The sequence below is a fragment of the Helicobacter sp. CLO-3 genome (assembly GCF_001854545.1).
Classification (GTDB): domain Bacteria; phylum Campylobacterota; class Campylobacteria; order Campylobacterales; family Helicobacteraceae; genus Helicobacter_B.
This window is the reverse complement of record NZ_MLQN01000006.1, coordinates 1-81,377: the sequence shown is the minus strand read 5'-3', so window position 1 is coordinate 81,377 and position 81,377 is coordinate 1. Positions and strand designations below refer to the sequence as shown.

Sequence of the window (81,377 nt, the reverse complement as noted above, 5' to 3'; positions counted from 1 at the left end):
TGCAATTAAAAGAAAGTTTTAGGATGGTTTGAAAGAGTATCAAAAAAATATTGTGAAGTTTGGGGATTATTGGGGAGTTATTGCAAAAAAGAGTTTTTAGAGAAAAAGAGCGAGGTAGTGTTGTATTCAGATAGCCATTAGTTAAGACTGTCTTTAATATAGATATTCCAAAAACATTTTAGAAATTGACAAAGGTTAGCACAATATAGTTATATTTTTATTATAATTTCGCTTGTTTTATTGAAAAACCTGCGAGGTTTTAGAAATTTGCAAGCAAGCAGATCTATCAATGCCTCTTGCTAAAAATAAAAAAATACCAAAATAATTCAAGAAAGGTTTCACTGTGCTGGCACCAGAAGCAAATGCACGAGCATTTATTGATGAACTTTTACGCAGGGCTGGTTATGTTTTGTGTAAATTTGAGGATTTTCAAAATCAGGCTTTGCATTTTGGGGCAAATCTTGCAGTGCAAGAATTTGTTTTTGATGATGGTAAGCGGGCTGATTATGTGCTTTTTGTGGATTCTAAGCCAGCAGCTATCATAGAGGCAAAAAAGCAAGGTTTAGCACTAAGTGGAGCAGAAAGTCAAAGTAAGGGCTATGCGGATAAATACGGCGTTTTTATTTGCTATGAAAGCAATGCTAATGAAATTTATTTTACAAACTACAAAGAGCCAAACGCAAGAGCAAGGAGGCTTTTTGCTTTTCACACCCCAAAAGAACTCAAAGAGCTTATAAACGAGCAAACTAGCCTTAGGGCAAGACTTCATGATTTTTTGTCTCTTGAGCGTTTAAATTTACGGCAGTGTCAGTTTGAAGCCATAAGCGAGCTTGAAAACTCACTCAAAGCAGGCAAACAAAGAGCCTTGATCCAAATGGCAACAGGAGCTGGCAAGACTTTCACGGCTTGTAATTTTACCTACCGCCTTTTTAAATACGCCCACGCTAAACGCATTCTTTTTCTTGTGGATAGAAACAATCTTGGCTCGCAGACAAAAGCAACCTTTGATGATTTTAATCCGCCAAATTCAAAGCATAAATTTTCACAAATTTATGAAGTCAATCACCTCACAACAAATGCCATTCCAAATGATTCTAAAGTCGTTATTACCACGATTCAAAGGCTTTATTCTATGCTTCAAGGCGAGCTTGAGTTTGATGAGGAACTAGAAAACAGCTATCAAAGCGATAAAAAGACAAAAGAAGTTGTTTATAATCCAGAGCTTGGCATTAGCTTTTTTGATTTTATCATTATTGATGAGTGCCATAGAAGCATTTATGGCGAGTGGAGGCAGGTTTTGGAGTATTTTGATGCCTTTCTTATAGGGCTTAGTGCTACGCCTTCAACGCATACCATAGGATTTTTTGATCAAAACTTAGTTTCAAGTTATACGCTTGAAGAGTCCATCATCGATAAGGTTAATGTGGATTATGAAATTTTGCGTATAAAAACACAAATCAGCGAAAATGGCAATATCATCAAAAAAGACTGTGAATTTGAAGTGCCAGTGATGAATAAAAGCACAAGAAAGATCGAGTATGAAGAGCTAAATGAGGATTTAGAATATGACAAAAAAGATTTAGATTCTAGGATTTTAGCTCCAGATCAAATTCGCACCGTTTTACAAGCTTATAAAGACAGCATTTTTACCAAACTTTATCCGCAACGAGAGGCAAATTTTGATCTTATCCCAAAAACTTTAATCTTTGCAAAAGATGACAATCACGCCGAAAATATCACAAGGATAGCAAGAGAAGTCTTTAACAAAGGTAATGATTTTGTAAAAAAGATCACTTATAGCGTAAGCGGAGTAAATCCCGGCGATCTTATAAAAGAGTTTCGCCAAGATCAAAGCTTTAGAATCGCCGTAAGTGTGGATATGATAGCTACAGGCACAGATATAAAGCCCCTAGAAGTGCTGATCTTTATGCGTGATATCAAATCAAGCGCGTATTATGAGCAAATGCTAGGGCGTGGGGCAAGAAGCATAAGCGATGAGGATTTGCAAGAAGTTACGCCAAATGCGGATTCTAAAACGCATTTTTATGTCGTTGATGCTATAGGCGTAACTGAAAGTGAAAAGCACCACACTAGAGTGCTAGAGCAAAAGCATTATATGAGCTTTAAAGAGCTTTTAAACGAGCTTAAACAGCCAAGCCCAGCTAAAGAAATTCTAACTAGCTTTGCTTCAAGGCTCATTAGAATCACAAACAAGCTTGATGAAGCTGACATAGAAATTTTACAAAGCTTTATCCCAGAGACAAATTCTTATGCAAACTCAAATGAAGAGCGAGTAAGTGAAGATAAGCAAAGTCGAGAGCAAGTAAATGAAAACACTCAAGATCAAGAAAGCAAAAGCGATGATAAGCAAAATTTAACAAAGCCTCAAAGCCTAAATACCATAGCAAGCAAGCTTTTAAACTTAGCTGATGAGCTTGAGATACAGGATAATTTAGAGCCTTTAGATGAGAAAAACTTGGCACAAAGTCAAAGCCCTAACAAAGAAATTCTCAAAATCTTTCACAATGAAAAATTCACAAACAAACTCCTAGAATTTGCACAAAAATCAAAGCTTTATATCGATATAGCCGGCAAAGATGAGCTTATGGAGGCTGATTTTAGCAAGGAAAAATCCCAAAATTTGATTAATGACTTCACGCAATTTATCTTGCAAAACAAAGATGAAATCACAGCCCTGCAAATCATCTACTCACAAAACTACACAAAAAGACATTTAACTTACGAGCTGATAAATGAGCTAAACAAGAAGCTAAGGGCTGAAAATTTCGATATAAACAAGCTTTGGAATGCTTATACTATACTTGATTCTAAAAAAGTAGCAAAATGCAAAAATCCAGCTAAAAACCTAACAAATATAATCCAGCTTGTGCGTTTTGCCCTAGGGCAAGATAAAATCTTACAAGATTTTGCGAGCCTAGCAAATTCTCGCTACAATCTATGGCTTGGAAGATGTATCAAAAAAGGCATTCAATTTAGCGAAGAACAGCTTGAGTTTTTAGAGCTTATAAAAGACTATATAGCCATGAATGGTTGCGTTATCTTAAAAGACATGCAAAGTATTTGCGAAGATAGAGGCGGAATTTTTAGAGCAAAAGTGATTTTCAAAGAGGATTTAGATAGAATTATTGAGGAACTTAATTTGGCTTTGGTGGGTTAGGGAATAAAAAATAATACAAGGAGAAAAAATGTCAAGATGGAATTTTAATGTTGATGAAATTAACACTTTGCTAGATGAATTAAAAGCAAATTTAGATAACGAAGCATTGCAAAATGTGGTTGATATAAACGCTATTCAAGAAATAAGTAAAGCAAAAGAAATTACCGCATTCATAGAAAGCTATATAAAAATAATTAATCCAAATTTGGTAGCTCCAACTTTAGGACAAAACATAAAAAGCGAGTTTAACAATGTGATAACCCATTTAAGAACTTTTATAAGCAATGCAAATCAGATAATTTCTATGGAAAATGCAAATGATTGTCTTGCAAATATTATGAGTTTTTTAACTCAAAATTCATATATTAAATTGGGTAAAATTAATACAAAAACTATACCAGATTTGATATCTGCATATGAGAGCAACATAAAAGAATCTTTAGAGAGGCTTGATTTTGCAAAATATGAAAAACAAATGGAGGATATAAGGGAAAAATATAGTCAAATTTGTGAGGATACGGAAGAGAAAGTTTCTATATCTACTATCGTAGAAGAAACTAAAGATGAAATTTTAAATCAAGCCAAAGAAATTCAGGAAAAGTATAATGCCATTTGCATAGATTCAGAAGATGAAAATCAAGTATCTTTATACACCCAAATTACAAATTATAAAGATAATTCTTCTAGTGATGCCGCAGAAATACACAATAAATTAGAAGAAATTACACAACAAGTGAAAGATTTGCAAGATTTTTATATTAAGGTATATGGAGAGATAAGTGAAAGTGGGGAGAAGTCTGGATTAAAAAACGAAGTAGAAAATCTAAAATCTGAACTTGAGGCTTACAAAGAACAACAAAAAAAGGACATCGAGGAATATATAGAAGTTCAAAAAGCTACATTTGAAAAATATGAAGAAGAACAAAAACAAACGATAAATAAATTACTTGGAGGAGCAACAAATGCCAATTTGGGTTTTTCTTATGTGGAATCTAAAAAAAGCTATGATGAAACAATAAAATTTTGGACGATAGTTTTTATTTGTAGTGTATTAGGGATTGCATGCGTATCTGCTATCCCTATGATACTGTTTATTCCAAAAGTAAATGAGTGGTTTGGGTTATCTATTTATTTTCAGAATACAAATATGGATTATTCATATATTTTAACTTCAATGATTAGAACTTTACCTTTTTATATATCTTTTGCATGGATAGCTATTTTTGCTGGCAATAGGCGAAGTGAAGCTAGGAGGCTGCAAGAAGAATATAGACATAAAGAAACAATAACAAAAGCATATAATGGATACAAAGGCGAAATAGGAGATATGCCTGACGGAAAAAGGGAAGAGTTGTTGCAACAATTGATGCAAAATCTAGTAGAAATGACTAAAGAAAACCCCAAAAAGCCTAGATAGTATCAAACAAGAAAACCCGCCAATGTTAGAAATTATAAAACAATTTAAAGATATGCCAAGTGAATACGCTAATGCACTAATTGAGATTTTCAAAAAAGGAAAACAATGACTAAACTACCAAAAACTTGGGAAGTTAAAACACTGGCTGATTGTTTGGAATATGAACAGCCTACGAAATATATAGTAAAAAATACCTCTTATAGCGATGAGTATGAAATTCCAGTTTTAACAGCTGGAAAAAGTTTTATACTTGGATATACAAACGAAACAGAAAATATTTTTACAAAAACTCCTGTAATTATTTTTGATGATTTCATGACAGATTCTAAATTTGTGGATTTTGATTTTAAAGTTAAATCATCAGCAATGAAAATTCTCAATCCAACAAAAATAGCAAATATTAAATTTGTTTTTTATTTTATGCAAACAATTCAGCACAGAAGCGACACACATAAAAGATATTGGATTTCAGAATATTCGAAATTAAAAATCCCCCTACCACCCCTAGACACTCAAAAACAAATTGTAGAGCTTTTGGATTTTAAATTTGCTAAGATAGAAAATGCCACAAATGCTTTGAACTTAGTTAAAAAAGATTTAGTAAAACTCAAGGCTTCATTGCTTAACTCTGCTTTTAATGGGACTTTGTTGCAAGGTAATGGATTGCTTCGGGCAAGCCCTCGCAATGACACTTTCTCTTCCGTCATTGCGAGTAACGAAGTTGCGAAGCAATCCACAAATAACACAGAATCCACCCTGCCACATTTACCACAAGATTGGGAAGTTAAAACACTTGGGGAAGTGTGTGAAATTGTTACAGGTTCAACACCTAGTAAGAAAAATGCTGAATATTACGGAAATGACTATCCATTTTATAAGCCAACGGACTTAAATAATGGATATTTTGTTGATAGTGCATTGGATAATATCTCTTTAAAAGGTTACGAAATTTCTAGGCAACTTCAAAGCGGTTCAGTTTTGGTTACTTGTATTGGTGCGACTATTGGAAAAACAGGGCTAATAAGAAAAGAAGGTATATGCAATCAGCAAATTAATGCCATTTTGCCTTCTGATAATTTTTTGCCAGAATTTATGTATTTTTATTGCATATCGCCTAAATTTCAAGAGCTTATTAAGACAAATGCCTCATCTACCACATTACCAATTTTAAATAAAAATAATTTTGCAAAATTACCAATCCCTATACCACCGATTGAAACTCAAAAACAAATCGTAGAGCTTTTAGAGGCTAAATTTAAAAGCATAGAAAAACTAGAACATTTTGCAAATGATAGCTTAGATAAACTCAACAAATTAAAAGCTTCTCTTTTAAATAAGGCTTTTAGTGGAGAATTGGTGTGTTAGGCATTGTGGATTGCTTCGGGCAAACCCTCGCAATGACAAGAATTGGCGTGCGTCATTGCGAAAAGAGACACTCATCCTTGTCATTGCGAGCGAAGCGAAGCAATCCATAAAAAACAAGAAAAACATAAGCGATAAATAAATCTAAAAAAGGACAAGAATGCAAGAAAATGCTATCGTTACAAAGGTGTGGAATTTTGCGACTATTTTGCGTGATGATGGGGTGAGTTATACGGATTATGTGGCACAGATTAGCTACTTACTCTTTTTGAAAATGGAAGATGAAAAAGAAGAGGTGGGCGAGACTTCGCAGATTCCAAGTGGGTTTCGCTGGCAAAGGCTTAATGCCCTTGATGGCGAGGAGCTTTTGGAGGCTTATAACAACGCGCTTAACACCCTTTCAAAGCAAAGTGGTGTGATAGGGCTTATATACAACGGCGCGCAAAATAAGATCAAAGAACCAAACAAACTTAAAAAGCTCTTTACTCTCATTGATAGTGAAACTTGGATGGGCTTAAATGTCGATGTAAAAGGCGCGATTTATGAGGGTTTGCTGGCAAAAAATGCGACTGAAACAAAGGCTGGAGCGGGGCAGTATTTCACACCTAGGGTGCTGATTGATAGCATTGTAAGGCTTATGCGCCCACAAATTGGCATGAGTGTTTGCGACCCTGCGTGCGGGACTGGCGGCTTTTTGCTGAGTGCTTTTGAGTATATGAAGAAGCAAAAGCCAAACAAAGATGAGCTAGAAAAGCTTAAAAATGAAAGCCTTACCGGCAAAGATGTAACGCAACTTGTGGCGAGTTTATGTGCGATGAATATGTATTTGCATGGAATTTATAAGCCAGATATTGAGATAGGCGATTCTCTTGCTAAAAGGGGCGAGAAGCGTTTTGATATGGTGCTAACTAATCCGCCCTTTGGTAAAAAGTCCGCTACAAAGGTGCTTAGCAGCGATGGCAAGGTGAAAAATCAAAAAGAAGAATATAGCCGAGATGATTTTTTTGCAAGCACTTCAAATAAGCAAATAAATTTTTTACAACATATAATGAGCGTCTTAAATCCCGGTGGAAAAGCGGCTGTCGTGCTTCCTGATAATGTGCTTTTTGAAGGTGGGGCTGGTGAAAAGGTGAGAAAAAAGCTTTTGAATGATTTTAGCTTGCATACGATTTTGCGCCTGCCAACAGGGATTTTTTACGCACAAGGTGTAAAGGCAAATGTGGTGTTTTTTGATAAAATTCAAACAAAAGATAAAGACGCAAAAGTATGGGTGTATGACTTACGCACAAATATAAATTTAAGCTTGGTTACAAACACTTTAAGTAGCGAGCATTTAAAGGACTTTGAGGAATGTTTTTGCGCTGGGGATTTTAAAAAACGCAAGGAAAGCGAGCGATTTAAAAGCTTTAGTGTGAGTGAAATTTTAAAGCGAGATAAGAGTAATTTAGACATTTTTTGGCTAAAAGATGAGAATTTACAAGACTCAGAAATGCTAGAAAGCCCGCAAATTTTGCACGAACAAATAAGGCAGAATTTAGAGCTTGCGTTAAGTGAGATTGAGGGGATTTTGTAGCGCGCATTTTTGGCTTTTGGTGGCCGCTATTTGCATGCGCGGGCGGCGCTGACTAAGCTTTTGGCGCGGCTATTTGCGCGATTTTACCTGGAGGAATTTTGTGGAGGAATTTTTCGCGTAGGGTGATGATAGAGGTGGATTCTAGCGCGTTTATGCCATGCGTGTCGATGTAGTCATTTAGCCATTTGCAAAATTCAAGCACAAAGGCATTGCCTCGCAAAAAATGCGGCAGAGGCGCGCCTTTGCTTTTGTGCGCTTTGCCTAGATTAATGGTGCTTTGGTTATTGGCATTTATCGCGCTATTTATATTATTTGTATCGTCATCTAGCTTGCTGGCAGAATCTACATTGCTTTTTGTGCTTTGCGTGTCGCTGGTATTTTTGGCTTTATCGGCGGTATTTTTATCGTGCGGGATTTGCACGGGCATTTGCAGGCGCGCGCATTGCTCCACCACACCGCGCAATGCCTTCCACATACGATAATACGCGCCCTTGTATTTCAGCATAAATCCAGCGCTATCTTCAAAGACAAAGCCCTCCAGTGCGCCATTTTGCCGCGCGCCACTTGAGCGCAAAAACGCATCATCGCGCAATGCGCTGGATTTGGCGCTAGAATCCAAAACCACCCCAGAATCCAAAAGGCTAGAATCTAAAAAGTCAGATTCTGCACTAGATTCTGTGCGCGTATCAGAAACTAATTTTATAGAATCTATTTTTGCAGAATCCGCATTTTTAGATTCTGCGCTAGATTCCACATTTTCGCCAAGCCTCGCATTTTTAGCGATAAATTCCTCAAACTCGCGCCAATTCCTAAGCCTCGCCACGCGCGCCTTGAAAGCAAAGCCAAACTCCGCGCAAAGCTCTTGCAAGTCCTCATAAGGCAGCTTCTCAAACGCCAAGCTATTTTTTATCGCATCAAGCGCGATGACGCAGGGCTTCTCATACGCGATGATATGCGGGTCGCGCGCAGGGTCTATCACCTCAAACACGAGGCTAATATCGCGCGCCCTTAGCGTCGCTGATAGGCGTTTGGCTAGCGTGCCCGGCGCTAGATTCTGCGATTTTTCTTGCTCGCGCAGTGTGGCGTGGATGATTTCATGCGCGATTTGTGCGAATGGGCTTGTCGGATCGGATTTGGAAGTAATGAAAAGCTCGCTATTATCGAGCATGCCGGCGCTATTAGGCGCACTATCAATACTCCCATTATCGATATTTGCAACGCCCGCGCTTACAATCACCAAAAATCCATTTTCCTTAGCATACACATCCACAGGATAGGAGAATCTATCTTTTAGCGCGCTAAGCTTCGTGTCCTCGCGCTCATCGAGGTTGAAAAATTTATCATAGCTGCGCGCGATGATTTTGGATTCTGCGGTGTCGATAAACAGCCCGCGCGCCTTGCAAGTGAGGCTATCCCAGCGCCTATCAAAAAACGCCTGCTTGGTAAAATTAAAACTTGAAATGCGCCCAAACTCGCGCTCTTTGATAAGCGGGCTTTCGCGAAGCTTAGCGATGAGGCCAAAGACTTTGCGCGCCTCTTTGTGCCGCTCGATGGCAGCGAGGTTTGAGCGGTTTTGCATATACACTTCGATGAAGCCATCATTTTTGGCGCTTAGCGCGCAGATTCTGCCATTTATGCTAGCAAGCGCGCTAGAATCTGCAAGATATGCAGAATCCATAGAGCCCGCAGAATCCGCAGAATTCGCTTTTGACTCCAAAGACTTTGCAAGTGGTTTTGGCATTTTTGCAAAACTCGCAGGCTCATTGGGCTTAAAAGGCACCGGTGGAAAAGGCAAAAAGCGCGATAAATGCGGCGTTATGGATAAATGCGCCGAGATAGATAAATGCGGCGCGACAGGCGCTAGATTCTCGCTATTTTTGGCGCTGGCGTTTTTTGCTGATTTTTCTAGCACCGCCACGCGCAGACATCCGCCAAACTCCACGCCACCCTCCAGCGCAAAGCTCCTAGATTCTACGCGCATGGGCGCTTTTTCTTTGTTGCGATGCCCGAAAACTTGGTAGGTATCCTCGCTCGTGGTCTGCGCGAAGCTCCGCGCAGTGGCGCGCATATCGTGATAATCGCCGCTTCCATAGATAAGCTGCCTCGTGGCGACTAGCAAGAGGTTTGGCGGCAGCGTGGGAAGCCCGCCATGCGTGGCTAGCACGCGCTTGCCATCAAAGGTGTAAAACGCGCATTGGCGGAGTTTGGCATAGATTCTACCAGCATCTTTGTGCGTGATATTTAGGCGGGCAAGATCGGGCGCGGTGAAGGTGAAAAACTCGGCTTTGGATGAGTTTGCTTTGCTTGGCTGCTCGCTTTGTGATTCGCTTGCGCTTTGGCTTTGCGCGCTTTTTTGCTTATGCCAGATATTGAGCCAGCGCTCATGATTGCCCTCGATAAGGCAGACATTTGGCAGCTCCATGATGCCTAGCAAAAACGCGATAACTTCGGCATTTTGCAAGCCTCTATCGATGTAATCACCCAAAAATATATAATACTCATCTTTGCATAAAAACTGCGCGCAGATGTCTTGGCGAAAATTTGAGTCATAAAGCGCGCGTTTGGCTTGCTCGCGGCGTTTGGGTGCGCGAGAATCCGGGCTAGATTCTGCGTTGGAGTTTGGGCTAGATTCTGGACTAGAATCCGAGTTAGATTTTGCGTTAGAATCTGCGCTAGATTCTGGCATATCAAAAATTACTCCTGTCAAAAGCAGATAATCCAAAAGCGCATCAAAACTGCCATGAATATCGCCTATATGGTGGATTCTGCGATATTTATCAAGGTTTTGCGGTGTAAAAATAAGCGGGTTTGCGGGCGCGTTTGCTAATGAGGTGTTTGTCGATGGCGTGCTAGATTCTGCGTTGGCAGAATCTAAATTTACAGAATCCACCTCTCTAGCATCCACCAGCGCATATCGTGCCGGCAGTGGCGTTTGCAGTAATTCTTGCAAGCGCGCATGCATAGATTCTAGCACCGCTTCTGGCACAGCTTTAAACCCTCGCGATTTGTTGCTCTTTTTTGCCTCTTCTAGCGGCGTGGCGCTAAAATCCACCACCACCAAGCGATAGCGATATGCGCTAGCCAGCCCTTCATATGCGCGCAGGGCATTAAGGCTCGTGTGCGTGGCATCAATGATAGTGAAATCCCCGCGCTCCATACGCATCTCTAGCAGTTCAAAAAGTATTTTCCAAACTTGTTTGTCATTTTTCTGATTTATCGCGCGCAGCGTGCTTGTGTCATCAGCAATTTTAGATTCTGGCAGATATATGGGCGCGCTTGCTAGCAGGCGCAGGGTATCAGGGCTTATGGCGTATTCTTCAAGCCCTAGGTGCTTTATCCATGAGCTTTTGCCGCTGGCTGGGATCCCGCGCATCAAAGCAAGCACGCGCATATTTTCTCCTTATATAGTTTTGGGTAAAAACGCGCATTATAGTGTTTTTGTGGCGTTTTGTAAAATGCGCTTACGCCTTGATTGCGTAGAATCTACCACTCTGGCCACTGGTGCTTTGTGGGATTTAAAGCTTATTAAAGCCAAGTTAGACTAGAATTCTGCCTATTTTTATTATAAGGGTCGCAGATGCTAGTCATTTTAGATGATATTGAGGACAATGGAGAATTTGCAAAATTGCTTGAAGAAAGCCAAAGGGACAGGGAAACAGGGCAGATAAAAACCGGCAAAGTCATAGCAGTAAAAGAAGAGGGCTTGCTTATCGATGTGGGCGAGAAAGTGGAAGGATTTCTAGGGCTTTCAGAAGTCGCGGACAAAGATGGCAACATACCTTTCAAAGTGGGCGATAGCCTAGAGGTTTTCGTCTCTGCTGGTCGAGGCGAGCGCCCAAGCGTGTCTTACAAAAAGGCTATCAAAGTCGCAAAAATGCAAGAAAAAATCAAAGAGCTAGGCAGTAATTTTAAAGATATCATCATCGAGGGGAAAATCACTCGCAAAAACAAAGGCGGCTATGTCGTAGAATCTGAAGGTGTAGAATACTTCATGCCACGCGCATCTGCGGCTATCAAAGAATCCAGCAAAACAATCGGACAAAAGATAAAAGCCTGCATCATCGATGTGCGCCCGGATGAAAACTCTATCATCCTTTCGCGCAGAAGGTTTTTTGAGATAGATGATGAGAAGCAAGCAGAGGGCATCGGCAAGCTGCTAGAAGAAAAAGATAAAATATTTGATGGCGTGGTAAAAAGCGTGACTAGCTTTGGTATGTTTGTAGAAGTCGATGGTGTGAAGGGGCTCGTGCATTACACAGAGATAAGCCACAGAGGCCCGGTAAATACTTCCAAACTCTACAAAGAAGGCGATGCAGTCAAGCTAAAAGTCGTGGGCTATGATGAAGAGAAAAAGCGCCTATCATTTTCTATAAAAGCCACCACGATAGACCCATGGAAAGAGGTGCAAAAAGAGCTCAAAAAAGGCTATGCTATCAAAGTCATAGTAAGCAATATCGAGCCTTATGGCGCGTTTGTGGATATCGGCAATGATATAGAGGGCTTTTTGCATGTCTCTGAAATCTCTTGGAGCAAAGATATCAAGCATCCGGGCGATTATCTAAAAGTGGGCGAGGAGATAGATGTCGAAGTCATCGAGATAGATCCTATCAATCGCAGATTGCGCGTGTCGCTAAAAAATCTTTTGGAAAAGCCATTTGATAGCTTTGCCAAAACGCATAAAGTAGATGACATCGTGAAGGGCAAAGTCGCGACACTTACGGATTTTGGCGCGTTTATCTCGCTAGGGCAAGTAGATGGACTGCTTCACAATGAAGATGCCTTCTGGGAAAAAGGCACAAAATGCAAAGATGCCTTCAAAGTCGGCGAAGAAGTCGAAGTGCGCATCATAAAAATAGACACAGCAAATAAGAGAATCTCGCTCTCTCGCCGCGCGCTAGAAGAGTCGCCAGCAGAAGCGTTTGGCAAAAAGCATGGCGTAGATTCTGTCATCAAAGGCAGCGTGATTGATATCAAAGATTTTGGTGTGTTTATCGCGGTGGATGGAATGGATGTGCTTATCAAAAATGAAGATCTCTACCCACTCAAAAAAGAAGAGATAAAAGAGGGTGATGAGATAGAATGCGTGATACTATCCATAGACAAATACGCCAACCGCGTGCGCGCCTCTGTCAAGCGCCTAGAAAAGCAAAAGCAAAAAGATGAAATCCGCGCGTTTAATTCGGATGAAAAAATGACTTTGGGCGATAAGCTAAAGGATAAAATCAAGCGCCAATAGCAAACTTGGCATAGGCAAGAGATGATATGAATAAAAAATTTATCGGGGTGGTTTTCATCGCTAGCGTGCTGGTGGGGTGCAGCATCGGCTGGCTTGCGTATTATCAAAAAGATGTGGCAAGCCAGCAGGTGGTGTTTTCTTTTTTCAACAAAGAGCCAAACCCCAAAACTCCAAAACCTAGCAATGATAATTGGCTCGATAATGTCAAAAATTTCAACAAATCATATCTCTATCCGGCGCGCGAGTTTGATGTTTTCATCGATTTTGTCGATCCGGATATCAAGACGATTCCGCAAAAGCTTTTTATAGGCTCGGTGGATAACTATCTCTTTTATTGTCTAAATGAGCTTTTTAAGGCTAGGGACATAGATTTTGCCTATAGTAAAAATAGCAATTCTATCGATCTCATCGTATATCTACCCAAAGAATACGCCAAAGCGCAAGGGCTTATCAAGGAGCTAAAATACTATGAGATACCCTATGTTTTTCAATAGGCGCGCTTTTTTATCTTGCAATAAACAACAAATGCGCCAATCAAACGAGAATCTATCTCAACAAAGGAGCAAAAATGTATAAAATAGCGGTTTGCGATCACATCCACCAAAAGGGCTTGGATTTGCTTTCATCACAAAGCGATATAGAGATGCTTGACTTCTCATCACTTCCCAAAGATGAGCTACTAAAAAAGCTAGATGATGTAGATGTGGCTATCACGCGCAGCTCTACAGGTGTAGGCGAGGCGTTTCTCTCAAGCGTATCTAAGCTAAAGGCTATCGTGCGCGCGGGCGTGGGCGTGGATAATGTCGATATAGATTCTTGCTCCAAACGCGGCATAGTCGTGATGAATGTCCCCACAGCAAACACAATCGCTGCAGTCGAGCTAACGATGACGCATATCCTTAGCGCCATCCGCAACTTCCCCGGCGCAAACGCACAGCTAAAAGATGAGCGCAAATGGAAGAGGGAGGATTGGTATGGCACCGAGCTTAAGGGCAAAAAGCTAGGAATCATCGGCTTTGGCAATATCGGCTCTAGGGTTGGAATCCGCTGCAAGGCGTTTGAAGCGGATGTCATCGCGTATGACCCATATATTTTGCCTTCTAAAGCAATCGATCTTGGCATATCTTATACCAAGGATTTTGATGAGATTTTGGCGTGCGATATCATCACCATCCACACGCCCAAAAACGAAGAGACAAAAAACATCATCACCGCCAGAGAAATAGCCAAAATGAAAGATGGCGTCATCATCATAAACTGCGCGCGTGGCGGGCTTTATAATGAGGATGATTTGTTTGAAGGGCTAAAAAGCGGCAAAATCCGCTGGGCTGGGATAGATGTGTTTGACAAAGAGCCCGGCACCACTTGCAAGCTGCTTGATTTGCCAAATGTCTATGTCACGCCACACATCGGCGCAAACACGCTAGAATCCCAAGAAGAGATCGCCAAGCAAGCCGCGCAAGCCGCTATGGAGGCAGCCAGAGGCATAGCCTATCCAAACGCGCTAAATCTGCCTTCTAATAGCGCGCAGATTCCGGTATTTGTGCAGGCGTATGCAGAGCTCACACAAAAGCTCTGCTTCCTCTGCTCCCAGCTTGACAAAAGCGCGATATCCTCTATCCAAATCACCACGCAAGGCGATATAAGCAAATATATCGATGCGCTTGAGACTTACGCGGTCGTGGGTGTGCTGAAGCCTTCGCTTGATGATAAGATAAACTATGTAAATGCGTTGTTTCTAGCAAAGGAGCGTGGCATTGAGGTGAAAAAAGTAGCCAAAGAAAGCTCCAAAACATACAAAAACCTAGTGACTATCACCTTACACACTGCAAATGGCAGCCTAAGCGTGTCTGGCACGGTGTTTGATGATAATATCATAAGGCTTAGTGCGATAAATGAGTTTGAAGCACTCATAGAGCCAAAAGGCAGGATGATACTATTTAAAAACACCGATGTGCCGGGTGTCATAGGCAGTGTAGGGCAGATTCTAGGCAAACATCAGATAAACATCGCCGACTTCCGCCTAGCGCGCAACAAAAACAACGAAGCGCTAGCCGTGATACTAATCGATAATGAAGTCTCAAATGCTATCATGCAAGAACTCTCAAGCATAGAAGCCTGCATCTCCGCAAACTTGGTGGTGATTTAGATTCTGGCTTCTTGCAACAAAAAGCAGAATCTAAAGTTTTAGAATAAATTTTATAAATTTTAAGAGGAGATTGGATTCTGCTTTGTTATTACAAAGCCTTTGATTTGCTTTTGCCAAAAAGCAACACGCCCTATTGAACAAGTGTTATGAGACTTGTTTTGCTTCGCGGGCTTAGTTGGCTCACAATAACAAAATCAACTATGTAGCAACTGTAAAACATACAACAAAATCTAGCATAAAACTAGCTAGCAAAATACCCCAAGAAACAGCCAAAATTTAAGGCACCAAACTCACTTCGATTTGCTTGATGACGCTCGGATTTAGTGCATCGCTTATCATCACAAACGCCACCCTCTCATCAATACGCACGCTTAGCGCGCCTTTTGGCGTTTGCTCGACGATTAGATTTATTATCTCTAGATTTTTGTCATAGCACACGATGCGCGGCGTCCATTGCGCTGGGGCATTGATTTTGAGGCTGGCAGTTCTTGAGCTTATGATATTTAGCCAATACTGCCCGCTTACTTCGCGCATTGTTAGGCTGTTGCCGATGTTTATGGGTTTGGCGTTTGAGAGCTGCGCTTTTCTTGGCTCTATGGTGTAAGCCCATTCGTTGATGCTGGTGCGCGCGATGTCTTTGAGCCAGAATCCGCGCTTTTGCAGCTCGCCAAAAAGTATGCTAGGATCGAGCGCATGCTCGGTGATGAAAGAAAACTTCACGAGCGAGCGCCCCTCTATGCGGCTGGCTTGGGAGATCATAAAATACGAGTAGCCCATGGATGATAAGACATTGTTTATCGTGTAGCTTAGGATAGATGGCGAGGTGTCCGCGCTAAATGAGACGCTAAGCTCCATTGGCTTTGGAAATTTTAGCACCAAAAGCCCGTTGTTTTTGAGCTCGTTGGCGATGGTGCTGATATTTGGCGCGCCATTATTTAGGTAGAATCTAGCTTTGCTGGCGAAAATATTGTTTATGAAGTTTTTGTTGCGCGCGTAAGAATCTGCGCCGACTAGCTCTTGTATCTTATCATCGATCGCATCGGCTTGTGCGGTGGTTTGCACCAAGCAAAGCAGCGCGCCAAAGACTAGCAGGCTAAGTGCAAAATGTCTAAGAAGCCCCATTTTAGCGCACCTGCTCGGAGAGTCGTTTGTAAGTTTGGTTGTCTATCTTTTTAAACCCATTTTCTGGCTCATAGATGAAATAAAGCGGATAGTTGCTTTTCTCAAAAGTAAAAGGCTCGCCATTCATCGTGAGGTTGAAATTGCTATGTCCAAAGGCGAGTAGCCAGCGGTGATTGTCGGTTTTGATAGAGTAGCTGTCGCTCGTGACGCCTTGGTATTTGCGGCGGTTGGTGTCAAGGTCGATGATGTCAAACCAAAGCATGATGTTGGTGGTTATCATCATATTGCGCGAGGTGGGGTATAGGGCGCTCTGTATGGTGCTGGATTCTGCGCTTTGGGTTTGCGTTGATGCGCTGGATTCTGCGTTTTGGCTTGGTGCGCTGGCGGAAGTGCTAGCAGAAGAGTTGCTGGAATTTGCGCCGCTAGAATTTGCATTGGCGTTTGCGCCGGCAGCACTCGCGCTAGAATCCGCATTTTGACTTGGCACGCTTACATCTATCGCGCCATCTTCTGCGCTTTCATCGCTAGCATCGCCTTTAGATTCTGCGCCTTCTTGCGCGTCGCCCGCTTTGGCATCAGCGTCGATATCTTGTATCGTGCGGTCTTCTTCTTGGCTGCTTATGTATTTGCTCGCGATGTTTTGGTAGATGAGATAGGCGAAAACCACGATGATGACGCTTATAAAGGTTAGGTAAAATTTCTGCTTGGAGCTGGCTTGCTTTTTGCGCTCATCGATAGCGTCATATCGCCGCTTTTGCGTATCTAGGCTCAAATCTTGCACCTGCACGCTTTTTTCTGCCTTTACTTCTGGCTTTTTGTTTTTGCTTTTTTGCTGCGCTTCAAATGCCTTTAGCACGCCGGAGAGATCGAGCTTATACTCGCGCTCAAGGATTTGCAAAAAGCCCACCAAATGCACTCTTTGGGTGTGCTCGAAGTTGCCATCTAGTATGTCTTGGATTCTGGCGGTTGAGATTCTAGTTTGGTGTGCTATTTCTTTGACGCCGATTTTGCGTAGTTTTTCTAGGTTTTCTTGGGTTAGATTTTTGGCCTCTTCGCTTTTGGCAGAATCTTGGCTTATTTGCTTGGCACTAGATTCTGATGCGCGCGCAGATTCTGCGTTTTTGCCAGAATCCAATTTGGCAGAATCTAAATTAGCAGAATCTGTTTTTGTCGCGTCCGCTTTGGCAGAATTTGCTTGGCTAGATTCGGCCTGATTAGACTTTTCCGCGCTCGCTCCCACTTTTTCTAGCCCCTTGCTTGGGTCAAATATCATATCTTTTTGCAAATCCTTTTGCGCGCCCTTATCCGCGCTATTTGCCAAGCCTTTTTCTGTGGTCTTTTTGCTATTTTCTTTCATCATAAACCTCACAAATTAGAATCTAAATGCGACATCATTATGCCCGCCGCGACGCTGACATTTAGCGAGTCGAAGTCGGCGCGCATTTTTATGGATAGCATTTTATCGAGTTTTTTTGAAATTTTTGCTATTAATCCTTCACTTTCATTGCCCAAAAATAGCGCCCACTTCTGCGCGGGGCTAAAATGCGCCACATCCTCGCCGCTCATATCCGCGCCATAGAGGCAAAATCCAGCCGCTTTTAGCTCGTTTATGAGTGAGAGCGGATTTTCTTGCACGCAAAAAGGCATATCAAACGCCGCGCCCGCAGAAGCGCGGATGATGCCTTCAATCTTTGGGCTAGCGATTTGCGTGATGATGATACCCCGCACCCCCAAACAATACGCGCTGCGAAAAATCGCACCAAGATTGCCAACATCGCTAATCCCACAAAGCACCAAAAGCCTAGAGGCCGCCTTTAGCTCGCTAAGTGGCGTAGAATCTAACGGCGTGATTTTTGCCAAAATACCTTGATGATTGCCCCCATGCGCTAGGGCTTGCGCCTTTTTGGGATCGAGGCGCAAAATAGGCTTTTTGCTCGCGCTAAAAATTTTGAAGCTTTGTTTGTCCCATTCTTTGGTGACATAGATTTCTTGGATAATATCAGCGTGGTTTTTTAGCGCATAGAGCACCACTTGCTTGCCATAGATTATCATTTATTTTCCTTTATGTTTTGCTTTTGTGGTGTTGGTTGCGCGGTTTTGGTTGGGCGCGTGTTTTTGCGCTTGGCGCGCGCGATTTGGATTCTCATTTTCTTGCTTTATTTGCTCGTTTTGCGCGCCCTGCGTCTGCTCGATAAGTTCTTTGTAGATTTGTTTGGCATCTTTATCATGTAGCTTTGCTAGCAGTTTGGCGGTGGTTTTGGTAGGCAGGGTTAGATTTAGGATGTCATTTTCATCAAGGCGCAGGGATTTTGCTTTGGATGCGATGATGACAAGCGCCCATTCGCCTTGGATATTGGCATTTTTTAGCTCATTTAGCAAAGATTCTGGCGTGCCATAGAAGGATTTTTGATGCAGCTTTGTCATCTCTTTTATCGCGAAAATGTGGGATGTGGGCGCAAGGAGCGCAAAATCTGCCAAAGATTCTAGCAGCCTATGGGGGCTTTCATAAGCGATGATTGGCATATCAGAATCTATGAGATGCAGAATCTGCGCGCGCCTAGCCTCTCTTTTTTGCGCCAAAAATCCGCCAAAGATGAATGCATTGGATTCTACCCCGCTAAAAGTGTAGGCAAGGCTTAGCGCGCAAGCCCCGGGCAGCACATCATACGCGATGCCTTGCGCGCGCGCAAAAGCCACTAGTGCAGCGCCCGGGTCGCAGATGCTAGGCATGCCCGCATCGCTTATGTATATGACATTTTGCGCAAAAAAATCGGTCAAATTATTGGTGTTGTTGGGATTGTTTGGGTTGCTTGAGTTGTTTTGGCTGTTGGAGTCATTTGGAGTGTCGGATTCTCCAGATAATCGCGTGAAAAAATCGCTCGCATTATGTGAGTGCAGGGAGATAAATTGCTTATTGGCTGGGTTTAAAGTGTGGCGCGCGCTTGTTTGCGTATTTGCCCGCGCGTTTGCCACATTGGCGCTAGATTCTGCACCAGAATCTAATCGCGCGTTAGAGTTGCCGCCTGCCTCGTTTAGCTTGTTTCCGCCAGATTCTTTTGCGCTAGATTCTGTGGAGTTTGGCACGAGATTGGCACGCACCAAATCTTCATACCGCTCATAAAGCAGGGCAAAAAGCCTTTTGCTTACGCGCGTATCCTCGCACAGCACGACATCTGCCGCACTCATCGCGCCCAGCGCGCGCAGTGTGATATCGCCTAGATTCCCTAGCGGTGTAGGCACTATGGTAAGCATAGGCGAGCGGTCGCGGGCGTTATTTCATATTGTATTTTTGGCGGAAGCGCTCTACTCTTCCGGTGGCATCGGCGATTTTGTCGCTTCCAGTGTAGAAAGGGTGGCAGAAGCTAGAGATGTCGATTCTTAGCGTTGGTTTGGTGCTTAGCACTTCGATTTCTTTGCCGCTTGTTACGCAAGTGACTTTGCAAGGCACATATTCTGGGTGGATTCCTTTTTTCATCGTTTTCCTTTTGTAATGGGGTGCATTTGTCATAAAAGCGCGGATTCTAGCAAAAATAATGTTAAAAACATATTAATGTATTTAATCTGCACGCTAGAATCTAAAAAACATAAAAACCATTTGGCGCTAGAATCCGCACGCCAAAAATCGCGCCAGAATCCAAAAAACCAGAATCTAAAGCCCTTCAAAAATCTCCAGCGCGCGCAAAATCGCCTTATCCATATCATAGTATTTATACTCGCCTAGCCGCCCGATGAAAAACACGCCCGGCAGGCTTTTTGCCTTGCTGGCGTATCGCTCGTATTGCGACATGGCTTCTTTTGTCGGCATAGGATAGTAGCGCTCATCGCCCCGCTGCCACGCTTTGGGGAACTCATAGGTGATGATAGTGCGTGGCGTGCGCGTATCTAGGAAATATTTGTGTTCGATGATGCGCGTGAAATCATAGTTTTTAGGATAGTTTATCACTGAATTTTTACCAAAATACTCGCGCTCTAGCTCGACATTTTTTAGCTCCAAGCTCCGATATGGCAGCTCGCCAAACTCATATGCAAAATACTCATCTATCGCGCCACTATAAAACACGCGATCAAACCCGCTAGAATCCACGCTGCTAGCCTCGGTGTTTAGCCGCACTTCTATGAGCGGATTTTCTATCATTTTGGCAAACATTTTGCTATAGCCTTGCAGCGGGATGCCCTGATATGCGTCATTTGGGAAGTAGCGATCATCTTTGCTTATGAGGATTGGCACGCGCTCAAACACGCTTTTATCAAGCGCTTCTGGCGCGCATTGCCACTGCTTTAGTGTGTAGTGCAGAAAAATATTTTCATAGATGAAATCAGCGATAATTTTTAGATTCTCATCATTTTGCTCGCGCAGCTGCATGATGCTAACCCTCGCACCAAAGCCAAAGGATTCCAGCAGGCTTGATTCTAGCGCTTTGGCTTGGTGTTTGGGAAATATCGCATGGAGCGCGTTTAGGTTGAAAGGGATGGGGATAAGTTTGCCATGCACGAGCCCTAGCACGCGGTGCATATAGGGATAAAACAGCCCAAAACGCGTGATATACTCCCAGACTTTGGCACTTTGCGTGTGGAAAATATGCGCGCCATATTGATGCACCAAAATGCCATTATGATCGCTATCCGCGCAGTTGCCGCCGATATGTGCGCGCCTATCGATAAGCAGCACGCGCTCTTTTTTGACATTGGCAAGCCGCTCGGCAAGCACAAGCCCGCTAAGCCCAGCGCCTATGATTAGGTTTTTGCATGTTTGGGTGGTTGGCATGTTTAGCCCTTGTTATTTTTGTATATTTTATCGCAGAATCTTAGCGTATTTTAAGCGCTTTTGTTTTGGATTTTGCTTTTCCACACGCGCAAGCCAAAAATAAAAAGCCTTTTATGCTCGCCGCTTGTGGAGAATCCAAAAATCGGATTATCCTTTATCATCTGCAATAATGGCGCATAGCCAAAGCGCAATTCCGGATTTTGCACCCGCTTATACTCAAGCCACACATTAAAAAGCCGCTCAGCCAAAAACCCAAAAACTCGCGCTTGATATTTATCATAGCTTTTATAAGGGATCTTGTCCTGCACGCCAAAAAGCACGCTAAATAGCCACTCACAATACTCAAAAAATAAATCTTTTCGCATAATAAACATATTTGCGATACTCCAATGTGTGGGCTTAGCAAAAAGCGCAGAATCTAGCGCATCGCTCATATGTGGATAATGGCTTTTGATATACTCTATGCAGGTATCCAAATCGCTGCTAGGATGGGCGAGCGCATAGTTTTTATAAAGCGGGTCGAGCTCATTTTTGCCGCTATTTATGCAGGCGGTGGTGATGATATCATATTGCGCGACTTTTTGGCGGATATTTTTATCATCTAGGCCACATAGGATTTTTAGCAAGTTCGCATTTATGACCCTCGTGCGCGTCTGGGCAAATCTAGCGAAACGCTCCATAAATCTTAGATTAAACACACGCCGATAATGAAACAACCCATAATATTCAGAATCCAAATTTTTCCACGCCCAATAAATCGCAGTCAGCTCGCAAAAATAAGGATTTAGCGCGCTGATATTTTCTCCCACATCATCGCGCAAAACTAGCGCGCTTTGACTTTTGCTTTCAGGCGCGCTTGCTTGCGCGTCGCTATTTGCGCGCTTTTTGCCACTAGCTTTTTCTAGATAAGAGATGATAGATTCTGCCTTCTCGCCCATATTTGCCGCACCCACGATGATGGAGCGCAGATATTTTCCAGCAATCACAGGCTTTGATATCTGATGATAGCACACGAGAATAGATATTTTTGCCTGCGTGGATATTTTTGGCGTATTTGGTCGATAGTTTTGCTTGGACGCAGAATCTGGCATAATAATCCTTGAAAATTAATAAAGCAAAATATTGCCCGCGCGAGGCTTGCGTAAGGCATGCGTGCGCGCTTTAGTTTAAGTGGCGCAAAACCAAAGCGAGATTTTATCAAAGCAATCTTTATGCATACATTAAAATCACCCAAAAAATACCCATAAATAGCCACATTATTTTAGATTCTAGCGCCTGCCAAAAATCAAAAAAAAAAAAAACGCAAATTTGCCAAAAATGCATTTTTGCGCCACTTTATCTTTATTTCACAATCCATTCTTATAATGCCGCGCATTGATTATTTGTGATGTTTGCAGATTTGCTTAGATTTGCAGTTTTTGCTAAAATACTAGCATTCATTACTATATTAGGATTACGATGAATACACAAGACATATACGCGCGCCTCACGCCGCCAAAGAAGCATTTGCTTAAGTGGATTATACCTATCATCATCGCACTCATCGCGCTTGCAGGCATTGGATTCTGGATTTTTAGCGCGCAGACGCCAAGCTACACCTACAAAACCAGCAAGCCAAAAACGCTTACCATCACGCAAACCGTCTCTGCCACCGGCACGCTTTCGCCGACCGACACGGTGGAGGTGGGTAGTCAGATCTCTGGGCGCATAGAATCTGTGTTTGTCGATATAAACGATGAAGTCACGCAAGGGCAAGTCATCGCGCGCATCAACCCAGAAAAGCTAAACCAGACGCTTGCCAAACAGCGCGCCAACCTCGACTCTGCGCGCGCGCAATACAACCTAAGCCTAGCGACTTATCAGACAAATGAGTGGAATTATAAACGCCTAAAAGAGCTCTATGAGCGCACCGGTGGCAAATCGCCCTCGCAACTTGAGCTAAGAAACGCGCAGCTAGAGTATGAAACCTCCAAGCAAAACATCGAAGTCAATAAATCAAACATCGCAAACATAGAATCCGATGTCAAAAGCGCTGAAATCGATCTCAAAAACTCCGTCATCGTAAGCCCGATAAATGGCATCGTGCTAGAGCGCAGTGTAGATCCGGGGCAGACGGTGGCAGCGAGCTTCCAGACACCCACACTTTTCAAGCTTGCCAAAAGCCTAGAGACGATGAGCCTAGTGGTAAATGTCGCAGAATCTGACATCGGCAAGGTGCAAAACGGACAGCAAGTTGTTTTCTCTGTGGATGCGTATCCAGATGTCGAGTTTAAAGCAAAAGTAGATAGAGTGAGCTATGCTTCTACCGAGGATACGACAAATAACATCATAAGCTATGAGACAAAGATTCTCGTGGATAACAAAGCTTTGCTTTTGCGCTCTGGCATGAGTGCGACTGCAAATATTCTCGTGCAGACAGAAAAAGACACGCAGACTATCCCTATAAGCGCGCTTTATTACGAACCGCCAAAAATAAAAACCAGCCAAAAATCCTTCTCTTTCGGGCAAAATCCACCGCGCCCACCGGGAGGTAGAATCTCAACCGCCAAAAAAATAGGCAAAACTATCTATATCCTAAAAGATGGCGTGCCTACGCCTTTAGAAGTGGAAGTTGGCATAAATGATGGCATAAACGCGCAAATCATAAGCCCTAGACTTGATGAAAACACGCTCATCATCACCTCTTCGCAAGCCAAATGAGCCACGCATGAGCTTCATCTCACTCAAAGACATTCACAAAACCTATGACGCGGGCTATCAAGCGCTGCGTGGCGTGGATTTGGAGATAGAACAAGGCGATTTTGTCGCGATGATGGGACCTTCTGGCTCTGGCAAATCGACTATGGCAAATATTTTGGGCTGTCTAGATTCTCCAAGCAGCGGGACTTATATTTTTAATGGCGTGGATGTTACCAAGCTTTCGCGCAAGCAAAAGGCGATGCTTAGGCGCTTTTATATAGGTTTTATTTTTCAGGGGTTTAACCTGCTTTCGCGCACTTCAGCGCTTGAAAATGTCGAGCTGCCGCTTTTGTATCGCGGCGTGGATAAGCATGTGCGCCACGCCAAAGCGATGCAAGCGCTTGAAATGGTGGGGCTTGACAAATGGGCGCACCACTCTAGCAATGAGCTAAGTGGCGGGCAGCAGCAGCGCGTGGCTATCGCGCGGGCTATCGCTTCAGAGCCTATGTTTTTGATAGCGGATGAACCTACTGGGAATCTTGACTCCAAGCGGAGCGTGGAAATCATGCAGCTTTTGCAGTCGCTAAATAGCGATTTTCATATCACCATCCTTATGGTGACGCATGAAAGCGAGATGGCGGATTTTGCCAAAAGGGAGCTGCACTTTTTGGATGGAAAAATACAAATGGATAAGCCAAAGGGCGCAAATATCGCTTTAGATTCTCGCACTAGCGCAGAATCCCATTTGGCAGATTCTAGTTTAGCAGAATCTAATTTGGCAGAATCCCATTTAGCAGAATCTAATTCGGCGGATTCTAGTTTGCCGCAATCCAATCTAGATTCTAGCGCGCCAGATTTCATAAACGCAGAATCCCTCGCTTCAGATTCTGCACCTTTGGATTCTGCCATAGAATCTAACCCCACGCACGCAAGGAATCCCTAATGTTTCTAAACGCATTCGCACTAGCGCTCAAACAAATCCGCCGCAATATGTTGCGCGCATTTTTGACGATGCTAGGCGTCATCATCGGCGTGGGGAGCGTCATCGTGATGATAGCTATCGGAAATGGCGTCAAAGCAAACATCCAAAAACAAATCCAAAGCCTAGGAAGCAACATCATCATGGTGCATACAGCGCGCGGGTTTGCGAGCGGCGGGGGCGCGCTCAAGCGAAACTTCAGCCAAAACGAAGTCTCCATCCTCAAAAAAAATCTAGGCATGGCAAAAGCCGTAGCACCCGTAGCTTCAAGCGAAACGCTCGTGCGCTATGGTGGCAAAAACGCGCAGGTGCAGGTAAATGGCGTGGATATGGACTATCTCATCGCCACGCAGTGGAAGCTGCAATCTGGCAGGGAAATCACCGAGCGCGAGTATGATTCTGGTGCGAGGGTGTGTCTTATCGGCACGAGCGCGATAAATGAGCTATTTGGCAATGAAAATCCGCTGGGCGCGCGTGTGCGCGTGAAAGATAGCGTGTGTGAAATCATCGGCGTCCTAGAATCCAAAGGGCAAGGCGGTATGGGTAATGATCAGGATAATGTGATTTTGATGCCGCTAAAGGCGTTTTCTAAATTTGTTTTTGGCGCTACGAGTATGTTTTTTATCTCTAGAATTATGATTTCGCTAGAAGATGGCGTAGATAGCACGCAAGGCGTGGCGAAACTGCGCGAGATAATGCTGCAAATCCGCCCGCCACAAGAAGGACAGCGCGAGCGGTTTGAGATATGGGATACCAAAGAGATGGCAAAGACTATGGAAGAGACGACAAAGACGATGACGCTTTTTCTAGGCTCTATCGCAAGTGTCAGCCTCGTGGTGGGGGGCATTGGCATCATGAATATCATGCTGGTATCTGTCACAGAGCGCACGCGCGAGATCGGCACGCGGCTGGCTATCGGCGCGCTTGAAAGCGAAGTGCTGATGCAGTTTCTTGTCGAGTCGGTGGTGATTAGTATGCTTGGGGGGCTTATTGGGATTTTTATCGGGTTTTTTGTCGCGCTTTTTGCGAGTTTTAAGATGCTTATACCTTTTGTGTTTGACTGGTGGGTGGCGCTTGGTGCGTTTGGCGTCTCGGCACTCATCGGCGTGGTGTTTGGCTATATCCCTGCCAAAAAGGCTTCTATGCAAGATCCTATAAAAGCGCTAAGGTATGAGTAGAGGGCGTAAGGTATAAGCGAAAAGCGTTTGGGATTGCTATTGCTAAAATGATATTTGCTTGCAAGAGTCGATATTTGACTTGCAAAAGTTAATGATTTGCTTGCAAAATCTAAGCCTTGCTCGCAGAATCTGATTTTTGTCCGCCTTATTGGCTAGCTAGCAAAATAAGCAAACCCCGCTTGCCCGCCGGCTAATCTATCAGCAAAGCAAAACATATCAAGCAAGGCAAGATAAATAATAGATTCTGTCTAAAATATGAATAAAAATCGTTTAAAGCAAGCCTATTTTTGCTTCTCGCATAAATCTTGGCTTCGCATAAATCTCACTTCGCATAAATCTCACTTGGCTTTTTGCGTTGAAGCGCGCTTGCATGCGCTACTCATCTTCTGTTTTCATCTGCGAGTTGTGTATATAGCCCACTATTGCTTGCTCTGCTTTTGTTACATTTGGCGGGAAATACACCACCTTTATCCATCTTGGCTTTTTGGGGTCTAGCCTTTCTGGTCTCTTGCCTCGTGGCTTGCCTATCATATCTTGGATATTTGCCTGCAGGTCGTTTTTGTAATAATTATCGGGCGTGTTGTATTCGCCATAGGTTAGGTTAAATACAGCAGAGCTATCAAAATCTTTTTTATAAATCTTTGCTAGAATCTTGCCATTTGGGCTTTGGCGCAGATTGACAAAATCATCGGTGGTGTCAAGTTTTATTTTAAAATTATCACTAACAGCATTGATATTGACACCATTATATTCAAAATACTGGTATTTGTCCCTATCAAACATCTTTTCATCAATTTTGCGTAGAATTTTTAGATTTTTTGTCATTAGGGTAACTTCATCGTCTTGATAACACGCAGTATAAAACATCCCAAAAGAAGAATATGTATCATTTGGCGAATCTTGCGTGTAGGCTCGTGTCGCCACCTCAAGCTCCACCTCAAACCCAACCTCTCCAGCCAGCCCATCCAAATACCATTGCGGTATTTGACTTTTTATCATTTTGTATGTTTGTGCGTTGTGCTCCAAAATAACATTACTAGCACCAAAATGGCTGGTAGCTACGCTCATATCATCCGCCTCAAAGCTTATATGTATAGCTTCATCACAATCTGCTATATTATAATTCGTGCTAAATATTAGCTTACCTTTTAGCTTGAGTGGCTTTTTGAGCGCGTATTCACAACCTTGAGCACCATCACCATTAAAGCAATAACGCTGAAACTTTATATTTCCATCGTCATCTCTGTATTCGCCATACCACACCGGGCGGAAGTATTCTTTGCCAAACTTATAATACCTCTGCTCTTGCTTTGAGCATGGCTTATCATTTTCGCTGGCATTAGGCCTGTAACAATTCCCACCAAAACCAAACCTTATCCAATATTCCTCCTCTTCTGCTATCTTTTGTTTGTCTTGTAGTATATTAGCAATTTCATCACTATCAGAATCACCAAAAGCAAAACTAGCCAGCACTAGCCACAAAGTCACAAACAGCACTTTTTTCATCATCGATACGCTATTTTCCATTATCGCCATACTATTTTGCATCATTGCTCCTTATTACTCCTGTGGTTTTTTTCATCTGCGAGTTGTGTATATAGCCCACTATTGCTTGCTCTGCTTTTGTCACATTTGGCGGGAAATACACCACCTTTATCCATCTTGGCTTTTTGGGGTCTAGCTCTTCTGGCCTCTCACCTCGCGGCTTGCCTATCATGTCTTGGATATTTGCTTGCAGGTCGTTTTTGTAATAATTATCGGGCGTGGCATATTCGCCATAGGTTAGGTTAAATACAGCAGAGCTATCAAAATCCTTTTTATAAATCTTTGCTAGAATCTTGCCATTTGGGCTTTGGCGTAGATTGACAAAATCATCAGTGGTGTCAAGTTTTACTTTAAAATTTGGAATAAATTCATTGCTTCCTTCATCTCCATATTTATCCTTATCGAACATCTTTTCATCGATTTTGCGTAGGATTTTTAGATTTTTTGTCATTAGCAAACCATAACCGCCACATGCAGAATAATCCAGATTGACAGAATACTCAAGAGACCAAAAGTTTAATGCATCAGTTCGCGTCGCTACTTCAAGCTCCACTTCAAACCCAACCTCTCCAGCCAGCCCATCCAAATACCATTGTGGTATTTGGCTTTTTATCATTTCGTATGTTTGCGCGTCGCGCTCAAAATCCACATTGCCAATATTAAAAAGATCGGTAGCCACGCTCATATCATCGGCCTTGAAGCTTACATGTATAGCTTCATCACATGCATCCACACTATAATCCGTGCTAAATATTAGCTCACCTTTTAGTTTGAGTGGCTTTTTGAGTGCGTATTGGCAAAATCTCTCCGCTGCATTATCAAAGCATATTGTTTGAAAGTATTTTTTGCCATTTTCTTCATATTCGCTATACCATATTGGACGAAAATATTCTTTGCCAAACTCATAACTCTCTCGCTCCCGCTTTGTGCATAATAAATCCAAATCCTCCCTAAAAATTTCATCCCCATGAAGAATGCATCGCTTGAATCCAAACTCTAGCCAACGCTTTTCTCCCTCCTCTACAAATCGCCTATCTTTCATCATATCAGAATCCCAACTGCTAAATCCCAAGATATAGTCATAATAAGAATTTGACGATTTATCATCGGCAATATCATCACCATACGCAAAGCTAGCCAGCGCTAGCGACAAAGTCACAAACAGCACTTTTTTCATTATTGATGTGCTATTTTTCATCATTGATACACTATTTTGCATCGTTGCTCCTTTTTTCATCATCGCACCTTGTGGTTAGTGGTGGGACATTTGACAAACAGCCGCTTAGCAAGCGCGCAAGCGCATTGTCTGATAGGTGGATTTCGCGTCGTTTATCTGCGAGTGCTGAGATGCAGAATTTGAGAAGTTGCCAGAATCCACAGAATCCACAGAATCCACAAATATCACAAATCCCACAAATCCCGCTGCTTCTACCTCGTGATTCTTAGACAAAAATCCGCGTCACCAAAGCGCGACATGCAGTTTTGAAACTCGCGACTATTGGTAGGATGCGACCAGTCATTTAGCATATCGACGATGAGCTCGACAAGCGGTATCGTGATGGTGATGCCTATCATGGATTGGTTTATGGGGCTGTGGAATCCGATGGGTGCGAGGTTGTCTTGGTGCAGGCTGTATCGATAGCCCGCATCCACATAAAACGCGCGATATCCGATGTGTAGCCCCGCGTTTATATATGCGCCGCGCGTGCCTTTGGCGATTTCTAGGTTGTCGTATTGGCGCCACTCATACCCGCCGCCGCCATAGATTCCGACATATTGGGAAATCGCCATATCGCATCCGCGCCCACGCTATAGCTGCCAAATTTTATATTTCCCGCATTTGTCAGCGCAAAAGAGGATAGGGTGTATTGCCCTTTGATATGCGCGCCGAGATTGCCATTTTTGTTGAAAAGTGCGAGTTTGGCGCCCATAGTGAAGCCATTGCCGCTTTGTTCGCTCTGAAATGGCGCGCTATACCAATGCCTCTCATCAAATATCCCGCCATAGCGCGCATAGCCCAAATCTATCAAAAATCCATTGCCGCTGCTGTTGCGTTTGCTGGAGTTGCGCTCATTTGTATCTGCTGCAAGCGCGCTGGTGCTAGCAAATAGCGCGATAGCTATGAATGCTACACGCGCAAATAGTGATAAATCAAGCGGGCTATAGCTTTTTGCCCTTGTTGTCGCGTTTGTTATTGCTTGTGCTGTCCTTACTGCTGCGTTTGTTGTCGCGCTTGATAATGATAAAAAATGCCCTGTTTTAGTCATAATTTATCCTTTTTGGGATTTGGCAGAATCTAGATTCTGCATATTTGGGCTAGATTCCAAAGGATTATAGCAGAATCCAAAGCCACAAATCTAAACACAAAAAAACGCAAAAAACTCAAAAACAAAAATCGCCAAAAATATAAAAATACAAAATAAAACCAGAATCTAGCGGGATTTGGCGAGTGGCAGAATCTAGCGGGCGAAAGGATTTGGCAGGATTTTAGTAGATTTTGGCAAGCAGCAGAATCTAGCAGAATCTAGCAGAATCTAGCAGAATCTAGCAGAATCTAGCAGAATCTAGCAGAATCTAGCAAGGCAAAGCATTTGGCAGAAGCATTTGCCAAAACAGCCTAGCGCAGCAAGGCAGCCAGCGCCACAGCATCGCGATTTACGCAAGCTCCATTGACTGCAAAATCATAATGGGCTTTTTGCTAAAAAAATCCACCTGCAAGCCAAACTTCACGCGCACAATATCACCGCTCCCAAAATCATCATCGCAAAAAAAGTAAATCCCCTCCACAGCAGTGTCCATGAAGCCAAACTTTTTGTGAATCTGCTTTATCTTTTGCGTCCAGCCTATACGCAAAATGCTCTCAAACACCGGCTTTGGATTCGCCTGCCCATAGGGCTCAAACTGCTCTAGCAGCAAAAATAACTCTTCATCGATGTCTTTTGGGTTTATCGCGCCAAACACCGCAGAATCCGCCCCGCCCTCTTCGCGCATCGGCAAATCATCAAGCTCCTCCAAAAACGCGCAAAACTCATCAAATCGCGCCTCATCTATCGCCACGCCAGCCGCTTTGAAATGCCCGCCAAACTCGCCCAAAATATCTTTAGCGCGATTTAAAACGCCTATCAAATCCACCTCGCCAAAACTCCGCGCGCTACCCTTTAGCCCGTGATTTTTCGTCCTAGAGAAAATAAACGCTGGACGCCGAAAATGATCTGCAAGCTGCGCGGCTGCGATGCCTAGCACACCCTCATGCCAATCATCATTTTTGGCAATTATCGCGTTTTGATAGATTCTGGCATTTTGCATCGCCTCTTCTTGCACGCTTTTGGCAGTGGATTTGCGCGCGACATTTAGCGATACGAGCTCCTCATAAAGCCTCTCGCTTCGCGCCTCATCATCACATAGCAAAAACTCGCTAGCCACCCTACCCTCGCCCATACGCCCAGCAGCATTTAAAAGCGGCGTGATAGAAAATGATACATCAGTGGCGGTTGGTTTGGGGGATCTTAGCCCCTTTTTTAGCTTTTTTACCGGCAAAAATTTCGTATCTTGTATGCTTTTCAGCCCATAAAGCACGACGCATTTATTTATCTGGGTAAGTGGCATCATATCAGCGATAGTCGCTAGCATCACAAGCTCTAGCAAAGGTGTCAGCCTCACATCAGCGCCCAGCGCGATACGCACGCCAGCGCAGAAATACCACGCCACCATCGCGCCACAAATCTCAGCCTGCGGGAAGCTGCAATCGCTTTGCTGCGGATTTATGATAAAAGACGCCCTTGGCAGAATCTCTTTTGGCAAGTGGTGATCGGTGATGATAAGATCGATGCCATTTTCCGCGCAGTATTCGCCCGCTTCATAGGCAGTGATGCCATTATCCACGGTGATTATCACATCGCTAGGATTTTGCTTGATGATATTGACTGATAAGCCATAGCCATCGGTGAAGCGGTTTGGGATGATGTATTTGACGCGCTTGTATCCTATCATCTCAAAAAACTTCATCATCACGACACTAGAAATCACGCCATCCACATCATAATCGCCCACGACCAGAATCTCACTACCTTCATTTATGTGCTTAGCGATTAGCTTGCTTGCCTGCTCACAGGATTTTAGCGCGTAAGGATGCGGGAGGGATGAAAGCGTCTTATACTCCCAGCCCTTAGTGCGCTCTTGCAATATCTCAAAAATCGCTCTTTTATCAAGCAGTGGTGCGCTTAGGTCTGATAGGCGTGCTAGCACACTAGAATCTAGCGCGCTGTATTCGCTTGCCATATTATTTGCGCTATCGTTTGCGCCGCTATTTATGCCACTATTTGCAAAGCCGCTCACTATCGTTGCCCGCCATAGTTGGATTTATGTTTAAACTCGTGTTGAGATGCGTGTTTGGATTCTAGTGCTTTTTTGACAAAGGCTAGGATTATGGGGTTTGGATTCTGCAAGCGCGAGGTAAATTCTGGGTGAAACTGCACGCCCACAAAAAATGGATGATCTTCTATCTCGATAGTCTCAATCAGCCCATTTTTAGACTCTCCGCTGATGATTAGCCCGCTAGATTCTAGCATTTTGCGGTATTTTGGGTTGGCTTCATATCGGTGGCGGTGGCGCTCTTTTATGGTGCTTTGCTTGTTGTAGGATTCATAGATTTTACTGCCTTTTTTTAGCACGCATTCATACTCGCCAAGCCGCATAGTCCCGCCCATAGGCGAAGTGTGCGTGCGTAGCTGGCTTATGCCTTGCTGATCGATAAAATCCTCTATCAGATAGATAAAAGGCTCTTTGGTATCCGCGTCAAACTCGCTAGAATTCGCCTCTTTGATGCCAAGCACATTGCGCGCAAACTCGATGATGCTAAGCTGCATGCCAAGGCAGATCCCAAGGAAAGGGATTTTGTGCTCGCGCGCGTATTGGATCGCGGTGATTTTGCCTTCAATCCCGCGCTCGCCAAATCCGCCGGGGATAAGGATAGCATCGACATCATTTAGTATGCTAGTGTCGCTAGAATCTAGGCTTTGGCTATCGATCCATTTGATATTTACGCGCGTGTCGGTGTTTGCGCCCGCGTGGATGAGTGCTTCGGTGAGTGATTTGTAGGATTCTTTGAGATTTAGGTATTTGCCAACAAAAGCGATGGTGATGTCATCTTTTGGCGATAAAATCTTTTTCACCAGCAAATCCCAATCCTGCATATCAGGTGCTAATTCTTTTAGCTGAAATCGCCTAGCGATAGGGGTTAGAATCCCTTCTTTCAAAAAGTTTAGCGGGCATTGATATATGCTTTTGGCATCGAGCGCCTCTATCACGCTATCATCATCGACATCACAGCTCAAAGCAAGCTTGCGCTTCAAATCTTTAGATAGCGGTTTTTCTGATCTTGTGAGGATTATCTGCGGGGAGATTCCGATGCGGCGGAGTTCTTGCACGCTGTGTTGCGTGGGCTTTGTCTTTAGCTCGCCAGCAGCGCGCAGAAGCGGGATGAGTGTGACATGGATGCTTATGACTTGAGATTTTGGCAATTCATGCTTGATTTGTCGCATCGCTTCAAGGAAGGGTAGCCCCTCCATATCGCCCACCGTCCCGCCAAGCTCGACTACTAAGAAATCAAAGCCCTTGCCTACGGATTTTATGCGCCTTTTTATCTCATCGACGATATGCGGGACGATTTGGATGGTTTTGCCTAGGTAGTTGCCTTTGCGCTCGTTTTCTATGACAGATAGATACACTTGCCCGGTGGTGAAGTTGTTTGCGCGGCTGAAGCTTGTGTTTAGAAACCTTTCATAATGCCCCACATCAAGATCTGTCTCTGCGCCATCAGCCGTGACAAACACCTCGCCATGCTCTAGCGGGCTCATCGTGCCGGGATCGACATTGATATAGGGGTCGATTTTCAAAATCGCCACTTTGTATCCACTCTGCTTCAAAAGCGTGGCGATAGATGATGATGAAATGCCCTTGCCAAGCGAGCTTAAAACTCCGCCGGTGACAAATATATACTTGGTATTTGTCTTTGTATTTGTGCGCTCCATAAACCTTCCTTTATTATGTGTGTTTTATGTGGCTTGTATTGCGCTTAGCGCCGCTTAGTAGATTCTAAAGCCCACGCGCTAGAATCCGCTTGAGAGAATCCGCTAACCAAAACATTTGCCAGAATCCACTTGCCAAAACTTTTGGTGAATACTATACAAAAAGCGCTTACAAAGTTATTATTTATAGATTTATATTTTTGTTTTACAATTATGCAAATTTGCAAAATGGATTCCACAAGTTAGATTCTATAGAATCTAGCACGCAACTACACGACACGAAGGACAAAGACATGCTCGCTTTTTGCCTATGCTATATTGTTTTATTGACTATTCCTAGCGTTTTGGTGGATTGGATGCAGATGCGCCACATCAGAAATTTCTCCAAAAAGCCAGCCGTCATTCTCCCCGCCAAAGACTACGCCACCAGCGCAAAATACTCTATCGAAAATCTTAGATTCTCTATCATAAATAGCCTTGTTGATGCAGTGGTGTTTGTGTGCTGGGTGTGGTTTGGGCTGGCGATATGGCAGGATTTTTTGGTGGAAGAATCCGCGTTTGGCTTTATTGTGTTTGTGCTTGGATTTGTCATCATAAACTCTTTGGTGCATCTTCCGCTAGATGCTTACAAACAGCTTGTGCTTGATAAAAAATATGGCTTTTCTAGCGTGAGTGTGGGGATTTTCCTAGCTGATACGATAAAAAGCATCATGCTTATCGGGGTGTTTGGGTTTGTCGTGCTGTGGATTCTGCTAGGTGTTATGGAGTTTGCTTATTGGTGGTTGGCTGGGTTTGGCATCGTGTTTTGCCTCGTGGTGCTTATAAATGCCTTTTATCCCACACTCATCGCCCCTATTTTCAACACCTTCACGCCATTGAATGACGAAAGCCTAAAGACTAGAATCCAAGATCTCATGCAAAAAGCGGGATTTTGCGCCAATGGCATTTTTGTCATGGATGCAAGCCGCCGCGATGGCAGGCTAAATGCGTATTTTGACGGGCTTGGAAGCTCTAAGCGCGTGGTGCTGTTTGACACACTGCTTGATAAGGTAAGCTCGGATGGCTTGCTTACGATTCTAGCGCATGAGCTAGGGCATTTCAAACACAAAGACATCGTTTTCAACCTCTTGATAACTGGCATCATACTTTTTGTGCTGTTTTTTATCGCGGGGAATCTGCCAAGCGCTGTTTTTACTGACCTAGGACTCGCGGAAAACCACGCGACCACGCTTGTGGTGCTGCTGCTGATATCGCCTATTTTGTATTTTTGGGCGATGCCGCTGATTGGGTATTTTAGCCGAAGGGCGGAGTATAGGGCGGATAGCTATGGCGCATCGCTCACGAGCGCGCACTGCCTCAAAGAAGCGCTCATCCGCCTAGTGAATGAAAACAAAACCTTCCCCTACGCGCACCCTGCGTATATATTTTTCCACTACACGCATCCGCCGCTGCTTAAAAGGCTATGCGCGCTAGATAAGCTGGATAAAAATCGCGCAAATGGCGCGAGCGGAGCGAATGGCGTGAATGGCTCAAATCACGCCGGCGTGAGCCAAAATGTGGCGACAAGCTAGGGTTTTTGGGCTTTTGTTATTTGGGCGATTGCTTGCTTGGCTGATTTTGCGATGTTTGATAAGAGATTAGATTCTGGCGCGCCAAATATAAAAGATGCGCCTTGCATAAAAAATGTGTGGTGCATAAAAGATGCACTATCGTGCGCGGTGTCTATACTTAGAGTGCGACACAATGCAGAATCTGATGCAGCAAAACATAATAGCGCAGAATCTAGCGAGCATTTAGACGCTGGGGATTCTGACATAGATTCTGCTTTTTTAGATTCTGCCTTTCGCCCGCGATTAGAAGCGGAGATTTTGCTAGCTTTTGTTTTGGATAAGCCGCGTGTATGGCTTCACACGCACGATACGCAAGCGCTCTCAAGCGATGATTGGCAGCGGTTTTTAGCACTCATCCACAAGCGCGCCGAGTCTTATCCTATCGAGTATCTCACAAAAAGGGCTAGTTTTTGGGATATGGAGCTTTTTGTGGATGAGGGTGCGCTCATCCCGCGCCCAGAATCCGAAATCCTCGTGCAAAAAGTATGCGAGGTGTTGCGCGAGCATATTTTGCGCGACGCGGATTCTGGTTTAGATTCTGGTTTAGATTCTGGTTTAGATTCTGGTTTAGATTCTGGTTTAGATTCTGGTTTAGATTCTGGTTTAGATTCTGGTTTAGATTCTGGTTTAGATTCTGGTTTAGATTCTGGTTTAGATTCTGGTTTAGATTCTGGTTTAGATTCTGGTTTAGATTCTGGTTTAGATTCTGCTACAAAGCCCGCACTCGAGCGCCACATCGCGCGCATAGTAGAGGTAGGCGCAGGAAGCGGGGCGCTTAGCATCGCTATCGCTAGAAGCGTAAAATCCGCGCGCATCATCGCCACAGACATTAGCCAAGACGCGCTAAAAATCGCCGCGCGCAATGTGGCGGATTTTGGTTTGCAAGAGCGCATAGAGCTCGTGCGTGCGCCATTTTTGGGCGATATTGACATGAGCGGCGTTGATTTGGTGTTTTCCAACCCTCCTTATATCGCCGCTTCTTACGCGCTGCCCCGCAATGTCGCGTTTGAGCCCATAAGCGCGCTGGTGGGCGGCGAAAAAGGCAGCGAGGTGCTAGAGGAGCTCATCGCGCGATGTGCGCGCGCTCGCGTCAAGTGGCTAGTGTGTGAAATGGGATACGACCAAAAGCCCATAATGCAGCAAGTGCTATCACTGCATGGCTACAAAGCGGAGTTTTACAAAGATCTCGCCGGACTCCACCGCGGCTTCATCGCATATTTATAATACATTTTGCGCTTAAATTTTTGGCATTATAAATCTTGCCTTGGGGTAAGTGCAATAACTACGGCTCACAGCTTATACCCCACCTCTACCCAAAACTGCCGCCCGACTTCATATATTGGCGTGGCAGCGAAGTTATTGTTGCCAATCGTGCCAGAGAAATTGTAAATAGCCATATTTCTATTATCTAGCACATTAAATATATCAAAATTCACAAAAAGCGTATTTTTGCGCCATACATCCACTTCAAAGCCCACGCGCATATCCCAAGTGAAAGCGGTTTTTATATCAAATGGTCTAAAAGTAGCCACAGGCGTAAGCACGCCATCTATCACAAAACTATCGCGATTAGCATTGTTTGTGTTTGCCATTGTTGTGTAGTTGCTTCGGATTCTAAAAAAGTTATTCCATAGCCACTTAGTGCGCCAAATATTAAAGGCGTGCGTGGTGGTTAGCCGGATGGTGTGAGGTCGGACGAAATTCGTAGCTGGGCGGTCAGCATATCGGATGAGTTGTCCATTCCAGCTTATCCATTCATTATTTAGCTCGCCACTAGTCAAATCAGTGCTGTAGTCTTCATAGTTTCGCTTGACATTTGTCCAGTCAAAGGCAAAAAGAAAGTAGTTTTTCACACGCCAGATATTTATAGGCGTATTGTTTTGTATGCTTAGGGTTACCACATCAGTATCGCTTCTGCCTTCGTTGGTGTATACTCTAAGGTCTGATGTCAATGTGCTATTAGAAGCGCAATTTGGAGAACTTAAGCTTCCATCCGGCGCACTACACATTCTCCTAATCTCATCTCGCCCATTTCTCCTTATATACTTGGCATTAATGTTAAAGACAAATAGATTCTGCGATATCCCTGCCATAAACTCATCGCTATATGGGACGCGTAGCTGGTCGAAATTTGTATCATTTTTGTTTTGCGTTGCAGTGGCATTTTCCCATAAAATGCCCGGATTTGCTCTAGTTAATGTAGATTGCAATGAGCTACGCCCATCCATAAGCGCATAGGTAAAAAGATTGCGCCCATAGTAGCGATTGACACCTAGATTTAGCATAGTTGCAAAATTATGTCCAAACTCCCATTTATTCCATGGCGCTACATAGTTTAGGCTAAATCTTGGGGCGATAGGTGCTTTATTCATATAGGTATCATAGTCTAGGCGCAAGCCAAAGCGCGCAGTAATCTTACCTAAAAATCCTAGACTAAACCCCATCGCATCCTCTATATATGCTGCGAGAGTGGCATTATCAATATTAATTTTGCCAGCCTTATATAGAGTTACGCTATTAATCCATTGTCCTTGATTGTTTCTCCATGTGTTTTGTTGGCTTGTGCTTAATTTTGATATATCTACTTGTGAGCTTGAGCACCATTCTGATTCGGCGCATGATTGAGCCGCTGTTAATTGCCTTATAGCACCTCTTTGCATCATCATATCATCATATCATCATATCGTTCATATTTCGCATTGACATAGCCCACCTCGCCACCAGCGACAAACACATTTTCCCAGAATCCAAGAGTTAGCGGCTTGAAGTCTTGATTTATCTTTAGGTTGAAATTAATCTGCCTAGTATCCACATTGCCATAGCCACCCTCGCCATTGTTACCATTTGGATTCCAGTTTTTTTCTGCACTATATAGCCATGATTTATAATCAGTGGCTGAGTTTCTGCGAGAGTTATCCATCATGCTGAAGTTTGTCTGCGCAGTGAGAAATCCTAGCGCATTATCCCATAATGCCTTTAGTGTGGCTTGATGCCCGCCACTTACGAGATCAAAATCCGAATTTATGGAATTTAAGATAAAATATTCATTGTATTGTGGCATATACGCATAGCTAGCCTCTAGCCTAAAATCACTCGTCACATCATAGTTGCCTTTTAAGAAAAAGTTATAGCTTTGGCGCTTTTGTGTTTTTCTATAGCTATCCAAAACAGGTTCTGTTTGTTCTGTGCCATAGGCATTCAGCGGTATAAAGCTTTGTGTGGTAGAAAAGCTAGCGATGATTCCTGCTTTGTCGTTGATTTTGGATTCTAGGCTAGAGCGGATGACATGCTTTATAAAGTTTGGTTGGTTTCCTGCACTTGTGGAGTTTAGGAAGTTTTCTAACTCTTGATTGCCTGTATCATATATATGATATTTTGTCATCGAAAATGCGCCGGGCGTGGCGTCACCTTGCGTGACTTGATAGCTGATTTTTGCGCCAAATTTTTTGGTGGCTCTTTTGGTGTTTGCCTCGACGACACCACCGGTAAATCCACCATAAGCCGCACTCACATTACTATCTTGCACTTTTATGGATTCTAGGAGGCTGGTATCGACATTTAGCCCTTGTGAGCGTCCGGGTAGGGCGGTGGTTGCTACTGGATTTGAGCCGTTTGAGCCGGCAGGATCTAAGTCATTATTCATATTAAACCCATCTAGCTGGAAGTTGTTTTGATAAAACAGCCCGCCGCTGATGCTGATATTTGCCGGGTCTATTTCGCCGGGCGTGGTGCTTCTTAGCTGCGCGTTGTCATACTGCACATTTGGTAGCATCCTAAGCAGGCTCGTGATGTCGCCATTTCCGCTAGGGTTTGACTCTATCATGCCGCGCGAGATAGTGCCGGCGGCGGAGTTGTATTTATCCTCTTTTTCTTTCGCGCCGATAGCGGTGATTTTGCTTAGTGTTTTGGATTCTGTGTCGCCAGAATCTAGCTTTTGGGATTCTGCGTCTTGCGTGTCTTGTATGCCTTGCGCGCTTGTGGCGTTTTGCGTATTTTGCGCGCTGGATTCTGGCAAATCATTTGGCAATGCTTGCGCGGATGAGAGGCAGAGGGTGGCGCAATTAGAGTGCTTGTATTTGGCGTGTTCGTATTTAGCGTGTTTGTCTTTGGCGCGCTTATCTAGGCATAAGCACCCCCCCCCCCCGATTTGCGCCTAGCGCGCTTGCTTGCGCTTGAGAATAGCTGGCGGTGGTTGCAGTGGCGATTTTGGCATTATAGCTTGTGGCATCATAGTTTGCGACATTGCGGTTTGCGGCGGCGACTTTTGCGATGATTGCGCTCGCTGTGTTTTGTGTGCGTTTCATTTTGCTTCCTTTTTAGCTAATTTTATGCTTGTCTCAATCTTAGAAACGATTATTACAAAAAGCGGCGGTATTGTAAGATATAAATTTTAAAATCAACTTAAAAATCACTCATTTTTTCATCATTTTTGTAACTATTATCAAAATGAATATATAATGCCAAATAAAAATTTGCGCGCTGTTATTGCATAAGCTGTCATTTTGCAGATCATCATTTCACAAGCCAGCATTTCACAAAAAGCCATGCTAGAATCTATTTTGGCGTGCTATTATCAAAACCCATATCAAGACCTATATTAAAACTTGGCAAATATGGCATTTTTTTTGCTTATTACTTGGCAAGTTTATTGGGTTTCATAGTTTTTGGGTTTGGGCGATATAGAATCCAAAAGGCATAAATTTAGATTCTAGCCAAAAGCCGCGAAGCCACAAGACAACAAAGTCGCAAGGCAACGAGGCAGCAAAAGCAAACATCAAGCCACAAAGTTGCAAAACAACCAAAACACCACAAATAAGGATATTTGATGCGTATAACATTTGGGACAAAATACAACCAAATGAATCATTATCAAAACACGCTACAAAACAAGCTAAATGATAAAAATGCCCAAATCGCCTCTGGGCTAAAAATCCAATATGGCTACCAAAATGCCAGCGTGTATAACCAGAATCTACGCTTTGAAAACGAGATAAACACGCTTGCACAAGGTGTGGATGTAGCCGAGCATGCGCATAACTCTACGCTAAATACAGATAAAACACTTTCGGATTTGTCAGAAACCATGGTGCAGTTCAAAACCAAGCTCATCCACGCAGCAAATGATTTACACTCGCCCGCCTCGCGCGAAGCGATAGCAAATGACTTAGAAGGGCTCAAAAAGCACTTTCTAAGCCTTGCAAACACTTCTATCGGCGGGAATTTTATTTTCGCTGGGAGTAGGGTGGATCATCCGCCTTTTGATGAGAAGGGCAACTATTATGGCAATGATGAGAGGCTAAATGTGCTTGTGAGCTCGCACAATCTTGTGCCTTATAATATCACTGGGCAGGAGCTGTTTTTTGGCAGGGATTCTGACAAGCAGCGCATCATCACCACAAACCTAAAAATGCTAAACCAATCAAAGCTACACCCCGGAATCATGGATAGCTCAAACCGCACCAATCTATCTGAAGAAGTGTATATCAAGCCCACAGACACGCTGCGCGATCTTATAGGCAATGATGATAGTGACACGAGAAATGATAAGGTGGAGTATTTTTATATGCGTGGCGTGCGCTCGGATGGCTCGGTGTTTAAAGCGAAGTTTGCGCTGGATAAAGGCTATGAGAATGAAGCGCAGGCTACAAAAGTGCAGGATTTGCTAGATCGTATCGGCAAAGAATATGGCAACACCGCGCTTAATAAAGTCGTAGAAGTCACGCTAAACAACTGGGGGCAAATCGAGATAAAAGACCTAGAGCCCGGAAAATCTGGCATAGATTTTCATATGATTTCTAGCGATGTGGATGTGGATGATACAGATGAGCTCATCACTTCAGGCGCGCGCGTCACTGCGTATAACCAAAGCGGGTATCTAACTGATCGCGCCACTTCTACTATATCATCAGTGACAGATAGGAGCGATTTTAGAAAAACCGAGATTCCGACATTTTTCATCACCAAAGAAAACAAAACCGCTGAAATGACGACAAAGCTAGAGGATCTTTTTCCACCAAATGTCTCGACACTTGTGATAAGTGGCACTAGCCCAAACACGCCAGATGGCAAGATAAATAACGATCCAGACAAACAGCCCGGACTCCTTACGATAAACATCAAAGACACTGATACGCGCGAGCTGACAAATGCGATAAAAGAGCATTTTGGCGGGAATTTGGATGTGTTTATCAACAAAGGGCGCTTGACAGTCATCGATAATAATGTAAGCAACGAGGCGCATGACTTCAAAGACCCGCCATTTAATGGCGAGCATGGATTCTCGATGACACTAACCACACTTGATGCCAATGGCAACCCTGTAGATGGTGTGCCTACAGATTATCACACCGAATACGATCGCACATTTTTCCAAGTGGAAGGCTCAAAAATCACTTCTGGCGTGTCGCAAGTGCTAGCAAATGGCGGTGGCTATGCCAATGCAGAAACTAGGCTTTCAGATGTCGTGGGCGCTAGCATAGAAGGGCAGTCATATATGCTTAAGCTAAATGATATGAATGGGATGATGATAGAAGCGCGCATCGTGTTTGACCCAGCGGGCGCGTATATGCTGCTGCCAAATGTGGGCGAAGGGCGCGACTATACGATTCCGCTATTTAACCCCACTGATGAGCCGCCGGGCATAAGCATCACAAAGCCTGATGATGTCACATATCGCCAGCTAATGGATGCGATGAGTATCGCGCTAAATTACAGCAACCAAGATGATGCCTCTTATAGGGCTGTCGAGCCGCCAAAAGGCGGCGTGGTGCAAGAGACAAAAGATGCGTATTTGGCGCTATTGAGGGGTGCTTATGGTATGTTTGATATGCAAATGACGCCTGATGGCAGAATCCAAATCCAAGACAAAATGCGCTCTACGACGCGTATGAATATGATGTTTTATGATGCGAGCACGAGCGATTTTTCCGATGCCAAAACCAAGCGCAATACAAACTCTTTGCGCCTAAATGCTAATAATGCTTTGACGATAGACACGCCAGAGGTGAATTTTTTCAAAGAAGTGGATGAGGTGATAGATGCGGTGAGAAAGGGCATATATCGCGCGGGTGCGACGGATACCTATGGCGGCTCGCTGCGTAACAAAGGCATACAAAATGGCATCACCGCATTTGATCATCTAAGCGATCATATAGAAAAACTCATCGCGCTCAATGGCTCGCATGGCAAGAGCTTTGAAAATGTCATAAGAAGGCATGAAATCCTAAAAACGCAAATCGAAGGGCTAAAAGGGCAAAACATCGGCACTGACATCGCGGATACTTATAATAAATTTACCAATATCACTACAAATTTAAGTGCGGTGATGAGCTCTACTAGTAGAATCAATCAAATGTCGCTGGTGAATTATCTGTAGCTAGCGCTGGGGTTTTGGGGCGCTGGTTTGGCGAGGTGTTGGTTTTTGTGCGTTTTAGATTCTGGCGCGCCAGAATCTAGTTTTGTAGATTTTGCATTTTGTGTGTTTTGGATTCTGATTTTTAGATTTTGGCGCATTTGCTTTAGAGTTTTATTTAGCGGATTATTTTAGATTCTAGTATTTTGGCTTTTGAAGATAGATCAAAAAAACAAGCACCCTAGTTTAAGGGGAGGGGTGTCTAGGGTGCTTTCAGGAGTTAAAATAAACAAAAAGGAGAGCAACGCACAATAAACTGAATATAGACAGATGAACTTAATGCGTTTAGCCGAGCGCTTGGCTCGGCTGGGTGGAATTATTAAACAAAAAAGTAAATGAATCGTTACACAAATGACAAAAAGCGTTTCACGCCAAAGCATAAATTTGCCAAAATGCGTTATTTGCGCGCGGATTCTGGATTCTGGGCGCGTGGCTAGATTTTTAGATTCCAAACGCACTTGAGATTTATGTATATGCTAGATTTATTACTTGACGCGCGCTTTATATTATTTGGCGCCATGCATCATTTGTGCTGATTTTTTGCGCTCCCCTATCAAATTCTTTCCAAATTCTTTAAAAAATATAAAAAATTGATAAAAAATAGCTGAATGTATTTAAACTTTGTGCTATAATGCCAGCTTAAACTTGATAATCACAAATCAACCAAGAATCTAGATGGCTAGCTTGATTGAATTTGGGATAGCCAAACAAACAGCAGAAGGAAGGATCATGCGTATTTTAGTAGTAGAAGATGACGCGACTTTGAGCCAAAAGATAGCCGAGGAATTGAACGCTTGCGGTTATCAGACAGATATCGCGGAGAGCTTGAAAGATGGCTTGTATTATGTGAGTATTCGCAATTATGATTTGGTGCTAGCGCATCTCAAGCTTCCTGATGGCAGCGGGCTAGACATCATCACTGAAGTCAAGGCAAAATCACCGCGCGTGCCTGTCATCGTGCTGGCAAACAAGCCAAAAATGGAGCAAGAAGTCGAGGCGTTTAAAAGCGGCGCGGATGACTTCATCGCTAAGCCTTTGGAGTTTCCAGTGCTTGCGGCGAGAATCGAGGCGAGGCTTAGATTTTGGGGCTCTAGCACGATAGAGATAGATGATCTAGTCATCAACCCAGATGAAGAAAAAATCACCTACAAAGGCAGAGAGATCGAAGTAAAAGGCAAGCCTTTTGAAGTGCTTACACATCTCGCGCGCCACAGAGATCAGATCGTATCCAAAGAGCAGCTGCTAGATGCGATATGGGAAGAGCCAGAACTCGTCACGCCAAATGTGATAGAAGTGGCGATAAACCAAATCCGCCAAAAAATGGATAAACCGCTAGGCATCGCGACTATCGAGACGGTGCGCCGCCGCGGGTATAGATTCTGCTATCCCAAAAAGCCAGCAGATATCGCGCAATAAGCGCGCTTTGAATCTCCTTGAATCTAAGGATAAAAAATGAAAAAATCTCTAATCGCTTCTATAAAAACTGGGGCAAAAGCTGGAGTAAGTGCTGGGCTGGCAGGAGTTTTGGCGATGTTTTTTGTGGCTTGTGGCGATGATGCTTCCAAAGTATATAATACTTGGAATCTAGTGAGCCTTAGCAATAATGGCGCAAATATCGACATCTCAAAAACACAAAAAGAAGCTTTTGTCACCATAGACAAAGAAAAGTTTAATGGAAATGCGGGGTGTAACTCGTTTTTTGGCTCGCATAAAATCATCAACAATCAAATACAAAGCAGCAACACCGGCATGATGCGTATGCTTTGCGACCCAGAATCTATGGCGGTAGAAGATACGCTAATCAAGCTTTTCTCTGATAGCGCGGTGGATTTTCGCCTCGAAAATGATAGCCTAGTGCTGCAGAAAAAAGGCGATGAAGGAAGCGAAGGTATAAAAGCGGTGTTTAAAGAAAAGGATAAGGGCGTTAAATAAAATTGGCGTAAAAAAGGCGCTTGATTGATTTGGTATTTGGTTGGCATTTGAATTGATGCCTGATTATAGTCGTTTGGATTCTGCTCTGCTTTTTTAAGCGCTTTGGTTTTAGGAAGCCTTTATTTTGGCTTTGCGCGCCGCAAAAGCGCATATAGCGCATATGACGATAAGGCCGCAAATATTTATCGCCGCACTTTTAGAATCTAAAATCTAAAATCTAGATTCTGGTATTTTTATGGTTGCGCGGATTTTTATACAAGCAATAACTAGATTCTACAATATATCAATGTATTTACAAGCAAGATTCTAGCGATATTAGCCCCAATGTTAGAATAGGGCAAAGTAGCGCAAAATAGGGTAAAATAGCGCAGAATAGGGCAGAGGGAAGATTTAAGGCAGGCGATTTGCCAAGATTACAACAAGCACAAGCACAAAGCTTAAAGCCAGCATAAAGGAGAGTTTATGAGTGGTGCGTTGAATGGTTCGCAGATGCTTATCGAGGCGCTGCATTTGGAGGGCGTGGAGGTGATATTTGGCTACCCGGGCGGCGCGGTGCTAAATATTTATGATGAAATCTACAAGCAAGATTATTTCAAACACATTCTCACCCGCCACGAGCAAGCCGCGATACACGCCGCCGATGGCTACGCGCGAGCGAGCGGGAAGGTGGGCGTAGCGCTCATCACTTCAGGTCCCGGCTTTACCAATGCAGTGACAGGCATCGCCACAGCCTATATGGATTCTATCCCGCTGGTGGTGATAAGCGGACAGGTGCCGCTGGCACAAATCGGCACAGACGCATTCCAAGAGATAGACGCTGTGGGCATCTCGCGCCCCTGCACCAAGCACAACTATTTGCTAAAAGACATCAAAGACTTGCCGCGCGTCATCAAAGAGGCGTTTTATATCGCAAAAAGCGGGCGGCATGGACCAGTGCTTATCGACATCCCCAAAGACATTTCAGCAAATATTGGGAATTTCATCTATCCTAGCGAGGTAAATATCCCCACCTACAAGCCCACCACCAAGCCAAACCAGCGCCAAGTAAAAAAGCTAATCGATGCGCTAAAAGACGCTAAAAAACCGCTTGTGTATATCGGCGGGGGCGTGGTGGCGAGCAATGCTAGCGAGAAGCTGCGCGATTTTGTGCGACATTTGGGCTTGCCGAGTGTAGAGACACTCATGGCGCGCGGCGTGCTAGGAAGCGATGACGCGCTGAATCTTGGCATGGTAGGCATGCATGGTAGCTATGCTGCAAATATGGCGATGTGTGAGTGCGATTTGCTGATATGTTTTGGCGCGCGCTTTGATGACCGCGTCACAGGAAAAGTGAGCGAGTTTGCCAAAAACGCCAAAATCGCGCACATCGACATCGACCCAAGCTCTATTGGCAAAATCATCGATGTGGATTATCCAATCGTGGGCGATGCGCTTATGGTGTGTGGCGAGCTACTAGATATGGCAGCCCAGCTTGATAGCGCGCGGTATAAAGAGTGGCGAGCACATCTTGCGGGCTATGCGAGCGCACATCCGCTTTTTTACAAGGATTCTAATGAATGCATCAAGCCACAATGGGCGATCGAGCAGATGGGCGCACTTTTGCGCGATAAAGCGATAATCGCCACTGATGTGGGGCAGCATCAAATGTGGGCGGCGCAATTTTATCCATTTAACGCGCCTAGGGAGTTTCTCACAAGCGGGGGGCTAGGCACGATGGGCTTTGGCTTCCCAGCGGCGATGGGCGCGTATTTTGCAAATCCCAGCAAGCACATCATAAACATCAGCGGCGATGGCAGCATTTTGATGAATATCCAAGAGCTGATGACTTGCGTGGAGTGCCAGATTCCGGTGGTAAATGTCATCCTAAACAACAACTATCTAGGCATGGTGCGCCAGTGGCAGACATTTTTCTATGAGAATAGATTCTCGCATACTGATTTGAGCCTGCAGCCAAACTTTGTCGCACTCGCGGAGGCGTTTGGCGGGCTGGGCTTTCGCGTGGAGAAAAAAGAGGAGTTTATCCCAGCGCTCAAAAAGGCGCTAGAATCTAAAAAAGTGTGCCTCATCGATGTTGTCATCGATAGGTTTGAAAGCGTGCTGCCAATGGTGCCCGGCGGCTCATCGCTTGATAAGATGATATTAAAATAAACGCCGAGTTTTGGCTGTATTTTTGGTGGCGCTAGATTCTGGAGTGCCAGCAAGGCAAACAACGCAGGAGGATAAAATGGCTAGAAAAATTATTAGCGTAACAGTGATAAATGAGCATAGCGTGCTAGCGCGCATTTCTGGGCTTTTTGCTGGGCGCGGGTATAATATCGAATCACTCACCGTAGCGCCCATCCCAGATTCTAATCTCTCGCGCGTTACGATTGCCACAGAAGGCGAGGCGCGCGTGCTAGAGCAAATCATCAAACAGCTTCACAAGCTAATCCCTGTGCTAAAGGTGAGTGATGATGATGATTTTTTGGAAAAAGAGACCGCGCTTATCAAAATCGGCATCGATGAAGATCTCGCCAGCATCGAGGCACTCGCGCGCGCGTATAATGGCAAAATCGCCAATGCCAACGAAAAATATATAATCATCGTAGCAACCGAGAAGCCCCACCGCATCACAAGCCTCATAAAAGCGCTCGCCAAGTTTAACCCCAAAGAAATTGTGCGAAGCGGCGTCATCGCAATGGAGCGGTATTAAACTAGATTCTGCATTTTATCGCCATAGCGAGCGGGGCGGGCTTATCGCGCGAGGCAATCCAAATTGCTTTTTTGGATCTTAAAAATACAAAGCCACACCAAGAGCGTGCCGAGAATGCAATAAAAACGCAATAAGCCAGATTCTAAGCCTTTTTAAATACCAGAATCCAAAAGGGATTCCAATGAGCCAAACAAGCAATTCCAACAATACCAAGCAGACAAAAAACACAGAACAAATGATGAAATCAGCCCAATCACCCAAAACAACAGCCCACCCACCAAAAAACACTCATCAATCCCGCCACAATGCCAAAAAAGAATTTTTCGCCACACTAGAAAAAGTCCTATTTTGCGATGATTTCGCCACCAAAAAATCGCTTTTCAACTCGCTCTATGATGACTTTTTATCAGAGAATCTATACTTTGCGCACGATAGCACCCCGCAAACTAGGCTAAATCTTTTCACCCCAGCACCCATCGTAGCACCCAGCAAACTCACCCGCGCCAAAGGTACCAGCCCGCTAGATGCCACCGCGCGCACGCTGCATTCTATCGCGCATATCGAGTTTTGCGCTATCACGCTGGCACTGGATTCTGCGTATCGTTTTAGGCATTTGCCGGCGGTGTATTATGCGGACTGGCTGGCAGTGGCGCGTGAGGAGATGGAGCATTTTTCGCTGCTTGCGGATGTGCTCGCGGAGATTGGCTATAAATATGGCGATTTTAGCGCGCATGCTGGGCTTTATGATGCGATGGCGCGCACAGCTTCTAGCCTCGCGCATCGCATGGGCGTAGTGCATAGGGGGCTTGAGGCGCGCGGGCTTGATGCCAATCCATTTGTGCTAGCAAAACTCAAAAATATCACTAGCAACGCCACTAGCAAGATTGGCGCGCCGATTTTTGGCAAGCAAATTTTTGGCAAACAAATTTTTTCCAAAATAGAAGAGGTGTTTGGCGTGATTTTGCGCGATGAGATAAGCCATGTAAATAAAGGCGATAGATGGTGGCGATTTGCGATAGAGGATGTGGGATGTAACGCACTTAGCGCAAATGCGACAAGGGCGATGCCAAAAGTAGATTCTGATAGCACGCCTTTGGCAAACGACTGCGATGCGACTTTGCATGTGACTTCAAATGCAACTTTGGCAAGCGCAGATTCCAAAGCGCTAAATTTTGCAGAGGAGCAATTTTTGGCATTATGCGCGGATTTCGATGAGTTTATTTTGGCTGGCAAAATCCTAAACACAAAAGCCAGGCTGCAAGCCGGCTTTAGTACTAATGAACTACAACTGCTAGAAAACTTCTACAAAACCCGAAAACAAAAAATATCTAAAAAGCATAAGATTTAGAATGGCATGCATATAATTTTGTGGTATATCTTAAATCACAAAGCAAGAATCCAAGCAGGCTAAAACAGCCCCTCAAGCGCGCTTGTCTGCACCAATGCCATATAGCAGATAGTGCCTCCGATAACAGCGATGACGCCCATTTTGCTAGCGAGATACAGGGCTGCCACGATAGCCACGCCTAGCAGTTCATTTAGCCCAAAAGGCGCGGATGAGAGCTCGATAGATTTGAAACAATACACCAAAATCATGCCAATCATCGCCGGGGGCAACAGCTTGCCAAGAGAATCCAAAAATGGTGGAATCTCCCTGCTGCCAAAAATCCAAAATGGCAAAAAGCGCGTGCAAATCGTCGCCACAAACACCGCGCACAATATCAAAACGCTATGCACCACATCGCTATGCAGCTTCAAAAACTCGCTCAAAAACTCAAAAATATTATCTAACATCTTGGCTCTTTATTTGGATTTTGCGCCGATTTTGATGCTCTGCGCAAAATAGATTCTGCTTATCAAGCGAGATTATACAATATTGCGCGCGATTTGTGCGATTTTGCCCTGCTTTCAAGTGCCAGCCACTGCAAAATCTACAAAATACTTGTAAAATCGTAAGCCACCGCGCCAAAAAAGCACAATTTAGCGCGTCATTTGCCTTAAAATTACCTTTTTGCTGTTAGAATGATTCATCCCAATATTTCAAGGAGACAACATGAAAGAAGGAAAAAAGGCAGAAAAAGTCATCGAGCACCTAAGGAGGCTGCAAGCAGATAGCATCGTGCTTTATATGAAGGTGCATAACTATCACTGGAATGTGCGCGGTATCGATTTCCCAGCGGCACACAAGGCGCTTGAAGGCATTTATGATGATTTTGCGGATATGTTTGATGATCTGGCAGAGCGCATCGTCCAGCTTGATGGCACGCCGGTGGTGACGCTAGCAGAGGCGCTCAAACTCACCAAAATCAAAGAAGAAAGCAAAACTAGCTTCACTTCAAAAGAAGTGCTAAAAGAGGTGCTAAAAATTTATAAGCATCTGCATGAGGATTTCGAGTCGCTCGCAAAGCTAGCGGACAAAGATGATGACCGCGTGACTGCGTCATATTGTGATGATAAGCTAGCATCGCTAGAAAAGGCGATATGGATGACAAATGCACAGCTTGCGTAAGCTATACAAAAACTGCTCGTATTTGGGCGCGATTAAGCATTTTGCTTTTTGCGCCTCATACGATACCAAACATGACTAGAATCTAAAATCAGATTTTGTCTTGTCACATTCTCTTGCTTTTTATTTATCTCACTCTTATCTGCCAGTATTTAAACCAATAAGCAAAATAAAATCCGCAGGCAAAAAGCATGCTGCGTGTAAGTAAAAATAAGTGCGCCACAAAAAAGTAAAAAGTAAAAAGTAAAAAGTAAAAAGTAGTGCGAAGTCCCTAGAATCTGCATTGCGCAGATTCTAGAATATTTGTTTAAAAATGCCTTAGCTTACTCCACTTCAGCATCGATGACATCATCATCTTTGCCCTTTTTGCTAGACGCACCGGCATTACCGCTGGCTTGTTGCGCGCCCGCATCTTTGGCATACATCGCTTCGGCTAGCTTGTGGCTTGCTTCAGTGAGCGCTTTTGTCTTCTCTTCGATAAGCTCTTTTGTCGCGTTGTCATCTTTTAGCGTGGCTTTGAGATCTTCAAGCGCTGCGTTTATCTTCTCGACATCGCTAGATTCTAGCTTGTCTTTCATCTCGCCTAGCGTTTTTTCTGTCTGATACACTAGAGAATCCGCCATATTGCGCGCTTCTATCGCGCCTTTGCGCTTGGCGTCTTCTTCTTTGTGAAGCTCGGCGTCTTTTACCATTTTTTCGATTTCTGCATCAGATAGCCCGCTGGAGCCGGTGATTTTGATATCTTGTGATTTGCCGCTGGCTTTATCTTTGGCGCTCACGGTTAGGATTCCATTGGCATCGATGTCAAATGTCACTTCGATTTGTGGCACACCGCGAGGCGCTGCTGGGATTCCTGTGAGATCAAATCTGCCAAGCGATTTATTATCCCTTGCCAGCTCGCGCTCACCTTGCAATACATTGATGCTAACCGCTGGCTGATTGTCCTCATAAGTCGAGAAAACCTGCGTTTTCTTGGTAGGTATCGTCGAGCCGCGCTCTACTATTCTAGTGCAGATTCCGCCCGCAGTCTCGATACCTAGGCTTAGCGGCGTGACATCTAGTAGCAATACATCTTTGACATCGCCTTTCAATACGCCGCCTTGTATCGCAGCGCCCACAGCCACGACTTCATCGGGATTCACAGATTTGTTTAGCTCTTTGCCGATAAATTCTTTCACGCGCTCTTGCACTTTTGGAATGCGTGTCGAGCCGCCTACCATTACCACTTCGCTGATGTCACCTTTGCCAAGTCCTGCATCTTTTATCACGAAGTCTATTTTTTTGATAGTTTCTTCGATGAGATCATCGATGAGGCTTTCAAATTTCGCGCGAGTGAGCTTTTTTACCAAGTGTTTTGGACCGCTTGCATCTGCGGTGATAAATGGCAGGTTGATTTCTGTCTCTTGCGCGGAGGAGAGCTCTTTTTTGGCATTTTCTGCGGCATCTTTCAAGCGCTGGAGCGCCATCACATCGCCTTTGATGTCAATGCCACTTTCATCTTTAAACTCTTTTGCCGCCCAATCGATGATGCGATTATCAAAGTCATCGCCGCCTAGGAACGCATCTCCGCCAGTCGCTAGCACTTCTACGACATTATCGCCAGTTTCAAGCACAGTGACATCAAATGTCCCGCCGCCTAGGTCATACACCATAATCTTTTCAGATTCTTTTTTGTCAAGTCCATAGGCAAGCGCTGCTGAAGTTGGCTCATTGATGATTCTTAGCACATTTAGCCCTGCGATTGTGCCAGCTTCTTTGGTGGCTTTGCGTTGAGAGTCGTTGAAATACGCAGGGACGGTAATGACCGCTTCTGTCACGCTTTCGCCTAGATAGCTTTCTGCATCCTCTTTTAGCTTCATGAGAATCTTTGCAGAAATCTCTTGAGGCGTGTAGATTTTGTCATCTATTTCCACCGCGCAAGTGCCGTTTCTATCGATGATTTTGTAAGGCAGGCGCTTTTCTGCTTCTTTTGCCTTTTCTTCGTTAAACATAAGCCCCATGATGCGCTTGATAGAATAAATCGTGCGCTTAGGGTTTGTCACCGCTTGTCTTTTGGCAGGTTCGCCTACTAGAATCTCGCCTTTGTCAGTAAAAGCCACGATGGAGGGCGTAGTGTTTTTGCCCTCTTTGTTTGCGATTACCTTTGCCTCGTTGCCTTCATATACGCTCATTGCGGAGTTTGTGGTTCCTAAGTCGATGCCGATTACTTTTGACATGTTGTATCCTTTCTTTTGGGGTTAAATTTGGTTTTAGCCATTTTTTGCCACAGCTACCATCGCAGGGCGCAGCGTGCGCTCTTTGTATTTGTAGCCGGTTTGCAGCACTTGGGCGATATGCCCTTCTTGCACTTCTGGTTTTGCCATCTGCATCACGCATTCATGCAAGTTTGGATCAAACTCGCCCTGCGCTGCTATCTCCTCCACGCCATGCTTTGCTAGCACTTTGGCTAGATTCTCGCGCACCAGCGAGACGCCTTCAAGGATGGCAGGATTTTCCTTCGCCGCTTCTTTTGCGCCATCTAGCGCATCAAGAATGGGGAGCAAATCTTTGGCGATTTTCTCATACGCGTATTCTAGGGCTTGATTTTTGTCGCGCTCGAGGCGTTTTTTGACATTTTCAAAATCCGCGTGCGTGCGCAAATATCGCTCTTCCAAATCTTTGTAAGCAAGCTTTAGAGAATCTAGCTCGCTTGAGTCTTTGGATTCTGCGGAATCTGCGCTAGATTCGTCGCTAGAATCTTGACTGTTTTCGCCGCTAGATTCTGCATTGGATTCTGCATTGGCGCTAGAATCTTGTGCGCCAGAATCCACAAAATCCGCCGATTCTGCTTTATTAGATTCTCCGCTAGATTCTGCTTGAGAATCCAGATTTGCTTCATTTTCTTTATTTTCATTGAAATCCATTTTTTCTCCTTTTTATTGAGATAGACATATCTAGCGATTTTAGCCAGCGCGCCCCAGTGCCTCCCCAAGCGCCTCATAGAAGCCCTCATAGTCCTGACACAGCCTACCCACACAAAGCATTTTCACCGCCTCTTGCTGATAGAGCGCATCATGCGCGATGATGATATGCTCGCTAGATTCTGGGAAAAACACCGCATAATCTAGCGTATTAAACATATCGCCATTTAGCACATCTAGCGCTACTTGGGGCTTTTGTGAAAGCAGCTCGCCCAAAAACTCCACGCCAAAAAACTGCGTCTTGCCAGCGCTATCAAACGCTTTTAGCGCTTGGCTTAGGCTTTTGGCGCAGACATCTTTGGCTATCTTTTGTATGTCTCGTATCTGCACGCCAATAAGCTCTTGGCAAAAGCGCGCCATACTCGGCACAAAAGGTATCGCCACACAATCGCGCTCAAACACCAGCACCAGCACTTTTTGGGTGGATTCTGGGGCTTGCGCCTCCACATCTTTTTGCGTTTGTGCCCCCGCTTCTTTTGCTAGCACTTCTTGTGCTCTCACCCCTTGCACTTCCACTCCTTGCACCTTTAGGAGCTTTTGTGGAGCGCAGGATTTGATAGCGCAAGTGATGCCAAAGCGCTGGCAGAGTGCTTGCAAACTTGCAGAATCTATGTGTGGCATAAGCGTTTTTGGGTCTAGCTGCTCGCGCCAATAATTACGCAGCGCAAGGCTCGTAGGCACGCGCCCGCTACTAATATGCGTCTGCACCACCACGCCCTCTTGCCCTAGAATCTTGAAATAATTGCGAATCGTAGCGCTTGAGATTTTGCCCTGCAAGCAAACTTTCAGCGACTCCGAACCGATAGGCTCTTGGCATTTGACATATTGTTTTATCATCTGATGCAACAAAAAGTCTTTTTTATGCATGGTGTGCCTCGCTTACTAGATATGCGACGCGGGAATTTTAGCCCAGAAAAGTAAATGAAATTAGCATTTATATAAAAAGATTGCTAAAAAAGTAAAAATATTAGTCTATCTTTATCAACTTTTATAAGTCTAAATAGCTAAGAATAGTTTATTCATCTAGCTAGAATCTTTGCTAAAAGCGGCGAAAATAAGGCAGAATCTAAAGCGCGCCAAAGTGGATTCTAGCCGGTGGATTCTAGTGTGTAGATTCTGCGACACGATTTAGATTCTAGCGTGGAGATTCTGGCGCACAAAACGCAGAATCCAAACCAAACCCACCAAAAACCATAGAATCCAGATTCTGCATTTCATAAGCAAAGTTATAAGCAATTTTAGGCACAATTACGCCACTCATCTCAATCATCTCAAGGGACATCAATGCAAGCAAACACCCAGACAACCGCCCAAGTAATCACAAAAGAAGATATTCCACAACTACAAGAAATGGCAAACAACCTCCGCTACCTCTGCGCCGATATCGTCGAGCGCGCAAACAGCGGGCATCCCGGCACGCCTATGGGGCTTGCTGAAGTCGCCACCACGCTAAGCTACCACCTGCGCCTAAATCCCAAAAATCCACAATGGCTAAACCGCGACAGGCTTATTTTTAGTGGCGGGCATGCGAGCGCGCTTTTGTATTCGCTGCTACATTTATGGGGCTTTGAGCTAGGTATGGATGATCTCAAATCCTTCCGCCAGCTAGAATCCAAAACTCCCGGACATCCAGAATACCCGCTAACTCCGGGCGTGGAGATAAGCACCGGACCGCTAGGGCAAGGCATCGCCAATGCTGTAGGCTTCGCGCTCGCTGCCAAAAGAGCGCAGAATCTGCTAGGCGCGGATGAAAAAGGCGCAGCACTCATAGATCATAATATATATTGTATATGTGGCGATGGCGATTTGCAAGAGGGCATCAGCTATGAAGCAGCGTCTGTAGCGGGTGTGAGTGAGCTAGATAACCTTATAATAATCTATGATTCTAATGGCATCACGATTGAAGGCGATGTGAAAATCGCGTTTAGCGAAAATGTCAAGGCGCGCTTTGAAGCGCAAGGATTTAGCGTGTTTGAATGCGACGGACATGATTTTTTGAGTATCAACACAGCGCTAGAATCCGCCAAAAAATCGCATAAACCTAGCCTCATCATCGCTAGCACCATCATTGGCAAAGGCGCGCCAAGCCTTGAAGGCAGCCACAAAACACATGGCGCGCCTATCGGAGAATCCATCATCGCACAAGGCAAAAAAGAAGCGGGGCTGCCAGAATCTAGCTTTAGCGTGAGTGAAAGGGCGCGATTTGCCTTTGGTGCGCTTATGGAGCGAGGGGCGAGCGAAGAAGCACTATGGCAAAACCGCCTCACAAAAAGCGCCAAAGAAATGATAGCGCGCTTGCAGAATCCAAATATCGATGATATCGCATATCCTAGCTTTGGCAATGGAGATGAAGGCAAAAGTATCGCCACGCGTGCGAGCAATGGCGAGATACTAAACGCCATCGCTGCCAAACTGCCCGGATTTGTCGGCGGGAGCGCGGATCTAGCACCCAGCAACAACACGCATATAAAAGATTCCAGCGACTTCCCAAGCGGGCAAAATATGCACTTTGGCATACGCGAGCACAGCATGGGCGCGATATGCAATGGCATCGCAAACTATGGGCTGTTTTTGCCATTTTGCGCGACATTTTTCGTGTTTAGCGACTATATGGCAGCGAGCGTGCGCGTGGCGAGCATCATGCGCGCGAAGGTGTTTTATGTATGGACGCATGATTCTATCGGTGTGGGCGAGGATGGCGCGACGCACCAGCCTATCGAGCAGCTCTCACACTTCCGCGCGATGCCAAACCTCCTTGTCTTCCGCCCTGCTGATGCAAATGAAAATATCCTCTGCTGGCAGATAGCTTTGCGCGCGGATGCGCCTTGTGCCTTTGTCCTCTCGCGCCAAAACTTGCCCGTGCTCCCGCTTGGCAAATATGAAAATGTAGCAAAAGGCGCGTATATCGTGCGAGAATCTAGACTAGAATCTAAAGCGGATTCTGGGGCGGATTCTGCAAACACTATCACGCTAATCGCTAGTGGCAGTGAAGTGTCACTTGCTCTAAATGTCGCAAAAGAGCTAGAATCTAGCGGAATCTTCGCGCGTGTAGTCAGCGCGCCCTGCTATGATTTGCTGATAAAACAAGACAAAAGCTACATCGACTCGCTTTTTATAGGCAAAGTGCTAGGAATCGAGGCGGCAAGGGGATTGGAGTGGTATAGATTCTGCGATGAAGTCGTGTGCTTGGATAGCTTTGGGCATTCAGCCAAAGGCGATGTGCTGTTTAAGCATTTTGGCTTTGGCGTGGATTCTGTCGTGAAAGTGGCGAAAGCGCTTTTGGCGAAGTAGTTTTTGTGGCGCAAATAGTTTTGGCGAAGCGGGCTTTATGGCTTTTTGGCAAAACGGCTTGATCGCGCGCGATAGATAAACCTAAGCAATATGCAAACACCAGAATCTAAAAAGATTCTCTTTTTCAAAGGCTTCCCGCTTAGCACGCGTCATAGGCGGTTTAAACACTATCAAAGCCATAAATGGGAGAAGCCAGCAAAAGATATAGAAGATTTTTGCCAAAATAGCACGCACGCAAAAAGTGGCAAAAGTAGTAAAAAAAGCGCAAATAATGCAAATAGCGCGTGCTGGCAAAAAAAGGCTAGATTCTGCGATTTTAGCGGGCTTGGCAGTTTTGACAGAAAAACTAGATTCTGCGATTTTGGCAGTTTTGAAGCATTTGGCAACTCTAGCAGAATCCAAACAAACAAAAACTATGCAACCCGCCAGAATCTAAAAAGCTACACCAAAACCGAAGACGCCCAAGCTAAAAACGCCAAAACCCCAAACACCCTCATTTTAGGCATCGGTGCAAATATCGGCACAAAAGCGCAAATAAAATCTAGATTTTTCCACCTCTTGCGTTTTTTTGCGCGTCATCCTAGATTTAGCCTCATACGCACAAGCCCCATTTATCACAACCCGCCCTTTGGCTACGCAAACCAGCCATATTTTTACAATGCCATTTTTGCCCTTCGCGCCTCGCTTAGCGTGATAGAGGCGTTTGCGCTGGTGTTTTATCTCGAGCGCAAGTTTGGGCGCGCGAGGCAAAGAGCGCACAAAAATGCTCCGCGCACGCTAGATATTGATATAATCTTTTATGATCAATTGATTTTAAAGCGTCCTTATCTTACAATCCCGCATCCAAAATATCACGAGCGCCCTTCCGTGCTTGTGCCAATGGCTTTGGCGCGGATTTTGGCGTAAGTTTGGCGGCGCAAAATAGACAAAATACCAGAATCCACCAAAAGAGGTCAGTAGTGAAAACATACACTTATAGCGGCGAAACACCAGCAGAAGCGCTAAAAAAGGCTAGTGAAGAGTTTGGCGATGAGGCGATGATAATACAGACCAAAGAAGTGCGCAAAAAAACGCTAAATCAGCCCGCACTCTATGAGCTAATCATCGGCGTGCCCGATGATGTGCTGCCAAAAAGTCAAAATATGCAGGGCAAAAGCGCGCCAAATCCGCTAGATTCTAGCGCGCCAAACGCGACTAACACACCAGAATCTAGCCAAGCAAGCCAATCTAGCAACCCGCTAGAAAATCTGCCAAACAACAGCATACAGCGCCGACTAGAAGCTATCGCAGAAAAAGAGCTGGCTGAGCGCAAAAAGCAGCGCACGCTGCATGCGGCGTTTGATGATGATGTGACGATACAGCTTTCAGACACAGTGCGCGAGATAAGTAAAATCGCAGGCTTCCCAACTTCCATGCCAGATCTTTCAGCGCTTAGCAAACCTGCACCCACGCCTAGTAACGCGCTAGATTCTAGCATACTAGAATCCATAGCCAACGCACAGCTAAACGCCAATCCAAGCGCACCGCGCGCGCCCAAGCCCTACTCACAAAGCGAAGTCATAGATATGCTCCCGCAAGTCTCTATAACATCCGCGCCAAATCAAGCAAGCGTGCAAAACACACAAGCAGGTGCCACCCAAAGCGTAAAAACCGCTTCAGCCAAAAAAGCCAAAAATCTAGCAGAATCTGATGAAAACACAAGCGCACCAAACGCCAAAGCACAAAATGCCAAAAATGAAGCCGCCGCGCCCAAAGGCTTCGCGCCGCTTGATGATTCTCAAAGTCTCAAAGACATCCAAGATGAGCTAAAAAAGCTAAATGACAAAATAAAGCTCATCCAAAACACGCTTTGGGAGGAGAAATCGCCCAAAAATATGGGCGTGGAGATTCCAAAAGAGTTTGCAGAGATTTATCGCATCGCCAAAGCAAGCGGGATGAATAAAAACCATTTAGAAGAGATAATGCGCCTAAGCCTAGAGCTCATGCCGCTAAAAATGCGCTCACAAAGCCAAACGATAAAGCGATATTTTCGCGAAGTATTGCGCAAAATGATTTATTGTCGCAAAGAAAATAGCATCGGCAAAAAAATAATGATGCTAGTAGGACCCACAGGTGTGGGGAAAACGACGACATTGGCAAAGCTTGCGGCTAGATATTCTCAAATCCTGCCACAAAAGAAAAAAGTAGGCATCATCACGCTTGATGATTATCGTATCGGGGCTATGGAGCAGCTTGGTTGGTATGCGCGCAAAATGCGCTTAAGCATAGATTCTGTGAGCGAGACGGATGATTTTATCGATAAAATCGAGGCGCTTAATTATTGCGATTATATCCTTATCGACACAGCGGGGCACTCACAGCATGACAAAGAAAAGATAAATGCGCTAAAAAAATTTGTAAAAAGTGGCGATTTCAAAGTAGATGTGACGCTGGTGCTATCGGCTAGCACCAAATACGAAGATCTAAAAGACACATACAATGCCTTTGGCGAGCTAGATATTGATACTTTTATCTTTAGCAAGCTTGATGAGGCGTGTGGGCTTGGGAATGTGTTTTCCCTAGTATATGAGACCAAAAAGCCTATAAGCTACCTATCTGTAGGGCAGGAGGTGCCAAATGATGTCATCGTGGCGGATAATAACTATCTCACGGACTGCTTGATGGGCGGGTTTTTTTATCCGGATGAGAAGTAGATTCTGAAAAAAATAGGCTTGCCGGATGAGAAGTAGAATCTACCAAACAAAAATAGATTCTGCGAAAACAGGCTCGCCAGATGAAAAGCAGAATCCAAAAAGCAGATTCTGGAGCAAAAAGCTTGCAATAAAGGCAAATTGGAACGATAATAGTTTATAGCAAATAGCTTAAAGCTTTGTAAGGATATTTTATGAATCAAGCCTCTTCATTAGAATCTTTGATGAAAAAGAGCAACAAAAGCACGGCGAAATTTATCGCTATCACTTCTGGCAAAGGCGGCGTAGGCAAGTCCAACATCTCTGCAAACCTTGCATTTTGTTTGCATAAAATGGGCTATAAAATAGGCGTATTTGACGCAGATATCGGGCTTGCAAACTTGGATTTGATATTTGGCGTAAAGACAGATAAAAATATCTTGCACGCGCTAAAAGGACAGGCAAACTTCAAAGAAGTGATATATGAGATACGCAAAGGCCTCTATCTCATCCCCGGCGATAGCGGCGAGGAGATTCTCAAATATTCTGCATCAAATATGCTAAATGACTTCGCCTCTGATGCGGAGGTGTGGAATTTATTTGATTATGTTATCGTGGATACTGGGGCTGGGATTAGCGCGCTGACGCAGGCATTTTTGCAAGCAAGCGATTATATCATCATTGTCACCACGCCAGAGCCTTCTGCCAAAACAGATGCGTATGCGATGCTAAAAATCAACGCAAAATTTAAAGATGAATGTATGATGATAATAAATATGGCTTCTTCGCAAGCGCAAATCAAGCAAGTGTTTAACACCATCCAAAGCGTCGCGCAAAACAATATCCCAAATCTGCGCTTAGAATTACTCGGCGGATTTGAGCATAATAATGCAGTGAAAAAGTCGATTTTGCAGCGAAAGCTAATATGTGAAGTCGAGCCACATAATATATTTTCTATCACCATGCAAGAGATAGCCAAAAATCTTATTAGCAAAATGGAACATAATATGCTTAATACTCCGCAAAAGAGCATAGGAAGCTTTTTTAGGCGGCTGCTTGGATATCTGTAAGGGCAAAGCACCAAATAAGGCAAATAAGGCAAAACAAGGACAAGGATTAGTTCATGCGTGTATCAAATTTTATCAACTTATCGGTTGTATCTGGGTTTTTCATCGGATTAGCCATGGGGATTATGAAGTTTGATGAGCCAGAGCTTATGCTGTTTATGACGATTGTCGTCACGATTTCTATGTATCTTATTTCTTTGACGATGGCAGCGATTTATATCTATGTGATAGAACCCAAACGCTCCATGCTTTCAAACAAAGATCTAATAGAGCGCCAGCTTGAATACTTTGATGCAGAGTTTGACCACACCGAGCGGCAGGCGCGTGCATTGCAGCAGTTTATCGAGACTTTTGACTTCTCAACAGATGAGCAAGAATCTACCAAAAAGGCAGATAAGTGAAACCAAACGGCTACGAAAACGAAAAGCAATACTCACAAGACCAGCTAGCGATACAATATCTGCCAGCAGTCAAGGCGATGGCATATCGTATCAAAGAACGCCTGCCAGCGCATCTTGAAGCAAGCGAGCTTATATCTATTGGCACAGAGGAGCTTATAAAGCTAGCTAGGCGCTATGATGAGAATCTAAATGACTCGTTTTGGGGCTATGCCAAATCGCGCGTGTATGGCGCGATGCTTGATTATCTGCGCTCGCTTGATGTATTATCTAGATCAAATCGCAAGCTAGTCAAAGCGATAGATGCGGAAGTTAGCAAGTATTTTAACAAACATGAAGAAGAGCCAAGCGATGAGTATCTAGCAGAAGTTTTGGGCGAGGATGTCGAGAAGATAAAAGAAGCCAAAATCGCCTCTGATATCTATGTGCTAGTGCCAATCGATGAGCAATACAACATAATAGAGCCAGACAATATCATCGACAAGCTAGAAAAAGAAGAGCTAATCGCCAAAATCCAATCCACGCTAAAAACATTCTCACAGCGCGAGCAGCTCATCATCCAGCTGTATTTTTTGGAAGAGCTAAGTTTGAGCGAGATACGAGAGATACTAAACATCACAGAATCTAGAATCTCACAAATCACCAAAGAAGTCATCAAGAAAATACGAAACTCCCTAGGAGAAAGATAATGGCTGATATACTAAGTCAAGAAGAAATCGACGCCTTGCTCGAAGCTGTGGATGATGGCGAGGATAATGACGCCCTCCAAAAGCAAGAAATCCTCCCGCAGCGCCAAGTCACACTCTATGACTTCAAGCGCCCAAACCGCGTAAGCAAAGAGCAGCTGCGCGCATTTCGCAGTATCCATGACAAAATGGCGCGCGCGCTTTCTAGCCAAATCTCTGCCATCATGCGCTCCATCGTAGAAATCCAGCTACACAGCGTAGATCAAATGACTTATGGCGAGTTTCTTATGAGTTTGCCAAGTCCTACGAGTTTCAATGTTTTTTCCATGAAGCCACTAGATGGCACAGGGGTTTTGGAGATAAATCCTAGCATCGTCTTTCCTATGATAGATCGTCTGCTGGGTGGCAAAGGCGATCCTTATGATAACTCGCGAGAATTTAGCGATATAGAGATAAATCTGCTTGATACGATTCTGCGCCAAATCATGCAGACGCTAAAAGATGCGTGGAGCTCGGTTACAGATATGTTCCCCTCTATCGATGCCAAAGAGTCAAGCCCCAATGTCGTGCAAATCGTGGCGCAAAATGAAATCGTCATCATGGTTGTTATGGAGCTCATCATCGGGCATTCTAGCGGTATGATAAATATCTGCTATCCTGTTATCTCGCTAGAGACGGTGCTCCCAAGACTAGGCAGCCGCGATCTCATCATGGGCGAAACCAGCTCCAAAAAATCCAGAAACAAAGAGCTCCAAGCGCTTATCGGCGGTGCGGATGTCAATGTCGAGGCGTTTATCGGCGGGACAAATCTCACGCTAAAAGAAGTGCTTGATTTGCAAATAGGCGATGTAATACGGCTTAATGAAACAGCGAGTAATGATGTGATAGTTAGCATCGATGGGCGCGAAAAATACATGGCAAATATCGGCTTGCAGAGATTTCGCAAAAGCATCAAAATCAAAAATGAAATCCTAACCGAAAAAGACAAGGTCAAAGAAGTGCTAGAAATGCTAGAAACGCAACGCAAAAACAAAATAGACACGGTTGAAGGCGATGAAGAGGATGAATAGTAGGCATATTTAGCGCGCCACGCACAAAAGGCACTGCACAAAAGCCACAAAGCACGCGCAACAAACGCAAAAATATGCTAAAATAAGGCAAAAGGATCAAAATGGAGCAATTTATCAAACTTCTCATACAAGAAGCCACCTCTACCATAGAGGGTTTGACAGGAAGCACGCCAGCTATCTCTAACACCAAGCAAGGCTCTATCGCAGATGTGCTTACCAAATACCCCTACGCCGCCACGACCATAAGCTTCACAGGCGACACTATAGGCACCATCGCTATAATCGATCCCATAGACCTTACCACCGCGCTTTCAGATCTTATGCTAGGTGGCAATGGACAAAGCCAAGAAGAAGCCAGCAGCGATGATCTAGATGCGCTAAAAGAGATAAACTCCAACATCTTTGGCGCGATTTCTACTGCTATGAACTCGCAAAAAGATATGCCAAAAATCAACTTCGCACCCCAAAAAATCGAAGTCGCCGCCACGCCTAGCGCGTTTGGCGCTTTTAGCGAGGCGTATGAGTTTTCTTTCTCGCTAAATTCTATAAACTCACATTTTATATTCCTAGCATCAGATAATTTCCTAAAGCTTTTCAAATCCGATGATGCAAGCGAAGAGCATAGCGCAAGTAGCGATAATAGCGGGGGCGAGCAGCATCTCCTAAACCCAGAAGAGATACGAAATATCGGCATGCTTATGGATGTCAAGCTCACTGTGAAAGTGAGAATCGGGCAGAAAAAAATGCTGCTAAAAGATGTCATCTCTATGGATATAGGAAGTGTCGTCGAGCTAAACCAGCTGGCAAATGACCCGCTAGAGGTGCTTATCGATGACAAGGTGATAGCAAAAGGCGAAGTCGTCATCGTGGATGGGAACTTCGGAATCCAAATCACAGACATCGGCACCAAACGCGAGCGACTCGAGCAGCTGCGCGGGTGAGGCGGGCTAAATCTAGCGCAGGCTAACGAGCGAGAAGCCAAAAAGCGCCGAGGGACACAAAAAAAAGGGGGCGCAGAATCTAGATTCTGGAATCTCTAGCATCTTGGAATTGCCTTAAGGTTGCAAAATCTAGATTTTTGGATTCTGGCGCTTTTTGGCGCTTTGTTTTATCATTTGTTTAGCGCCCTGTTTTACTCTTTGTTTGGCGCGCTAGAATCTAAAGCCCAAAATCCAAATGCCAAAATCCAAAACCAAAAAAGGAAAAATATGCCAGAATCCAAAACAAACCACGCGATAAATTACACACCAAGAAAAAGTCCCTCTCATCCAAGCAAGGCTAAGCCTATCTTTGCTGAAGATATCGCCGCGCTAGAATCTATACTGCCAAATGTGCAAATCATCGACATCCGCGAAGCGCAAAACTACCGACAAAGGCATATCCCAAATGCGCGTCACTGCGCGGATTTTCAAGCGCTGGCAGAGGAGATTTTGGCACATCCCAAGACGCCTTATTTGCTGCATTGCTACAGTGGCTACACAGTATCGGTGCTAGGCAGTCATATAGCCAATATGGGTGCCAAGAATGTGTATTATTTTGATGAGAGTTTTGAGGCGCTTGATGATGCGTTTCAAGCTAGAGAGGCCGGCAAATAGGGGCAAAAAGGCTAGCAAAGACTAGCAAGTGCGACTTCGCAAATCACAAAAGAGAGGCATCATGAATAACATCCTAATCATCGGCTATGGCAATATGGCGCATGCTATCGCGCTAGGCATTAGCAAGCGTTTTCAAGAGAGTGGCAAAAAATGTGCGGAAAAATGCGTGATAGAAGTTTGCGGCAGAGATGCCAAAAAGGCGAGCGAATTTGCCAGCAAAATAGAAGGCGTATCTGCGCGCCAAGATTCTGGTGTGAAATCTGGCGCAAGCTCTAGCCTAAATTCTGGTGTAGATTCTGGCATGGATTCTAGAATAAGCGCGCCCATAATGCCAATAAATGGGAATCTACCCATAGACATCGAGGGTGCTATCGTGATTTTGGCTATAAAATCGCATGGGCTAGAGAGCTTTATTTTCAAAGGCGAGGCGCATAGCGTGTATAGCGTGCTTGCGGGCGTAAATATCAGCACGCTAAAGCAGCATCTAAAAGCGCAAACCTTCATCCGCCTCATGCCAAATATTGGCGCTAAGCTTGGGCTCTCCTCTACTGCGGCGTTTATCGAATACGCGCATGGCAGGGAAAAGCTAGAATCTAGCGAGCTGGAGCAGAAAAAAGATGAGGCGCGCGCGCTGTGTGAGAGCTTTGGGAGTGTGGTGTTTGTGGAGAAAGAGGAGCTTATAGATTCTGCTATCGCCACTAGTGGGAGTTCGCCAGCGTTTTTGGCACTCATCGCACAAGCACTTATAGATTCTGGCGTGCGCGAAGGTATCAAGCACAAAGAATCCGCCAAACTCGTGCAAAAGACATTTGAAGGCGTCGCCAAGCTGCTAGAATCACACAGCCCACAAGAGATAATAGATGCTATCACGACTCCGGGCGGCACGACGATAGAAGGGCTAAGCGTGCTAGAAGAGCGCGCCACAAGAGGCGCTATCATCAAAGCCGCGCATGCTAGCGTAGCCAAAGCGCGCGGGAAAATCTAAGTTTAAAATCAAGCAAAAAGAGAAAACATGCCAGAATCTAAAAATAATAACATCACAAAAGATGCCACAAGCACCACACTAGAATCTAAAAACAAAGAATATAAAACAATTAGCGCAAAAGAGAATCCAAAAGCAAGCCAGAATCCAAAAGCGCACCAAAGCCACACCAAAGCCGCGCCCACCAAATCCCAAAAAAGCCGCCAAAACACCAAAGCCCAAAAAGCCAAATCGCATATAAATATGCTCCGCGCGCTGCTTACAAGGCGCGATAAAATCATTTTGCTTATCCTTCTTGCTGGCACGATTGTTTTTTCTATTGTTGAGACAATTAGCATTAGCGTGATTATGCCTTTTGTCACCTTTGCATCAAGCCCCGAGCTCATCACTTCTCAAAGCATTTCTAGGCATATTTATGAGTGGCTTGGCTGTGCTTCTAGCTTGCAGTTTATGATATTTTTTAGCGTGGTGCTTATCGCGTTTTATCTTTTTCGCGTCGTTTATGGCATCACTTATACCTATGCTATCAACCGCTTTGCGTTTCGCAAATATCACTTTTTCGCCTATAGGCTATTTTGCAAATCAGTAGAGCTAAATTACGCTGATTTCACGCGCAAAAAAACAGATGCCGTGCGAAATACAATCGTTAATGAGTCTGGACAGGCATCTGGATATGTGCAACAACTTCTACAAATGTTTTCTGAAATTTTCACCATTTGTCTTATGTATGCACTACTGCTTATCACTAGCTGGAAAATGACGCTGGTACTTAGCGTGATACTGGGCGCGCAGGTGCTGCTTATCACCAAAACCATAAGCAAAAAAATTGCAAAAATGGGGCAAATTAGAACAGAAATGGGCGCGCGCTTTAATGAAATTATCACCAAAACCTTTGGCAATTTTAAAATCATCAAGCTCAAAGGTAATCAACAAGAGGTTTATGATGAATTTGAAAAGGCAAGTCACACACGCGTAAATGCCGAAATTTTTGTGCAGACAATTATGCCTACACCAAGGCTTATACTAGAAACTATCGGCTTTAGCGTGCTTATAGTAAGTGTCATTTATATCCTTGTGCGCTATGAGAGTGCAAGCGCGGTGCTACCTATCATCTCGATGTATGCGCTGGCACTTTATAGAATTCTGCCCGCTACCAACAGGATTTTGACAAACTACAATACAATGGCATATCTTGGTGCATCCGTGCAAAAGGTATATGAAGATTTGCTCTATCACACCGACTATGAGGACAACGCACCTTGTGAGTTTAGACGCAATATAGAGCTGCAAAATATAAGCTTTGGCTATGTGGAAAATAAACCAATCCTCAAAGATTTTAGCCTCACCATAAACAAAGGCGATAAAATCGCATTTTGCGGTGAAAGCGGTGCTGGCAAAAGCACGCTAGTAGATCTAATCATAGGGATCTACAAGCCACAAAGCGGTGCGCTGCTTGTAGATGGGATAAAAATTGACAATAAAAATCTTCGCTCATGGCGCAAAAAAATAGGCTATATCCCACAGACGATTTATCTCTTTGATGGCAGCGTGGCGGAAAATGTCGCCTTTGGCAGCACGCTAGATGAAGCGCGCGTGATAGAGGCGTGCAAGAAGGCAAATATTTATGACTTTTTGTGTGAGCATGATGGAATCCACACGCGCGTGGGCGAAGGCGGGATATTGCTAAGTGGTGGGCAAAAGCAGCGCATAGGCATCGCGCGCGCAATATATGATGACCCAGAGATATTGGTGCTTGATGAGGCGACAAGCGCGCTAGATTCTGACACAGAGGCAAAAATCATGGATGAAATCTATGGCGTGGCGCGGGATAAAACACTGCTTGTCATCGCGCACAGGCTAAACACCATCGAGCGCTGCGAACGCAAAGTGGAGCTCAAAAAGCTATAGTTTTAACTGTGTGCTCGATGATGAGCTTTTGGTTTTGCTAACCTATACCTGATTTATAAGCTAGTTTTTTATTCTTATTGCAAATTGTCTTTGTCGCTAAAATATTTATAAAAAGCATAAAACTATCTTTGTAGGCTTTTGATAATAGCAAAATAAGACAACCATTTTGGCGCACTTTTACTTTTATATTGCTTTACTTTGACTTCTTGCAAAATTATTGCAATGACAAGAAAAGCCTCATTTGCGAAAAGCGGAATTTAAATTGCAAAAAAAATACAATAATGTCTTTATCGCGGAGGGTTGAAAAGGGTGGGGTAGGTGGTGCGGATGCGCTTGATGATTTCTATCATTTGCTCTTGTCCATACGCGTCATCATCATCGAAGCTATCAAGCTCCTCCATATACGCATCAAGTGCTTGCTCGATAGCACCCTCCTTTAGCCCAGCAAAATGAAGTGCCACACAAAGCATATCAAGCACTTCTAGCGACTCTTCATCTTGCATATTTTGATTTTGCGTTTTTGGCGCGCCTTGCATATTTTGATATTGTGTTTTTGGCGTGTATTGCTCGCGCTGTTTTGGTTTGTGGTTTGTATCGCTGGTGTGGCGCGCGTGTTTGGCGCGGTTTGAGTTGGATTCTGCGCGTGGTTTGTTGTGTTTGGCGTTTGGGTTCATAGTTTAGATTCTCCTTTAAATTTGGTGCGAGCAAAATTTGGCTGGCATTAGATTCGGCGCGCATCAATTAATTTTGCGCGTTTTATGAGAGCGTGATTTACGCGCTTTGCGTTTTTGTGTTTATCATATTTTGCACTTGCGCCTTGATGTCTTCATAAAAAAAGCTCTCGCGAAAGCCCTCCATCTTGCCGCCCGCCGCGTTTTTATGCCCGCCGCCATTAAACACCTCTTGGCTTAGCGCGCACACATCACAATTCCCATTCGCGCGCAGCGACACATTGCCGCGATGATTGATATCCATATAAAAATCCACCTCCGGATTCTGGCGCAAAAATAGATTGGCAAGCACGCTGATGCCGCCCATAGAATAGCTCAAAAAGCCCCGCTTGTCGCGATATGTGATGAGGCACTGCTCTTTTTGTGCGCCTAGCAAGTTCGCTTGGATTCTGCTAGTGATAAAATCCATTGTTTCATTTTGTGCATCGCCCTTTAGCGCTTGCTTTTTCAGCAAAAACACGGCGTTGTCAAAAAGCACCGCGCCTTTTTTGCGCGTGAGATACCACCTCGCCTGCTCTAGCAAAAAAAACTTATACTCGCGATGCTCTCTATCAAACATAAAGCGGTTTAGCTCGCTGCTAGCAGCGATGACGCCGAGCGCGACTTTGCCAAACTCAAAGCCATAGCCTTCCTCTTTCCAAATATCCACCGAGTTTATCATCTCGCTTAGCACTTCAAGCGAGGCGTGGCAAGCGGATTCTGGCGCGGATTTTGATGCGGATTCTAGGCTAGAATCCAAAGCAGAATCTAGGCTAGATTCTAGCGCTTGATCCAAATAGGGCAGGGCGATGGAAGGCTTTTGCACTTTGGATTCTGCTAGCTTTATGGATTCTAGCTTTTTAGGATACATCGCACTTAGCGTCTCGTAGGTGATTTTGGTGGCGCATTTGGTGTGATCGAGATGATACCACTCAAACGCCTTCGCGCACTCCTCGCCGCTGATGTGATGATCTAGCAGCAGCAGGCGCACATCTTTTTGGCTGATTTTATAGCTATTCACGCGCTCATTGATGTGTTTTGATTCGCTTAGCGTGAGGTTTAGATCGGTGATGAGGATGAGAAATGTGCTTGCTTCTTTGGCGTGAAATTTCTCCTCAAACGCGATTTTTGCATCAATCTGCGAAAATATCGTATTGAGCCTAGCCATGACTTCTTTGCCATAGTTTGCGTTGTAAAATTGTATAGAATCGAAAAATTCTTTGGCGACAAATTGGCAGCCATAGCCATCAAGATCAATATGTGAGAGGTGAAAAACTTGCATAAAACTCCTTAGATTTTGCTGGATTTTGGTTTGGGATTTTGTCCCATTTTGGATTCTAACGCTTTAGATTCTGCTCGCTTTGGATTCCGCCCATTTTGGATTTTGCCCGCTTTAGATTCTACACTTTAGATTCTAGCGCCCTAGATTCTAGGCGGATTCTCGATAAAGACTCTTTAGCAGTCTTTTAGATTCTCGCACCAGAATCTAGATTCTAGTTTTGCGCTCTAAAAATTTGGCTGTATCGCGCCGACAAACTCATATTGCGCGTTTGGCTCTATCTCTGCATAGCTTATCACTGGCACGCGCGCCTTGATATCGCGCACCTCTTTTGCCAGCACGCGGCGCAGCTTCAAATCCGTCGCGATGACAAAATATATATTTTTCTCCTTCACTTTTTCTATCGTCTCTTTTAGCGCGTTGGTGAATTTCTCGGATTCTGCGGCATTGAGCGCTAGCACCTGTCCATAGTCTTGATCGACTTTTAGCCGCGCTTTTAGATATTCCTCATCAAGCGGCGTAAATCCTATGATTTTCAGCACGCCATCAGAATCCGCAAAAGTCTGCGTGATGACGCGCGCGAGCTTGGCGCGCACATGCTCGATGATGACATCCATATCCATATTTTGCGCCTGCTTATCGATAGTCGTCTCAAGGATGCTAAGCATATCGCGTATAGGCACGCGCTCGGCGAGCAAGCCTTGCAGCACCACGCGTATGGTGGATGGGATCTTGCGCGCCTCTTCGATGAGCGCTGGATAGTCTTCTGCTAGGCGATCGAGGATGTCTTTTACCGCGTCGCGCGTGATGAATTCTTGCGCGTTGCGCGTGACTAGCTCGCTAATGTGTGTCGAGATGACAGAAGATGGGTCAAACACCGTGTAGCCAGAGATTATCGCATCTTCTTTGTCTTTGGCATCGATCCATATCGCATTTAGCCCAAAGGCTGGCTCTTTGACCTCCACGCCCTCCATTTTTTTGCCAACCACGCCGGTATCAAGCGCTAGAAACTTCGTAGGCATCACCATTCCTTCACCTATCACGACACCTTTTAGCTTCACTTCGTAGTTGGAAGAGGGCAGGCGGAGGTTGTCGCGGATTCTGATTTGTGGCATGAGGAATCCATAATCATTGGCGATTTTTTTACGCATGGAGCGCACGCGCTCGATAAGCAGCCCGCCTTGCTTTTGATCTGCCAGCCCTATCAGCTCAAATCCAAGCTCTAGCTCTAAAAAATCAATTTTTAGCGCATCTTTTAGGCTTTGTTCTTCTTCTTTGCGGATTTCTTCTGGGGATTTTTCTGCTTTAGGTGCTGGCGCGGTGTCTGGTTTGGCGGTGGATTCTGGTGCTTCATCTAGTGAGAAGTTTGTGTTAAAGCGCTTGTTTATCCAATCAATGACGATAGAAAGCAGGCTTTTTTTGTCCTCGCGCGATAATATCCAAGAAACAAACAGCAAAATCCCACCCACAAACATCAAAGAAAGCGTGGGTAAGCCCGGAATCGATGCAAACAAAAGCAAAATCATGCCGACGATGACAAGCGTCTTTGACTGTGAGGTGAGCTGGGAGACGAGGTTTTGCGCGAAGCCTTCTTTGGCGTTTTCTTGCTGCGCGGTGCGCGTGGCTACGATGCCTGTGGCTGTGGCTATCACGAGTGCTGGGATCTGCCCTACAAGCCCATCGCCGATGGTTAGGATAGTGAAAGTCGAAGCCGCCTCCTCGATACTCATATCCCGCTGAAACACGCCTACTAAGAACCCGCCGATGATGTTTATCACGGTGATGATGATAGAGGCTATCGCATCGCCTTTGACGAACTTGCTAGCACCATCCATAGAGCCGTAAAAATCCGCTTCTTGCGCTAGCGCGTTGCGGCGGGCTTTGGCTTCTTTTTCATCGATTGAGCCGCTGTTGAGATCGGCATCTATCGCCATTTGCTTACCCGGCATCGCATCAAGCGCGAAGCGTGCGCGCACTTCAGTCACGCGCGTGGAGCCATTTGTCACCACGAGCAGATTCACAAGCACTAGGATTATAAAGATGATGAGCCCGATGACATAATTTCCACTAATGGTAAATTCCCCAAATGCCGCGATGATGTCACTCACCGCGTTTGGTCCGCGATAGCCCTCTGTCAAAATCATGCGCGTGGTGGCGATGTTTAGCGCTAGGCGAAACAGCGTGACGATAAGCAGCAGGGTAGGGAATGAGGAAAAATCGGTGGGTTTGTTGATATAAAGCGCGATGAAGATTATCAAAATGGAAAGCATAATAGAAATAGTCAGCAAAAAATCCAGAATCGTAGGCGGCAAAGGCACGATGATAATCACCAAAATGCAGAGCAAAAACGCCACCACCGTCAAATCTTTGCTACGCAAAATGGTTTGCGCGAAAGATGAGAGCTTTTTGAGCGCTGTTTGTCGTGTAGAAGCCATAAAATGCCTTAAAAAGTGGTGTTTAGATTGGTTTGGTTTATTTGTCGTTTTTTTGCGATTTGTCGCCTTGTCGCCTTGTCGCTTTTTGGCGCGCGTTGGTTGTATTATTTATGTTTCGCGCCATTTATGCTGCGCACTATTTTTTATATAGCCTTGCGCTTGTTTGGCGCGTGCATTGGTTGTATTGTTGCGCACGCTTTTGCTGCCGCTTAATCGCGGATTCTAGCTAGTTTTTGGTAAAAAGTAGCTTTTAAATGCGGATTTATGTTACTTATTAGAGTGAATTTTGTGGAGTGAATTTGCAAAATGCAGCTTTGCTTGCAGAATCCAAGTTTGGCAGAATCTAATTTGCTAATTTTATCTGCTTGAGTTTTGCTGGGTTTTATAGGCTAGTTTGGCTAGGGGAGGGCACTAGGGCAAAGCGCGCCTATAAACAAACCAAAAAATCTAGGCAAAATTAATAAACACTATTCTCTACTATCACTTTGGTAGCTTTTCGCGTAGGAAGCTAAAAGGCGGGAGGGGGAGGGGGAGCAAGATGGCGTTGGTATTGCCGCTGTGTATGGATTCTACTTCTTTGCCATTTTCTAGTGCGATGCTATCAAAGCGCATGTAGAATCTATCGCCCTCTTTGTATATCTCGCCGCGCTCGTTTTTGCCACAGATGATGCTAGAATCTAGGGGCGCTACGATTTCTTTGGATTCGCCCGCGCGGATGGTGTGGCGACAGAGGGCGCGCGTGCCGCTCTCATCGACTTCGGCATTGACTTGGTAGCTGCCCTCGCTTATCGCGCTTTGGTGGTTTTGCGTATCTAGGCGCTCAAATGGGCGGCGCACGATGTAGCCATCGGTAAATCCGCGATTTTTAAGCGTGTGAAGTTCGGCTTGATAGCTTTGCGCATCGCTCACACCGCGATAGTAGTCATCTATCGCCATGCGATAAGTGCGCGCTGTGATGCCCGCATAATAGGTGCTTTTGGTGCGCCCCTCTATCTTTAGCGCATCCACCGCGCCAGAATCCAAAATCTCTTTGACATGGCTTGCGAGATTCAAATCTTTGGAGTTAAAAATATGCGTCCCCACGCCTTCTTCTTCTTTGAGGCGCATAAGCACGCCATTATCGGGGTTTTTGACAAATATCTCTTGTCCATCAAACGCCACAAGTTCGCCATTTTCTCGGTTTTTGACAAAGTATTCATAATCAAAGCGGCAGTCATTAGCGCAGCTCCCGCGGTTTGGCACTCTACCATTTTGCAGCGCACTCACTAGACACCTGCCAGAAAAGGCAAAGCACATGCTCCCATGCACGAAAATCTCGATTTCAAGCTCTGGTATCGCGCGCTTTATCTCGCGCGCATCTTTGAGGCTAAGCTCGCGCGCGGCGACGATGCGCTTCACGCCCATCTCATAAAACACCTCCGCATCAAGCACGCTAAGCACATTTGCCTGCGTAGAGAGGTGGATAGGCACTTGTGGGGCTACTTTTTTGGCTAGGCGCACGACTCCGGGCGCGGCGACAATGAAGGCATCAGGGCGCAAATCCGCCATTTTTAAGATATGCGCTTCTAGCAGCTTTAGCTGGGAGTTGAAAGGGAAGCCATTTATGGTGACAAACACCTTTTTGCCAAGCGCATGGGCGTAGCGCACGCCTTCTGCGAAGTCTTCGTAGCTAAAATCTTTGCCCGCGCGATTGCGAAGCGAGAAGTGGCTAACGCCGCCATATACGGCGTCTGCACCATAGGCGAGCGCGATTTTTAGTTTGTGTAGGTTGCCAGCTGGGGAGAGAAGCTGGACTTTTTTGGCGTGGCTTGTGGGCGATGCAAGGCTGGATTCTGGGCTGGATGTTGCGCGAGTGGATTTTGTGCGCGCGGATTTTATATGTGTAGATTCTGCATGAGATTTGGCACCAGAATCCACAGAATCCACGCCAGAATCTAAAACACTAGAATCCAAATTGCCGGGCGTCAAACCGCTAGAATCCGCTTTTTTAGATTCTATATTATTTATCTCCATATTATTAGCCTTTTGATTTTATTTGAAATTGTTGTTTATTGGCGTGGCGCTTGTTGTATCGCGTGCCTGTTTTATCGCAGCCTTCCGCGCGCTTATGCGCCGACAAGCCAAAATAAGCAATTATTTTTTATTGCCAAAAGATGCGATGAGATTCTCGATGTCTTCGGCATCGGCGATATTTGGGTTATCATCGCCCGCGATATACACCGCAGAAGCCACGCGCTTGCTGTCATCGATTTTGCTTTCAAACAGCGAGTTCATGTATTGCGCGAGCGCTCGCATCACATTGATGACGCGCTCGATGCGCTGGCGGTTGATGTCTTGAAACTGCATGATATCCATAGCTTGGAGCATCGCATCAGAGCAGGCATTGGCAGCATCGGCGATTTTGGCGGATTCTTGTTTTATCGCTTTGGTGGATTCTAGCGCGCCTTTGAAACTCTCCACATGCGGAAAATGCTCGGCAAGCTTGGTAAAAAGCTCCTCTTGATGCGCTAGGTATTCTTTGAGTTTTTTAGAGGATTTGAGGATGTTTTCAGCATTGGCACTCACGATATCGAGCTGGTCAAACACCTCGCCCGCCTTCACCTCCGTGTCGCGCGTGACATCATCGAGCTGATGGACGACTTTATTGTCCCTATCTGGCGGGGGCGGGGGCCATTGCTTGGAGGCTTGCACGCGGAAATTGTCCGGGTCAAACTCGCTTGAATCATCTTTGGCATGCGATTTTTTATCAGAATCCGCCGCCGCGACACCCTGCGCTTCATCGGGCAAATCAGCATCATTCAAGCTAGAATCGCCGCCATTCATCAGCGCATCTAATTCTTCTTGGGTCATTTTTGGTGTCCTTAAAATTTGCAAAATAAGAGGCTATTATACAATAATTATCATCGATTGGATTCTAAAATGTGAAAAAATGCAGCTATGGCTGGCGTGCGAAGCAGGAAGCGAGTTTTGGTAGATTTGCGGGTTTGTGATGATTTTAAGTGTTTTTAGTCAAGATTATGTCAAGTTTTAAGGGTTAAATGTGTAGAATAGGAATTGAGGTTGCGTAGAGCATGGCAGCCTCGAGCTTCCTCCCTATCAAAAAATAAGGAGGTGTAGCTTGAAGAGATTCCAGTTAAAAATCTTCAGCGTGATTATACTGCTTTGCGTAGTTATAGTCAAGTGCTACTAAGATTTCCTGCTTTGGCGGGGCGGAGTCTTACCACCTCCTTGCTTTTTGTGACATTGATTTGCCAGATTGCCAGAATCCAAAACTTGAAATCTAAAATCTAAAGCACAAGCCAAATCCTAGCAAGAATTCCACAAAATCCAAGAATCCGGAGCGCAAATCAAAACCACAGAAAAAAGCTTAAAAGAGCCAAAAGCGCAAAGCTTCAAAGCCCCTCCAAACTCCTTGCCACTAAAACTTCCCCTTAATTTAAAAACTTCTTTCTAATCAAAACTTCTTCCTGCCTACATCTTCAAGTATTTTCCCTGCCACATCAGCCACGCGATTGGTGATTTCGTTGGTGCTATTTGCGACATCAAGCGAGTCATGCATAGAGTTCTCCAGCTGCGCTATCGCCGCGTTTATCTGCTCGATGCCGCTAGTTTGTTCTTTGATAGATTCGCTCATATCATTCACGCTTTGCACCAGCACATTGACATTTGCCTCGATTTCGCCTAGGCTTTTGCCGGTGCGTTCAGCTAGCTTTCGCACTTCATCCGCGACGACGGCAAATCCTCTTCCATGCTCGCCCGCCCGCGCGGCTTCGATAGCAGCATTTAGTGCGAGCAAGTTTGTCTGATCGGCGATGTCTTTTATCACGCCCACGATATTTCTGATATCCTCTGCTTGCTTGGTAGCCTCGCTTGTCTGCTCGCTGACATTATGCATAGATGAGCTTATCTCCTCCACCGCCGCAGCAGACTGCTCTAGCGAGCTGGCTTGGGATTGTGTGCCATCAGTTAGGCGCTGCATAGAGGATTTTAGCTCTTTGCTTTGCTCGCCTAGCACATTGGCAAACTCCGCGCTTGATCTAAGCATATTGCGGATTTCATTGCCAAGCGTTTGCGTGACTAGCTCGACATGTCCGCTAGTGTTTTTTATCTCCACGCAAAAATCAAGCCCCACATAAGAATCCAGCACCTTTCTAAGCTCGTTAAAATCGCTTCCTATGCGCGTCTTTATCGCCTCGATAAAGTGATTTAGCCCATTGCGTAGCTCCATGAGTTGTGGGTTATTGGATTCTAGTGTGATGGTGTCATGCACGAAGCCTTCATTTGCCTTTTGCACGATTTCTAGCGTTTGTGCCACGAGCGCTGTGTCTTTTTCTAGGCTTTTTTGCGTGTGGTTTATGTTTTTGTTTATCGAGTGCGCCATATAGCCAAACTCATCGTTGCTTTTCACCTCTAGCAGGCTTGCCTGCTTGCTTTCGTGATTGATATAGGCGAAAAATTTATCAAGCCCTTGTGTTATCGTGGTAATAGGCTTTAGCAGATAAGAGATGAGGAAATACAGCATCGCAGCGCCAAACGCCAGCAGCACCAGCGACACAAGCATAGTCGCGATAAACTCCTTTTGTATCGCTTTGGTAAAATCGCTCGTGCTAGCAGAGACTGCCACCACCCAGCCAGATTTTAGCCGCTTGAAAAGCGCCACTTTTTCTACTTTGTCATGCAGATAATATATTGTGCCTTCATCTTGCTTGTTTTTACCAAGCGCTTCTTCGAGTGCCTGCTCCACAGGCTGCTCGCCGGGTGTGGCTAGCACGACTTTGTGATCATCATGCGAGAAAATAGCATATTCAGAATCCGCGATAAAAATAGAAAGACTCGGCAGCTGCTCAAGGTCAAATAGCTTAAAATGCTCTTGCAATTCATCATAAGAGAGATTTAGCCCCACGACGCCTATGATTTTGCCGCTTTTTATGATAGGCAGCGCGACTACGGCTAGGGATTTGCCATTTTTGTCAAGCGAGAGTTTGCGCGTGGGATCGATACTGCCGCCGCGCGGGACATAGGGGTCTAGCACGACAAAGCCACGCTTTTCTATCGCTTTTTTATACCAAAGCTGATTTTTTAGATTATCAAGTGTGTCAAAGCCGCCTTTTTTCGCACTTTGTCTATCATCTTTTGCGACGATGAGAAAGTCATTATTTTCGTATCCGACAAACACATTTTCATAGTTGTGCGCCTGCGCGATAGAATCCATAAGCAAGCGCGCTTGCGCGATGTCTGATACAGAATCTAGCTGCATCTGGCTAAATTCTCGCGCCAAAAACTGCAAACTTTGCACCGCTTCGCCTTCCACTGCATCCTCGACGACGCTAAATGATGAGTCGAGCATCTTTTTTTGCAAGGCATAATAAAGCGAGTTTATCGTAGAGACGCTGGAGCGGTAGTTTATCACGCTGATGATAGCCAAAATAAGCAAAATAACGCCTATCGTAGCGCAAATGAGCTTGGTGCGGAGGGAGACTTTGACATGTTCCATACTTTTCCTTATCAGATGAGATTGATAGATTTATACAGATTCTAGAGCTAAGGATTGTGAAACGCCTTGAGGAGGCATTCAAAACGCTTCTTATAGGGTCAAATGTCAAATTTAGGCTTGACTCCCCGATCTTTGGCTCTAGAATCCAGAGCGCATAATATCAAAAAAAAAAAAAAACGAAATAAATTTTGTAAAAAATTTATGAAGATTTTTTGCAAAATGTGTAAAATAGGAATAGATGCTATATTATACATTATATAACTAGTATTTTTTATCATTTGTAGATGGACTTGATAAATGTCTTTATCATTTTGTGCGAGTTTTGAGATTCTGGTGCGAGGCTTAGAAATGCTTGCAACACAGGGGTTAGAAGTATTGGTATAAACATTTTAAGATTTGCCGGTATCAAATCTTTGCTAGCCATTTTATCTGTTGTTTGCCAGTTTATCTGACATTTTGCCAGATCGCTCCCAGAATCCAAAACGCACAATATCAAAAAAAAAAAAAACGCAAGAAAATTTCCAAAAAAATGCAAAAATCTTATAAAAATACATAAAATGAGAGTGAAATACTGATGAAAACAAAGGGATTGGCAAGGATTTTGGTGTGCTTTTGGATTTTGCTTTTAGTGTTTTTGGGTTTTGTTTATTTGGGTTTTTGGATTTTGGCGAGTTTTGGATTCTCGTTTGGTTTTTTAGATTCTGGCGCGCTTTTGGATTCTAGCGGGTTTTAGATTCTCGTTTGGATTTTTGGATTTTGGCAAATTGTTAGATTCTCGCGGTTTTTGGATTCTGGTTTAAATTGCTGGATTCTGGCAAGGTTGGATTCTGGTAAGTTTTAGATTCTGGCTGGCTGTTAGATTCTGCTTTTATGTCAATTTTGGCGCTGGGTTTTTTGGCGCTGGTTTTTTGGCGTAGCTTTGTTTGGTGCAGAATTTTGAGATTTTATTTTGCCTATTTTGCGATATTTTTCGCCAAAATTTAGCACTTGAGAATATAGACTGCTAGAATCTATTTTTCATAAAATCGCCAGAATCCAGCGCCAAAAATCCCAAAAAATGCGGGGCTAGATTCTGCCTATTTGAGCGCGTTTGTTTGGATTCTAGATTTTGGCTTTGCCTATTTAGATTCTGCTTATTTAGATTCTCGCGCGCCAGAATCCGCCTCATCAAAACTCCGGCTAAAATCCTCGCCAAAATCCTGCATAAAATAAAAATGACTAATCATAATCACCTGAAAAAGCGGCATAAAAAAGCCCAAAATCGGGACAAGCCCCATCACATACGCCGCAAAAGCCACCCTATAGCGACATTTTGCCTGCCAAATCTCGGCATATCGATGCGCGCCCAGCACCTCACAGCCCACATCAAAAAATGTCGTCTTGTAAAAAAATATAAAAAATGGCACAAGCATCACCAGCCCGCCAAGCAGTGGCACAAACAGCAGCGGGATACACACCACGCACACTACGCACAAAATCGCTAGAGATATGGAGAAATTTTTGAGCGCGGCAAGTAGCGGTGCGCCCTCGCTTTTGGGCGCGGCTGTGTAGTGGCGCTTCCTCACATATGACACGACGATTGGCGTGTAAAAAATGCTTACAAAAAGATTGCCAACAATCGCTAGCAAAATCGCCAAAAATCCAAGCATGATATACAAAATCGCCCAAAGTATCGCATTTAGCGCGCCTGCACCCCAAAAACTAGCACTCTCAAGGCTCAAGCACCAAGATTCTGGCAAAAAGTGCGTGAGATAGGAAAGTATCGTGCCTGAAAACCCATACAAAATCCCCACCCAAAACAGCACGCCAAGCACCACTGGCAAAATATTTAGCATAAGCATCGGCGTGCTTAAAAAATCATCTTTGCTAATCTCCAAAAGTGCTGGTATGGATATGGGCTGGCGCGGATTTGGGCGCATATTTGGATGTGGATTCTGACGCGGATTTTCGTGCGTATTTTGCGGATTCTGACTAGAATCTAAATCATTCATTATCTTGTCCTTTTTGTGGCTTATCGCGTGATTATACACTTTCTATGTAAAATGCCTCCAAAACTTTAGCAAATCATAAAGGCTTTTGGCGTATAATGCGCGCTTTGTCGCCCGCCAAAAAGCGCACTAGCAAATACCAAACGCTACAAAGCCTACATCGAGGAAAAATGGACGCATACGAATACACCGAGCTACTCAAATCACTGCAGACAAAATGCCAAAATATACACGCCATCATCAAGCCACAAGAGATAGAAGCGCTGCTAAAAGACATAGAAAAGCAAGAGTTAGAAGAGGGATTTTGGGATGATGCCAAGCGCGCCAGCGAGATTGGCAGACAGAAGTCTCAAGCGCTAAAAATCCTCCAGCAATACCGCGAAATAGAGCAAAGCATCAAAGACGCGCAAGAGCTTTTTGAGCTACTAAGTGCTGAAAATGACGAAGTAAGCTTGCAAGAGCTTTTTGCCCAGTCTGGCGAGCTAAGCCGCGCGATAAGCCAGCTAGAGATAGCGGTGATGCTAAGCGGCGAGCATGACAGCGCAAATGCGATTTTTACCATCCAGCCCGGCGCTGGCGGGACGGAGTCGCAAGACTGGGCGAGCATGCTTTATCGTATGTATTTGCGCTGGGCGGAGCGGCGAGGCTATAAAGTCGAGCTGCTAGACTATCAAGATGGCGAGGAAGCGGGCATCAAAGGCGCGGCATTTATCATCAAAGGCGAAAACGCCTATGGCTACGCAAAAAGCGAAAATGGCGTGCATAGGCTGGTGAGAATCTCCCCATTTGATGCCAATGCCAAACGCCACACGAGCTTTGCTAGCGTGCAAGTAAGTCCCGAGCTTGATGATGATATACAAATCACAATCGAAGAAAAAGACATCCGCATCGACACCTATCGCGCAAGTGGTGCGGGCGGACAGCATGTCAATAAAACAGAATCTGCCATCCGCATAACCCACCTTCCCACAGGCATCGTCGTGCAGTGCCAAAATGACCGCTCACAGCACAAAAACAAAGCCACCGCGCTAAAAATGCTCCAAAGCAAACTCTATGAACTCGAGCGCGCAAAACAGCAAGGCGAGATAGATTCCAAAGATCTAAGCGAGATAGGCTGGGGGCATCAGATCCGCTCCTATGTCCTCGCACCCTATCAGCAGGTAAAAGACCTGCGCTCAAACTATGCCACAAGCAACACAAGCGCGGTGCTAGATGGCGACATCGATGAACTCATAGAATCCGTGCTGATAGGAATGAGTGTGAAGGAATGATAAGCGCAAAAATAGCGGCGCGAGCCAAAAATCAAAAACAAGAGTCCAAAAAGCCTAGAATCTAAAAGCCGAGAATCCAAAAGTTGAAGTAAATAACAAAACCAAGCCAAACCAAAAGGCAATCCAAACCAGCGCAAAAAACAAAACCCCAAAAAGGTCAAATCAAATAAAAGCAAAAATCAAAGAAGGGCAAAATCAAAAATCAAAAAAAGCAAAATCAAAAAAAGCAAAACCCAAAAAGGAAAACCAATGTATCCTCTAAAAATTTCCGAAGAAGAGCTTAAAAACAAAGTTGCTAGAGACTTTTTTACAGGTTTTAACCACACGCAGATTCTAGGGAGAATCGACTTTTGCATTTCATATTCTGACAAAACGCTTTTTGAGCATATCAACTTCCTTTGGGCAGAGGCAAAAAAGGGCAAAGATAAGGACATTATAGAATCTTTCGTGCAGTTAATCCTCACCATTGGCAAAGAGCGCAGTTTTGAAGATACGCTTCCACCACTTTTCCTAGGCGCATTTGATTGTGAGAAAATCGCCTTTATTCCCTACCACGAAGTTATGCATGTTTTTAGTCAAAATGATTTTAATTGGAATGTCACTCCCAGCGATCACACAAGCAAGGAGTTTAAACAGCTTTACACACTTACAAAAGATTTACTAGAATCTAAGCAGATGCGCTTTTATTTTGAATCTGACAGCGCACATTTACGCGAATTTATCGCCACAAATTTCACCCTTGAAAATAATGGCTTAAGCAAAATCCAAATCACAAAAAATAATTTTGTGAATGTGTATCTCAAATGGGTAAAGCATGTAAAAGAAGCCATAATGATTGATTGGGACAAGGCAAAGGCGCACGGCATACTTGATGCGGATTTTTACCTTGCAGATTTGCTAAGCGTGGAAAATCACACGATTACTGACAAACTACAAATCATCTTGCAAAAAGACCACTATGAGCTAAATCGCAAAGTCAATGATATGGGGCTTTTCACCAGCGATAGAGCGGAATTTAAAAATGGCAAAGCGCATTTGCACGAGTCATTTTGGAATCTCTACGAGCGCCCGCCAAAAGAGGAATTTTGGGATTATATCCTAGAGCGACGCGATTTGCTTGTGCCTCAAGATATCCGCGAGTATAAAGGCGCGTTTTTCACCCCGCCCATTTGGGTGGAAAAGTCACAAAGCTATCTTGCAAAAGCACTGGGCGAAAACTACCAAGATGAGTATTATATTTGGGATTGCGCGGCTGGCACTGGGAATCTGCTAGCAGGGCTAAGTGATAAATATAAAATCTTTGCCTCGACATTAGATGATAAAGATGTGGGAATCATGCATGAGCGTATAAAAAACGGCGCGAATTTGCTAGATTCTCATGTATTTGCTTTTGATTTTTTGAATGATAGCTTTTTTGATGAGGTAGATTCTAAAGGCAATGTAATACATAAATCCAAACTCCCAAAAGATTTGCAAGAGATTTTAAAAGATGAGGCTAAACGCAAAAAGCTGATTATTTATATCAATCCGCCTTATGCGGAGGCAGGAAGCGCAAAGCAAACCACAGGCACAGGGGCAAATAAAATAGGTGTTTCAAATACAACAGCTATAAATGCAAAGTATCATAATTTGGGATTAGGTATAAGAGAGCTGTTCGCACAATTTTTTATCAGAATCTACAAGGAAATCGATGGTTGTATATTGGCTAGCTTTTCAACATTAAAATATGTAAATTCAACTGCATTTGTTAATTTTAGAAAAGATTTTAAGGCTGTTTTGAAAAAAGGTTTTATTTGTCCTGCAAATACCTTTGATAATGTGCAAGGTAGTTTTCCTATTGGGTTTTTGATTTGGGATACAAATATAAAAAAATCTATTGAAAAAATAAAGCTTGATGTTTTTAATGCTAATGGATACAAAGAAGGCAATAAAAATTTTATGCAACAACTAGAAAAACCATTACAGCTTGGATAACTAATTTTGACGCCATAACGGGGGGGGGGGGGGCATTTGGTCCCCCTGGAAAAAATGGGCCAGTTTTCCAAAAAAATTTCTTTTTGCATTTTTCAAGTTTTAAAAAAGTAAATTCCAATGCCACACTCAAAATTGCAAAAAAATATGAAATTTCAATGGGCATTTTTATTCTATTTTTTTTTTTTTCCCTGTCTCCCATTGCATTAAACCCTCTTTGGTAAATTATTAGGACCACTTTTT

67 protein-coding genes and 2 pseudogenes are annotated in these 81,377 nt (G+C 44.4%); 34 read left to right on the top strand and 35 right to left on the bottom strand.

Going from position 1 to position 81,377, the window contains the following annotated elements; genetic code table 11:
* Positions 1-343 precede the first annotated feature (343 nt).
* The 4 genes from BKN38_RS02955 to BKN38_RS02940 all read left to right on the top strand — a co-directional run bounded on the left by BKN38_RS02955 (position 344) and on the right by BKN38_RS02940 (position 7,530).
* The gene (locus tag BKN38_RS02955; RefSeq protein WP_082942499.1) at positions 344-3,178 is read left to right on the top strand and encodes a DEAD/DEAH box helicase family protein; all 2,835 of its coding nucleotides are present in this window, start codon (positions 344-346) and stop codon (positions 3,176-3,178) included.
* A 28-nt stretch (positions 3,179-3,206) separates the two neighbouring features.
* Positions 3,207-4,595: a hypothetical protein gene (locus tag BKN38_RS02950; RefSeq protein WP_066454933.1), complete on the top strand. Its 1,389-nt coding sequence runs from the start codon at positions 3,207-3,209 to the stop codon at positions 4,593-4,595.
* Positions 4,596-4,700: 105 nt separating this feature from the next.
* The gene (locus tag BKN38_RS02945) at positions 4,701-5,960 is read left to right on the top strand and encodes a restriction endonuclease subunit S (protein ID WP_066454930.1); all 1,260 of its coding nucleotides are present in this window, start codon (positions 4,701-4,703) and stop codon (positions 5,958-5,960) included.
* Positions 5,961-6,117: 157 nt separating this feature from the next.
* Positions 6,118-7,530: a class I SAM-dependent DNA methyltransferase gene (locus BKN38_RS02940; RefSeq protein ID WP_066454927.1), complete on the top strand. Its 1,413-nt coding sequence runs from the start codon at positions 6,118-6,120 to the stop codon at positions 7,528-7,530.
* A 52-nt stretch (positions 7,531-7,582) separates the two neighbouring features.
* Here the strand turns inward: BKN38_RS02940 and BKN38_RS02935 are convergent, their stop codons facing one another.
* Positions 7,583-10,921, bottom strand: coding sequence for an RNA ligase (locus BKN38_RS02935; RefSeq protein WP_066454924.1), 3,339 nt, complete (start codon positions 10,919-10,921; stop codon positions 7,583-7,585).
* A 186-nt stretch (positions 10,922-11,107) separates the two neighbouring features.
* On the opposite strand from BKN38_RS02935, the gene BKN38_RS02930 reads away from it, so the two are divergent.
* The 3 genes from BKN38_RS02930 to serA all read left to right on the top strand — a co-directional run bounded on the left by BKN38_RS02930 (position 11,108) and on the right by serA (position 14,915).
* On the top strand, positions 11,108-12,766 hold the full coding sequence (locus BKN38_RS02930; RefSeq protein ID WP_066454921.1) for a 30S ribosomal protein S1: 1,659 nt from the start codon (positions 11,108-11,110) through the stop codon (positions 12,764-12,766).
* A gap of 26 nt (positions 12,767-12,792) precedes the next feature.
* Positions 12,793-13,260, top strand: coding sequence for a hypothetical protein (locus BKN38_RS02925; RefSeq protein WP_066454919.1), 468 nt, complete (start codon positions 12,793-12,795; stop codon positions 13,258-13,260).
* A gap of 74 nt (positions 13,261-13,334) precedes the next feature.
* Positions 13,335-14,915 carry a phosphoglycerate dehydrogenase gene (serA, locus tag BKN38_RS02920; protein WP_066454916.1) on the top strand — a complete coding sequence of 527 codons (1,581 nt, stop codon included), beginning with the start codon at positions 13,335-13,337 and terminating at the stop codon, positions 14,913-14,915.
* Between the two features lie 276 nt (positions 14,916-15,191).
* On the opposite strand, the gene BKN38_RS02915 is transcribed toward serA, so the two are convergent.
* From BKN38_RS02915 to BKN38_RS02885, 8 genes and pseudogenes are all read right to left on the bottom strand, one after another.
* Positions 15,192-16,037, bottom strand: coding sequence for a hypothetical protein (locus BKN38_RS02915; protein WP_066454914.1), 846 nt, complete (start codon positions 16,035-16,037; stop codon positions 15,192-15,194).
* 1 nt (position 16,038) lies between these two features.
* Positions 16,039-17,394, bottom strand: coding sequence for a RodZ family helix-turn-helix domain-containing protein (locus BKN38_RS02910; RefSeq protein WP_066454912.1), 1,356 nt, complete (start codon positions 17,392-17,394; stop codon positions 16,039-16,041).
* A gap of 8 nt (positions 17,395-17,402) precedes the next feature.
* Positions 17,403-18,089: a 23S rRNA (guanosine(2251)-2'-O)-methyltransferase RlmB gene (gene rlmB / locus BKN38_RS02905; protein ID WP_066454910.1), complete on the bottom strand. Its 687-nt coding sequence runs from the start codon at positions 18,087-18,089 to the stop codon at positions 17,403-17,405.
* Between the two features lie 138 nt (positions 18,090-18,227).
* A pseudogene (locus BKN38_RS02900) lies at positions 18,228-19,289 on the bottom strand (ribosomal RNA small subunit methyltransferase I); the annotation flags it as partial.
* A gap of 19 nt (positions 19,290-19,308) precedes the next feature.
* Complete coding sequence (gene rpmE, locus BKN38_RS02895; protein ID WP_066454904.1) at positions 19,309-19,512, bottom strand: 50S ribosomal protein L31; 204 nt, start codon at positions 19,510-19,512, stop codon at positions 19,309-19,311.
* Positions 19,513-19,541: 29 nt separating this feature from the next.
* The gene (locus BKN38_RS10970) at positions 19,542-19,700 is read right to left on the bottom strand and encodes a hypothetical protein (protein WP_156528160.1); all 159 of its coding nucleotides are present in this window, start codon (positions 19,698-19,700) and stop codon (positions 19,542-19,544) included.
* Positions 19,687-20,802, bottom strand: coding sequence for a UDP-galactopyranose mutase (gene glf, locus BKN38_RS02890; protein ID WP_066454901.1), 1,116 nt, complete (start codon positions 20,800-20,802; stop codon positions 19,687-19,689). The genes BKN38_RS10970 and glf overlap by 14 nt, the downstream gene beginning before the upstream one ends.
* Positions 20,803-20,852: 50 nt before the next feature.
* Positions 20,853-21,893: a DUF4422 domain-containing protein gene (locus BKN38_RS02885; RefSeq protein WP_066454898.1), complete on the bottom strand. Its 1,041-nt coding sequence runs from the start codon at positions 21,891-21,893 to the stop codon at positions 20,853-20,855.
* Positions 21,894-22,260: 367 nt separating this feature from the next.
* Between BKN38_RS02885 and BKN38_RS02880 the strand changes: the two genes are divergently transcribed.
* The 3 genes and pseudogenes from BKN38_RS02880 to BKN38_RS02870 all read left to right on the top strand — a co-directional run bounded on the left by BKN38_RS02880 (position 22,261) and on the right by BKN38_RS02870 (position 25,638).
* Complete coding sequence (locus BKN38_RS02880) at positions 22,261-23,502, top strand: efflux RND transporter periplasmic adaptor subunit (protein ID WP_066454895.1); 1,242 nt, start codon at positions 22,261-22,263, stop codon at positions 23,500-23,502.
* Between the two features lie 7 nt (positions 23,503-23,509).
* Positions 23,510-24,172 (top strand): annotated as a pseudogene (locus BKN38_RS02875) (ABC transporter ATP-binding protein); the annotation flags it as partial.
* Positions 24,173-24,423: 251 nt separating this feature from the next.
* Entirely contained in the window at positions 24,424-25,638 is a 1,215-nt protein-coding gene (locus BKN38_RS02870) for an ABC transporter permease (RefSeq protein WP_066454892.1), read from the top strand.
* Positions 25,639-26,013: 375 nt separating this feature from the next.
* Here BKN38_RS02870 and BKN38_RS02865 read toward each other — a convergent pair whose 3' ends face one another.
* The 7 genes from BKN38_RS02865 to pyrG form a co-directional block, all read right to left on the bottom strand.
* Positions 26,014-27,186, bottom strand: coding sequence for a hypothetical protein (locus BKN38_RS02865; RefSeq protein ID WP_066454889.1), 1,173 nt, complete (start codon positions 27,184-27,186; stop codon positions 26,014-26,016).
* The gene (locus BKN38_RS11670) at positions 27,176-28,402 is read right to left on the bottom strand and encodes a hypothetical protein (RefSeq protein WP_066454884.1); all 1,227 of its coding nucleotides are present in this window, start codon (positions 28,400-28,402) and stop codon (positions 27,176-27,178) included. Before BKN38_RS11670 ends, BKN38_RS02865 begins: the two co-directional genes overlap by 11 nt.
* Positions 28,403-28,465: 63 nt before the next feature.
* Entirely contained in the window at positions 28,466-28,633 is a 168-nt protein-coding gene (locus tag BKN38_RS10965) for a hypothetical protein (RefSeq protein ID WP_156528157.1), read from the bottom strand.
* Complete coding sequence (locus BKN38_RS02855; RefSeq protein ID WP_066454880.1) at positions 28,612-28,974, bottom strand: hypothetical protein; 363 nt, start codon at positions 28,972-28,974, stop codon at positions 28,612-28,614. The genes BKN38_RS10965 and BKN38_RS02855 overlap by 22 nt, the downstream gene beginning before the upstream one ends.
* Entirely contained in the window at positions 28,905-29,450 is a 546-nt protein-coding gene (locus BKN38_RS02850; protein WP_066454877.1) for a hypothetical protein, read from the bottom strand. The genes BKN38_RS02855 and BKN38_RS02850 overlap by 70 nt, the downstream gene beginning before the upstream one ends.
* A gap of 388 nt (positions 29,451-29,838) precedes the next feature.
* Positions 29,839-31,518: a single-stranded-DNA-specific exonuclease RecJ gene (gene recJ / locus BKN38_RS02845; protein WP_066458582.1), complete on the bottom strand. Its 1,680-nt coding sequence runs from the start codon at positions 31,516-31,518 to the stop codon at positions 29,839-29,841.
* Positions 31,518-33,212 carry a glutamine hydrolyzing CTP synthase gene (gene pyrG, locus BKN38_RS02840; RefSeq protein WP_066458585.1) on the bottom strand — a complete coding sequence of 565 codons (1,695 nt, stop codon included), beginning with the start codon at positions 33,210-33,212 and terminating at the stop codon, positions 31,518-31,520. The genes recJ and pyrG overlap by 1 nt, the downstream gene beginning before the upstream one ends.
* Before the next feature lie 89 nt (positions 33,213-33,301).
* On the opposite strand from pyrG, the gene BKN38_RS02835 reads away from it, so the two are divergent.
* Both BKN38_RS02835 and BKN38_RS02830 read left to right on the top strand, forming a co-directional pair.
* Positions 33,302-34,780, top strand: a complete 1,479-nt coding sequence (locus tag BKN38_RS02835; protein ID WP_066458588.1) for a M48 family metallopeptidase — start codon at positions 33,302-33,304, stop codon at positions 34,778-34,780.
* A gap of 36 nt (positions 34,781-34,816) precedes the next feature.
* The gene (locus BKN38_RS02830; protein ID WP_070957680.1) at positions 34,817-36,043 is read left to right on the top strand and encodes a HemK/PrmC family methyltransferase; all 1,227 of its coding nucleotides are present in this window, start codon (positions 34,817-34,819) and stop codon (positions 36,041-36,043) included.
* 65 nt (positions 36,044-36,108) lie between these two features.
* Here BKN38_RS02830 and BKN38_RS11665 read toward each other — a convergent pair whose 3' ends face one another.
* The 3 genes from BKN38_RS11665 to BKN38_RS02815 all read right to left on the bottom strand — a co-directional run bounded on the left by BKN38_RS11665 (position 36,109) and on the right by BKN38_RS02815 (position 39,123).
* On the bottom strand, positions 36,109-37,263 hold the full coding sequence (locus BKN38_RS11665; protein WP_233712810.1) for a hypothetical protein: 1,155 nt from the start codon (positions 37,261-37,263) through the stop codon (positions 36,109-36,111).
* A gap of 218 nt (positions 37,264-37,481) precedes the next feature.
* Positions 37,482-38,846: a TonB-dependent receptor plug domain-containing protein gene (locus tag BKN38_RS11660; RefSeq protein ID WP_070957678.1), complete on the bottom strand. Its 1,365-nt coding sequence runs from the start codon at positions 38,844-38,846 to the stop codon at positions 37,482-37,484.
* Positions 38,847-38,934: 88 nt separating this feature from the next.
* The gene (locus BKN38_RS02815; RefSeq protein WP_070957677.1) at positions 38,935-39,123 is read right to left on the bottom strand and encodes a hypothetical protein; all 189 of its coding nucleotides are present in this window, start codon (positions 39,121-39,123) and stop codon (positions 38,935-38,937) included.
* Between the two features lie 521 nt (positions 39,124-39,644).
* Here BKN38_RS02815 and flgL point away from each other — a divergent pair.
* Positions 39,645-42,194: a flagellar hook-associated protein FlgL gene (gene flgL / locus BKN38_RS02810; RefSeq protein ID WP_066458597.1), complete on the top strand. Its 2,550-nt coding sequence runs from the start codon at positions 39,645-39,647 to the stop codon at positions 42,192-42,194.
* Here flgL and BKN38_RS10960 read toward each other — a convergent pair.
* Complete coding sequence (locus BKN38_RS10960; protein ID WP_156528341.1) at positions 42,185-42,331, bottom strand: hypothetical protein; 147 nt, start codon at positions 42,329-42,331, stop codon at positions 42,185-42,187. The genes flgL and BKN38_RS10960 overlap by 10 nt on opposite strands.
* A 628-nt stretch (positions 42,332-42,959) precedes the next feature.
* Between BKN38_RS10960 and hsrA the strand changes: the two genes are divergently transcribed.
* The 5 genes from hsrA to BKN38_RS02785 all read left to right on the top strand — a co-directional run bounded on the left by hsrA (position 42,960) and on the right by BKN38_RS02785 (position 48,202).
* Positions 42,960-43,646 (top strand): homeostatic response regulator transcription factor HsrA, encoded by a 687-nt coding sequence (gene hsrA / locus BKN38_RS02805; RefSeq protein ID WP_066458601.1) that lies wholly within the window; start codon positions 42,960-42,962, stop codon positions 43,644-43,646.
* Positions 43,647-43,682: 36 nt separating this feature from the next.
* Positions 43,683-44,162 (top strand): META domain-containing protein, encoded by a 480-nt coding sequence (locus BKN38_RS02800; protein WP_082942707.1) that lies wholly within the window; start codon positions 43,683-43,685, stop codon positions 44,160-44,162.
* A gap of 462 nt (positions 44,163-44,624) precedes the next feature.
* Positions 44,625-46,310 (top strand): acetolactate synthase large subunit, encoded by a 1,686-nt coding sequence (locus BKN38_RS02795; RefSeq protein WP_066458603.1) that lies wholly within the window; start codon positions 44,625-44,627, stop codon positions 46,308-46,310.
* Positions 46,311-46,386: 76 nt separating this feature from the next.
* Complete coding sequence (gene ilvN / locus BKN38_RS02790) at positions 46,387-46,854, top strand: acetolactate synthase small subunit (protein ID WP_066458655.1); 468 nt, start codon at positions 46,387-46,389, stop codon at positions 46,852-46,854.
* Between the two features lie 181 nt (positions 46,855-47,035).
* Positions 47,036-48,202 carry a ferritin-like domain-containing protein gene (locus BKN38_RS02785; protein ID WP_066458605.1) on the top strand — a complete coding sequence of 389 codons (1,167 nt, stop codon included), beginning with the start codon at positions 47,036-47,038 and terminating at the stop codon, positions 48,200-48,202.
* Between the two features lie 59 nt (positions 48,203-48,261).
* Here the strand turns inward: BKN38_RS02785 and BKN38_RS02780 are convergent, their stop codons facing one another.
* Positions 48,262-48,648 carry a branched-chain amino acid transporter permease gene (locus BKN38_RS02780; RefSeq protein WP_082942708.1) on the bottom strand — a complete coding sequence of 129 codons (387 nt, stop codon included), beginning with the start codon at positions 48,646-48,648 and terminating at the stop codon, positions 48,262-48,264.
* A gap of 259 nt (positions 48,649-48,907) precedes the next feature.
* Between BKN38_RS02780 and BKN38_RS02775 the strand changes: the two genes are divergently transcribed.
* Positions 48,908-49,363, top strand: coding sequence for a DNA starvation/stationary phase protection protein (locus tag BKN38_RS02775; protein WP_066458608.1), 456 nt, complete (start codon positions 48,908-48,910; stop codon positions 49,361-49,363).
* Between the two features lie 320 nt (positions 49,364-49,683).
* Here BKN38_RS02775 and dnaK read toward each other — a convergent pair whose 3' ends face one another.
* From dnaK to BKN38_RS11655, 4 genes are all read right to left on the bottom strand, one after another.
* Positions 49,684-51,576: a molecular chaperone DnaK gene (gene dnaK / locus BKN38_RS02770; RefSeq protein ID WP_066458611.1), complete on the bottom strand. Its 1,893-nt coding sequence runs from the start codon at positions 51,574-51,576 to the stop codon at positions 49,684-49,686.
* A gap of 33 nt (positions 51,577-51,609) precedes the next feature.
* On the bottom strand, positions 51,610-52,263 hold the full coding sequence (gene grpE, locus BKN38_RS02765) for a nucleotide exchange factor GrpE (RefSeq protein ID WP_082942709.1): 654 nt from the start codon (positions 52,261-52,263) through the stop codon (positions 51,610-51,612).
* A gap of 39 nt (positions 52,264-52,302) precedes the next feature.
* The gene (locus BKN38_RS02760; protein ID WP_066458614.1) at positions 52,303-53,187 is read right to left on the bottom strand and encodes a hypothetical protein; all 885 of its coding nucleotides are present in this window, start codon (positions 53,185-53,187) and stop codon (positions 52,303-52,305) included.
* A 268-nt stretch (positions 53,188-53,455) separates the two neighbouring features.
* A complete protein-coding gene (locus BKN38_RS11655) occupies positions 53,456-53,581 on the bottom strand; it encodes a hypothetical protein (RefSeq protein ID WP_256325518.1) in 126 nt (41 codons plus the stop codon).
* Positions 53,582-53,604: 23 nt separating this feature from the next.
* Here BKN38_RS11655 and tkt point away from each other — a divergent pair, with 23 nt between their 5' ends.
* The 12 genes from tkt to BKN38_RS02705 all read left to right on the top strand — a co-directional run bounded on the left by tkt (position 53,605) and on the right by BKN38_RS02705 (position 65,986).
* Positions 53,605-55,611, top strand: a complete 2,007-nt coding sequence (gene tkt / locus BKN38_RS02755; RefSeq protein ID WP_066458617.1) for a transketolase — start codon at positions 53,605-53,607, stop codon at positions 55,609-55,611.
* Positions 55,612-55,701: 90 nt separating this feature from the next.
* Positions 55,702-56,517 carry a 2-amino-4-hydroxy-6-hydroxymethyldihydropteridine diphosphokinase gene (gene folK, locus BKN38_RS10225; RefSeq protein WP_082942710.1) on the top strand — a complete coding sequence of 272 codons (816 nt, stop codon included), beginning with the start codon at positions 55,702-55,704 and terminating at the stop codon, positions 56,515-56,517.
* Between the two features lie 506 nt (positions 56,518-57,023).
* The gene (gene flhF / locus BKN38_RS02745; protein ID WP_371113547.1) at positions 57,024-58,304 is read left to right on the top strand and encodes a flagellar biosynthesis protein FlhF; all 1,281 of its coding nucleotides are present in this window, start codon (positions 57,024-57,026) and stop codon (positions 58,302-58,304) included.
* Positions 58,305-58,329: 25 nt separating this feature from the next.
* Positions 58,330-58,464, top strand: coding sequence for a hypothetical protein (locus BKN38_RS11650; protein WP_256325517.1), 135 nt, complete (start codon positions 58,330-58,332; stop codon positions 58,462-58,464).
* A 31-nt stretch (positions 58,465-58,495) separates the two neighbouring features.
* On the top strand, positions 58,496-59,350 hold the full coding sequence (locus BKN38_RS02740; protein ID WP_066458620.1) for a P-loop NTPase: 855 nt from the start codon (positions 58,496-58,498) through the stop codon (positions 59,348-59,350).
* A 53-nt stretch (positions 59,351-59,403) separates the two neighbouring features.
* Positions 59,404-59,748 carry a hypothetical protein gene (locus tag BKN38_RS02735; protein WP_066458623.1) on the top strand — a complete coding sequence of 115 codons (345 nt, stop codon included), beginning with the start codon at positions 59,404-59,406 and terminating at the stop codon, positions 59,746-59,748.
* Positions 59,745-60,434, top strand: a complete 690-nt coding sequence (locus tag BKN38_RS02730; protein ID WP_066458625.1) for an RNA polymerase sigma factor FliA — start codon at positions 59,745-59,747, stop codon at positions 60,432-60,434. Before BKN38_RS02735 ends, BKN38_RS02730 begins: the two co-directional genes overlap by 4 nt.
* Positions 60,434-61,501 (top strand): flagellar motor switch protein FliM, encoded by a 1,068-nt coding sequence (gene fliM, locus BKN38_RS02725; protein WP_066458627.1) that lies wholly within the window; start codon positions 60,434-60,436, stop codon positions 61,499-61,501. The genes BKN38_RS02730 and fliM overlap by 1 nt, the downstream gene beginning before the upstream one ends.
* Before the next feature lie 101 nt (positions 61,502-61,602).
* Positions 61,603-62,442 carry a flagellar motor switch protein FliY gene (gene fliY, locus BKN38_RS02720; protein ID WP_066458635.1) on the top strand — a complete coding sequence of 280 codons (840 nt, stop codon included), beginning with the start codon at positions 61,603-61,605 and terminating at the stop codon, positions 62,440-62,442.
* Positions 62,443-62,562: 120 nt separating this feature from the next.
* Positions 62,563-63,096, top strand: coding sequence for a rhodanese-like domain-containing protein (locus tag BKN38_RS10220; protein ID WP_082942712.1), 534 nt, complete (start codon positions 62,563-62,565; stop codon positions 63,094-63,096).
* 61 nt (positions 63,097-63,157) lie between these two features.
* Positions 63,158-64,081, top strand: a complete 924-nt coding sequence (locus BKN38_RS02710) for a pyrroline-5-carboxylate reductase (RefSeq protein ID WP_066458638.1) — start codon at positions 63,158-63,160, stop codon at positions 64,079-64,081.
* A 27-nt stretch (positions 64,082-64,108) separates the two neighbouring features.
* Positions 64,109-65,986 carry an ABC transporter ATP-binding protein gene (locus BKN38_RS02705; protein ID WP_082942713.1) on the top strand — a complete coding sequence of 626 codons (1,878 nt, stop codon included), beginning with the start codon at positions 64,109-64,111 and terminating at the stop codon, positions 65,984-65,986.
* A gap of 287 nt (positions 65,987-66,273) precedes the next feature.
* On the opposite strand, the gene BKN38_RS10215 is transcribed toward BKN38_RS02705, so the two are convergent.
* The 7 genes from BKN38_RS10215 to BKN38_RS11435 all read right to left on the bottom strand — a co-directional run bounded on the left by BKN38_RS10215 (position 66,274) and on the right by BKN38_RS11435 (position 76,328).
* The gene (locus tag BKN38_RS10215; protein WP_082942714.1) at positions 66,274-66,660 is read right to left on the bottom strand and encodes a hypothetical protein; all 387 of its coding nucleotides are present in this window, start codon (positions 66,658-66,660) and stop codon (positions 66,274-66,276) included.
* 97 nt (positions 66,661-66,757) lie between these two features.
* A complete protein-coding gene (locus BKN38_RS02695; protein WP_066458640.1) occupies positions 66,758-67,978 on the bottom strand; it encodes a DHH family phosphoesterase in 1,221 nt (406 codons plus the stop codon).
* A gap of 224 nt (positions 67,979-68,202) precedes the next feature.
* Positions 68,203-70,410: a flagellar biosynthesis protein FlhA gene (gene flhA / locus BKN38_RS02690; protein ID WP_066458642.1), complete on the bottom strand. Its 2,208-nt coding sequence runs from the start codon at positions 70,408-70,410 to the stop codon at positions 68,203-68,205.
* 480 nt (positions 70,411-70,890) lie between these two features.
* The gene (locus BKN38_RS02685) at positions 70,891-72,423 is read right to left on the bottom strand and encodes a peptidase U32 family protein (RefSeq protein WP_233712811.1); all 1,533 of its coding nucleotides are present in this window, start codon (positions 72,421-72,423) and stop codon (positions 70,891-70,893) included.
* 120 nt (positions 72,424-72,543) lie between these two features.
* Positions 72,544-73,260 carry a chemotaxis protein gene (locus tag BKN38_RS02680; RefSeq protein WP_066458643.1) on the bottom strand — a complete coding sequence of 239 codons (717 nt, stop codon included), beginning with the start codon at positions 73,258-73,260 and terminating at the stop codon, positions 72,544-72,546.
* A gap of 604 nt (positions 73,261-73,864) precedes the next feature.
* Positions 73,865-75,904, bottom strand: coding sequence for a methyl-accepting chemotaxis protein (locus BKN38_RS02675; RefSeq protein ID WP_066458651.1), 2,040 nt, complete (start codon positions 75,902-75,904; stop codon positions 73,865-73,867).
* Between the two features lie 274 nt (positions 75,905-76,178).
* A complete protein-coding gene (locus BKN38_RS11435) occupies positions 76,179-76,328 on the bottom strand; it encodes a hypothetical protein (protein WP_218117787.1) in 150 nt (49 codons plus the stop codon).
* Between the two features lie 150 nt (positions 76,329-76,478).
* Between BKN38_RS11435 and BKN38_RS10955 the strand changes: the two genes are divergently transcribed.
* Positions 76,479-76,637, top strand: a complete 159-nt coding sequence (locus BKN38_RS10955) for a hypothetical protein (RefSeq protein ID WP_156528339.1) — start codon at positions 76,479-76,481, stop codon at positions 76,635-76,637.
* A 270-nt stretch (positions 76,638-76,907) separates the two neighbouring features.
* Here the strand turns inward: BKN38_RS10955 and BKN38_RS10950 are convergent, their stop codons facing one another.
* Together BKN38_RS10950 and BKN38_RS02665 are read right to left on the bottom strand one after the other, a co-directional pair.
* Entirely contained in the window at positions 76,908-77,072 is a 165-nt protein-coding gene (locus BKN38_RS10950) for a hypothetical protein (protein WP_156528337.1), read from the bottom strand.
* Entirely contained in the window at positions 77,038-77,895 is an 858-nt protein-coding gene (locus BKN38_RS02665) for an EI24 domain-containing protein (protein WP_066458552.1), read from the bottom strand. The genes BKN38_RS10950 and BKN38_RS02665 overlap by 35 nt, the downstream gene beginning before the upstream one ends.
* 167 nt (positions 77,896-78,062) lie before the next feature.
* Between BKN38_RS02665 and prfB the strand changes: the two genes are divergently transcribed.
* Entirely contained in the window at positions 78,063-79,163 is a 1,101-nt protein-coding gene (gene prfB, locus BKN38_RS02660) for a peptide chain release factor 2 (protein WP_066458554.1), read from the top strand.
* Positions 79,164-79,412: 249 nt separating this feature from the next.
* Positions 79,413-81,137: a hypothetical protein gene (locus tag BKN38_RS02655; protein ID WP_066458550.1), complete on the top strand. Its 1,725-nt coding sequence runs from the start codon at positions 79,413-79,415 to the stop codon at positions 81,135-81,137.
* Here the strand turns inward: BKN38_RS02655 and BKN38_RS02650 are convergent.
* The coding region (locus tag BKN38_RS02650; protein ID WP_218117786.1) for a hypothetical protein at positions 81,100-81,377 on the bottom strand (278 nt) is incomplete at its 5' end. The two genes, BKN38_RS02655 and BKN38_RS02650, sit on opposite strands and share 38 nt — an antisense overlap.

What these genes read in the sequence shown, in the direction of transcription:
- BKN38_RS02950 (WP_066454933.1), top strand. Translation starts at nt 3,207, where the DNA reads ATGTCAAGATGGAATTTTAATGTTGATGAAATTAACACTTTGCTAGAT.
- BKN38_RS02945 (WP_066454930.1), top strand. Translation starts at nt 4,701, where the DNA reads ATGACTAAACTACCAAAAACTTGGGAAGTTAAAACACTGGCTGATTGT.
- BKN38_RS02940 (WP_066454927.1), top strand. Translation starts at nt 6,118, where the DNA reads ATGCAAGAAAATGCTATCGTTACAAAGGTGTGGAATTTTGCGACTATT.
- BKN38_RS02935 (WP_066454924.1), bottom strand. Translation starts at nt 10,921, where the DNA reads ATGCGCGTGCTTGCTTTGATGCGCGGGATCCCAGCCAGCGGCAAAAGC.
- BKN38_RS02930 (WP_066454921.1), top strand. Translation starts at nt 11,108, where the DNA reads ATGCTAGTCATTTTAGATGATATTGAGGACAATGGAGAATTTGCAAAA.
- BKN38_RS02925 (WP_066454919.1), top strand. Translation starts at nt 12,793, where the DNA reads ATGAATAAAAAATTTATCGGGGTGGTTTTCATCGCTAGCGTGCTGGTG.
- serA (WP_066454916.1), top strand. Translation starts at nt 13,335, where the DNA reads ATGTATAAAATAGCGGTTTGCGATCACATCCACCAAAAGGGCTTGGAT.
- BKN38_RS02915 (WP_066454914.1), bottom strand. Translation starts at nt 16,037, where the DNA reads ATGGGGCTTCTTAGACATTTTGCACTTAGCCTGCTAGTCTTTGGCGCG.
- BKN38_RS02910 (WP_066454912.1), bottom strand. Translation starts at nt 17,394, where the DNA reads ATGAAAGAAAATAGCAAAAAGACCACAGAAAAAGGCTTGGCAAATAGC.
- rlmB (WP_066454910.1), bottom strand. Translation starts at nt 18,089, where the DNA reads ATGATAATCTATGGCAAGCAAGTGGTGCTCTATGCGCTAAAAAACCAC.
- rpmE (WP_066454904.1), bottom strand. Translation starts at nt 19,512, where the DNA reads ATGAAAAAAGGAATCCACCCAGAATATGTGCCTTGCAAAGTCACTTGC.
- glf (WP_066454901.1), bottom strand. Translation starts at nt 20,802, where the DNA reads ATGCCAACCACCCAAACATGCAAAAACCTAATCATAGGCGCTGGGCTT.
- BKN38_RS02885 (WP_066454898.1), bottom strand. Translation starts at nt 21,893, where the DNA reads ATGCCAGATTCTGCGTCCAAGCAAAACTATCGACCAAATACGCCAAAA.
- BKN38_RS02880 (WP_066454895.1), top strand. Translation starts at nt 22,261, where the DNA reads ATGAATACACAAGACATATACGCGCGCCTCACGCCGCCAAAGAAGCAT.
- BKN38_RS02870 (WP_066454892.1), top strand. Translation starts at nt 24,424, where the DNA reads ATGTTTCTAAACGCATTCGCACTAGCGCTCAAACAAATCCGCCGCAAT.
- BKN38_RS02865 (WP_066454889.1), bottom strand. Translation starts at nt 27,186, where the DNA reads ATGCAAAATAGTATGGCGATAATGGAAAATAGCGTATCGATGATGAAA.
- BKN38_RS11670 (WP_066454884.1), bottom strand. Translation starts at nt 28,402, where the DNA reads ATGCAAAATAGTGTATCAATGATGAAAAATAGCACATCAATAATGAAA.
- BKN38_RS02855 (WP_066454880.1), bottom strand. Translation starts at nt 28,974, where the DNA reads ATGGCGATTTCCCAATATGTCGGAATCTATGGCGGCGGCGGGTATGAG.
- BKN38_RS02850 (WP_066454877.1), bottom strand. Translation starts at nt 29,450, where the DNA reads ATGACTAAAACAGGGCATTTTTTATCATTATCAAGCGCGACAACAAAC.
- pyrG (WP_066458585.1), bottom strand. Translation starts at nt 33,212, where the DNA reads ATGGAGCGCACAAATACAAAGACAAATACCAAGTATATATTTGTCACC.
- BKN38_RS11665 (WP_233712810.1), bottom strand. Translation starts at nt 37,263, where the DNA reads ATGGGGTTTAGTCTAGGATTTTTAGGTAAGATTACTGCGCGCTTTGGC.
- BKN38_RS02815 (WP_070957677.1), bottom strand. Translation starts at nt 39,123, where the DNA reads ATGAAACGCACACAAAACACAGCGAGCGCAATCATCGCAAAAGTCGCC.
- flgL (WP_066458597.1), top strand. Translation starts at nt 39,645, where the DNA reads ATGCGTATAACATTTGGGACAAAATACAACCAAATGAATCATTATCAA.
- BKN38_RS10960 (WP_156528341.1), bottom strand. Translation starts at nt 42,331, where the DNA reads ATGCGCCAAAATCTAAAAATCAGAATCCAAAACACACAAAATGCAAAA.
- hsrA (WP_066458601.1), top strand. Translation starts at nt 42,960, where the DNA reads ATGCGTATTTTAGTAGTAGAAGATGACGCGACTTTGAGCCAAAAGATA.
- BKN38_RS02800 (WP_082942707.1), top strand. Translation starts at nt 43,683, where the DNA reads ATGAAAAAATCTCTAATCGCTTCTATAAAAACTGGGGCAAAAGCTGGA.
- BKN38_RS02795 (WP_066458603.1), top strand. Translation starts at nt 44,625, where the DNA reads ATGAGTGGTGCGTTGAATGGTTCGCAGATGCTTATCGAGGCGCTGCAT.
- ilvN (WP_066458655.1), top strand. Translation starts at nt 46,387, where the DNA reads ATGGCTAGAAAAATTATTAGCGTAACAGTGATAAATGAGCATAGCGTG.
- BKN38_RS02785 (WP_066458605.1), top strand. Translation starts at nt 47,036, where the DNA reads ATGAGCCAAACAAGCAATTCCAACAATACCAAGCAGACAAAAAACACA.
- BKN38_RS02780 (WP_082942708.1), bottom strand. Translation starts at nt 48,648, where the DNA reads ATGTTAGATAATATTTTTGAGTTTTTGAGCGAGTTTTTGAAGCTGCAT.
- BKN38_RS02775 (WP_066458608.1), top strand. Translation starts at nt 48,908, where the DNA reads ATGAAAGAAGGAAAAAAGGCAGAAAAAGTCATCGAGCACCTAAGGAGG.
- dnaK (WP_066458611.1), bottom strand. Translation starts at nt 51,576, where the DNA reads ATGTCAAAAGTAATCGGCATCGACTTAGGAACCACAAACTCCGCAATG.
- grpE (WP_082942709.1), bottom strand. Translation starts at nt 52,263, where the DNA reads ATGGATTTCAATGAAAATAAAGAAAATGAAGCAAATCTGGATTCTCAA.
- BKN38_RS02760 (WP_066458614.1), bottom strand. Translation starts at nt 53,187, where the DNA reads ATGCATAAAAAAGACTTTTTGTTGCATCAGATGATAAAACAATATGTC.
- BKN38_RS11655 (WP_256325518.1), bottom strand. Translation starts at nt 53,581, where the DNA reads ATGAGTGGCGTAATTGTGCCTAAAATTGCTTATAACTTTGCTTATGAA.
- tkt (WP_066458617.1), top strand. Translation starts at nt 53,605, where the DNA reads ATGCAAGCAAACACCCAGACAACCGCCCAAGTAATCACAAAAGAAGAT.
- folK (WP_082942710.1), top strand. Translation starts at nt 55,702, where the DNA reads ATGCAAACACCAGAATCTAAAAAGATTCTCTTTTTCAAAGGCTTCCCG.
- flhF (WP_371113547.1), top strand. Translation starts at nt 57,024, where the DNA reads ATGCCAGATCTTTCAGCGCTTAGCAAACCTGCACCCACGCCTAGTAAC.
- BKN38_RS11650 (WP_256325517.1), top strand. Translation starts at nt 58,330, where the DNA reads ATGAGAAGTAGAATCTACCAAACAAAAATAGATTCTGCGAAAACAGGC.
- BKN38_RS02740 (WP_066458620.1), top strand. Translation starts at nt 58,496, where the DNA reads ATGAATCAAGCCTCTTCATTAGAATCTTTGATGAAAAAGAGCAACAAA.
- BKN38_RS02735 (WP_066458623.1), top strand. Translation starts at nt 59,404, where the DNA reads ATGCGTGTATCAAATTTTATCAACTTATCGGTTGTATCTGGGTTTTTC.
- fliM (WP_066458627.1), top strand. Translation starts at nt 60,434, where the DNA reads ATGGCTGATATACTAAGTCAAGAAGAAATCGACGCCTTGCTCGAAGCT.
- fliY (WP_066458635.1), top strand. Translation starts at nt 61,603, where the DNA reads ATGGAGCAATTTATCAAACTTCTCATACAAGAAGCCACCTCTACCATA.
- BKN38_RS02710 (WP_066458638.1), top strand. Translation starts at nt 63,158, where the DNA reads ATGAATAACATCCTAATCATCGGCTATGGCAATATGGCGCATGCTATC.
- BKN38_RS02705 (WP_082942713.1), top strand. Translation starts at nt 64,109, where the DNA reads ATGCCAGAATCTAAAAATAATAACATCACAAAAGATGCCACAAGCACC.
- BKN38_RS10215 (WP_082942714.1), bottom strand. Translation starts at nt 66,660, where the DNA reads ATGAACCCAAACGCCAAACACAACAAACCACGCGCAGAATCCAACTCA.
- BKN38_RS02695 (WP_066458640.1), bottom strand. Translation starts at nt 67,978, where the DNA reads ATGCAAGTTTTTCACCTCTCACATATTGATCTTGATGGCTATGGCTGC.
- flhA (WP_066458642.1), bottom strand. Translation starts at nt 70,410, where the DNA reads ATGGCTTCTACACGACAAACAGCGCTCAAAAAGCTCTCATCTTTCGCG.
- BKN38_RS02685 (WP_233712811.1), bottom strand. Translation starts at nt 72,423, where the DNA reads ATGGAGATAAATAATATAGAATCTAAAAAAGCGGATTCTAGCGGTTTG.
- BKN38_RS02680 (WP_066458643.1), bottom strand. Translation starts at nt 73,260, where the DNA reads ATGACCCAAGAAGAATTAGATGCGCTGATGAATGGCGGCGATTCTAGC.
- BKN38_RS02675 (WP_066458651.1), bottom strand. Translation starts at nt 75,904, where the DNA reads ATGGAACATGTCAAAGTCTCCCTCCGCACCAAGCTCATTTGCGCTACG.
- BKN38_RS11435 (WP_218117787.1), bottom strand. Translation starts at nt 76,328, where the DNA reads ATGGCTAGCAAAGATTTGATACCGGCAAATCTTAAAATGTTTATACCA.
- BKN38_RS10955 (WP_156528339.1), top strand. Translation starts at nt 76,479, where the DNA reads ATGAAAACAAAGGGATTGGCAAGGATTTTGGTGTGCTTTTGGATTTTG.
- BKN38_RS10950 (WP_156528337.1), bottom strand. Translation starts at nt 77,072, where the DNA reads ATGAGGCGGATTCTGGCGCGCGAGAATCTAAATAAGCAGAATCTAAAT.
- BKN38_RS02665 (WP_066458552.1), bottom strand. Translation starts at nt 77,895, where the DNA reads ATGAATGATTTAGATTCTAGTCAGAATCCGCAAAATACGCACGAAAAT.
- prfB (WP_066458554.1), top strand. Translation starts at nt 78,063, where the DNA reads ATGGACGCATACGAATACACCGAGCTACTCAAATCACTGCAGACAAAA.
- BKN38_RS02655 (WP_066458550.1), top strand. Translation starts at nt 79,413, where the DNA reads ATGTATCCTCTAAAAATTTCCGAAGAAGAGCTTAAAAACAAAGTTGCT.